Source organism: Paenibacillus flagellatus (assembly GCF_003217775.1).
Classification (GTDB): Bacteria; Bacillota; Bacilli; order Paenibacillales; family NBRC-103111; genus Paenibacillus_AB; species Paenibacillus_AB flagellatus.
This window is the reverse complement of the sequence record NZ_QJVJ01000007.1, coordinates 1-115,343: the sequence shown is the minus strand read 5'-3', so window position 1 is coordinate 115,343 and position 115,343 is coordinate 1. Positions and strand designations below refer to the sequence as shown.

The 115,343-nt window shown below is 61.4% G+C and carries 74 protein-coding genes (1 of these 74 running past the window's edge); 15 read left to right on the top strand and 59 right to left on the bottom strand.

The window, feature by feature from the left end:
- The 4 genes from DLM86_RS16420 to DLM86_RS16405 form a co-directional block, all read right to left on the bottom strand.
- Positions 1-47, bottom strand: partial view of a carbohydrate ABC transporter permease gene (locus DLM86_RS16420; protein ID WP_110841141.1) — the 5' portion only. Its footprint begins 937 nt before the window's first position; the window shows 47 of its 984 coding nt (coding positions 1-47); the start codon lies at positions 45-47; the stop codon falls past the left edge of the window.
- Positions 44-3,037, bottom strand: coding sequence for an extracellular solute-binding protein (locus DLM86_RS16415; RefSeq protein ID WP_158289502.1), 2,994 nt, complete (start codon positions 3,035-3,037; stop codon positions 44-46). The genes DLM86_RS16420 and DLM86_RS16415 overlap by 4 nt, the downstream gene beginning before the upstream one ends.
- Positions 3,034-4,161 (bottom strand): ABC transporter ATP-binding protein, encoded by a 1,128-nt coding sequence (locus tag DLM86_RS16410; RefSeq protein ID WP_110841139.1) that lies wholly within the window; start codon positions 4,159-4,161, stop codon positions 3,034-3,036. Before DLM86_RS16410 ends, DLM86_RS16415 begins: the two co-directional genes overlap by 4 nt.
- Positions 4,162-4,340: 179 nt before the next feature.
- Positions 4,341-7,304, bottom strand: a complete 2,964-nt coding sequence (locus tag DLM86_RS16405) for a heparinase II/III family protein (RefSeq protein ID WP_146250225.1) — start codon at positions 7,302-7,304, stop codon at positions 4,341-4,343.
- 287 nt (positions 7,305-7,591) lie between these two features.
- Between DLM86_RS16405 and DLM86_RS16400 the strand changes: the two genes are divergently transcribed.
- The gene (locus DLM86_RS16400) at positions 7,592-12,010 is read left to right on the top strand and encodes an S-layer homology domain-containing protein (RefSeq protein WP_110841137.1); all 4,419 of its coding nucleotides are present in this window, start codon (positions 7,592-7,594) and stop codon (positions 12,008-12,010) included.
- 501 nt (positions 12,011-12,511) lie between these two features.
- Here DLM86_RS16400 and DLM86_RS16395 read toward each other — a convergent pair.
- From DLM86_RS16395 to DLM86_RS16340, 12 genes are all read right to left on the bottom strand, one after another.
- The gene (locus tag DLM86_RS16395; protein WP_110841136.1) at positions 12,512-14,230 is read right to left on the bottom strand and encodes a hypothetical protein; all 1,719 of its coding nucleotides are present in this window, start codon (positions 14,228-14,230) and stop codon (positions 12,512-12,514) included.
- Between the two features lie 38 nt (positions 14,231-14,268).
- Complete coding sequence (locus tag DLM86_RS16390) at positions 14,269-15,555, bottom strand: efflux RND transporter periplasmic adaptor subunit (protein WP_245954654.1); 1,287 nt, start codon at positions 15,553-15,555, stop codon at positions 14,269-14,271.
- A gap of 29 nt (positions 15,556-15,584) precedes the next feature.
- Entirely contained in the window at positions 15,585-18,692 is a 3,108-nt protein-coding gene (locus tag DLM86_RS16385) for an efflux RND transporter permease subunit (RefSeq protein WP_110841134.1), read from the bottom strand.
- A 118-nt stretch (positions 18,693-18,810) separates the two neighbouring features.
- Entirely contained in the window at positions 18,811-19,458 is a 648-nt protein-coding gene (locus DLM86_RS16380; protein ID WP_110841133.1) for a response regulator, read from the bottom strand.
- Positions 19,455-20,678, bottom strand: a complete 1,224-nt coding sequence (locus DLM86_RS16375) for a sensor histidine kinase (protein ID WP_110841132.1) — start codon at positions 20,676-20,678, stop codon at positions 19,455-19,457. The genes DLM86_RS16380 and DLM86_RS16375 overlap by 4 nt, the downstream gene beginning before the upstream one ends.
- A gap of 316 nt (positions 20,679-20,994) precedes the next feature.
- Positions 20,995-22,374, bottom strand: coding sequence for an ABC transporter substrate-binding protein (locus DLM86_RS16370; RefSeq protein WP_110841131.1), 1,380 nt, complete (start codon positions 22,372-22,374; stop codon positions 20,995-20,997).
- A gap of 134 nt (positions 22,375-22,508) precedes the next feature.
- Positions 22,509-24,311 carry a sensor histidine kinase gene (locus tag DLM86_RS16365; protein ID WP_110841130.1) on the bottom strand — a complete coding sequence of 601 codons (1,803 nt, stop codon included), beginning with the start codon at positions 24,309-24,311 and terminating at the stop codon, positions 22,509-22,511.
- Entirely contained in the window at positions 24,308-25,978 is a 1,671-nt protein-coding gene (locus DLM86_RS16360; protein ID WP_158289501.1) for a response regulator, read from the bottom strand. Before DLM86_RS16360 ends, DLM86_RS16365 begins: the two co-directional genes overlap by 4 nt.
- 190 nt (positions 25,979-26,168) lie before the next feature.
- Positions 26,169-31,484, bottom strand: a complete 5,316-nt coding sequence (locus DLM86_RS16355; protein ID WP_146250224.1) for a sugar-binding protein — start codon at positions 31,482-31,484, stop codon at positions 26,169-26,171.
- A gap of 667 nt (positions 31,485-32,151) precedes the next feature.
- Entirely contained in the window at positions 32,152-33,795 is a 1,644-nt protein-coding gene (locus tag DLM86_RS16350) for an extracellular solute-binding protein (RefSeq protein WP_110841127.1), read from the bottom strand.
- Between the two features lie 28 nt (positions 33,796-33,823).
- The gene (locus DLM86_RS16345) at positions 33,824-34,699 is read right to left on the bottom strand and encodes a carbohydrate ABC transporter permease (RefSeq protein WP_110841126.1); all 876 of its coding nucleotides are present in this window, start codon (positions 34,697-34,699) and stop codon (positions 33,824-33,826) included.
- A 19-nt stretch (positions 34,700-34,718) separates the two neighbouring features.
- Positions 34,719-35,672: an ABC transporter permease gene (locus DLM86_RS16340; protein WP_245954652.1), complete on the bottom strand. Its 954-nt coding sequence runs from the start codon at positions 35,670-35,672 to the stop codon at positions 34,719-34,721.
- 294 nt (positions 35,673-35,966) lie between these two features.
- Between DLM86_RS16340 and DLM86_RS16335 the strand changes: the two genes are divergently transcribed.
- From DLM86_RS16335 to DLM86_RS16310, 6 genes are all read left to right on the top strand, one after another.
- Entirely contained in the window at positions 35,967-36,983 is a 1,017-nt protein-coding gene (locus DLM86_RS16335; protein ID WP_110841125.1) for a response regulator, read from the top strand.
- Positions 36,980-38,821: a sensor histidine kinase gene (locus DLM86_RS16330; RefSeq protein WP_110841124.1), complete on the top strand. Its 1,842-nt coding sequence runs from the start codon at positions 36,980-36,982 to the stop codon at positions 38,819-38,821. The genes DLM86_RS16335 and DLM86_RS16330 overlap by 4 nt, the downstream gene beginning before the upstream one ends.
- 106 nt (positions 38,822-38,927) lie before the next feature.
- Entirely contained in the window at positions 38,928-40,469 is a 1,542-nt protein-coding gene (locus DLM86_RS16325) for a type 2 periplasmic-binding domain-containing protein (RefSeq protein ID WP_110841123.1), read from the top strand.
- 86 nt (positions 40,470-40,555) lie between these two features.
- Positions 40,556-41,455: an ABC transporter permease gene (locus tag DLM86_RS16320; protein ID WP_245954650.1), complete on the top strand. Its 900-nt coding sequence runs from the start codon at positions 40,556-40,558 to the stop codon at positions 41,453-41,455.
- Positions 41,452-42,321, top strand: coding sequence for a carbohydrate ABC transporter permease (locus DLM86_RS16315; RefSeq protein WP_110841122.1), 870 nt, complete (start codon positions 41,452-41,454; stop codon positions 42,319-42,321). The genes DLM86_RS16320 and DLM86_RS16315 overlap by 4 nt, the downstream gene beginning before the upstream one ends.
- Before the next feature lie 19 nt (positions 42,322-42,340).
- A complete protein-coding gene (locus DLM86_RS16310) occupies positions 42,341-43,051 on the top strand; it encodes a glycerophosphodiester phosphodiesterase (RefSeq protein ID WP_110841121.1) in 711 nt (236 codons plus the stop codon).
- Here the strand turns inward: DLM86_RS16310 and DLM86_RS16305 are convergent.
- From DLM86_RS16305 to hisS, 11 genes are all read right to left on the bottom strand, one after another.
- On the bottom strand, positions 43,048-44,955 hold the full coding sequence (locus DLM86_RS16305; RefSeq protein WP_110841120.1) for a cache domain-containing sensor histidine kinase: 1,908 nt from the start codon (positions 44,953-44,955) through the stop codon (positions 43,048-43,050). The two genes, DLM86_RS16310 and DLM86_RS16305, sit on opposite strands and share 4 nt — an antisense overlap.
- An 18-nt stretch (positions 44,956-44,973) precedes the next feature.
- On the bottom strand, positions 44,974-45,780 hold the full coding sequence (locus DLM86_RS16300; RefSeq protein WP_110841119.1) for a response regulator transcription factor: 807 nt from the start codon (positions 45,778-45,780) through the stop codon (positions 44,974-44,976).
- A 140-nt stretch (positions 45,781-45,920) separates the two neighbouring features.
- Positions 45,921-51,605: an Ig-like domain-containing protein gene (locus tag DLM86_RS16295; protein WP_110841118.1), complete on the bottom strand. Its 5,685-nt coding sequence runs from the start codon at positions 51,603-51,605 to the stop codon at positions 45,921-45,923.
- Between the two features lie 105 nt (positions 51,606-51,710).
- Complete coding sequence (locus DLM86_RS16290) at positions 51,711-53,348, bottom strand: extracellular solute-binding protein (protein WP_110841117.1); 1,638 nt, start codon at positions 53,346-53,348, stop codon at positions 51,711-51,713.
- Between the two features lie 59 nt (positions 53,349-53,407).
- Positions 53,408-54,280 (bottom strand): carbohydrate ABC transporter permease, encoded by an 873-nt coding sequence (locus tag DLM86_RS16285; RefSeq protein ID WP_110841116.1) that lies wholly within the window; start codon positions 54,278-54,280, stop codon positions 53,408-53,410.
- A 31-nt stretch (positions 54,281-54,311) separates the two neighbouring features.
- Positions 54,312-55,292, bottom strand: coding sequence for an ABC transporter permease (locus DLM86_RS16280; protein WP_110841115.1), 981 nt, complete (start codon positions 55,290-55,292; stop codon positions 54,312-54,314).
- A 200-nt stretch (positions 55,293-55,492) separates the two neighbouring features.
- Positions 55,493-57,886: a helix-turn-helix domain-containing protein gene (locus DLM86_RS16275; RefSeq protein WP_158289500.1), complete on the bottom strand. Its 2,394-nt coding sequence runs from the start codon at positions 57,884-57,886 to the stop codon at positions 55,493-55,495.
- 225 nt (positions 57,887-58,111) lie between these two features.
- Positions 58,112-65,932, bottom strand: a complete 7,821-nt coding sequence (locus DLM86_RS16270; RefSeq protein ID WP_110841113.1) for a DUF4962 domain-containing protein — start codon at positions 65,930-65,932, stop codon at positions 58,112-58,114.
- A gap of 671 nt (positions 65,933-66,603) precedes the next feature.
- Positions 66,604-67,371 carry a tRNA threonylcarbamoyladenosine dehydratase gene (locus tag DLM86_RS16265; RefSeq protein WP_110841112.1) on the bottom strand — a complete coding sequence of 256 codons (768 nt, stop codon included), beginning with the start codon at positions 67,369-67,371 and terminating at the stop codon, positions 66,604-66,606.
- Positions 67,372-67,407: 36 nt separating this feature from the next.
- Positions 67,408-69,186: an aspartate--tRNA ligase gene (gene aspS, locus DLM86_RS16260; RefSeq protein WP_110841359.1), complete on the bottom strand. Its 1,779-nt coding sequence runs from the start codon at positions 69,184-69,186 to the stop codon at positions 67,408-67,410.
- Positions 69,187-69,267: 81 nt separating this feature from the next.
- On the bottom strand, positions 69,268-70,533 hold the full coding sequence (gene hisS, locus DLM86_RS16255; protein WP_110841111.1) for a histidine--tRNA ligase: 1,266 nt from the start codon (positions 70,531-70,533) through the stop codon (positions 69,268-69,270).
- Between the two features lie 531 nt (positions 70,534-71,064).
- On the opposite strand from hisS, the gene DLM86_RS16250 reads away from it, so the two are divergent.
- The gene (locus tag DLM86_RS16250; RefSeq protein WP_110841110.1) at positions 71,065-71,250 is read left to right on the top strand and encodes a hypothetical protein; all 186 of its coding nucleotides are present in this window, start codon (positions 71,065-71,067) and stop codon (positions 71,248-71,250) included.
- On the opposite strand, the gene DLM86_RS16245 is transcribed toward DLM86_RS16250, so the two are convergent.
- From DLM86_RS16245 to DLM86_RS16210, 9 genes are all read right to left on the bottom strand, one after another.
- The gene (locus DLM86_RS16245) at positions 71,224-72,438 is read right to left on the bottom strand and encodes a YhgE/Pip domain-containing protein (protein ID WP_158289499.1); all 1,215 of its coding nucleotides are present in this window, start codon (positions 72,436-72,438) and stop codon (positions 71,224-71,226) included. The two genes, DLM86_RS16250 and DLM86_RS16245, sit on opposite strands and share 27 nt — an antisense overlap.
- Before the next feature lie 119 nt (positions 72,439-72,557).
- Complete coding sequence (locus DLM86_RS16240; protein WP_110841108.1) at positions 72,558-73,202, bottom strand: TetR/AcrR family transcriptional regulator; 645 nt, start codon at positions 73,200-73,202, stop codon at positions 72,558-72,560.
- A gap of 252 nt (positions 73,203-73,454) precedes the next feature.
- Positions 73,455-73,865 carry a DUF1801 domain-containing protein gene (locus DLM86_RS16235; RefSeq protein ID WP_110841107.1) on the bottom strand — a complete coding sequence of 137 codons (411 nt, stop codon included), beginning with the start codon at positions 73,863-73,865 and terminating at the stop codon, positions 73,455-73,457.
- 195 nt (positions 73,866-74,060) lie between these two features.
- On the bottom strand, positions 74,061-76,019 hold the full coding sequence (locus DLM86_RS16230; protein WP_110841106.1) for an FAD-dependent oxidoreductase: 1,959 nt from the start codon (positions 76,017-76,019) through the stop codon (positions 74,061-74,063).
- Positions 76,020-76,195: 176 nt separating this feature from the next.
- A complete protein-coding gene (locus DLM86_RS16225) occupies positions 76,196-77,728 on the bottom strand; it encodes a HEAT repeat domain-containing protein (protein ID WP_110841105.1) in 1,533 nt (510 codons plus the stop codon).
- 142 nt (positions 77,729-77,870) lie between these two features.
- On the bottom strand, positions 77,871-78,707 hold the full coding sequence (locus DLM86_RS16220) for an AraC family transcriptional regulator (RefSeq protein ID WP_110841104.1): 837 nt from the start codon (positions 78,705-78,707) through the stop codon (positions 77,871-77,873).
- A gap of 17 nt (positions 78,708-78,724) precedes the next feature.
- Entirely contained in the window at positions 78,725-80,263 is a 1,539-nt protein-coding gene (locus DLM86_RS16215; protein ID WP_110841103.1) for a coproporphyrinogen III oxidase, read from the bottom strand.
- A 117-nt stretch (positions 80,264-80,380) separates the two neighbouring features.
- Positions 80,381-80,557 (bottom strand): hypothetical protein, encoded by a 177-nt coding sequence (locus DLM86_RS32090; protein WP_158289498.1) that lies wholly within the window; start codon positions 80,555-80,557, stop codon positions 80,381-80,383.
- Positions 80,558-80,706: 149 nt separating this feature from the next.
- Positions 80,707-81,519 (bottom strand): ferric iron reductase, encoded by an 813-nt coding sequence (locus tag DLM86_RS16210; protein ID WP_110841102.1) that lies wholly within the window; start codon positions 81,517-81,519, stop codon positions 80,707-80,709.
- 264 nt (positions 81,520-81,783) lie between these two features.
- Between DLM86_RS16210 and DLM86_RS16205 the strand changes: the two genes are divergently transcribed.
- Positions 81,784-83,679, top strand: a complete 1,896-nt coding sequence (locus DLM86_RS16205) for a methyl-accepting chemotaxis protein (protein ID WP_245954648.1) — start codon at positions 81,784-81,786, stop codon at positions 83,677-83,679.
- Positions 83,680-83,740: 61 nt separating this feature from the next.
- Here the strand turns inward: DLM86_RS16205 and dtd are convergent, their stop codons facing one another.
- Positions 83,741-84,181, bottom strand: a complete 441-nt coding sequence (gene dtd, locus DLM86_RS16200) for a D-aminoacyl-tRNA deacylase (RefSeq protein ID WP_110841100.1) — start codon at positions 84,179-84,181, stop codon at positions 83,741-83,743.
- 269 nt (positions 84,182-84,450) lie between these two features.
- Positions 84,451-86,637, bottom strand: a complete 2,187-nt coding sequence (locus tag DLM86_RS16195) for a RelA/SpoT family protein (protein WP_110841099.1) — start codon at positions 86,635-86,637, stop codon at positions 84,451-84,453.
- A 230-nt stretch (positions 86,638-86,867) separates the two neighbouring features.
- Between DLM86_RS16195 and uraA the strand changes: the two genes are divergently transcribed.
- Positions 86,868-88,142, top strand: a complete 1,275-nt coding sequence (uraA, locus tag DLM86_RS16190; RefSeq protein ID WP_110841098.1) for a uracil permease — start codon at positions 86,868-86,870, stop codon at positions 88,140-88,142.
- A gap of 214 nt (positions 88,143-88,356) precedes the next feature.
- Here uraA and DLM86_RS16185 read toward each other — a convergent pair whose 3' ends face one another.
- The 7 genes from DLM86_RS16185 to DLM86_RS16155 all read right to left on the bottom strand — a co-directional run bounded on the left by DLM86_RS16185 (position 88,357) and on the right by DLM86_RS16155 (position 95,416).
- Positions 88,357-88,689, bottom strand: a complete 333-nt coding sequence (locus DLM86_RS16185) for a hypothetical protein (RefSeq protein ID WP_110841097.1) — start codon at positions 88,687-88,689, stop codon at positions 88,357-88,359.
- Positions 88,690-88,825: 136 nt separating this feature from the next.
- The gene (locus DLM86_RS16180; RefSeq protein WP_110841096.1) at positions 88,826-89,338 is read right to left on the bottom strand and encodes an adenine phosphoribosyltransferase; all 513 of its coding nucleotides are present in this window, start codon (positions 89,336-89,338) and stop codon (positions 88,826-88,828) included.
- Positions 89,335-91,773 carry a single-stranded-DNA-specific exonuclease RecJ gene (recJ, locus tag DLM86_RS16175; protein ID WP_110841095.1) on the bottom strand — a complete coding sequence of 813 codons (2,439 nt, stop codon included), beginning with the start codon at positions 91,771-91,773 and terminating at the stop codon, positions 89,335-89,337. The genes DLM86_RS16180 and recJ overlap by 4 nt, the downstream gene beginning before the upstream one ends.
- Before the next feature lie 36 nt (positions 91,774-91,809).
- On the bottom strand, positions 91,810-92,760 hold the full coding sequence (locus tag DLM86_RS16170) for a cation diffusion facilitator family transporter (protein WP_110841094.1): 951 nt from the start codon (positions 92,758-92,760) through the stop codon (positions 91,810-91,812).
- A gap of 58 nt (positions 92,761-92,818) precedes the next feature.
- Positions 92,819-93,736: a protein translocase subunit SecF gene (gene secF, locus DLM86_RS16165; protein WP_110841093.1), complete on the bottom strand. Its 918-nt coding sequence runs from the start codon at positions 93,734-93,736 to the stop codon at positions 92,819-92,821.
- Positions 93,726-94,958, bottom strand: a complete 1,233-nt coding sequence (secD, locus tag DLM86_RS16160) for a protein translocase subunit SecD (RefSeq protein ID WP_110841092.1) — start codon at positions 94,956-94,958, stop codon at positions 93,726-93,728. Before secD ends, secF begins: the two co-directional genes overlap by 11 nt.
- 176 nt (positions 94,959-95,134) lie before the next feature.
- On the bottom strand, positions 95,135-95,416 hold the full coding sequence (locus DLM86_RS16155) for a post-transcriptional regulator (protein ID WP_110841091.1): 282 nt from the start codon (positions 95,414-95,416) through the stop codon (positions 95,135-95,137).
- Between the two features lie 181 nt (positions 95,417-95,597).
- Between DLM86_RS16155 and spoVB the strand changes: the two genes are divergently transcribed.
- On the top strand, positions 95,598-97,157 hold the full coding sequence (gene spoVB / locus DLM86_RS16150; RefSeq protein WP_110841090.1) for a stage V sporulation protein B: 1,560 nt from the start codon (positions 95,598-95,600) through the stop codon (positions 97,155-97,157).
- A gap of 1 nt (position 97,158) precedes the next feature.
- On the opposite strand, the gene DLM86_RS16145 is transcribed toward spoVB, so the two are convergent.
- Positions 97,159-97,860: a DUF421 domain-containing protein gene (locus DLM86_RS16145; protein WP_110841089.1), complete on the bottom strand. Its 702-nt coding sequence runs from the start codon at positions 97,858-97,860 to the stop codon at positions 97,159-97,161.
- 164 nt (positions 97,861-98,024) lie between these two features.
- On the opposite strand from DLM86_RS16145, the gene DLM86_RS16140 reads away from it, so the two are divergent.
- Positions 98,025-98,414, top strand: coding sequence for a TIGR04086 family membrane protein (locus DLM86_RS16140; RefSeq protein WP_110841358.1), 390 nt, complete (start codon positions 98,025-98,027; stop codon positions 98,412-98,414).
- 103 nt (positions 98,415-98,517) lie between these two features.
- Positions 98,518-99,378, top strand: a complete 861-nt coding sequence (locus tag DLM86_RS16135; RefSeq protein ID WP_110841088.1) for a phosphatase PAP2 family protein — start codon at positions 98,518-98,520, stop codon at positions 99,376-99,378.
- A 100-nt stretch (positions 99,379-99,478) separates the two neighbouring features.
- On the opposite strand, the gene DLM86_RS16130 is transcribed toward DLM86_RS16135, so the two are convergent.
- The 12 genes from DLM86_RS16130 to pheA all read right to left on the bottom strand — a co-directional run bounded on the left by DLM86_RS16130 (position 99,479) and on the right by pheA (position 111,669).
- Positions 99,479-100,033 (bottom strand): hypothetical protein, encoded by a 555-nt coding sequence (locus DLM86_RS16130; protein ID WP_110841087.1) that lies wholly within the window; start codon positions 100,031-100,033, stop codon positions 99,479-99,481.
- Positions 100,034-100,335: 302 nt separating this feature from the next.
- Positions 100,336-100,677 carry a preprotein translocase subunit YajC gene (gene yajC, locus DLM86_RS16125; protein ID WP_110841086.1) on the bottom strand — a complete coding sequence of 114 codons (342 nt, stop codon included), beginning with the start codon at positions 100,675-100,677 and terminating at the stop codon, positions 100,336-100,338.
- Positions 100,678-100,695: 18 nt separating this feature from the next.
- On the bottom strand, positions 100,696-101,832 hold the full coding sequence (gene tgt, locus DLM86_RS16120; RefSeq protein ID WP_110841085.1) for a tRNA guanosine(34) transglycosylase Tgt: 1,137 nt from the start codon (positions 101,830-101,832) through the stop codon (positions 100,696-100,698).
- A 26-nt stretch (positions 101,833-101,858) separates the two neighbouring features.
- The gene (gene queA, locus DLM86_RS16115; RefSeq protein WP_110841084.1) at positions 101,859-102,899 is read right to left on the bottom strand and encodes a tRNA preQ1(34) S-adenosylmethionine ribosyltransferase-isomerase QueA; all 1,041 of its coding nucleotides are present in this window, start codon (positions 102,897-102,899) and stop codon (positions 101,859-101,861) included.
- Positions 102,900-102,905: 6 nt separating this feature from the next.
- Positions 102,906-105,014 carry a SpoIID/LytB domain-containing protein gene (locus tag DLM86_RS16110; protein ID WP_110841083.1) on the bottom strand — a complete coding sequence of 703 codons (2,109 nt, stop codon included), beginning with the start codon at positions 105,012-105,014 and terminating at the stop codon, positions 102,906-102,908.
- A 28-nt stretch (positions 105,015-105,042) separates the two neighbouring features.
- On the bottom strand, positions 105,043-106,059 hold the full coding sequence (gene ruvB / locus DLM86_RS16105) for a Holliday junction branch migration DNA helicase RuvB (protein WP_110841082.1): 1,017 nt from the start codon (positions 106,057-106,059) through the stop codon (positions 105,043-105,045).
- 91 nt (positions 106,060-106,150) lie between these two features.
- Complete coding sequence (gene ruvA, locus DLM86_RS16100) at positions 106,151-106,777, bottom strand: Holliday junction branch migration protein RuvA (protein ID WP_110841081.1); 627 nt, start codon at positions 106,775-106,777, stop codon at positions 106,151-106,153.
- Positions 106,774-107,277, bottom strand: a complete 504-nt coding sequence (ruvC, locus tag DLM86_RS16095) for a crossover junction endodeoxyribonuclease RuvC (protein WP_110841080.1) — start codon at positions 107,275-107,277, stop codon at positions 106,774-106,776. Before ruvC ends, ruvA begins: the two co-directional genes overlap by 4 nt.
- 166 nt (positions 107,278-107,443) lie before the next feature.
- Positions 107,444-108,139, bottom strand: coding sequence for a BofC C-terminal domain-containing protein (locus DLM86_RS16090; RefSeq protein WP_110841079.1), 696 nt, complete (start codon positions 108,137-108,139; stop codon positions 107,444-107,446).
- A gap of 90 nt (positions 108,140-108,229) precedes the next feature.
- Entirely contained in the window at positions 108,230-109,717 is a 1,488-nt protein-coding gene (locus tag DLM86_RS32490; protein ID WP_245954647.1) for a LysM peptidoglycan-binding domain-containing protein, read from the bottom strand.
- Between the two features lie 198 nt (positions 109,718-109,915).
- Positions 109,916-110,794 (bottom strand): branched-chain-amino-acid transaminase, encoded by an 879-nt coding sequence (ilvE, locus tag DLM86_RS16080; RefSeq protein ID WP_110841077.1) that lies wholly within the window; start codon positions 110,792-110,794, stop codon positions 109,916-109,918.
- Complete coding sequence (pheA, locus tag DLM86_RS16075) at positions 110,794-111,669, bottom strand: prephenate dehydratase (RefSeq protein WP_110841076.1); 876 nt, start codon at positions 111,667-111,669, stop codon at positions 110,794-110,796. The genes ilvE and pheA overlap by 1 nt, the downstream gene beginning before the upstream one ends.
- Before the next feature lie 198 nt (positions 111,670-111,867).
- Here pheA and DLM86_RS16070 point away from each other — a divergent pair, with 198 nt between their 5' ends.
- Together DLM86_RS16070 and DLM86_RS16065 are read left to right on the top strand one after the other, a co-directional pair.
- The gene (locus DLM86_RS16070; protein WP_158289497.1) at positions 111,868-112,326 is read left to right on the top strand and encodes a MarR family winged helix-turn-helix transcriptional regulator; all 459 of its coding nucleotides are present in this window, start codon (positions 111,868-111,870) and stop codon (positions 112,324-112,326) included.
- 51 nt (positions 112,327-112,377) lie between these two features.
- Positions 112,378-114,009, top strand: a complete 1,632-nt coding sequence (locus DLM86_RS16065; protein WP_110841074.1) for an MDR family MFS transporter — start codon at positions 112,378-112,380, stop codon at positions 114,007-114,009.
- A 576-nt stretch (positions 114,010-114,585) separates the two neighbouring features.
- Here DLM86_RS16065 and DLM86_RS16060 read toward each other — a convergent pair.
- A partial coding sequence (locus tag DLM86_RS16060) for an IS3 family transposase (RefSeq protein WP_110841073.1) occupies positions 114,586-115,343 on the bottom strand: 758 nt, incomplete at its 5' end.

The window sequence follows — 115,343 nt, the reverse complement described above, 5'->3', positions numbered from 1 at the left end:
GGAGCCGCCCGCGTCCGCGCCGACGGCACGATTTTCATTTCGCTCATCGGTTATCGTCGCCTCCCGTCCTGCCGTCCCACGGCTCGCTTACGTCGGGTACGTCCAGCGTGCGGACCGTCCGCCCCGTGCCGTCGACGAACCCGAACTCGCGCTGCTTGCGGAGCAGCTCCTTGTTGATTTCGAACGCCGCCGTCTCCAGCGCGTCGCGCGAGCTGTCCCCGTCCACGACCGTTCGGTTCCAGGCGAATTTGTACTGCCGGTCGGTAAAATATTCCCCGGGCACGCGCGGGACGTCCTTGTACCATCGAAGCTGCTCCAGGATGCGGTCCAAGTCCTCCTTCGGCCACATCTGGCGGCGGAACGCGTTCATGTTGGCCGTATTCCACCGGTATTCGAGCCCGTTGATCGTCTCCAGATCGACGCCGAACTGCGTCTGCACCGTATCCGACGTCCACCATTTCAGAAACTGCCACGCGTCGTCCTGCCGGTCGCTCGACCGGAAGATGACGCCGGACTGCAGCGCCCCTCCGGCCCACCGCGCGATGCGGCCTTTGCCGTCCGGCGTTCCGGGTATGGGCGCGATCGCCCACTGCCCCGTCAGCTCGGGTGCGGCCACCGTCAGCAGCAGGTACGTGTTCAGGTCGGCGATGCCGATCGGCATCGTGCCGTAGCGGAAATGCTGGTAGAAGTTGGCCTGCCGGTCGAGACCGTACACGACGAAAAAGTCGGTCAGCTGGCGGAACGCCTCGAACGCCTCCGGCTTATCGAGGCCGGACCGGAGACCGTCCGGCGAATAGTAGCCGCCCCCGCGCTGGTACAGAAACGGCAGCAGATCCTCCGGCGGCAGGTAGAAGTTCATCCGGTTTTGCTGCAGCGTCGGCAGCAGGGCGTACACGTCGTCCCACGTCTGCGGAACGGAGACGTTCAGCTTCTTCAGCACGTCCTTGCGGTAAAACATCATGTTGAACGACTGCACCTCCGGCAGCGCCCAGTCGCCGCCGTCGTAATGGAACGGCATGAGCGCCCCGGGCAAAAACCGTTTCGACACCTGCGCGTAGTCGGGAAACCGGTTCAGGTTGACGAGCGCGTTGCGCATCGCGAAGTCGATCGGCGTCCCTTCCGCGAGCCCGAGCGCCACGTCGGGCTGTATGCCGGCCGCGTTGCCGAGGATGAGCATTTGCGGGTTGGGCATCAAATTGACGTTCACCTTAATGCCGGTCTGCGGCGTGAACTCCTGGTCGACCATCTCCTGAATCAGATTGACGTAGTCCCGCCCCCGCTGCACCCAGACGTCGATCGCGTCCTTGTCGTTTCGCCCCTGCGCGGCGAAGTTGCCGGTGAACGTCAGCACGAAGCGGGAGAGCGAGCTTTTGACGCTGCCCCACCACGTCGCCTTGAACGGCGGCAGCTTCTGCTGCGGGGTGGCCACGTAGATGCGGTCGAGGTGAAGCGGCTGCTCGGTCAAGCCGCTCACCATCGCCGACAGCTGCTCCTGCACCGAGCCGAACCGCTGCAGGCTGTTGACGAGCTTGTTCGGGTCCGCCTTGAACGTCTCGAGGTCGCGGATGAGACTCGTGAAGCTGTAGCCGCTCTCCAGCTTGTCGCCGTGCAGCTCGGTCAAATAGTCGCGCGTCCGTCTCAAGTCGTCCGCGACGCCGTTCAGCCGGTCGCCCAGATCGGGGATCGACTCGTCGAGCCGCCAGTTCATTCCTTTGTCGATCAAACTGTCGTTCGCGACGCCGGTCGCCGCCCTTACGTCGTCGCCGATGCCGCGAAGCCGCACGATGGCCGATTCGACGGCGTCGAGCGCCGGCCGGTGGGGAGACACGTTGACGCGCATGCGCAGCGTATGCTTGCCCTGCGACAGCTTGAACAGCATCGCGTCCCCTTCGCCGTCCGCAAGCGGCCCACCCTGCCAGTCGCCGTAGCGGAACGGCACCTCGAGCAGCTCGCGGTACGGCACCTTGCCGTCGACCGATACGGTCCGGAATACGTTCCGCCCGCGGACGAACTGCTGCTCGTAGACCGGCGCGATCGTGTAGTAGCCGTCGGCCGGCACCTCGAACGTCCATTCGGCCCACGCGCCGCGCCGTCCCCATTTCCAGCCGCCCATCATGTTATAGACGATCGTGTCCAGCGCCTCCGGGCGGACGGACGACTCCGCGGACATCGCGATCTGGACGACCGGGTCCGACTTCCGCTCCATCCGCTCCGCCTGGATCTCGGCCAAAAACGGATTCTGCCCCTTCGCCTCGCGCTCGTACGCCTCCTTCACGTCCGCGTAGGACGGAATCGGCTCCGGCGACCGGAAGACGAAGCGGGCGAATGCGACCTCCTCCTGAACCCCTTCCAGACGCATGACGTGCTCGCCCTTCTCCAAATAAAACCGGTGCGGCTCCGGGTATTCGTTCATATAATCGGACACGTCCCATTCGATCCACTCGCGGAGCTGCTCCTGCTTCGGCCGGATTTCGTTGCCGTACTCGTCGCGCAGCGGCGGGTACGGGTCGTCCTTCCACAGCCGCTTCATCGTGACGAGCCGCGCCTCCTCGAACGGCAGCGCTCCGTCGATCGTCAGCGTGCGGATGATGTCCGCGCGGCTGTCGCGGTCTTTGCCCGCGAGCGGGAAGTACGTCACGCTCAGCCGGTATAGCCCGCTCTCCGGCACGCGGAACCGGTATTCCGCGTAGCCCCCGCCGCTCTCCCACTTGAGCGCCCGGGATTCGCCCTCCAGCGCCGACACCGACAGCGCCGCATCGGGCGATGCGGCCGTGTAGTCCGCCGCCTCGATGCCGACCGACACGCCGGGCGGGACGTCCTTGTAGCCCTGCTTGCGCCAGCCGTTCAGCTTGGCCGCATAGGTGTCGGGTCCGCCGCCGTCGTACAGAAACGCTTCTCCGTACCGCTCCTCCATACCGGCCGCGCCCGTCGCCGCGCTCCGTGCGCCGGATGCGGGAGCGGACGAGCCCGCGGCCAGGGCGACGAAGACGACGGACAGCAGGGCGAGCGCCGCCGTTCGCAACCGTCGTCCGTTCACCGGTCCCCGATCCTTTCTCCCGTGTCCGGCCGGAAAAAGAGCGCGCATTCCATATCGGCCGCCACCTCGACCTTCTCGCCGGGGTACGCCCGGATTCGCGCGTCGGTCCGCACCGTCAGCAGCTGCTCGCCGGTATTGACGTACAAGTACCGGTCGGCGCCCATCAGCTCCGCGACGTCGACCGTCCCGCCGAACCGGGCGGCGGACGGAGAGACGCCGGCCAAGCCGAGGTGCTCCGGGCGAAGCCCGAGCGTCACGTGCCGCAGCCCCGCGCCGGTGCCCGCACCGGCGGCCGACTCCCGCAGCTCGCGGGCGACGCGGTCCGGGATCGGCAGCTTGAGCCGCTTCGTATGGAAGTAGAGCGTCCCGTCTTCGTCCGCGATGCGGCCGTCCACGAAGTTCATCGGCGGCGCCCCGATGAAGCCGGCGACGAACAGGTTGGCGGGCCGGTTGTACACCCGCTCCGGCGTGTCGACCTGCTGCACGACGCCGTCCTTCATGACGACGATGCGCGTCCCCATCGTCATCGCTTCCGTCTGGTCGTGCGTGACGTAGACGAACGTCGTCTCCAGATCGCGGTGCAGCCGAATAATTTCCGCGCGCATATGCACGCGCAGCTTCGCGTCCAGGTTGGACAGCGGTTCGTCCATCAGAAACACTTTCGGGCTGCGCACGATCGCCCGCCCGAGCGCCACGCGCTGCCGCTGCCCGCCGGACAGCTGCCGCGGCTTGCGGTTCAGGAACGGCTCGATGTCGAGCGTTCGCGACGCCCGCTTCACCGCCGTATCGATGTCGGCTTTGCCGACTTTGCGGAGGCGCAGGCCGAACGCCATATTTTCGAACACGCTCAGGTTCGGGTACAGCGCGTAATTTTGAAACACCATGGCGATATCCCGCGACTTCGGCGGCAAATCGTTGACCACCTCGCCGCCGATCGAAATGTCTCCCTCGCTAATATCCTCGAGTCCCGCGATCATCCGCAGCGTCGTCGATTTGCCGCAGCCGGACGGACCGACGAAAACGACGAACTCCTTGTCCGCGATTTCCAGATGGACGTCCTTCACTACGGCTTGGGAGCTGTGGGGATACCGCTTCCACACATGATGGAGCTGCACGCTTGCCATATCGATCCTCCTCTTCCGTCGTGCCGTACAAGCCGGCGTCCGGGCGACGGCTCGAAGCCCGAACGCCCGCTATCCGGCCTCCTCCTCATTATGGCAAACGACGGATTGCGGACGAATAGACGATTTTTTGAATAGCTTCAATCTGTTTACCATCGCCTGGCCGTGGCCTTCCGTGCCGGTCACGGACGCCCGGCGGACGGGTCGGACAGCGGCACCGACGCCGTTTCTCCCGTCTTCAAATCCCTTACCAGCAGCACCGCCGTCGCGCCGCCTTCGCCTCCTACGTCGAACGCCGCCTCCGTCTCCGATGCCGCGTCGCGCAGCGCGTAGGCGTCGCCATCCGCCGTCGCGTACGGAGCGGCCGAGCCCGCCGGACGCACCGTGATCCAGAACGCGTGCAGCCGGCCCCGGCCGACGTGGAACGCGTACTCGGTCGTCGCGAGCCTTCCCGTCGCCCGATCCCGGTCCTCCGCCGTCTCCAGCCGGTACGCCCCGGCGCGCAGCGGGACGATCGAGAGCGTCGCGTCGCCGACGGCCGCCTCGACCTCCGGCCGGTCCGGCCGGTCCGCCCGATCCCGGACGCCGGGGACGTGAAACCGGACGATCTGCTCCGCGTCCGTGTCGCAGCAGTCGACGAGCAGGAACGACGCCGGCGACAGCCGGACGACCGTCCGGAAATGATGGACCGGCTCGCGCAGCGGATGCGACTGCTGATGGCCGGTCGTGAACAGGTACGCGGGATCGAAGGCGGTCGCGAACGGGAACCGTCCTCCCGCCCCGCTGGCGCCTATCCAGCCCCGGTTGAACCGGAACAAATAGTTGATCGGCTCGGCGTCCCGCAGCGTCCATCGGCTGTGCCCCTTGTCGGCGACCTTCCTGTCGCCGCGATCCTGTACATGGCCGAACGCCGAATCGACGATCAGCGCGCGCCCCCTCGCGTACAGCTGGATCGAGGCCTCGTCGTTGTGGTGGTGCCCCCAGGCGCTTCCGCTGCGGAGCGCGAGCAGCGTCTCGCCGCCGTCCGGCTCGCGGCTGCGGAACATGTACCCGATACCCTGTACGTATTCGTCCTCCCACTCGACCGGCACTTCGCCGATCGGCAGCGGACGGTCGCCGTTCATTTCGCGATACGCCCATGCGAGCTTGCCGGCCAGCGCCGGATCGTGCGGCGCGAACGCCTCGGCGTAGTCCGCGTACAGCGGGACGTACAGGTCCGTCGCGTGATGGTCCCCGAACGGCACCAGCCGGCGGCCGCCGCCGAACTCGGCGACGCGCGGGGTGAGCTGCCGCAGCGAGGCGCCGACCAACCGCCGGAACGACGGCTCGCCGAACTCGTCCCCGGTGCCGTCGTCCCTTCTCCGGAGCATAATCGGCAGCACCGTATGGAGCACGTGATGGTAGTACGTATGGCTCTCCTCCCAGACGCCGCTGTCCGGGTACGTATGGAACGCCTTCTGCCGGCTCCACATCGCCGCGAACTTGTCCCGCCACGCGCCCGCCTCCGGATGGTCCGGGAACGTCTGGGCCGCCGTGCCGAACACGGTGACGATGTCGGTATAAAAGTTTTGGTTGGCCATGCCCGCCATTGTCGGCTCCGTCGTATCGTCCGAGCCGACGGGCAGCATCGTCGCGGCTCCGGGGTAGTAATGGTCCGACGCGTACAAGTACGCGAGAAACAGCAGCCTCGCCCGGACCTCGTCCCGCTCCGCCCCCGTCAGCAGCCCGCTCTCCGCCATATATTCGTACAGGTACAGGCAGGGCGCGATCATCCGCCCCGCGACGCAATTGACGTGCGAGCTTCCCGCCCCGTTCCAAAACCCGTCCGTCATGTCGCGCAAGTAGCCGATCATCCACGCCTTCCGGGCGGCGTCGTCCGGAGCCGCCTTGCCGGCGAAATGGCGTTCGAGCACCGCGTTCGGGTACCGGAAGGCGGACCGGACCGGCCGCTCGCCCGCCGGGTGGGCCAGATGCATGCGCAGCATCGCGTCGAGCGTGGCGACGCCCCGGCGCGTCTGCAGCCGGCGCAGCCCGCCGTCGAGGACGAAGCCGGCGTCGGCGACGACGAGCGCGAACCGGCGATGGCCGCGCACGATCCACGCCTCGACGTTCAGATGGGGGACGCCGACGCTCTCGCCCCTCGCCGGAATGCGCTCGGGATGGCCGGTCCAGTCGGCCTTCGCGTCCCACGGCATGGACGCGCGCGTGCGCGGATCGTCGCGCTCCCATCTGCGCATCCACAGCTCGGCGTGGTTGTGCCGGTTGCCCCGCCAATCGCCGCCGTCGAGCGCGACGAAGCCGACCGCATCGTCCCCTTGCGCGAACCGGAACGCGAAGCCGTCCGACAAATCGAGCAGCTGCGAATATTGCGTCCATCCGGCAAGCCGCGCGAGGCGCTGGTCGAACCGGTAATGGAGCCGGCTCGTCCGGCATCCCGGCGTCGGGTCGAGCAAGTACGCCGTCTCCGGCAAATCGTCCCCCGCGAAGTCCCAGACGACCTGGGCGCCGGGCGCCGTCTCGAACGTTTCCTCGATCCGGACGAACCGCTCCCCCGCATCGATCGTCAGCACCGCTTCGTACCGTCCGCCGTGTCCGAACGCGACGCGGTACTCGTACACGGTACGCAGCGCTCCCCCGTCCCGGATGCGCCCTTCCCAGGACGCGGCAGCTCCTCCCGTTCCCCCATCGATGAAGCTGCGCCCCCGCCAGACGCCGCCCGCGGACCGCATTCGGCGTACCGGGCCCGGAACGCCGTCGGCCTTCCGGCACTCCGCCGGGTCGATTCGTCCGGCTCCGTACGGCAGCTCGAGCTCGATGGCGCCGTTGGCGATATAAACCGAGCCGCCCTCCGGCGCGATGGCGTTGCGCGGCCCCCGTTCGCCGCGCTCGTCCGCGGCCGGTTCGGCCGGGCCTGCCGACGGCTTGAGGCGGAGCGTCTCCCGCGGATCGAGCGCGAGCCGGACGTACGCTTTGCCCGGCCGGTCCGAGGCGTGCTGCACCGGGAACGTCCGGCCGCTTGCTTCGTCCTTCAGCAGGTCCGCGGCCGGCTCCCCCTCCGGCCAATCGATCGTCGCGATTTGCGGCTCGTGCCCGAAGCCGAGCGGCTCCGTCACCTCCACGCCATACGGCTTCCTTGTAACGTTCATCAATAGCGACACCCGCTTTCCCCGATGTTCAGGAGGTCCGTTTCCGTCCTTCTCCTTCCTGACGCCCCCATTATGGCAAACGACGATCCGCCCGCGAATAGACGATGTTGCGATTTGCTGGAATCTGTTTACCGGAACCGCCGTCCTGCGAATTCGACACCATCCTTGTCCGTCAATCGGTCTGTCGTCGTTTTTTTCCAGCGGATGCGCGAACTTATAGAGGAATTGCAATTACTGGAAGCGAATAAGAAAGTCTTGTTGGTATTCGCATAAAAAGGAGAATCACTATGAACCAGAAGCTAGTCCCGCTGGCCTTGATCCTGCTTCTGCTCGTCTCGCTGCTTCCGAATCCGATCGCCCCCGCCGGCCTAGCGTCCGCGGACGAGGTCTGGACGCCGGTCGGCAGCGCCGCGGAGCTCGACGCCATGCGGACGAATCTTGCCGGCAGCTATAGATTGACTCAGGATATCGATCTGACGGGTTTCGACAACGGCGATCATAAGGGATGGGTCCCGGTCGGCGGCGTCATGAGTCCGTTTACGGGAAAGTTCGATGGAAACGGATTTTCCATCCGCAATATGACGATTGACCGTCCCGACGACAACAATGTCGGTTTATTCGGATCAACCCGAAACGCGACGCTCCTGAATGTGAAGCTCGTCAATATGACGGTTAACGGGCACAGCTATGTCGGAGGCATAGCCGGTGAATTGACAACCTCCACGCTCACGAATTCCTTCGCGCAGGGAGCGGTAACCGTTAACGATCATGCCGGGGTATTGGTGGGCTACAACAGTGTCTCGACCATTACGGACAGCCATGCGGAGGGCCAGATCCACCTCGGTCCGAGCGGTTCGATTACGCCCCAGGAAAGCATCGGAGGATTGGTGGGCTATAACACCGGTACGATTTCCCGCACGTATTCGACGGCCGCGGTTGCATCCGGCAGCTTTTCGGGCGGTTTGGTCGGCAGGCAAGCGGGGATGACCCCGGTCGGCTCCTCCTACTGGAACACGGAAACGAGCGGGACAAGCGCATCCGGCGGCGGGATCGGCAGGACGACGGCGGAGATGAAGCGCAAGGCGACCTATGCGGGCTGGAACTTCGATACCGTCTGGGGTCTGATCGAAGGAAGCACCTACCCGCTCCTTCGCGGCGATTACACCAAGGTGGCGCTGGCGTCGCTCACGGTCAAGGACGCGAACGACGATACGGCACTGAGCCTGGATCGCGCCTTTTCCGGCGACTATGGGGACTATTCCGTTCAGGTCGTGAACAAAACGGACCGGATCACGGTTGCAGGCACCGCTTTAAGCGGGACCTCGACCGTTACGGTGAACGGCGGAGCCGCTTCCGAAACGATCGCATTGAACACGGGTAAAAACGATATACAAATCCGCGTATCGGAACCCGGCGGGCTAAGCGCCGTTTACAGGTTGACCGTGTATCGCGGTGCCGGTACGGCCCAGTACCCTCACCGGATCGCGACGGCGGATCAGCTTTCCCGAATCGGTCAGCCCTCCGAAGGCTATAACTTGAGCGATTCGTATAGGCTGGAAGCCGACATCGATCTGTCCGCCTTCAGCGCGGGAGCGGGGTGGACGCCGATCGGCAGCGGCTTGTCGCCCTTCCGGGGGACGTTTGACGGCAACGGTCACACGATCGCGAATTTGACCCTCGATCGTCCGGGTGACGATGGAGTCGGCTTATTCGGTGCGACGAACGGCGCGACGGTGAGCAACGTCGCCCTGCTGAACGCCCGCATTGCCGGACGCGATCAAGCAGGCGGGTTGATCGGCTATGCGAACGACACCGCCGTCAGCGCGGTATCGGTACAGGGTGCGGTATATGGCGGCAGCATGGTGGGCGGCTTGATCGGCCATCTGGATTCGCCGTCTTCCTCCGTGAGCGAGTCCTACTCCGCGGCTTATGTATCCGGAAGCGCGATGACCGGCGGACTGATCGGAGAGAATGCGTCTTCGAATGTCTCGAATTCGTTCTGGGACACCGAGAGCAGCGGCCGCTCCACGTCCGCCGGGGGGACCGGCAAAACCACAAGCGAAATGATGTCGAAGGCAACCTATACCGCCGCCGGCTGGTCGTTCGGCAGCGGGCAGCGATGGGGCATCATCGAGGGCACGACGTATCCGATCCCGTACTCCAGCCTCGGCGGCGTCCTGCTAGCCGGCTTGACGGTTACCGCTCCGGGCGCGGCGGTCACGACGGATCGGAGCTACGACGCGGCGCAAGGCGTCTATGCCGCAACGCTGAGCACGCCGGTTGCGACGGCGACCGTGACGGCCGTTCCGGCAGCCGGAGGCGCGACCGCGACCTTGAACGGGGCCGCCGGCGGCACGATCCCGCTCGGTCTGGGCCAAACCCCGGTCGAGATCCGGGTTACGGCTCCGAACGGGATATGGCAGGGGGTTTACCGGCTGACGATCGTCGTTCCTACCCCGCAGCCGCAATCTGTCCAAGTGCCGGCGAACGGGATTTACGGGATCGGCCGGGAGCTGGACTTTACCGTGACGTACAGTCATCCCGTCGATGTAGCCGGATCGCCTTCGCTTCCGCTTCGTCTCGGAGCGGGGGCGGGCGCCGCCGACGCTGCCGCCGTCTATGGCGGACAGCCGGCCGGGCAGCCGGCGAAGCTGAATTTCCGCTATACGGTGCAGGCCGGCGATATCGATTCGGACGGCATTTCGCTTGGAGGCGCCTTAACCGCGACTGCCCCGGCGGCCGTCACCGCAATCGGCGGCGCCGCTTCGCTCGAGCTGCCCGGCACGCTTCCCGATTTGAGCGGCATCCGCATTGACGGCCTTGTTCCGACGATCGCTTTGACCCGTTCCGCAACCGCTCCGACGAATGCGCCGGTCACGATCTCGGCGACGGCGGACGGCACCGGCGGCGGCGTCGTCTCGCTGAAATGGGCGGTTGGCACGCATGCGGCCTCCTATTTTGCAAGCGCGGGCACGGTCTTGACCGGCGGAGCGTTCCAAGCGGCCGAGAACGGCATCTATTCCGTCTATGCGGAAGACGAGGCGGGCAATGCCGCGGTGGAGACGATCGCGATTGCCAATATCGTCTCGCGGAACCCGACCCTGGCACTGGACTACACCCCGCGGGGGCCGATCAACTCCGGCGTCGAGGTCTCGGTGACCGCCTCGGTTTACGAGGAGGGAGCCGGGAATGCGCTCGCGGCTTTGAGGTGGGCGCCGGGGCTTAGGACGGCCGGCGACTTTGCGGACCCGGCGTTCGGAACCGCCGTGCCGGAGACGGGAAGCTTCCACGTCGGCGAGAACGGCACGTACACCGTCTATGCCGCCGATTTGGCCGGCAATACGAAGGTCGAGACGCTGACGATCGGCCATATCGTGAAAGAGCCCCCGGCGCTCGTCTTGGATTATTATCCGAAAGGGACCGGGCAATCCGGCGTGGACATCACCGTGACGGCATCCGTCTATGGCGGGGACATCGGCAACGTCCTGACGGCGCTGCGATGGGCGGCGGGGCGGCTTGGGGCCGACGACTTCGCCGATCCCTCGTTCGGGCAGGCCGTGCCGGGATCGGGAAGCGTGCGGGTCGCGCGAAACGGCCCTTATACGTTCTACGCCGCGGATACGGCCGGCAACGTCCGTGTAGAGACGATCGACATTTCGAATCTTTATACGCCGCCGGAACCGGACTCGGACTCTGCATCCGATACGCCGCCGCCTGCCGGTCCGTCCGAGGGCCAAAGCTTCTCACTCGTCCCTGGCAAAGCCTATACGCTCACGTTCGAGGGAATGACGCTCTACATCCCGGTCGGCGCCATTACCCAACCTACGACGATCCGCATGAAAAAGGCGGCCGCGGAAGCGCAGCGATTGCTCCGCCCCGGTCAATCGCTGCTAAGCGGAGCGTTCGAGCTGACCAAAGATGTGGCGGGCACGTTTAAGCTGCCGGTGAAGCTTGGGGTGGAATGGTCGGGCAAGACGTTAAGCGACGATCAGCGGCCTGCCTTGTTCTACTACGACGAAACGGCAAAGCGGTGGGTGGAACTCCCCGGCAAGCGGGAAGGCGACCTTATCACGGGGGAGACCGATCACTTTACCTTGTTCGCCGTCATGTCCGCAGCCGCGGAGGACGGGCCGAAACCGGACCCCAAACCGGACCCGATGCCGACATTGTCCGATCTGACCGGGCATTGGGCGGAGCGCGAGATTCGGGAAGCCGTGGCGAAAGGCTGGGTCGAAGGGTATGCCGACGGCACGTTCCAGCCGGAGCGGCCGGTATCCCGAGCGGAATTCGCGCTGCTGCTCGACCGGATCACGTCCTGGCCGGCCGGCGGGGAATTGCCGTTCGACGATCGGGCGGACATTCCCGGCTGGGCGGCGGAGGCGATCGCGCGAGCGGTGCGGGCCGGCGTTATGAACGGCTACCCGGATCGGACGTTCCGTCCGGACGCCGGCATCCTTCGCGCCGAGACGGCCGTCCTGATCGCGAGAGCCGCAGGGCTTAGTGCCGGCGAAGCGGCGGCACATCCCCCGTTCGCGGACGACGCCGACATCGCCTCCTGGGCCCGCGGGGAAGTCGAAGCCGCACGCGCGGCGAAGCTGATCCAGGGGCAGGCGGACAACCGCTTCAACCCGCTGGCGACGACGACCCGGGCGGAAGCGGTCATCCTGCTGCAGCGTTTGGCCGCCCATCTGGAGCTCGATCGTTAACGAGAACGCGGAAAACGCCCTCTCGCTTCCCAATGGGAAGTCGGGAGGGCGTTTTCCGCGTTCCGGGAGCCGTTACTCTAGTGGGCCCGCTTGCCTTCCATCACGTTTGTGGAATTGAAATACAAATTCGTCGTTTTCAACACGACTTTATCGTTTTCAAATGTGAATGTCATCAGCGTGTCGGCATAAGACTGCAAGCTCTTCAACTGGATGGCAATTGCGTTATGATCGAAAGTAGCGGTAGCCGATGTTCTGTTAACGGCCGATATTTCCGACGGGTCATTGAAGTCCGTGTCAATTCCGTTGAATCCGAAGCTGCGGGTTCTTTTCGCCCTGCTGTTCCTTATCTTATCACAAATTGGAACGTACGGAGTCCGCCACCATACCGAATTCGTATGAGCAGTAAGAGTCGGGCCGGGAGAAGAAACAAGCCGCTATGCGCGTGCATGGCGGCTTGATCTTTTGGGGATCGCGTTTTCACTATAAGGCTCCTTGGCGAACTTACTTGACCCGCTTCAGCAATCGCTTTGCGGTTCCGCTCTCCGTGTCGAATACTTCATATACGTTAATGGTAAAGGGCGTATGGAGCTGGTCGGAAGTCAGCTCGCTCGCTTCGAGCACCTGCTTGCCGCTGATCAGCTTCTTATCCCCGGCCAGCACGGCATCCTGAGAGCCGACGATCCGACCGACGTTGTCTACGACCTCGAAGCGGATCCGGGAGAAGCCGCCGTCCACGACTATGTTGTCCAACTGCTCGATCTCGAGATCGAGATTGAACTTGTATTTATACGTTCCGGCGTTGTACAAAAATCCGACCTGGACGCTGTTCAGCTTCAGCTCGAACGGGTACACCGAAACCGCTCGACCGTTATCTTCCTCTCCCTGCGCCCGAACCGGGACGGCGGCGACCGTGGTCGTATAGGGCACTGCGGTCAAGCCTTCGACCAGTTTCATCGTAAATTCGCCCGATTCGTCCGATCGGGGAAGCATATACGAATAGCTGATCACATAACCGAGCCCCGGATTCATCGTCGCGATCGCATTCGATTGGCGCGATCCGCGATACGAAACGCCACGGTCGTTCGTCAGTTCCGACCCGAATACGGGCGCGGCTACCGGAAGGTCGCCATGATGGACGAGCCGGAATTTGGCGACAGCCGTTCGGTAGCCCTCCCCCGGGTTGTCGTGGATATGAAATTCCGCGAGCGACACTTCCGTTTGCTCGTCGATCGCTTTCGTCAGCGCATCGAACACGATCGGCTGGCCGGGCTCGTAGCTCGGCGAGCGGGCGGCCGCTTGTCCGCCGGGCGGCCAGGACAGCAGCCATTTCCCCGTGGAGACGACAACCTCTTCGCCGCCGGCCCCGACGAACGTGTCCGTGGATACGGCCAGCAGATCGGTCGGGGTTTCGGTTGGATCAAGCGGAACGACGAAATGAAGATACGCCTTCTCTCCCGCCTCCAGCGCGACGGCGTCCTTCTCCGCGCGTACGCCTTCGTGCGTGCCGGCATCCGCAGCCACCGCATCGATCCGGAAGGACGGGACCGTTTCGCGTCCGGCACCCGTATTTTCGGCCAGCAGCGTAACGACCGCCCCCCGGCCTTCGGCGGTTTGCTGTATCGATGCTTCGACCGGCGTGTAGACGATTTCGGAATGAACGCCGGGCAAGCGAAATGGAGTACCCCATGCGAGCCGAGCGGGCTTGACGGGCGCCGACCGGCCGGCGCCGTACCATACCGCGCCGACCGGCATCGTTAACCGTTCCGTTTCGATTTTCGGGTAGACGTACGGATTGACATGGATAAACGAAAGATGATCCCATTCGGGTACTTCCTTGCTGTCCACCAATGCCGAACACACCTGCTCCGCGATCTCTTTCGGCTGCAAGGCGGTTTTGTTTCCCGCGCTCGGCGCAAGCGTATAGGTTACGCCGGTCCGGGTTCGGACGCGAAGCTCGTGTTCGGGGACGCGGGCTTGCTCATCGCCGCCGTTGTACAGACGTACCGTTACGGACAGGCGGTATCCCTTCTCCGTCGGCGTTGCGGACGCATTTTTGACGGCGGCCCGAATGTGCTCCGTCAAGCCGTCATTCGAAGCCGGGGCGAGCGCGGCCGCGACGGACGTCGGGTCCGCCGCGGAAAGTGCGGACGCTGCGCCCGGGACGAGCAACGCGCCCAGCAGCACGGCCGTCAGCCCCGCTTTCAAACCGATCTTTATCATTGAGGTCGTCCTCCGTTTCCATGATGATGCCGTATCGATTACGGTGCTGCCGGCGCCGCGGCCGGTGCGGGGACGTTCTCGGCCTTCTGGCCGTCCTGAAGCCCATACTGCCCGGCGACAACCGCGAGTTCGCCTTCCTTCAAGCCCTCGAGCACCTCCTGGTACTCGCCGCTTATCCGGCCGAGCCGCACGTTCCGCTTCCGGTACTGATCTCCCTCCCGAACGAACAGGAACGTTTCGGACTCTTCGCGGATCACGCTTACGATCGGCACGGCCAACACTTCCTCCTCTTGCTCCGTCGTGAGCTGGATCATGAATCGTTTGCCGGGCTGCAGCCGCAAGTCGGGGTTTGGAAGCTCCAGCTCCAAGGTAAACGTTTTGGTGGAGGGGCTCATGATCGGTGCCAAATAGCCGATCTTGGCCGTCCCTTTCCGCGTCGGCGTATCCGGATCGTAGAACACGAGCTCTTGCTTGCCTTTGACCAGCCTGTAGCGGCTCTCGCTGAGCTCCGTTTTGATTTTGACCGGGTCGACCTGCTGGACTTGACCGATTGCGCCGGCTGCCGCCGACACGGACTGCCCCGGCACGATTTCGAAATCGGTCAATATGCCTCTACCCGGCGCCTTTACGCTGAAATCCTGCATCGCGCGAACGGCGTCGTCCAAAGACAGTCTGGCCGACTCGGCTTGCGTCTCCGCCGAAGAGACCGGATCCGATTTCTCGAAATCGTTCCGTTTGCGCTTCGCCGCCTCCAAGCTAAGGAGCGCATCGTCCGCCGCTTGCTTCGACTGGTCCACCTGCCGCTGCTGCACGAGTCCCGCATCATAGTCGTTGCGCATCTTGTTGTACGCCTCCTGGGCGTTCGTATATGCGACTTCGGCCCGTTTTACGCCATCCTCCAGCTCCCGGCGCGTGCTCTCCCGATTGTCTTTCGCCTGCCGCAGCGCTTCTTCGGCGTTCCGCACCGCCAGCTCGCTCTTGCGCAAGGCCGATTCCGCTGCGGCGCTGTCCAGCGTGAGTAGAACCTCGTCCTTCTCGACCGCTTCTCCGCGCTTTTTGAAAACCTGCTTCACTTCGCCGCCGGCTTTGGGGACGATATCCAATTTCGTGCCGGCCATCACTTCCGCGACTTGTTCGATCGGATCCCCGATTCTCACCTTCTGCACCGGCTCCGTTTGAACGGCCCTTGGCGCCAACTGGACGGCGGCCGTGCCGGCGCCGCCCAGCGAGCAGCCGGCCAGCGCGGCGAGTGCGGCGATTCCCGTAACCGCAAGCAGCATCCGTCTCACGGATCGTTGTCGTGTTCCCGAGCTTCCTTGCCTCATCTTCTGGCTCCTCCCCGAAATGTCCATTCTCATCGTTCCGCCGCACGTGCGGGTTCCGCATGGGATGCGTGTCCGAAACGTTTGCCCATCTTCAGCTTGACGGTTTCGATCATCTCGTACACGATCGGGACGACCACCAGCGTCAGCACGGTGGAAGTGAGCAAGCCGCCGATGACGACTATCCCCAGCCCTTTGCCGATCAGCACGCCTTCGCCGGCCATGCCCAACGCGAGCGGCAGCAGCGCCACGATGGTGGCTCCCGCGGTCATGACGATCGGGCGCAGCCGCACTTTGCCCGCCTCGATCAGAGCTTCGCGTACGGCGTATCCTTCCGCCCGCAGCTGCTGCGTCCGGTCCACCAGGACGATCGCGTTGGTCACGACGATGCCGATCAGCATCAGAAATCCGATCATCGCCGTCGCCGTCAACGCTTCTCCGGTCAAGAACAGCCCCAGCAAGCCGCCGATAACGGCCAGCGGCAGCGAGAACAAAATGGCGAACGGCGCGCTCGCGTTGCCGAAGGAAACGACCATGATCAGATAGACGAGAAATACCGCCACACCCATCGCTACGAATAACTGGGAGAAGCTTTCATTGATGTCCTCCGTAATCCCGCCGGCTTGCGGGACGACTCCCTCCGGCAGCTCGAGCTTGTTCAGCTCGGCGGCGATCTTGGCGCTGATTCCGCTTTTGTCGTCTCCCTTGATTTTGGCCGTCACCTTGACCAGCTGCTGCCGGTCCTCGCGGGTCAACGAAGCGGCGCCTTCGATTTCCGCGATTTTGGCCACCTCCTTCAGCAGCACCGTCGTGCCCGAAGCGCCCTGCAACGGCATATTGCCGAGCTTCTCCAGCGAGTCTTGATCCGTTTCGGCAATCGACACCGTAGTCGCATACGTCTCGTTGTCGATTTTCAGATCGCCCAGCTCCCGCTTTTGAATGCGGACCGCGGCCATATCCCGAACGGCGGCCGGGTTCAGCCCGTAGGCTCTCGCCTTCGCCGGATCGACGGTGATCTGAACCTCCTTCTTGGCGTCGCTCAAGTTATCCTCGACCTCCGTCAACTCGGGGAATGCAAGCAGCTTCTCCTTGACGACAGCGGCGGCGGCCTGCAATTGAGCCTGGTCCTCTCCTTTGAGCGCATAGGCGAAATCTTCGGTCATGGCTCCCGAATCCGCTTCGAGCGTCCGGGCGTCCACCTCCGAGCCCGCCGGGAGCTCGGACAGCAGGAACGCGTTCAACTGCTCCTTCGCCTGTGCCGGGTCGACACGATCGTTAACCTCCACGAAAATTTGCGAGGCATAGGGGACGCGCTCGTCATCGTTTCCGGCGTAGCCCACCAGCGCTTCGACGAACTTGAAAACCGGTTCCCCTTTCGAATCGCCGCTATCCGCCAAAATCGTTTCGAGCTGTTTCGTTATGGCGTTCGTCACTTCGAACGAAGTGTCGTACGGCAGCTTGATTTGGAAATACATGCTCTTGGAGCTTTTGGGATTCGGCAGCAGCGACACGGACAGCGACGGAACCGTCACGGCAATGGTGACGGCCAGCAGCAGTCCGGATACGAGAAGCGTTTTCATCCGGTTATTCAAGCTCCACCGCAGAGCCTTTTCGTAAAACCCGCTTAATGTCCCCGGTTTGTCGTCCGAATGGTGCGCTTTTCCGGAAGCGGACCGCAGCACCATGACTTTGGCCAGCATCGGAATGACCGTCAGCGCGACCAGCAGGGAAGCCAGAAGCGCGATCGAAATCGTCAGAGCGAACGGCTTGATGAATTCGCCGACGAACCCGGTTACGAATCCGAGCGGCACGAATACGCCGGCCGTCGCCAGCGTCGACGACGTGATGGCGGAGGCGACTTGATTGGTGGCCAGGGCGATAACGGATTCGTTGCGCCGGTGCGCTTTTTCCAGCGAGGCGTAAATGTTTTCGATCACGACGATGGAATCGTCCACGACCCTGCCGATCGCCATGAAGATGCCGCCGAGCGTCATCGTATTGAGCGTCAGGCCGAGCTGAAGCATAAGCAGCAGCGTGATCAGAATGGACAGCGGAAGCGAGACGAGAACGATGAGCGTCATTCTCACATTGCGCAAAAAAAGCAGGATCATAACCGAGGCGAGCAGCGCCCCCATAACGCCTTCGCGAACAAGACCTTCGATCGAATGCTTGATGTCGTCGGCGCTGTCGTACGTGCTTTGGAAGACGATGTTCGGCAGCGTCGATTCCCACTCGTGCAGCTTCCGCTCGAGCTCTTTCGAGAATTCGACCGCATTGGCGCTCCCCGTCTTATACAGAATCACCCCGATCGCCGGCTTGCCGTCGAGTCTTCCGATAAAGTCGGATTCCGTGATCGCCTTCACCTCTCCCAGCCGGGAAAGGGTTACGACATCCCCCTTGGGTGTCGGGATTTCGATCTGCTCCAGCTCATATAGGCTGTTCATCGCTCCGGTGACGCGAGCCATCTTCTCGTTCCCGTTCACCTTAACGCTTCCGATCGGACTTCGGGTCGCCGCGGCCCGGACGGCGTCGCCGACCTGCGAAGGGCCGAGCCCGTAAAGCTCCAGTGCGCTCGCGTCGAGCTTGATATCGAGCGAGGTGCCGCGGGCCCCGATGACGTCCATATGATCGATCCCTTTCATCCCCTCCAGCCCCGGCTTGATCGTCTCTTCGAAATGTTTGTCCAGTTCGGCCTGGCTCGTCCCGTCGGCGGCATACGCCACCAAGTAATTGGCGGGGGTGGACGCGGCCCCGAAGGTCGATACTTTGGGCGTTCCCGCGGATTCGGGAAGGTCGACCTCGGCGAGCAAATCTTGGACGTCAAGCTTCTTCTGATCCGTATCCGCATTTTGCTTGAACATAAGGACGATCGAAGAAACGTTGTCGCTCGACGTCGACGTCATCGAGTCCAGATCCTCGAGGTTCGCCAGCTTCTCCTCCAACGGCTCCGTCACTTGATCGAGCACATCCTGAGGGGCCCCCGTATACGTCGTAACGACGGCCACGACGGGAAACGAAACGTCGGGCATGTTCTCGATCTTCAGTTGGGTCGTGGAATAGAAGCCGCCTAAAAACAGCATGATCACGATAATGAAAAGCGCCGATACGTTTTTCATCGAAAACGCAATGATTCGGTTCATCCCTGCACTCCCCTCGCGGCTTCTTTCTGACTGCACGACTTAGCATAAAGGGGAAACGAAATAAAAAAATCGTACATAAGGGTATTCCCCCCATGTACGATCGGGCAAATTTTTCGGGCTAAAGGTGCAGGATGCCGCGCTCGATCGAAACCGCCACGGCCTCCGAGCGGGAATCGACGCCGAGCTTGTTGTAGATGGCCGTCAAATACGCCTTCACCGTCCGCTCGGATATGCCCATGTCGAAGGCGATTTCTTTGCTGCGGCTGCCCCGTGCGATCGCTTGCAGGACGATCATCTCTTTTTCCGACAAGACGGTTTTTTCGGAACGCGAAGCCGGAGCCGGCGGCTGTCCTTTGGCGGCGAAAACCCGCGCCGATACGTCCGGCTGGAGCAGAACCTCGCCCCGTACGGCCGCTTGGAGCGTGCGCAGCAGGTCCTCGCGGCTGCTGTCCTTCAACAAAAAGCCTTTCGCCCCCATGGACAAGCCTTCGAGCATGAATTCGTCTTCGTTGTAGGTGGTCAATATAATGACCGGGACGGCGCTTCCTTTCTCCCGCAACCGCCGAATCGCTTCCAGCCCGTTCATGCGGGGCATGTTGATGTCCATCAGCACGACGTCGGGCTGCAGCTCTTCGACCAGCTCGACCGCGGTCTCCCCGTCTCCCGCCTCGCCGACGATCTGAAAGCGCTCATCCGTTTCCAGAATCAGCTTCAACCCTTCCCGGACGACCATATGGTCGTCCGCGACCAACACCTTGTACGTCATATCGGTTCTCCTCGCAGCGGGATAGTGAACGTGGCGCTCGTTCCTTGCCGAGGACGGCTGACGATCTCGAGCTTGCCGCCGATCAACCGGGCGCGCTCGTACAGGCCGAGCAGGCCGTAGTGGCCCGGCTGCTTGCCGATCAGCTCCGTAGCGAAGCCTTTGCCGTTGTCCTCGATTCCGACGCGCAGCGCGTCCTTGTCGACTTTGACGGAAACCCGGACATGATCGGCCTCCGCGTGCCGGGCAATATTCGTCAGACATTCCGTGATCATATGGCGGCTATGTTCCATGACCGTAAGCGATATCGAGTAGGTCGGATCGATGTCCGAATCGATGGAAATGCCGGTCGCATGGACGAACCGCCGCACCTCCTCCCGGATCGCATCCGAGAAGTCGATCGCGGAAGCGGACTTGTCCCGCAAGTTGTCGATCGCCCGCCGCGCATCGCTCAGCGCTTCCCTTGCCCGCTGCATGGACTGATGCACGATCTCCCGGGCCCTGTTCGAATTGCCGCGGTCCAAATGGGCGTTGATCGCTTCCAGCTGCATGATGAGTCCGGAAAGCCCCTGGGCCAGCGTATCGTGCAGATCGCGCGCCATGCGCTGCCGCTCGGTGGTCAGCGTCAGCTCCTCGACTTGGCGGTGCGCGACTTCCAGCTCCTGCAAAAAGGCTTGCGTTCGGACGCGAGCCTCGACCTGGTGAAAAAAGAGACGGGCGTACGAGCCGACCACGACCAGCATCAACGTAAACAAAGGCAGCAAAAAAGCCAGCTCGACGGATCTGCCGAGAACGATCAGCGCCAAGCAGGAAAGCGCATATAAGAAAACCGTCAGAACGATCGCTTTCGCACGCTTGTAATAAATCCCTATGCCCTGCCCCGCCAATACCGGCAGCAGCCCGAGCAAAATTGCCGGACTTCCTCCCGGCAGCAAGTAAGCGCTAAAGTAAACGATCAGTCCTTGCAGCATAAAATAAAGCCACGGTCGGGTCGCTACGATCAGATGGGCGAACCAGTAAAGCCCTACATGGATCACGACCATTCCCGTAAACAACAGGCTCGGAAGGAGGGCCGAGGCGGAGGCGTATTGCAGGATGAGGGCGGCGAGATAGACGAGGGCAACCCAAATCAGGATGGGAGTTCTGGTGCTGCTCAGGACGTCGACTGCGGCCGGAACGTCCCGGAACCGTTCGTTCGGCCCGTTTTTCGAATTCGATTTCATGGCCGGTCCCCTCCTCCTTATCCTTCTTATCATAACCGAATCCCGCCGCCATTTGTACAGGTGCGCCCGACCGGAGCGCAAGCCGATACCGGGGATCGGAATCGATCCGTTCCGCGACCGATTGCCCCTGATCCGGCGCCGATCCCATTCTACCCTTTCTTCCTACCGAAAAAATCGTACATTCGGGCATATGCCGCATGTACGAACGGGCAGTCCCCTCGGTTCCGGCCGCACCGTTTCGGGGGAAGGGCCGTTCTGGCCCCGGATATCCGGACGCGGCGAAGTCCGGCCTTTAAGGGGCCGGACTTCGGGATCGTTACTTTTTCATTTGCTTCTCCGCTTCTTTTTGCAGCTCCGTCCACTGCGCGTTAAATTCCTTCACCTTCGCCGGCACTTGCGCGTAGAGGTCGAAATTGTCGGCGAACAAGTTTTGCCCGAGCCACGTAATGAACCCTTCGTACGCGACCTCGGTGCCCGGCATGTTGTTCATCATGCCGACGCCCTCTTCGTTCGTCTTCTCGACCTGGTACAGAATCGCGTCGGTCACGTCTTTTTTGCCGATCGTCCGCTCCCATGCCGCGATCTGCTCTTTTTCGTTCGGGAACGCCGGTATCGTAATCTTCTGCTTGATTTGCTCCAGCTGCCCTTCGTTGTCGTAGGCGAGAAATTTGATCAGGTTCCACGCCTCCTCCTTGTTTTTGCTCGTGGAGGAGAGCGCGATCCCGTCGAGGGCGCCGTACCCCTGCTGCTTGCCCGGACCGACCGGCGACGGCACGACGCCGTAGTTCAAGCCGGCTTCGTCGAACTGCTTCATCTTGAGCCATGTGAACGACATGCCCGCCGTTCCCTTCGTCATGTTCGGCCCGCCCGGCATTCCTTTCGCCTGCGTCACCTTGCCCGGGATGAGCCCGTCTTTCACGATCATGTCGCGGAAAAACTCGTACCCCTTCAGCGCCCCTTGGCTGTCCAGCGTCATCTGGCTGCCGGCCGGATTGAACGTCGAGCCGCCCCACGCCCCGCCGACGATGTGCAGCATGTTCGGCAGCGAGCTTTCGAACGCGTGCACGTTGTTCTCGACCAGCTTGCGGCCGGCGCTGCGCATGTCCTCGTACGTCCAATTCAGCTTCGGCTCCGGAATGCCGTACTTCTGGAACAAATCCTTGTTGTAGAAAATCATGAACTGCGAATGGATCCACGGGAGCGCATACCGCTTGCCGGCGTAGACGCCGCGGTTTTGCAGGGCGGGGTAATATCTGGTGATGTCGACGCCCGATTTCTTGACGTACTCGTCGAGCGGCACGACCCAGCCGCGGGCGGCGTATTCGCCGGCGCCGACGTTCGGGCTGACGCGCAAAATGTCGACCTGCTCGCCGGAGGCGAACAGCGCCGTGTTGGCCGTAATGATGTTCTCCCCCTGCTTCGGCTTGACCATTTCCACCTTGACGGTGACGTGCGGGTTTTTCTCTTGATACTTCTTGATCGCCGGCGCCAAATCTTGATCGAACGTTTCATACGTCGTGTGCTTGATGACGAGCGTAACCGGGTCCTTCGGCTTGTTCGGATCCGTCTTCGTCCCCGTGCCGCCGTCCCCCGAAGCGCCGCCTTCGGACCCGGACGAGCACGCGGCCGCGGTCAGCGCCATCGCCGCCGCCAGCAGCACGGCGGCCGTCTTTCTCCTGATCTGCCCCTTGATCACTTGGAAAACCTCCCGTATATTGCACGATTCGCAGGAGCGTTCGCCCCGGCTGTAATCAGCCTATCGTACCGGCAATTCGTTTGGAATCGAAGCTGTTTACTTCTCCTTCAATCTGTTTACCGCGATGATAGCGCTTACTCACGCCTCGCCGGAAACCGGATCAGCACCGTCGTTCCCCGCCCCTCCTCGGATGTATAGAAGAGGCCGTAGGCCGTGCCGTACACGAGCTGAAGCCGCTCGTTCACGTTCGCGATACCGTACGAATCGCGCAGCTCGAACGACCGTCCGGCGCGGAAGCAGCCGTTGATCTCGTCCAGCCGCCCGGCCGGAATGCCGCCGCCGTTATCGGCGATGCGAAGCACGATGTCGCCGTCCTCCACCCATCCGTCCACCCGGATCCACCCGCTCCCTTCCCGGTTCATGACGCCGTGGTGGAGCGCGTTCTCCGCGAGCGGCTGGAGGAGGAGCTTCAGGCATTTGTACCCGTATACGTCCGGCTCGACGCTGATGTCGTAGGCGAACTTCGTGCCGTAGCGGATTTGCTCGATGGCGAGGTAGCTGGCGACATGCTCCAGCTCGTGGCGGACGGTGACGACGTCCATTCCCCGCGACAAGCTTTGCCGGTAGTAGCGTCCCAGCTTCGAGACGAGGTCCGTAATTTTGTCGTACTCGCGCCCCTCGGCCAGCCAGACGACCGAAGCGAGCGTATTGTATAGAAAATGCGGGTTGATCTGCGCCTGCAGCGCGCGGATTTCCGCATTTTTTTCTTTGACGTGGCTTTCCTTCAGCCGGTGCAGCAGCTCGTTCGTCCGCGCGACCATCTCGTTGAAGCTGTCCGCGAGCTGGCCGATCTCGTCGCGGGTGCGAACGTCCGCCTTCACGTCGAAGCTGCCGGAGCGGACGTCGCGCATCGCGGCGGCGAGCCGCCGGATCGGCTTCGCGATCGAATACGCGATCCCGGTCGAGCCGGCGAGGGAGGCGGCGAGCACGAGCAGCCAGAGGACGATCAAGCCTCTCGACAGACGGTCCCGGTCGCTCTGGATTTCGCTCATCGGGATCGCCCCGATCATGACCCAGTCGACGCTCTCCAGCTTGTTGAATACGAACAGATACGGAGTGCCGCGGTAATCCCGGACGAAGCTCCCTTCCTTTTGCAGGACGGCCTGCATGTACGTGTAGCTGTATTCGAACTTGCCGACGCCGTTGCGCTCGGTGCCCGAAATGACGATGCCGTTTTTGTCGATGACGTGGAAGACGGTGCCGGGCGGGACGTCGACGTTTTTCAAGTAGCGGTAAACGCTTTCCTCAGCGATGTTGATGACGACCGTCCCCCGGTAGACGCCCGCGGACGAATCGAAGATGTCCCGCGCCAGCTTGAGCACGTTTTCGCCCTCGTGCCGCTCGCTCGAATAGTCGATCCGGTGCGTCGGTATCCACATCAAGCCTTTGGAGTACGGATTGCCCGACATGCTCAAATACCGTTCCTTCGTCTCCTCGACGTCGTACGCGTCCGTACGGAAATCGTCGGACGGCACGAACAGCCCCCTCTCTTTGTCCAGCAAAAAGACGGACACGATGCCCGCGTCCGATTCGATATATTTGCCGATGGCGTCCCGCATCCGCTCCTTGTCGCGCCCGTTCCGCCCCATCCGGTCCGCGACGAGCTCCCCGATCGCCGGGTCGCGAAGAATCAGGTTGGACAGGCGGAGCAGCATATCCATCCGCGAATCGATCAATTTGTTCGTCTGCTCCAAAATGTTGCGGACGTTCTCCGTGCTCTTCTCCTCCATCTTCCTGGTAAACAGCGTCAGCGTGAAATACGCGCCGACCGTCAAGGCGAACGTCACCATCACCGCGGTCATGACGAAAATGCGGGGGAAGATGCCCGTGCCGAACAGCCTTGGCAGCCGGCGGACGATCGCGGCGACCGTCTTCATTCCGCTCGCTCCCGGTATTCGGTCGGGTTTTGGCCGGTCACTTTTTTGAACAGCGTGCTGAAATAAAACGGGTCCTTCAGGCCGACCTCGAAGGTGATTTCGGACACCCGCATCGTCGTCTCCCGCAGCAGCCGCTTCGCTTTCTCGACGCGCGTCCTCGCCAAATATTCCGTGAACGTGCAGCCCGTCTCCTGCTTGAACAGGCGGCTGAAGTAGGACGTGTTCATCTGCAGCTCCTCGCTCAGCCGGTTGATGGACAGGTCCTCGATCTTATAGTGGGCGTCGATGAACTCGACCGCCCGCCGGATGACGGAGCGCGTCTTGTTCCCTCTCTTGTCCCGCACGAAATCGGCCAGCTCCGCGAACAGCGTCCGGATGCCGCGCTGCATGTCGTCCATCGTCCGGTAATGGTCGACGGCCGAGTACGGGTCGAATTCTTTGCCGTACATTTCCTTCAGGCGGACGCCGGACTGGAGCAGCTGACGGAGCGATAGGGCGAGAAATTCCTTCATGTACAGCTTGATGTCGCCGATCGGCGTGCCCGGATGGGCGCGGACGGCGGCGAACACCGCGTCGAGCTCGCCCCGGATGCCCGCCTTGTTGCCGAGCCGGACCGCGGTCGTCAGCCGTTCGATATGCTTGTCGGGAACGGCGGTCAAGCCGGGCTCGCTCGTGAAGTTGATGTAGTCGACCGGGATGACGCTGGCGTCTCCGATCAGAAACCGGTATTCGAGCGCCTCGGCCGCCTCCCGATACGATTCCGCGACGCCTTCCAGCCCGTCCTTGACCCCGCCCAAACCGATCGAAACGGACAGATGCAGCGTATCGAGGACGTGCGCCTTCAGCCGGTCGGCCAAATCGAACAGGCTGTCCCCCGCGCCCGCGCCCCCGCCTTCGATTCCGCACTCGCGCCCGCTCCCGTCGTCGCCGTCCGCCTCCACGATGCAGACGACGCCGGCGTTCAGCCCGCCGAAGACGAGCGCCCGCTTCCGGTTGCGCATATACGCCTCGATCTCGTCCCGCAGCATGAGCAGATGCAGCTCGCCCGCTCCGCTTCCTCCCGGCGGCGCCCCGGCCGGAGGGGCCGGATCGGCCTCCGGCTCGACGATCCAGACGGCGAACCGGTCGCCGCTCAGCCCGATCTCGAGCGATTCGAGCCGCTGTCTCGCCTCGCGCTCGCCCATCCGGCCTTCGACGAGCCGGGTCAGCACGTTTTCGCGCAGCAGCGGCAAGCTTTCCTGCAGACGCTTCATCGTCAGCTGCAGCGTCGACTCCGCCCGGCGGTAGCCGTTCACCTCCTGCTTCGCCTGGAGGACGACGGCTTCCAGCTCGCGGCTCGTAAACGGTTTCAACATATATTTCATCGCGGCGAATTCGAGCGCCTGCTTGGCGAATTCGAACTCCTCGTAGCCGGAAAGGACGACGATCTTGATGTTCGGGTGAAGCTTGCGCGCCTCCCGGCACAGCTGGATGCCGTCCATGTACGGCATATGGATGTCGGTCAGCAAAATGTCGACAGGCCCGCTCTTCAGCATGTCGAGCGCCTCCTTGCCGTTCTCCGCCGCCCCGACCAGCTCGATGCCGAGCCGCTCCCAATCCATATGGCTGCGGATGCCGTCGCGTATGATCCGCTCGTCGTCGGCGAGCAGCAGCTTGACGGTTGACATGGCCAATCCCCCCGATGTACGTGTAGATTTTGCGACTTTGCGACACATCGTACCCGATTCTCGCTCGCTTGCGAATAGAGACGTTTTACATTGTATCGAAACGGTTTACCGTTCATGCCCGCTCCATGCCGGGCGTACAAGGAAAAGCCGCCGCCTGTCGGAGCGGCGGCTTCCGGGCGGCGGCCGTCGTTTACGGAGCCCCGTTCACGAAACGGAAGCTGTCGTATTGGCCCGGGTTTTTCGTATCGGCGGTTCCGCGCGTCCATTGGACGTAATTTTGCCGTCCTTCGGACAGGTCGGCGTCGTTCGCTACGACGTTGAGGCCGATCCGGTTTCCTTCGGCGAGCGCGGCTTCCAGCTGCTTCACGATGCCGCTGCCGGCGATCCGGATTTCGTAGCTCGTCGTCTTGGACGATTCGTCGCGGAACACCGCGAACGGCAGCGAGCCGGACACGTTGCCGGTCGCGTTCGGCGCCGCGGCGACGAATACGTAGGCGAGCCGCTCGTTCAAATTGTTGAGCGCCACGCCGAAGTCGACGTCGTCGGGTTTGTACGCCGTCCCCTTGTCGTTCAGCGGGTCGATCGAAATTTGCAGCGAATCGTTGCGCCATACGTTCGACGGCGGCTCCGCCGCCTTATGAACGTCGTCCGTGACGCGGGCCGCGATATACAGGTTGTCGTCGTCCCACTGGAAGTAAGCGACGGCGTCCAGGTTGGCCGGGTCATACAGGCCGGTCGCATTCCGCTCCTCGCCCCGCAGATGGATCGGATGCGCCCCGCTCCATTCCTGCAAATTCCCGTCGATGACGGGCGCCGTCTGCGTCTTCCCGATGACGAGGAAGTCGAGCGGAATCGCCCCGTCATGGAAAATGACCTCGTTCGTCGCCGCATCGAGCACGGTCATGTCGACTTCGTATTCGTGGAACGGAGTCGGCGCCACGGGATTCCAAAGGAACGGCAGGTCGACGGTTTGGCCTTTCGCGATCGCGAACGTATCGCCTCCCGGCGCCGCCGGCGCGAGTACGACGCCGCCCGGGCCCTTCAGCACGACTTGGCCGGTCTTGGCGATCGGCGACGTGCCGGTCAGCCGGACGACGACCGTCTCCAGCTCGGCCGGCGTCGCGTCGACGGGCTGCAGCTTCGCGCCGATCGCGTCGTACACGACGAGCCGGACCTTGATCCGGTCCGTCTGGACGCCGCCGATCGTGACGAGCACGGTCGCGTCGTACGTCCCCTTCTCCACGCCGGTCGGCGCGTGAACCGCGAACGTATGGGCCGCGACCGCTCCCGCGGGGACCGGGACTTGCGCCGTCAGCGGGCCCGTTTGCGCGCTCTCCCAACCGTCGGGAACGGCCAGCGACAGCGTCGCCGTCCCTGCGGCGGACGTCCGGTTGCTGAGCGATACCGCGACGGAGGCGCTGCTGCCCGCCTCCATGTTGGCGTACAGCGGCGTGGCCGAAGCCATGATGCCGGCCGGGATCGGATTCTCCGAAGCGACGATCCGTTTCACCGCCGCGGCGAATCGCTTCGCCATCACGTTGTACGCGTAGCCGTGAGCGTAGCGCGACGCGTCCGCCGACTGCTCGGCCAGCCGCCCGTACCGGTTCGCCCGCATGATCGCCGCCGTCGAAACGGGCAGCAGGCTCGACTCGCCCTTCTTCGCTTCGTATACGTACCGGGCCGTATTCGGGTCGGTCGTCCCTTCCGCACCGAGCGACGCGGCGTAGTCGAGCGATACGGACGACAGTCCCTGCTCGAGCTTCGCCATGACGAGCGACGCGGCCGCCCGGTCGGCGTAGTTGTACAGCGCCTCCAGGGCGACGTAGCCTTCGGCGCGCTCCAGTGAGCCCGCCCCGATCCGGTCGGCGATCGCGCCCATCAGGGCGTACGTGTCCGCGATCGCCTGCTCGACGGCCTGCGCCCTCGCGTTCGCGTCGCCGCCGGCCGTCAACGCCTGGTCGAGCGCGGCGTGCACGCCGTCGAGCTGCACCGTTTCGGCGGCGGCTTCTCCCGCCTGCTGCAGCTTGGCGGCGGCGTCGGCCCGCTTCTCCGCGAGCAGCGTCCGGGCGGACGCGTACAGGGCGTCCGGTCCGAACCCTTTCAGGTAGACGGGGGAGCCGCCGACCGTGACCGTAATCGACCCGCCGGCCGGAACGAGCGTCGTCTCGTTGCCGTTCACGTCGATCTTCGTGACGGACGCGGCACCGTATACCGCCAGCGAAACGGTCGACGTCGGCGCCTCGGCGACCGGCGTGCTGCCGTAATTCACCTTTTTCCAAGCGGCGACGATCGGCTCGCTCCCGTTCAGGAACAGATGGGCCTCGACCGAGGCGTCCCCGGTGTCGATTTTGCCGGCGTACATCGGGCGGTCGAGCGTCGTCATGAGCGTCTGGAGCGCGGCGTAGGCGAGCTTCGGACGGCCGTCCCCGTCCGTGATGCCGTAGCTCGTGTTGAAGAAGTTGTCGTCGAAGCCGGAATCCTTCCACGTAAAATGGTTCAAGCCGGACAATTGGTCCGTGATCATGTCGATCAGGAAGCCGCGCACCGCATAGTCCCGCTGCACCTCCTGCGACACGTTCGGGAAGCCGGACTTCGCCGTCGGCCAGCCCGACTCGGTCACGTACAGGTCTTTCCAGCCGCCGAGCGCGTTCACGAGCTGCTTGACGCCGTTCGTCTGGTTTTGGAGGAAGCCGTCCGGCATGACGCCGTACGTGTACCGATGGTACGAGAACGCGTCGGCGTAGTCGTACGAGCCGAGCTCGAGCTCCGGCGGCAGATGGGTGACGACGCCCGACGTATGGTCGCCGGCGAGCAGCACCGCGTCCAGATCCGCCTTTTTCAAGCTCGTGTAAAACCATTTTTGCAGCTGTACGATCTCTTGCGGCACGTAAGGCTTCATGACGAGCTCCGGCTCGTTGGGCATCTCCCACGTGCGGATGCGGTCCTTGTACCGGGCGGCGATGTTCTCGACGAATCGCCCCATCGCCTCGAGCGCCGCCGGCGTATCGGCCGTGCCGACCGGGTCGTAGATCGAGTTCGACGTAATCCCGATAATCGGCATCATCCGCATGCCGTACTGCTCGAGCTTGTCGACGATCGGATCGAGCTTGGAATAATCGTACACGCCGTTGCCTTTGTCGATCGCCCACCAATCGACCTCGTGGCGAAGCCGCTTGACGCCCATATCGGCGATCGAGGCGAGCTGGTCCTCGTTCCACGTCAAGTCGTAATGCGCGTTGAAGCCGTATTTCGTCTCGAAGTCGGGATCGGGATCGGTCCGGGAGGCCATCCGCTTGACGACGGCGATGCGCATTTTTTTCGTCTGGTCGGAGGCGGGGACGCCGTCCACGTCCAGCGAAACGGTGACGTCGTACGTGCCGAGCGCGCCGACGTTCGGTTGGAAGTATACCGTCTCCGTCACCGTCGAGTAAGCGCCGGCTTGAATCGTCCGTTCGCCGGACGATACGGTCGACCTGTCGCCGTCCGCCTTGGCGACGGCATACTTCACCGTATAGGCGTGCGCCGCCGAGCCGCCGCGCAGCGTCGCATCGATGCCGACCGGCTCGCCCTGCGCGAAGATGCCGGCATAGCCGCCCGTCGGCTGGGTGAAGAACGTATACGGGACGTCGAGCGGCGTAATCTCGAAGTCGTCGATGTCCAGCTGCAGGCCGTTGATCGTGTCGAACTGGAAAAAGCCTTGAAGCGGCGCATCCTCGGCGAAATCGTCGAACTCGACGACCTTCGTCCCGTCCATGTACAGCTTATGGTTGACGCCGCCCACGACGAGCTCGTACGTATGCCATTCGTTCGGCACGGAGCGGAAGTAGCTGCCGCTTGCATAGCCGCCGAGAGGCGTTCTTTTGAACATTATATATTTCGTATTGTGAGTCGACCACTCCATCGTGTTGTACGTCGCATCCGAAGCGCGGTACCGGATGCGCCACAGATTATAAACCGAGTCCGGGTTCGGATTCCGGTTGACGTATCTCGCCTTGAACTTCACCTTGAAGTTGTCGATGTTGCGGTACTGCGAATGGACGAACTTCGCCTGCCAGTTGTCGCCGTCCTTCGCATTGGCGAACCGGAGAATCCGGTTGCCGTTGTCGTCGTACACCTGCACCTTCGGCTGGCCGCCTCTCGTCGTCCAGTTGGCCGGCACGGCGCCGACCGCATCGTTCTCGAAATCGGTGAAATACCGGACGAACGGCTTCACGGCGTACGTGACGTCGCCCGACTCCGGATAACGGACGACGGAGCCGCTCGGCCTCCGCACCTCGATCCGGTAGCTGACGCTCGACGCGCGGTTCGTGCCGGGTATGACGAAGGCGAAATCGCCGCCGCTGCGCTGTACGGCCGCTTCGTATACGGCGCTCTCGCCGCCGATCCGGTAGTAGACGGCCGCCGTCACGGTCGCCTGCGCATCGGAAATCGAGAACGTTCCGCTCGCCTCTGTGTTGTAGTTGACCGATACGATCGGCGTGTGGGCGATGGCGAGCGGCGCGTCTTGAACCGGTACCGTATACAAGCCGGTAGCCGGACTGGCCGCCGTCAAGCCGTTCGCGTCCGTCGCGACGATCCGGTATTGAAGCGTGCCCGAGGCGGCGCCCGGGATGTCGAACCGGTAGCCGGTGGCGGCGTCCCCGGTCATGACGCCGACGGCGGTCGCCGGCGCGCCGTCGTAGCCGTAATAGACGAAAGCGGTTACGGTCGACTCGTCGTAGATCGAGGCCGTCACCGTCAACGGCTCGTTCGCGGCGGCCGCGGCCGGAGGCGTATGGACGATGGCGGGGGCGGCGGCGTCTTGATGCGGCGTGACGACCACATCGTCGACGCGCAGCGCGGCGTTTTTCGCGCCGAAGCCGATAGTCCCGGACGTATGCGCGGCGTCCGCCGGCGACTCGGCGATGAATACGCCGTCGATGTGGAGCCGGAAGCGGGTGCCGTGCACCGCGATCGCGTAGTCGTGCCACACGTCGAAGTCGAAGCCGGCCAGCTTGCCGTCGATCGCGTACGGTCCGCCGAGACGCGTATCGGTGCCGTTCTCGTACTTGCCGAAATAGACGGCGTTGCCGGCTTGGCGGAATTCGAAGTAGTAGTAGTTCGCGGCGGACGAGGACGTGTTGTAGCGGAACAGCGTGCGGGCGTATTTCGGCGCGCCGGAGGCGGCGTCCGCATATTTCGCCCGGAACGAGTAGTCGTACGAGCCGCTCGTAGCGGCGTAATCCGTCCAGCTCGCCGGCTTCGCGCGCGCCGTCGGGTATGCGGCGCCCGACGCGGTCAGCACGCCGACGGTGGAGCCGGCGGCCGCGTCCGTTTCTTTCGTCCATGCGATGCCGTCCCACGAGTTGCCAGCGCTTTCGAAATGCTCGGCGAAGTACGGCGTCGCCGCCGTGTCCGCCGCGGCTTGAGGCGGGGGCGGCAGCAGCGGGGCCAGCAGCACCGCGCACAGCGCGAGCGCGATCCAGGCGGTCCGGCGTCGCGTCCGGAGCCGAGGTTCGTTCGTCATCATCGATCCCTCCTAAATTGGATTTGGGTATGGTTCCGAATGGATGCGTCCTGGGCGTCCGCCAGATTGACGCCCGCTCGTCGTCAGGTCGGCCGATTCCCTTCCACCACCTCCTTTCCGGTATAAGGGCAAGATGCGTTTCCGTTCGCGCGGTCCGTGCAATATCCGTTGTGCCCACGCCCGTGCCGAGCTTTCCGATGGACCTGGCCGGTATGATCGGCTGGTTGACTTGATCGAATTGATCGAGCCACGAAACTGCCTCCGGCTATTGGATTTTATCCAGTCCAGTAGAAAAAGCGCTGGGAGGAACAAAAACCGGCATCTATTGGATTTTGTCCAACGACGTGACCGCGATATGGTCGATTTGGAGCGACGGGCGGCCATTCTATTGGATGGATTCCAATAGGGCGCCCGTTTTGTGGTCACCTGTACGATTCTGCTGGATAAAATCCAATGGGGCGGGAGCGGGAGCCCCCAAGGGACCGGACGATGCCGGGAGATGCGAACGTCCCCGCCATTCCGTATCGATCGTGGAGCAGCGGGGACAAGTCCGAATATGCGGTTGCGAGGGTGTGTCAAACCAGAGCGCCGGGGTGTCGGAGTGTCAGAGTGTCGGGGTTCCACGGTTCCACGGTTCCGACGTTCCCGGCTCAGCGGCGCGTCCGGTTTATTTGCCTTGCTTTTGCTTGAACGACTCCTCGAGCTCCTTGACGATTTGGTCGCCGCCTTGGCTTTTCCATTTCGCCACGAACTCGTCGAACTTCTTCAGGTCGGCGCCCATGATGATCTGCGTGAACGTCGAGTCGCGCAGCGTGTTCAGCTCCTTCAGCTTGGCGATTTTCGTCGGCGACGTCAGGTAGTTGGAGGCGTCCTGGATTTGGTACTTGTTGTTGATCGCGATGGACAGCGCCTGCTCGCGGCGAAGCGGCGTCGATTCGAGATAGCGCGGCCAGCCGTTCAGCCCCGGCGCCCACGTGTAGCTTTGGATGCCGCGGAAGTTGCCGTCCTTGTCCGTCTGCGTTTTCGGATCGATATGGTCGACGATCTGCTTCATTTTGCCGTTGTCGAATTTGTAGTCGACGTTTTCGATCCCCCAGACGGACAGCATCTGGTTTTCCGGCGTCAGCCCTTTGTCGACGATGGCGAGCAGCCGCTTCGGGTCTTTCGTCTTCGCGCTGATCGCGAACACTTGCCCGAACGGGGCGCCCTGCGGGGCGACGTACACGCCGTCCTTGCCGGTCAGCGCGTCGGTCAGCGTCAAATATTTGTACGGCTGCGCCGATTGGTCCGGCAGCTTGTCGTCCTTGCCGAGCTTGCCCGATTTTTTCGACTCGAACGTTTCGATCTGCGTGTCGTAGTCGCTCGCCGTCGACCACCAGCCCATCCACGAGAACAGCTTGCCCGCGTACAGCTTGTCGCGCAGCTGCTCCTCCTTCAGCGTGGCGAACTCCTTGTCGATCAGCCCTTCGGCGTACAGCTTTTGCAAGTAAGCGAGCGCGTCCTTCATCCGCGGATCGATGTCGAAGTTGGAGAACTTCCCGTCCTTCTGCGTAAAGTAACCGGGCGTCACGCCGAACGCGCCGAATATATGGTCGAACGAGTTGTTCGCGTACTTGACCTCGCCGATTTGCGACGTATAGCCGCCGAGCGGGATGACGTCCGGCTTCGCCTCCTTCACTTTTTTGAGCGCGGCGTAGTAGTCGTCGAGCGTCTTCGGCGTCTGCAGGCCGAGCGACTGGAGATAGTCGCCGCGCATGACGATGTTCCACCGGTAGCCGGACCCCGGCCCGCCCGCGTACGGGATGCCGTACAGCTTGCCGTTCAGCTTCGCCTGCTCGAGCACCGACTTCGGCACCTCTCTCGCGATGTTCGGCGTATCCTTCTCGTTGACGAGCGCCGTCAAATCGACGAACGCCCCCTGCACCGCATATTTCTGGAAGTCGTCGGCGAAATCGATGCGCACCAGGTCCGGGATGTCGTCGCTCGCCATTTTCAGGTTCAGCTTCGTCTTGTACTGCTGGTTGTCCACCAGCTCGACGTTGAACTTCACGTTAAGCGCTTTCTCGACCGCCGTTTTCAGGACGTCCTTGCTCGGGTCGTACGGCTTCGAAACGTCGATTTGGCGGAGCCACTTGATCGTGTACGGCTCCTCGCCGTTCGTGCCGGACGCGCCGCCTTGCGGAGCGGGGCTCGCCTTTCCGGGGTCCGTTGTGCCGCCGTCGCCCGAGCAGGCGGCCAGCGCGACCGAGCCGATCAGAACGACGGACAAGGCCGCCGCGAAAGACCGTTTTTTCCCTTTACCGAAGTGCATGGGGTTGACCTCCCTTTTTTATATGCGTTCACCCTTTGATCGAGCCGACCATCATCCCTTGCTGGAAATGCCGCTGCACGAACGGGTACAGCACGAGCATCGGCAGCGCGACGATGACGATGCACGCCATCTGGATGCCGACCGTCGGCGGCGGAGTCGTCCCGGCCGCCTCCAGCAGCTCCGGCGGCAGGCTGGAGTTGGCGATGATCGTGCGCAGCACGAGCTGCACCGGCGCCTTGTTCCAGTCGGACACGTAGAGCAGCGCGTTGAAGAAATCGTTCCAATACGTCACCATGTACAGCAGCCCGATCGAGGTAATCGCCGGTCGCGACAGCGGCAGGACGATTTGCCAGAAGATGCGCAGCTCCGAAGCGCCGTCGATCGCCGCCGACTCCCGCAAGCTTTCCGGCATCGCCTCGAAAAACGTTTTCATGATGACCATCAGGAAAGCGCTGTACGCCATGACGAGAATGAGCACGATATTCGTGTCGAGCAGGCCGAGCTGCTTGACGGTCAAGTACAGCGGGATCGTCCCGCCTTTGAAAAACAGCGTGAGCACGAAAAAGAGCAATATCCATTTCCGCCCCGGCAGCCGCTTCTCCGCCAGCGCGTACGCCGACGTCGCCGTCAGGAACAGCGCCAGCGCCACGCCGCCCGCCGTATTGCGGATCGTCGTCCCGTACGCCTTGTACAGCATCGACCCGTCCTGCAGCAGGTAGCGGTAATATTCCAGGCTGAACTGCTTCGGAAGCAGGATAAACCCGTTCCGTTCGATAAAATCCGAATACGGCGTCACCGACACGATCAGCACGTACCAGAACGGCAGCACGATGATAAGCGTAATGACCGTCAAGATCGAGTAGTTCAAGCCGACGAACGTTTTTTCGTTCCAAGTCGTTTTCATCCGGTGTCCGTCCCCCGTCTCACAAAATGCCCGAGTCGCCGTTGATCCGTTTGGCGATCGCGTTGGTCAGCAGGACGAGCGCCAAGCCGACGACGCCCTTGATCGCGTCCGCCGCGGTGGCGAGGCTCACGTTGAACTGCTCGACGCCCATCCGGTAAATATACGTGTCGAGAATGTCGCCCACCTCGTACACCATCGGGTTGTACAGGTTCAGCACCTGGTCGACGCCTGCGCTCATGATGAAGCCGACCCGCAGGATGAACATGACGACGATCGTCGTGGCGATGCCCGGCAGCGTAATCCGCACGACCCGCTGGAAGCGCGACGCTCCGTCGACGATGGCCGCCTCGTACGTCTCCGGATTGATGCCGCCGATCGCGGCGATGTACACGATCGCGGCCCAGCCCATCTCCTTCATCGCGTCCGAGACGACGAGAATGCCGCGGAACAAGTGCGGCTCGGCGAGGAAGTATATTTCCCGCCCGCCCAGCCACTCGACGACCCGGTTGACGATGCCGGTTTCGGGCGACAGCATGATCGCGATCAGCCCTCCGTAGACGACCCACGAGACGAACCGCGGCAAGTAGACGGCCGTTTGCAGCGTTTTGCGGTACCAGGCGACGCGGACTTCGCTCAGCGCGAGTGCGAGCGCGATCGGGCAGACGAAGCCGCTGGCCATTTTGTACAGGTTGATGATGAGCGTGTTTCGGAGCGCATTGACGAACATGTCGGAGGCGAACAGCTGCTTGAAATGGGTCAAGCCCGCCCACGTGCTGCCCGATATGCCCTTCACGTAGTTGTAGTCGAGAAAGGCGACGCTCACGCCGTAAATGGGCAAGTAGTCGAACACGAACACCCAGACGGCCGCCGGCAGCAGCATCAAGTACAACAGCCGGAATTTCCATATTCGCGCCCAAGCGGGCCTTAATCCCGCCCGGACCGGAGCGGCGGTAACGTTGGCAGCCGGTTCCACTCAGATCTCTCCTCCGTTCTCTCGGTGCCCTCTATTGGCGAAAGCCTCTCCATCGCCGGCCGGCGGTCGTGAAAAGAAAAGGCTTACATCCTTAGCATAAAAGAAAGGCCGCACGGAATAAACCGGAGCATCGGACGATTCCCCCGGGGAAAAGTCGGAAACGGGGGACGGTGCGAGCGTGCCGGAGCGATCTTCGCATTTTCGTTCCTTACCGAACGCGGATAATGCTAGAATGAGGTTGACGCGAATCGGAAGATTCCGGGAATACAAGCGATTGGATCTGGAGGGCTTATCATGTACACCGTGTTAGTGGCCGAGAACGAGCCTTGGGTGCTGAAAGGCATTGTGAAAATGGTGGAGGAGGCCGGAGAAGAGTTTCAGGTGGTCGGAGCTTGCAGCAACGGCGAAGAAGCCTGGAACCAGATCCGGGACGTGTGGCCCATGCTGCTCATTACCGACATCATGATGCCGGAGATGGACGGCCTGACGCTTTGCGGAAAAATCAACGAGCATCGTCTCCCGATCGTCTCCGTCATTATTAGCGGCTACGATAACTTTCAATACGCCCAAAAAGCGATGACCTACGGCGTGTCCGAATATTTGCTGAAACCGGTCCGGTTCGAGCTGCTGAAGGAGTCGTTAAACCGTTCCAAGGAGAAGCTGGAGTCGCTGAAAGACTTGAACGGGTACGTCGTCAAATTCCAGGCGCTGCTCGACAACCGGCAAGCGCTTCCGGCGAAGCTGGCTTTGCAAAAGCAAGTCGAGCTGATTCAATCCGTGCTGAGCATGAACGATTACCGCAAAAGCTTGCGAATCAGCCTGCTCCATATTTTCGATCGCAAATTAAGGATGCTGCTGGACGAGTGCGACATCGACTATCCGGACATTCCCGCGATCGATGTCGCGGACGGGGAAGGCGTCGTTCCGTATTACAAGGCTATGCTCGAGAAATGGTATCTCTCCCGGTCCGGCATCGCGAAATCGAGCATGCCCGCGATCATCGAGCAGTCCTGCCGGTATATCAAAGAAAATTACAAGGAGGATATTACGCTGACCGATATGGCCGAACGGGCGAACTTCAGCGTATCCCATTTCAGCGCTTTATTCAAAAAGCATACGGGAACCTCTTTGATCAACTACGTGAACGGCTTGAAAATCGAGGAAGCGAAGAAGCTGCTGCTTTCCACCTCCTATTCCGTATCCGAGATTACGGAAATCGTCGGATTTTCGACCACGCCTTATTTTTCGAGAGTATTCAAAACGACGGTCGGCCTGTCGCCTCTCGAATATCGAAAGAGGATGGACTCATGAAATGGCGCTATTGGCATTACCGCTTCTCGATCCAAACGAAAATTTTGGCTTTGGTGCTTTCCGTCGGCTTCGTCTCGATTGTCCTGATGGCCGCTTTTACATCGCACTATTACACCGTATCGGCGAAAAAAGACTTTTACTTGCTGGCCGAGGATTCGACGGCGAGAATCAACCATCAGCTCGATCGGTATTTCAACCAGATGGCCCAATCGACTTACGCCTCGATCGCCGGGCCGCTGCCGACCAATCCTCTGCTCGGCGTAAACCCGGAGAGCGGCCTGCTGCAAAATTGGCTGAAAGCCGGCGACCGGTTCAGCCGGAGCGAGGAATCGCTGGTCGAGGGGATCTTGACGAGGTATATCGCCCTGAACGACTCCAACATTTTGGGAATCGTGCTGCGCTCTCTGGACGACCGTCTCGCGTATTCCCAAGACTCCAATTTGCCCCGGGACCATTCGGCGCCTTGGATCTCGGGTCCGTTGTCCGACCGTCTTCAGGTCGTCCCCTATTACTTCGACCGCGAGAGCACGACGGCTACCACCTATCCCTTCATCACGCTGGTCATCCCCGTTTACGACCCGAACACGGTCAAAATCGTCGGCAATTTGAACATCGCCTTATCGATCTCCGAAATATCGAGCATTCTCGGACAAGCCCGCTTGGGGAAGACCGGCTATTTTTTCATCGTCGACGACGTGGGGCGAATGCTCTACCATCCGGACGTCCAACTGATCGGCGAGTCGCTGGAAAATACCGTGCTGCGCGAGATCCGGCTGTCCGGGGAAGACGACGACGTGAAGCTGGAGGGCAAACCGATATTGGCGTCCTCCAACCATTCGGACGTGACGGGCTGGGATATCGTCGCTTACGTGCCGATGAACGAAATGGCGACCGGTCTTCAGGTGGCCCGCAATTCCACCCTCATGATCATGACGGGCATGATCGTCGTCTCGCTGCTCGTCATTCCCCGAATCGTCGGTTTGGTCGTGCGTCCGATTCTTCGCCTGCGAAATTTGATGAAGCGCGTGGAGAACGGGGAATTGTCCGTCCATGCGGAAGCGTTCCCCGGAAAGGACGAAATCCAACAGCTGTCCAGCAGCTTCAATCGGATGACGGCGAAGCTGAAGGAATTGATCCATAACGTGCGCGATCTGGAAATGAAGGAAGCGCATCTGCAGCTGAGACAAAGAGATGCGCTCATCCAGGCGCTTCAAAATCAGATCAACCCCCACCTGCTCTACAATACGCTGGAGATCATCAAGAGCATCGCGTACCTGGAAAAGGTGCCGATGATCGAGAACATGGCGACCAATCTGGCCAGCGTCTATCGCTATACGTCCAAAATGCCGGGCTCGGAAGTCCCGCTGCGGGACGAGCTGCGCAACCTCCGGCATTATCTCGAAATCGTCGACATTCGATTTGCGCCGAAGTTTCAAAGCACCGTCACGGTGGACGAGGCATTCATGGATTGCCGCATTATCAAGCTATCGATTCAGCCGATCGCGGAAAATTGCGTCAAATATGCGGTCGAGCCCAAAAACGGCAATGCCGTCATCCGAATCCGCGCGTTCGAGGAGCAAGGGGATCTCGTCATCGAAATCGCCGATAACGGAAACGGATTTCCCGAAGACGTGCTGAAACGGATCCACGACCGCTGCCGCGCCGTCGAGGAGCCGTCCGGACGATTCGCCGCAGAGGAATCGATCGGCATCATCAACGTGCACGCGAGAATGGTGCTGAATTACGGGGCCCCGTACGGCGTCAGCATCCGCTCGTCTCCGGGACGAGGGAGCGTCGTCGCTCTCCGATTCCCGAAAAGGACAAGCGAAACCTCGTAAAATCGGATAAAAACACCGTAAGATGGTGAAAAAACGGATCCGCCCAAGCAGATATACTGAAGGGGCAAGAGGTTCATGACAGGAATCGTATGGGGAGGTTCACGAGGTGAAGAAAGCGTTTATCGGGAAGGCGGCTTTATGCTTGACGGTCGCGGCCGCAGCGGGCTGCAGCGGGCAAAAGGAAGCGGGACCGGGCGGCGACGCGGGTTCGTCCACCGCACCGGGGGATAAGTCCGAGAAGATCAAAATCGAGATGATGGCGGCGTCCTGGACCGGGGGCGGCTGGCCGGACAACAATCATCCGGTCATCCAGTACATCAATCAAAAGTTCAATGTCGACTTGCAAATTCAGTGGGTCCCCAACGCCAACTTCGCCGAGAAGCTGAACGTCGTCTCCGCTTCCGGCAAAATGCCCGATGCGATCCGGGTCGATTCCGGCATGTTTCTGAAATGGGTGAACGAAGGCGTCTTCCTGGACATCCAGCCGTATTTGTCCGACTATCCGACCTTGAAAAACGTCGCGAAGCCGGAGGAGTGGGCTTTGCTGAACCCGAAAGGAAAACTATACGGCATTCCGATTTACGAGACGGCCCAAAACTCGCTCTATGTCCGTGCCGACTGGATGGAAAATCTCGGGCTTCCGCTGCCCAAGGCGGACGAATTCACCATCGACCGATTTTACGAAATCGCCAAAGCTTTTACGACGCAAGACCCGGACAAGAACGGAAAGGCGGACACCTACGGCTTCTCGGCGCTCGGCAACTCGCTCCAACTGGGCAATCCGCAGCTGCTGGCGGCGTTCGGCATCGCGAACGGCTGGAAGGAAGAGAACGGAAAGCTCGTTCCGATGGAAACGCAGGCGGACGAATGGGTCCGGTTTTTGACTTTCATGAAGAAAGCTTACGAAGAAGGCGTGCTCGACAAAGACTTTATTACGAATACGAATTTCAATACGAAGTATGCGCAGGGCAAAGTCGGGTTCGCCATCGATATGCACTACCAGTTCAGCCAGCAAACGAACCAGCAGCTTCAGTCGATCGCGCCGAACGGCAAATTCGTCGAGCTGTCGCCTCCCATCGGAGCGAACGGCATGAGGGGGACGAGGACGCCTTCAAGCGGCATGCTGAAGCTGGTCCTGAGCAAGGACATGGACGAGAAGAAGCGGAAGCGGATGCTGGAAATGCTGGATTGGTGGGTGTCTCCGGAGGGCGAGGACATTATCAAGAACGGAATCGAAGGCGTCCACTACCAGAAGAAGAGCGACGGCACCTACGAGATGACGGACGCGTTGAAGGCGGAGGGCGAAGGCCGGCAAAGCCTGCTGTGGAACTGGATGCTGCGCGGCAGCTCCAATACGTTCAACATTTACAAGTGGAGCCAGCCGAAGTGGGCCGAGGAGATGGAGAAATCCATTACCAACGCCAAGAAGTATCCGTATAAAAACGCATCCGACGGCTATCTCAGCTCGTCCGAGACGTTTACGAAGCAGGGCAAAGCGCTGTCGGACAAATTTCTGCAGTCCGTACTGGAAATCATCGCCGGGAAGAAGCCCGTCGAAAGCATCCGCGACACGATCGCCGACTGGAAGAAAAACGGCGGAGACAAGATCGTCGAGGAAGTCAATACGGCGTTCCAAGCGAAATCGTAGCCCGGGTTCGCGAAGAACAGTCTCGGAAGGCGCGGCCTCCCGAGACTGTTCTCTTCTTGACGGGCTGCCGGACGAGGAGGCACATGATGATTAACGGGTATTGGCGCAGAGCCTTCCCCATTTATTTGATGGTTTTACCGGGACTGCTGTTTTTCATCGTATTCAAATATGTTCCCATGTTCGGCATTTTGATCGCTTTTATGGACTACAGTCCGTTCAAAGGGGTATTCGGCAGCGAATGGGCAGGCTTGGACCATTTTCGGAGGCTGTTCGCCGAGAACGATTTTGGGATGCTGCTGCGGAATACGCTGATGCTGAATTTGCTCGACATTTTGTTTTATTTCCCCGCTCCGATCCTGGTCGCCCTGCTGCTGAACGAGGTTCGGCGAAAGTGGTTCAAGCGCACGGTGCAGACCGTCCTGTACGCGCCGAACTTCATCTCTTGGGTCGTCATCGTCGGGATTACCGTCCAATTGTTCGCCACCGGCTCGGGCGCGATCAACGGACTGCTGGAGGAATGGGGCTTCGACAGAGTCGAGCTGATGACGGATCCCCGCTACTTTCGTTGGGTATGGCTCGTTCAGAACATTTGGCAGGGCGCGGGCTGGGGCGCGATCATCTTTTTGGCGGCTCTCGCTTCCGTCGACCCTACGCTGTACGAAGCGGCCGGGATGGACGGTGCCGGCCGTTGGCGCCAGCTGTGGCATATTACGCTGCCCGCCCTGCGGGGCGCGATCGTGATTTTGTTTATTTTGCGATTGGGGCACGTCATGGACCTCGGCTTCGAGCACGTCTTTTTGCTGCAAAATCCGATGAACCAGCACGTGTCCGAGGTGTTCGAAACGTTTATTTACAAGGTCGGCCTCAATGAAGGAGACTACAGCTATTCGACCGCCGTCGGCTTGTTTAAATCCGTCATCGGCTTGACGATGGTCATGCTCGCCAATACGTTGGCCAAGCGCATGGGTCAGGAGGGAGTGTTTTGAAAACGCGTTCGACGGGCGGCGACCGGATTCTCGATTTTCTTGTCTATGCCGCGCTGCTGGCCGGTACGGCAGCGGCTCTTTTCCCGCTTTTTTACGTTCTGGCGATATCGTTTTCCACGGAGAAGGAGTACTTGACCCGCGGCTTTTATCTCATTCCCGAGCAATTTACGCTGGACGGGTACTTCTACTTGATGGCGCATCCCGGCTTCAAGAGCGCGTTTCGCAACGCGGTCGTCATTAGCGCGGTCGGCACGTTCATCAATATGGCGCTGACGACTTTGATGGCGTACGGCCTGTCGAAGCCGTGGCTGAAAGGCAGAAGCTTCCTCAATTTCATCGTCGTTTTTACGATGTTATTCTCGGGGGGAATGATTCCGACTTATCTCGTCGTCAATGCGCTCGGATTGATCGACAGCTTCTGGGCGCTTTGGTTAAGCTCGGCGATTATCGCGTTCAATCTCATCGTCATGAGAAGCTTCTTCCAGACGATCCCGGCGGAGCTGGAGGAATCGGCCCGCATGGACGGCTGCGGGGAATGGCGTCTGCTGACGACCGTCATCGTCCCTTTGTCGCTTCCGGCGATCGCGACGTTCACGTTGTTTTATTTGGTCCATAACTGGAACACTTATTTCTCGGCGATCCTGTACTTGAACGACAACCGGCTGATGCCGCTGCAGGTGTTTCTGCGGCAGATGCTGATCGAGAACGATCCGTCGATATCGAACGCCTCGACCGTCCTTTACAAGTATACGCCCGCCGCCAAAATGGCCGCGATCATGATTTCGGCGGTCCCGCTGCTGGTCGCTTATCCGTTTTTCCAAAAGCATTTCAATAAAGGCGTTCTGCTCGGTTCGGTAAAGGGCTGAACGCGAAGGAGAGAACACGATGCGGAAACCGAAATATGTAGCTCACCGGGGCTTGAGCATGCACGCTCCCGAAAACACGGTCGCTTCCTTCGACTTGGCCGGGCGATCGGGGTTTTGGGGAATCGAATGCGATACGTACTGCACGACCGACGGGCACTGGATCGTCCACCACGACCGGACGGTCGATCGGATGACGGACGGTACGGGAAAAACGAAGGAGTTCACGCTCGAGGACATCCGCAGATTGAATATCGTGTCCGGCTGCCGCATCGGGGAGCATGCCGGCTTGCGCGTCCCGACCTTGGGCGAAGTGCTCGACGTATGCCGGTCGTACGGGATGCACGCGTTTATCGAAATCGAAGAATACCACCGCGACGCCGACCTGGAGGAGCTCATACGGGTCGTCGAACGGCACGGCATGCCGGACCGTTGCAGCTTCATCTGCTTCAATGCCGACGATTTGAAGAAGGTCCGGGCTTTGAACGGCCGCGTGCCGCTCGGGTATTTATCCGCCAAGCCGCCTTCTTCCGCGGATGCGGAGCTGGTCGAACGATTGGCGCCGGCCTTTCTGGACTACGATTACAAGGCGATTACCCCCGAACAGGTACGCGAGCTGACGGCGAAAGGAATCGACGTCTCGCTATGGACGGTCAATTCCCGGGACGCCGCCGAACCGTTTATCGGGTCCGGGGTAGCCTATATCACAACCGATACCCTTTTGTCGGATTAAAGAGGAATCGGGCTTCCCCGTGAAGCCATCGGCAGCCGGACGCGCACGCACGTCCCCCGCTCGACGGGAACGTAACGGAGCCCGTACCGGTCGCCGCAGTACAGCTTGATGCGCCGCTCCACGTTGCGCACGCCTACGCCCGAGCCTGCGCCCGTCGCCGACGATGCCGACGATGCCGACGGCTCCCCGGCCGCCGCTTCCGCGTCGCCCTCCGGCTCCACGCCCGCGAGCAGCCGGTTCAGCCGCTCCGCGTCGGCGCCGCAGCCGTTGTCGCGCACCTCCACGAGCAGGTCGTCGCCGTCGCGCGACGCCCGGATGTCGATGCGCCGGTCCGTCCGCCGCTGGCGGAAGCCGTGCACGATGCTGTTCTCGACCAGTGGCTGCAGCACGAAATGAATGACCGGCACGTCCAGCAGCGATTCGTCGGCCTCGACGCCGTACGCCAGCTCCCCGTGCATCATCGACTGGATTTCCAAGTAGCTCGCCGCCTGCTTCAGCTCGTCCCGCAGCGCGATGACCTGCTGTCCCTTGTTCAGCCCGAACCGGAGCACCGTCGCAAGCAGCCGGGCGATGCGGCTCGTATCGCGGTCGCCGGCGTCGAGCGCCTTGCAGTTGATCATGTCGAGCGTGTTGTACAAAAAATGCGGGTTGATCTGCGCATGCAGCAAGTCGAGCTGCAGCTGCTTCTGCGCGATGTCTTTCCCGTACACTTCCTCGATCAGCGCGTTCAGCCGCGCGATCATGTTGGCGAACCCGCGGCCGAGCAAATCGACCTCGTCGATATACGTCGGCTCGAGCCGCTCCGGCGGCTGCAGCTCGCCCAGCTCGACGCGCTTCATGAGCGAGGCGAGCCGCGTCACCGGCACCGTCACCTTGGCCGCGACGCGGCGGATGAGCAGCGTCGTCACGGCGATGCCGAGCAGGCTGACGCCGATCGCGGCGCCCGCGACGACGGCGGTGTAGTCCGCGAGCCGGCTCTCCGGCACGATCGAGACGAGCTTCCAGCCGTTCTCGTATTCGCCCCAGGCGACGAACGCCCGCTCCCCGTCCGCCGATCGCGAGAACTCGCCCCTTACCTGCCCCCGCTGCGCCCGCCCGTCCGTCGATCCGGCGGCCATCTTCTCCGCGAACGGCTCCTGGCTCAAATCGCGCCCGAACGCGTACCGCGTGCCGAAGACGACGCGGTTCCGCTCGTCCGCAAGCACGTACTCGCCCTGCTCGAGCCCGTTCTGGCTCAGCACGCCGCGAATGTTGTCCACGTCGTAGCCGACGACCACGTAGCCGAGCTCCCGGCCGTCCTTCGCGCTCACCTTGCGCTTGGCGACGTAAATGTGGCCGCTTCTCCCGTCGGCGCCGCCCGGCTCCGCCCACCAAACCATCGGATTGCCGGCTTCGGACAGCTTCCGGTACCAGTCCTTGTCCTTCACGTCGTCGTTTTTGTAAATGCCGTTGACCGTCGCGAAACGGTCCGTCGCCAACTCGTACAGCCCGCTCTCCTCGCCCACGATGACCGTCACGACGTACGAAATTTGCGCTTGGCTGTAGGGGTCGACCTCGTTCAGCAGCGACATGAGCGAGATGTTCTCGAACTCCGTGAACAGATCGTAATAGTCGGTGACCGCTTCCGATTTGGCGGCATACCGGTTCTCGAGCAAATGTTCGATTTCGCGGCTCGAGATGATGAAGCTCGGAATGTTTTTCAAGCTGTTGAATTGATACCAGAGGCTGCGGTACACGTAGTTCGTCGATTGCCGCACCGCCTTCTCCGTCTGGTCGTTCTGCATCGTCACGATGACGACGCTCGACAGCACCGCGAGCAGGCTGACAAGCGCGACGATGATGATCGTGACCGGCACCGCGATCGTTTGGTACAGCCTCGCCGAATGAATCCGTCCCGCCGCCATGTGCGACCCCCTTCCGTCCTACAGCGTCCGGTTGCGGTATTCCGACGGCGTGCAGCCGTGATGCCGCTTGAAGCTTTCGCGAAAATGATCCTGATCGGCATAGCCGATCCGCTCGCACACCTCGTACACCTTGACGTCCGGGTCCTGCAGCAGCCGGGCGGCGAGCTCCATCTTTTGCGCGATGATGTAGTGATTGATCGTCGTGCCGACCGTCTCCTTGAAAATCGAATTGGCGTACTTCTCGCTCAAATTCGCCTCGGCCGCGACCTGCTGCAGCGTCAGCGCGCCGCTCGCGATATTCGCCTTCAAGAAGTCGAGCATCCGCTCGACCGCCTTGGCGTGCTTGAAGCCGACCGGCAACCCGCTCAGCGCCGGCTCGCTTCCGGCCACGTTCGGCAAGTGCGTCCGGACGATCCGCTTCGCCCGCTCCAGCTCCTCCCGCTGCTCGCGCTCCTGCCGGATCGCGCCGGCCGTCCGCGCCACGACCGCCGACAGCTCGTCGATGTCGAGCGGCTTCAGCACGTAGTCGACGACGCCGAGCTTGATCGCCTCCTGCGCATACTGGAATTCGCTCAACCCCGACAGGATGATGCATTTCGTATCGGGGTACCGCGCCTTCACCCGGCGGATCAGCTCGATGCCGTCCATGACCGCCATGCCGATGTCGGTCACGAGCACATCCGGCGGCGCATCCTCCATCCGCGCAAGCGCCTGCTCCCCGTCCTCCGACACGCCCGCCACCTCGAGACCCAGTCCCGCCCAATCGACGTGACGGACGAGCGTCTCCCGGACGATTTTGACATCCTCGACGATATGCACCTTCATTCGGCGACTCTCTCCCCCGGCCTCTGCCCTTCGATTATTTAACCGCTTCCAGTATAACCCGATTTCCGCAAAATCGGGAGAAGGTCCGCGGATACGCTCGCGGACCTTCCGGTATCCGGGCCGTTACCGGCCCCGGCGAATCAATAGACGGCGACGTCGTCGAAATCGGCGGTGGCGGAAGCTCTCAAGCCGATTTTCCCGGACGCGAGCGTACCGTCCGTCGTCTGGAGGAGACGGTTCCCGTTCACGGATCCGGATACGGACGTCCCCGAGAACGCGAGCTGCAGCGTAAGCCGCTGCCCGGGCTGCGCCGCGTAAGGGGCGGACGCGAGCAGCGCGACCGCGCCGGCCGCCTTCCGATACAGCTTGAGCTTGCCGTCCGGCTCGCTCAGCTGCAGGAAATAAAAATGGTTGCCGTCCGTGTAACGGCCGAGCAAGTCGAACTTGCCGCCGGCGCCCGTCGGCGTAACGACGACCCGCGCCGCGTAATCGGTCCAGCCCGCATCGCCGGCGACGATCGAACCGCCGCCCGGATCCGACTGGCGGAGAACGCCGCCGTAGACCGTCGACGTCACCGTCCACGCGCCCGCCGTCGCCGACCAGCCGTCGGCGTTGCCGTCCTCGAAGCCGTCGGCGAACAGCGCCGGCGCGCCGGTGCGGATCGTATACGACTTCGTCCCCTCGCTCTGGGCGATCTGCACTGGGAACGAGATCGTCCCGCCGACCGCGACCGAAGGAACGACGGCGCCTTCGACCGTCACCTCCGCCCGTTCGGCCGCGAAGCCTGCCGGCGGCGTAATCGTCACCGTACCGCCGCTCTTGCCGGCGAGCCGGCCCGTAATCGTCGACGGATCGACCGCCTTCGCGCTGATGCCGAAGTCGCCGCCCGACCGCTCGATCGCGAAGCCGCCGAGCCCGATCTTCGTCCCTTCGAACAGCGCGAGCCCTCCCGGTCCGGCGTATCCGGTCCGGCCTTGGAAGACGACCCCGCCGCCGGTATTCACGTTCAGCGCCGCCTCGTCGCTTCCCGCCGCGAACACGTACTCGCCGCCGTTCACGACGGCGCCGTAGGTCGCGGCCGAAACGGTCAACGGCGCGGGTGCGACGATATGCAGCTCATCCCCCGGACCTTCCTTGACGGCGTAAAGGTTCGGGTCCTCGCCCCGATACCGGTAGCCCGAGTTGTTCCAGTAAAACGTTCCCGACGCCGTGCCGGCCATATCGTCGTATAGGGCGAGGAAATCGTCGCGCACCATCATGACGCCGCGTCCCAAGTACGGCGCGCCTCTTCCTTCCGCCCGGTAATATTGGGCGAAGTCGAAATCGTACAGAACGCCGTCCGTCGCGTGATCGCGGAGCGAGGCGTTCGATCCGTCGGGGACGAAGGCGGGCAGCAGCCTTACGTTCAAGCTGTCGCCGCTCGTCTCGGCGTCGACCCAGCTTTGCCGCTTGCCCTTGGCCGCGTACAGCACCGTGCCGTTCGCGTCCGTGCTCCACCGGTAGCCGCCGCCGGTCAGCTGCTGGACGTTGACGTACGCTTCGTGCGGACCGCCGAAATCGTACCGCATGACCGCGCCGTAGTCGCGGAACAGCGTCGAGCGCAGCTGCGGGTTGACGCCTTGCGTCCCTTTGCTCTTGCTCCAGATCAGCTGGTCGCCCAGCCGGACGTTGTCCGGATTGGCGCTTTCCTTCAACGCGACGGCGAGCGCCGCGAACACCTTGTCGAATTCGCCGCCGGGAAGGTCTTTATCCATCGCATGAGCGCCCTGCGGCGGAAGCTGGCGGACGCCGCCCTCCGTCGGGACGAGTATGGCGATGTTCCAAGCGATCCACTCGCGGAACTTCGGATGGTCGAACAGGTCGGTCCCGTCGAGCTGCTTCAATCCCGCATAAGCGGACAGCGCCGGCACGAGCGAGGCCATGCTGTACGTGGCCGCATTCTCGTACCATCTTCCGCCCCGGGCGTTGGCCGCCGGATTCGCGGATCGCGTGTAGTAGGTCAGCCATTCGTTGTAAAAGTCCATAAATTCCTGCTTCCAATACCCCGCGTCCGGATGCTCGGGGAACGCTCCGGCCGTAACGGCGAGCGCCTGCTTGCCGTCGATGATGAAGTTGGCGTGACCGGCCAGCATGGACGTGTGCGGGAAGTTGATGTCGCCCGCCGTCAAATAAGCGTTGAAGGCGAGATGCGCCCGGGCCTGCTGCCGCTGCGCCGGCGTCCAGCTCCACCGGCTGTTCGCGTATTGCGCCACCATATTGCGGTCGTTGCGCTGCGAGTAGGAGCCGTCCAAATACCGTTCGACATACGGCTCGAACTTGTACCTCCGGTTGAAATCGTTCCAGTCCTTGAACGAGACCGTTTCGTTGGCGGACATCTCCGTCTCGCTCGCGGGCAGGTCGAGCCGCAGCCCGGGCTGCTCTTCCCAATCCAGCACGCGGTCCTTCAGCTTGTTCAAGCTGTATTCGGTCAGCTTCTGGAACAGCCGCACCTCGGGCCCGGCCCCCCAATTGCTCGCGAAGGCGTAGCCGCTGAACGAAGAATTCGCGAGCCAGGACAGACCGGTATACCCGTTCGTCGAGCCTTTGACGATCACCTCGTTGCGGTCGATCAAGCCGAGCGCCCAATGCCGCTCCTGCCCCTCCAGCCTCGTGATCATGTACTTGTCGCCGCCGGCGCTGAAGAAATTGAGGTTGTGCTCCCCGGCGGAGCCGTAGTAGAACCGGCGGGACGTCTTCCAATCTTCGTTGCGGTACAAGCTGAACAGAAGCGCGTTCGCGCCGTCGTCCTTCCAGAACGCCGTCGCCCGCATGACGCCGTAGTTGTTCACCGAGTACAGGCCGAGCTCGTAAGGAAGCTTGCCGGCCGGCGACAGCTTGTCGTCGAACTTGCCGGAGTACGACGACGTATAGCCGTTGTTGCTGACGACGAGCCGTCCGTCCGGGTCGATGCCGTTTTTCATCGAAAACTTGAAATACGTTTTGTCGTCCGGCGCGAAGCCCGCGATCGTCTCGTCGACGGTGACGTGCTTCTCGTTGTGTCGTACCGTCAGGACGACTGTGTAGCTTCGGCCGCCGGTGAACGCGTAGCTGACCTCGTAGGCAAGCGACAGCGGCCCCTGCTCCGCCACCCGTCCGGTGACGGACAGCGCCTTGATGCCGGCCGGCGCCTGCAGCGTCCCGGCGCCCGCCCAGTTGACGCCGTCGCGCGAGATGGCGAGAATCGGCGCTTTCACCGTAGCGACGTCGGCGCCGGAGCCGAACGCGACGGTGCCGTACGGCACCCGGATATGCTGGCCATTCGCCGACAGCGTCGCCGTCTGGTCGTGATTGTCCGTCACGGTCACTCTTGCCGCGGACGACGCCGCGTAATCGTAGGCGGGATCGTAGTCGAGCACGAAGCCGCTGATTCCTTTCTTCGGCAAGCCGGTACGGAAGCGGAGCGTGGCGCTCGTCAGGAAGCCCTGCGCGTTCTCCTCGACGTCGGCGAGCTCGTGCTCGACGGGCGTCCCGCTGCTGTCGGTCAGCTTCAAGCCGTTCTTCTTGACCGTGTCGGCCGGGAAGACGAGCGGATAGTCGAGCAGCTCCTCCGGAAACTCGTACACGTCCATATAATCGCGCAGCACGAACGTCCGGCTCCAGATGCCGGCCCCCGACGCCGGCACCGTGACGGTCGCCGACGCCGTCATGCCGCCGTCCTCCGCCGTCGCCGTAATGACGGCGCTGCCGCTCCTTCTCGCCGTGACGATCCCGGTCTGGTCGACCTCGGCCACGGACGCGTCGCTCGTACTCCAGCGGATCCGGTCCTTGTGCGTGGCGTTCGCCGGCTGGACGGTCGCCGTCAGCGTGTCCGACCCCGCGAGCGGAATCGTCGCCGCCGTCTTGTTCAGCGCGATGCCGGCGATCGCCGTCTTCGTCACGGTCGCCTGCGCGGTCGCCGTAAAGCCGCCGTCGCGGGTCGTCGCCGTGATGACGGCTTGCCCGGCGCGAACGCCGCGGACGATCCCTTTCGCGTCGACGGTCGCGACGTCCGGATCGCTCGAGCTCCACAGCACCGTTTTGTCGGTCGCATCGGCGGGCAACACCGAGGCGATCAGCCGCTCGGTTTTCCATTCCGCGAGCGCAAGCGCCGTCTTGTTCAGCGTCAAGCCCGTCGGATGCCGGTAGACGACGTCGATGTGCGTCTGCGCGGTAAATCCGCCGTCCCGGGTTTTCACCGCGATCGTCGTGCTGCCTTCGCTCAAGCCCGTCACCTTGCCGTACTCGTCGATCGCCGCGACGGCCGGATTCGGGTTCGACCACGATACGGCCAAATCTTTGGCGTTATGCGGCGTGATCGTATAGTCCAGCATGTCGGACGAGCCGACGGCGATCGTCATCGCGCTTTTGCTCATCGCGACGCCGGTGACCGGAATCGGCGGCAAATCGTTGTAGATCGCCTGAATTTCCGTCTCGGTCAGCGCCTTGTTGAACAGCTTCACCTCGTCGATGACGCCTTTATGGAACGCTTCCTCCCCGCGGCCGATCAGCATGCTGCCGTTCGGCACCGGCAGCGGCCCGGTGAACGTCCCTTTGCCTGCCAGCTTGCCGTCCGTATAGAGGGAGACGATTTTCGATTGGCGGTCCCACGTCGCCGCGACGTGCATCCATTTGCCCCAGCGCGTCGTCTGGGCGAAATAGTTCGACGCCACTTCGTGGGTCGCGTCGTTTTTGAGCATGTACTGGAATCTCGTCCCGTTCGCCTCGAAGCCGAACTCGAACCCGCTGCCCGTCGCCCGGAAGCCGTCCGTCCACGAGATGAACCGGTGCCTCGACGATAACGGCTGCGACTCGGGGCGAATCCACATCGCCACCGTGAACGCATCGGTCAAGTTGTAAGCGGAGGCCGGGCCGCCGTTCACGTACGCGTTCGTGCCGTTGAAGTCGAGTCCGTTGCCGATCCGGCCGGACGCCGTCGGCACCGCGTTGACGACCGTCGCCGTATGTCCGTTGCCGGACAAATCCGCGACGGTGTTCCCGTTCACCTGATCGAAGTCCCAATGGGCGATCAGTCCTTGCACCGGCGTATTCGGACCGGGCACGTACGGCACCTCGTAGACGGCGATGTCGTCGACGGCGAACGCCTCGTCGGTGCCCCCCGTATCGACACGCACCCCGAACATCAGGCGCAGGCTCGTGATGTTCCGCGCGCCGCCGTTCGGCGTTACGACGAACTTCAGACCCGGAACGTCCGTCTCGTTCACCGTCTCGAACGTCTCGCTGCCGGCCGGCTCGTCGTTCCCGTAGGCGTCCGTGTAGAAAAGGCTAGGCTGTCCGGTCGGGAAGCGCGGAATCAGGCTGCCGTCATGGTTGCCGAACTCGATCGCCGCCTGGATGCCCGACGGCACCGGCGCGCTGCTCGCGGCCGTCCGCTCGGCCTTGAACGCCAGCACGAACGCGGCCGGGGTGCCGCCGACCGGCTGGTCGTACACCTCGTTGATCCGCTCGACGAGCGCGGCGGACGCGCCGAGCGTCGCATGGAACGCGCTGCCGCCGTTGGGCGCGCCCCCGGGGCCGAACGCCGTCGTGTCGCGGAATTCGACGGCGTAGCCGCCCCCGCTTCCGTACACCGTCTGCGTCACGCCGCCCGTGTTGGCGGATAGCGGGACGAACGGGTTGACGCCGCTGTTGAAAGCGGTGTCAAAATCGCCCGCCAGCAAGTTCGCGCCAAGCTCCGCCGCGTGCGCGACCGGGACCGGCACCGCCGGAACGAGGCCCGCCCACGGGGCGAGCAGCATGCCGGCGACGAGCGCCGACGCCGTCCAACGTCTGATCTTTCGCATCTTCATCATTTTCACTCCCTTCGATATATAAACGCCTCGTCCTCGGCCGCTTCTCGCGCTGGCGGAAGCGGCCGGGACGTGCGGGCGTTTCGGATGGTGGACCGGCAACGGTCATTTGTTTTGTGCGGCCAAAAACGCCTCCAGCTGCTTTTTGATTTCCTCGCGGATTTTTTCGAGTCCCATCTTCTTCATCTTGTCGATCGCTTCCTTGTACAGCGCCTCGTAGTTGTCGGCCAAGCCGAGCGAGGCGATCGTGCGCACCTTCTTGAACTCCGGCCCGACCTTCGCCAGCTCGCTCTTGATCGGCTCCGCGTTCAGCGTAAAGCCGGCGATCGTCGACTTGACGTACGATTTCTCGTCGGACAAATATTTCTCGCGGGCCTGCACCGCCTCCGGCCAATCGTCCGGATTGCGCACGTAGCTCGGGTTCCACGTCAGCACGTAGCCGGGAAAGTTGTACGTCTTGCTCGGATCGACCCCATCGGGCAGCTTGAACTTGTCGCTGCCGACCGGCACCCAATGCTTGCCCTCGATGCCGAACTCGAACAGATCGTGGTTTTTCGGATCGGCGAACAGCCAGTCGAAAAACGCCATGACGCGGTCCGCGTTTTTGGACGTCGCCGGGATGCTGGAGAAGTTCCACGCCTTGAAGTCGGTCCGGATCGCTCCCGGCTTCCGGTCTTTCGCGCCGGGGACCAGGTCGACGAGCTCGGCCTCCGCGCCCGGGACCGCCTTCTTCAGCTCGCGGAATACCGCGTTGAAGCCCGCCGTGTCGGCGCCGATGGCGGCGAACTTGCCCGCCTTGAAGAAGCCGGCGGCATCCTTCTGGCTGATGACGTCCTTCTCCAAATACCCCTTCGTGTACCAGCGGCGCGCCGTCATTTCCTGCAAGTAAAACGCTTCCTTCGTATTGAGCGGCGCGGGCAGCACGGAGATGTCCTCGCCCGCGAACACGACGTCGACCTTGCCGTCCTTGATGTTGAAGTGCGGGATCAGGTCGCCGGCCATGATCGCGTTGAAATCGGTCGGCTTCACGTCCGGCTGCAGCCAGTTGCCGAGCGAGCTGAGCGAGCCGTCGACGCCGAACGGGATCATCCCTTTCTCGTTTTGGAGCACGGCGTCGAAATACGCCTCGAGCTCGGCCAAGCTTTTGATTTCCGGCAAGCCGTATTTGATCCGCAAATCTTTGCGGATGGCGACGCTCGCCAGACTGCCGTAGTTTTTCGTAAACGGCACGCCGTAAATGTGCTCCTCCTTCTTGCCGTCGACGAACTTGTTGTTGTTGATGTAGGCGGGCGGGAACGCTTTTTTCAAGCCCGGATATTTGTCGTTGTTGAAGTACGAGTCCAGCTGGATGAACGTGCCTTTCGCGATCATTTGCGGCATCGTGTTCCACTGCGCGTCGAATACCGCATCCACCTGCTCGCCGGAAGCGAGCTTCAGCCCGATTTTCTCCTTCAGCTGGTCCCACGGCACCCAGTTGAAGCTCAGCTTGATGTTCAGCGTATCTTTCGTCCGGTTGTAAAATTCGTCGAGCACCGCCTGCTGGTCGTTCGGCGGATCGCCGGGGAAATAAAACTGCAGCGTGACCGGCTCCGGCGTCTTCTTCGTCTCGGCTTGCGGATTGGACGAGCCGTCCGGCGCCGTCGTCTTCCCTCCGTCGTCGGCGGCCTTGGTGCAGCCGGCGAGCATGAGCGCGGACAGCGCGACCGCCGCGGCGGCGGACCGCCATGTCCGTTTACGGATCATGCGTGAACCCTCCTTGGTTTGTCGTCTCTATATGGATGCGATCCGGCCAAAAGCCGGGATCAACCTTTCACCGCGCCCACCATCAGCCCTTGGACGAAATACTTCTGAATGAACGGGTACAGCAGCACGATCGGGCCGATCGTCACGATGACGGTCGCCATCCGGATCGTGTACGAGGGCACCGCGACGGTGCCGATCGAGTACAGCTGGTTCGTGAACGTCACGCTGCTGATGATGCGGACGATAATCGACTGCAGCGGATATTTGTTCGGATCGTCGATGAACAGAATCGCCTTGAACCATTCGTTCCAGTAGTCGAGCGCGTAGAACAGGCCGATCGTGGCCAGCGCCGGCAGCGACAGCGGCAGCGCGATGCGGAACAGGATGTAGATGTCGTTCGCCCCGTCGATTTTCGCCGATTCGGCAAGCGACTCCGGCAGCGTCATGAAAAAGTTGCGCAGCAAAAACATGAACCACGGGTTGACGAGCGCGGGCACGATCATGACCCACAGGCTGTTGCTCAGGTGCAAATATTTGGTAATCAAAATGTACCACGGCACGAGCCCCCCGTTGAACAGCATCGTGAACCACATGAAAAACAAAATCGAGTTGCGGTACTTGAGCGTCCGCACCGATACCGCGTAAGAGACGGCGCACGTGACGAGCAGGCTGAGCGCGGTGCCGACGATCGTGACGAACAGGGTCACCCCGTACGCCCGGTAAATCGTGGCGCTGGCGAATATCGTCTTGTACGCTTCGAACGACAGCTTCGCCGGCACGATCGTATAGCCGTTTTGCAGCAGCGTCACTTCGTCGGACAGCGAGCTGCCGATGACGAGCAGGAACGGCACCGCGCACATCGCCGCGAACGAGCCGCACAAGATGTAGAATAAAGCGCTTAACGCGCGATCGGGCCACATTTTCGTAGACATGGTCGTATCAAGCTCCTCCGGGTAAGTGGGATCAGAACAGCGCCGCGTCCTTGTTCACCTTGCGGACGATGGCGTTCGTGATCAGCACGAGCACGAAGCCGACCACCGATTGGTACAGGCCGACCGCCGACGACATCGACATGTCGCTGTATTTGCGCAGCGCCCGGAAGACGAACGTGTCGATGACGTCCGTCGTCGGATACAGCATCGAATTGTCCCCGATGATCGCGTAAATCATGCCGAAATCGCCGTAAAACATATGTCCGACGGCCAGCAGCAGCAGCAAAATCGTCGTATTCGCCAGCATCGGCAGCGTAATGTAGCGGATCGCTTGCAGCCGCGATGCACCGTCGATTTTGGCCGCTTCGTATATATCGCGGTCGATGGACGTAATCGTCGCCAAGTAAATGATGACGCCGTAGCCGGTTCCTTTCCAAATTTTCAGCAGCGTCAGCGTGGCCGGCCAAATATCGGGGTTTTGGTAAAAGTGGATCGGGTCCATGCCGGCCGCCGCCAGCATCCGGTTGATGAAGCCGCTGTCGGTCGAGAACAGCGAGACGGCGAACATCGCCACGATCGGCCACGAGATGAAGTACGGCAGCAGCGTCAGCGATTGCGTCGCTTTTTGGAACGGCTTCCAGACGATTTCCGAGATCATGATCGCGAACGCGATTTGCGCGAGCAAACCGAAGCCGATGAACAGCGTGTTCAAGTAAAGCGTGTTGAACGTCACCTTCAGCCAGTCGCTGCTCGTGAAGAAGAAATCGAAATTGCGCAGCCCGACGAATTCGCTCCCGAATATGCCCTTGATCGGGTTGTAGTCTTGAAATGCGATGACGACGCCGAACATCGGCAAATACGAAAAGACGAAAAAGAATACGACGGCCGGCAGCGTCAGCAAGTACAAATATTTGTTGCGGACCAGCTCCTGGACGAACGACCGGGCAAACCCGGGGCGGCTTGTACTTGTGGCCGCGGTCGTCGTCTTCCCGCTTCGTGCGGCTGAATCCATGACGGTATCGCTCCTCCCTGTCGAATGTGCGGTGCGGGTCGCCGCTGCACTTAGCGTAAATCGTCGTCCGCCCCCGGAGAAAGGCCGAAAGTTGTCAAACCCCCCGTTTGATAAAAATGAAGCATGCCTCAAATCGAACGAAACGGCGTTTCGTTAAAAAAAGAACCCCGGGCGGCAAAGCCCGGGGCAGGGAGGAAACGTTATTCGGCCGCCGGAACGCGCCCGCGCGTCCGCCGGAATTCGTCCGGCGTCTGACCGATCGCCTTCTTGAAGGCGGAGTAAAAATATTTGCCGCTGCCGAACCCGACGAGCTCGGCGATTTTGTTCGCATGCTCGTCCGTCTCGAGCAGCAGCCGCTTCGCCTCGTTGAAGCGGAGCTCGCCGATATAGGCGCTGAGCGACTTGTCGGTGTTGTTCTTGAATATGGTCCGCACGTAGTTCGGCGAAAGCTCGACGTGCTCGGACACCGCTTCGACCGTCAAATTCGGATCGCGGAACCGCCGTTCGACGAAGTCGATCATCCGCTGCACGAGCTCCTTGTTTTTGCCGTCCCGCCTCGCTCGTGTCAGCTCGACGATCGCGGACGTCAGCTTCGCGAACCACGAGCGGACGTCCGCCGGATCGTCGCAGGCGCCGAGCTCGCGCATCGCCGATTTGAACGTCAGGCGGACGTGGTCCGGCTCCGCGCCTCCGGCCGCGCCTTGAACCGAGCCGACCGCCGCGAGCGACAGCTGGGTGAGCGACAGCAGCATTTCGTCGTACGAAAAACCGCCCACCCGGTGCAAAAACTCGTCGACGATTTCGTCCGCGCGCTCCTGCTCCGCCGCCTTGAGCGCTTCGATGAGCCGTTTCTCCAGCTCGAACGGATATGCGTACGCCTCCCGCCCGAAGCTTGCGGCGTCGTCGTGGAACAGGATCGCGTCCTTGCCGCGGACGATCCGGTATTCCGACAGGAGCAGGGCGCTTTTGTACGATTGATGGATGTCTTGGCGGCCGGCGGCCGGGACGCCGACGGAGACCGTCACGGTCAGTCCCAGGTAGTTGCGGATATGGCTCTGCGTCTTCGCGAGCCCCGGCTTCAAGTCCTCGATCTCTTCGGCCCGCCGCTCGTCCAGATTGACGATGAGCGCGACGTGATCCGTCTCGCCGTCGACCGCCTCGACCGCATAATCGGGCCCGAGCGTCTCGGTCGCGATATTCAGAATCGCGAAGCGGATCAGCGCAAGATCCCGCGCGGAGCGCCGGTCGGCGAGCGCCTTGAAGGAGCCGATGCGCAGCACGCACACGGCATAGTGGGTAGCGTCGAGCCGGATCCGGTGCTTGTCGGCCTTCTCGAGCCACTCCGCTTGGCTGATGACGGCGCCGTGCAGCATTTTCTTCAACAGGTCGGACTTGACCGCAGGCATTCCTTCCCGTACGGACGCCTTCAGCTCGTCGACGTTGCTGACGAGGTTGTCGACGAGATGGTCGAGCGCCTCGTATTCGTTCAGAGGCCCGCGCTCGGCCGGCGCCTCGGCGCCCGTCTTCACTTTGCGCAGCAGCCGGCGCAGCGGGCGCACCGTATTGCCCGTAAACCAAACGGCCGTGCCGATGCTGATCACGACGAACAGGCCTGTCAGCAAAAAAATGATGTTGCCGAGCTTCGCAAACGACCAGAGCAGCTTGTTGTAGTCGCCGACGCTGACGAACGTCCAGCCGAACAGCGCGGTCGACTTCTTGTACGCGACGAGCGTCTTGCTGCCGTCGATGTTCGCCGCAAACGAGCCGCCGCTCGAGGTCGAGTCGAGAATCGTGCGTATGTAGTCGCCGTCGTCGGCGATATTCGTATTGACCCGGTCCATGTCGGGGTGAGAGATGACCTGCCCGTCCTTGCCCACGATGAAAATGCGGATCGCGTCGTTGTCCGTTTGCGGGTTCACCATTTGCTGAAGCGCGCTTTGCTTCAGATTGAAGACGAGGACGGACACCGGCTTGCCGTTTTGCGTCTCCTCCACGAACAGCACGGATATGGCGTTGTAGTCGGTCGATTTTTGCGCGTAGGAAAACCGGACCTTGCGCGGGTATAAGGTGTATTCGCCTTGGAAGGAATGAGTCGTCACGAAGTCGACGATATCGCGGTCGAAAAATTCGTCCACCGGCTGGGCGACCGTCATGCTGGAGAATACTTTGTCCGCCTTCCGGTTGATGACGTAGACCGATTCGATAATCGGGTTGGAGGCGACGATCTCGCTCAGCTTGCGGGAAATGTCGCCCATCTGCACCGGCTCGTGCGCTTCGGCGAACAGAGCGCTGAATATGGTGCCCGCGTTCACCTGATCGTTGGCGCTCGTCGGCACGTTATGGAAGATGTGGAACTGGGTCAAATAGCCGAACGTGGACGCCCAATACGTTTCAACGACGTTGTACGATTGGCCGAGCAGCTGCTCGGCGTTTTTGTGGATTTCCCCGAGGAAGCTGCGGGAATATTGATGGTACATCATATACGAAAGCGCGCCGAGCAAAATCGACCCCGTCGCGATATACGACAGCAAAATTTTGAGCAAAAACCCGTTTCTCCGGATTGCGGCGCGCATGCGCGACAATCTGACGACCATATCGCCTACCGCCTTTTCCGTCGTTTTACGGAAAAGCATATCATCGTTTTCCCGGATGCGTCTACCCCGTTTCCTTACAATCGTCCCCTTGAGAAATTTCTCGCACGGCGGCGGAGCGATCCCGCTCCCAATCGGAATCGAGGACGAACGGGACGGGAGGATCGCCTTTCGGCGCAGAAGACGGCCGCCGCCGCGGGAAGATCGCGACGGCGGCCGCAGGCCGTTCTATTCCTGGAAGACGATTACACGGGTTGAGGCGATATCAAAGATGCCGGTCCGGATCGTTCCGCCATAGGTCATCGCGAACGTATACGAGCCCGGCAGCAGCTCCTTCGCCGCCTCGCCGCCAACCGTTGCGCCGATGGAGCGCCACCCGTCGGCATAATAGCTGGCGAGTCCGCCGTCAAGCGGATGGCCGCCGTCGTCCTTCAGTTGTACCTTGGCGCGTACGGTCTGGAAGCTTACGACCGGATCGACAGCCGTATTTTGCGACTTCTGGTTGGTTGTGCCTTCGTAGGTGACGGAGTATGTGTAATTGCCCGGGAGCAGTTCCTTGACCGCTTCGCCGCCGTCGATCGTGCCGAACGTACGCCAGCCGGTCGTCCCGTAATAGCTGACCGTGCCGGTTTGTAGCGGATTTCCGAAGCTGTCCTTCAACCGGACTTTGGTCGGGACCGTCTGGAATTGTACGATTGGAGCCGTTCCGATATGCTGCGATTTTTGGCTGGAGGTGCCTTCGTACGAGATCGAGAACGTATAAGCTCCCGCGAGCAGCTCTTTGACCGCTTCTCCTCCGCTGACGGTGCCGAACGGTTGCCAGCCGGCCGGTCCGTAGTAGCTGACTTCGCCGCTTCCGAGCGGGCTTCCGGAGCTGTCGTTCAGCCGAACCTTCGCTTGGACCGTCTGGAAGAGCACCTCGGCGTTCGTTGCGGTATTGTGCGTTTTCTGCTGCGTGTTGCCTTCGTAGAGGACATGGAACGTATAAGACTTGTCGGGCAGCGCCTTCATGGCCGTCCCCGTGGCGTCGGTGACACCGAGCTCGTTCCAGGCGCCGTCATAATATTGGACAACGCCCCCGCTTAGCGGGTTGCCCTGGCTGTCCTTCAGCTGCACCCTGACGACGGACAGGTCGAGCGTAAAGGCGAGACTTTGCGCCGCCTCCACGTTGCCCGCAAGGTCCGTCGACCGGTATCGCATCGTATAGGTCCCTTTTTTGTCGAACAGAACGGGTGCCGTATACGGCTTCCATGTCGCCCCGTTGTCGAGGCTGTACACGGTGTTCGCCACCCCCGAAGAGCCGTCGCCGCCCGTCAGGGTGACGGTTACCGGACTCCGGTAGGAGCCGTTCGGTCCGTCAGGCTGGCTCGGCGACACCGATGCGATCGTAACCGGCGCCGTCCTGTCGATCTGGCTTACCGTATACCCGGTGATGCCGGACGTATTGCCGGCCGCATCCGAGCTTCTTGCATACACCGTAATGTTGTCCGTAATCGTCACCGGGCCCGTATACGCAAGCCAAGCGCCGTTCTCGCCGAGCCGGTACTGCTTCACCGCCGCGTCAAGCGGGTATTGGATCGCGACGGTGACGTTCCCCTGCGTCGGCGTGCTCGGGCTTGCCGAGAATGTCGCATCGGCCGGAGGCAGCGTGTCGTGGATCTTGACGATCCGTGAAGGCAACCCGTTCGGTGAGCCGGCATTCGATGCGGAGCCGCCGATCGACGCGGAGCCGATCCCGATCACACCGCTGCCCGAACCGCTCGCCAGCGGGCGGAAAACAACGTTGAGCAGATCGGCGCTGCCGCTTACCGGCGTCGAATGGTTCGCCGCGATCTGAACGGTCCCGTTCGCCGGATTGTTGATCACGCTTGTAACGGCCGTACCGGTACGCGCGCTCTCCGCGGCAACAAACTCGAACCTCGCTGCGTCGTAGCGCATGACGATATTGTGGTATACGGCTCCCGTCACATTGCCTTCGCCAACCTTCGCTAGAAACGTCTGTCCCGAGGGAACGGCTGTCGGTACCGTCAAGCTGACCGTCGGGGCTGCCGGCGTGTTGTACATCGTCATGTAATCGTACCAATATACCCCCTTGAACCGGGTATGCCGCATCGAGATTTCGTTCACGGTCGATACGTTTGCTGCGGCAGCCAGATAAGGAACCCCCGTTACGCGGACGATTCCTTGTTCCGGATCGACCGTGCTGCCCGCGGCAATGGTTCCGTTATACCCCTTGAAAATGTCCGACCGGAGCGTGATGTCGTACGTCTTGGCTTGCGTATCCAGATCGAAGCGGACCGTCACCCACGTATCCGCCGGCAGCGTAAGGCCGCTTCCGCCCGGTACCGCGATGGCGGTGTCGGTGCCATTCACCGTCTTGTAGTAGGCCAGCCTGCCGTCCGATAGACCGATGAAGCGCAGAATTTGCTCCGAGCCGGCGCCTTGGACGGTGAAATAATAGGATCCTGCCGCATACTGGGGATCCGGCTGCCTCTTGTACTTGATTTCGGCCGTCACCTTCCCGCTCAGCGGCGCGTTCAGACGGCGGATAATCGGACTCTGCGCGTATTCGTTGCTCGGGTCGTTCCGATTATCCGTTGCCTTAAGCGCCTTGCCGCTTCCGTCCGGCAGCGGCACCGCTTCGATGAGCGTCCCGCCGTCCGTATGGAAAGACCAGCCCCCGCCGTTCGGCGGAAGCGACGACCAGCTGTCGAACGATTCGTAGTACTCGCCCGCTCCCGCGGTGACCGGGGTTGTCAGCGTTACGAGCGGCCCGTTCGTTGACTCGTTGCCGGACGCGTCCGTCGCCTCCACCTTGAACTCGTACATCCCGCCAGGCTGAAGGTTCAACATGTCGTAGGTCGTTCCGACAACCGTTGCCCGCTTGACGAACGGCTGATTGACGCCGTCCTTCCGGTAGATCGAATAGGAGGCGATCGAGCCGGAATTGTCCGTCGGGGCTTCTCCGTCCCAAGAGAGCCTTGCCGTATCGGGGAACAGCCGGATCGCACGAACGGCGGTGGCATCTCCCCATACCGGAGCGGACTGGTCGGACATCGTGATCGTAAGCGGCGCGCTTGCCTCCGACCGGTAGCCGTTCGGATCGACCGCTCGAACCGTCACGGCGTACGTCTGCCCCATCGCAAGCCCCGTCAACGTCGCGGAATACACATCTCCCGGTACGGCCGCTCTCTGTTGACCGTCCACATACACGCGGTACTCTTGGACAGCCGAGCCCGGATTCGGAGCCGTCCACGTTACGGTCGCGGACGTATCGGTCTGGGACGCCGTCTGCACGTTGCCGGGGACGAGCCCCTCCGCCAGATCCTCGTACATCATCATATAATCGTACCAATAAGTGCCCTTATTCAGCGTATGCAGGATCGCGAACCCGTCCAGGGACGTGGAGTTCGCAGCGGCGGTCAGGAACGGCAGCCCGGTTATTCGGTATACGCCTTCCTTCGGATCGACAAGTCCGGGGGCCTCCCCGTATCCCTTGAAGAGATCCGACCGGATCGTAATCCCATACGTTCGGGCTTCCGTATCGAGATCGAAGCGGACGGTCATCCAAGTGTCTTCCGTCAGCTTCATCCCGCTCGCCGTGCTGGTCGTCGGGATCCGGACGCCCTTATCAACGCCGTTCTCCGGCACATAGTAACCGAACTTGCCGTCGGAGAAGCCTTCGAACCGGAGCACCGGAATACCGCCGTCCATGATCCGGAAAGAAAAGATTCCTGGCCCGGTATCGGGATCGCGCTGAAGCTTGAAGCGGGTTTCGGCGACTACCTTGCCGGAGAGCCGACCGGAGGTCGAACGTCGAATAACCGGACTTTGGTAATATTCGCTGCCGGTCGCAAAGTAGTTATCCGTCGCCTTGAGCGCCTTGCCGTTCGTCCCCGGCAGCGCCTCCACTTCCAGAAGCGTATTGTTCGGCGTATTCAGCAGCCAATTGCCTCCGGTTGGCGGCACGGACGTCCAGCTGTCGAACGTTTCGAAGAAATCTCCGGATGCCGAACCGGAAGGAAGCTGCACCGTGACGGAGGGGCCGTTATTCGTGCCGTTGCCCGCCGGATCCTCCGCTTCCACCTTGAACGTATACGTCGCTCCCGCCGTTAAACCCGTCAAATCGTACGTCGTGCCGGTAACCGTCGCCGCCTTTACGAACGGCTGATTCGGTCCGTCCTGGCGATAAATCGAATACGAGGCGACCGTTCCGGAATTGTCGTCCGCCCGGTCCCAATAAAGCCTTACCGCGTCCGAGAATCGGTGATCGGAACCCGCCTTGGCCGTTTCGGCCCACACCGGAGGGGTCGTATCCACGGTCGTCACCTGCACCGCATTGCTGGACGGCGACCGGTTGTCGCTCGTGTCGACCGCCCTCGCCGTGATCGACATCGTCTTTCCGATCGGGAGTCCGGTAATCGTTCCGGTGAGCGTCCCGTTCGGCACGGCCAGCTTCTTCGCTCCGTCCACATAGAGGGCATACTCCTTGAGTCCGACATTATCCGTGGAAGCGCTCCAGGACAAGGTCGCGGTCGTATCCGTCTGCGATACGAGCTGCAGATTGCCGGGAACCGTCGGCGGCTGTTCGTCGGCATGCGGTTCGAGAAGACCGATCCAGTCGAGATTCATCGTGCCGTTCGAGCGCCACATCTTGATTTCGACAGGACCTGCCTGCAGCTGAACTCCCGTCTTGACGCGGAGTCCTCTCCAATACCGATCCAACGTCCCGTAATCGGGCTTGCCTTCGTCGTTATACGTCGTAGGCGCCTCGAACGAATAGCCTTGGGCTCCGATCAGAACAAGACGGCTCGACAACGTCCCGGGAGGGGTTTCCCAGCCCGCCACATATTTCAGAACCAAATCGTAGGTTCCTTCCTTCGGAACGTTCACATTCCATGTAACCCATTGCCCTTGCGTATTCCAATTCCCCAAGCCCATGCCGCCGGACAAGAACGGTCGGTTGGTGTATCGGCTGAAGCCCGGCGAGGCCTTGGAATAGTTTTCCGCTTCGTTCCACGTTATGGGCAGCGTATCCCGGCGCTCATTCGGATTCGTCCATACGTCGGCGGGCGTATGCGTGTTCCCGACCTTGCGCAGCCTTAACGTACCGGCGGATCCTCTAAGAAAGACCGCTGCATTCTCTTCGAGATAGACGACTTTCGGAGACCCGTACTTCTCGAACGTAAATCCGTCCGGCGCTTCGAGAATCTCGTAGAGCCCTTCCCCGTTCGCAATGTTCCCCCACGCAACGGGAACTCCCTCCGGATCGGTGTGCGCCTGCAGCGTCGCGGAACCGTATACGTCCTCGATTACCGTCTGCAGTGTAACCGGATCGGCAAGCGGCTCCGGCATCGGAGCTTGATTCAGCTTAAACGCCCGCTGTCCCCGTTCCACGGTGACGGTAAGCGTATTCCCGGACGTACTCCAATGGGCGCCGCGTGCATGCATTCCATCCGTTATGGAGCCGCCTTGCGGAATGTCCGAGCCGGTGTCGCCGTTGCGGAGCCTTACGGTACCCGGCGCGTGAAGGGCCACGGTCGTGTCCGAAGGACCCGAGATCGACAGCTGCTCCTCGCCAAACACGACGGTTGCCGGCTGGCTGCCGTCGATGACGGTGAGGCCGTTCTTCACCAGCTTCTTCCCTTCCACCAGCAGCACCGTATCGCCTTTGACCGCTGCGGCCGTTCCGTCGAACCGAATCGCACCCGCATCCACTTCGCCGCTTGCCGCGAGGCGAACGTAAACGACCGATCCGTCGGCGAACGTCAGCTTCATATAGCTGCCGTCGGGAGCGGTATACGTATCGATAGCTTGCGGAGTCGCAGCATTGTGCCGGTACGCTTCCATTGTCGATACGAACGTAGCCGCGTTCGTCTTCGGGGCAGTGAAGACAACCGTCGGATTTTTCTTATCCGCATGGCCGGAGCTGACGGTTGGCTTTCTCTCCGTTCCGGTCACATCAAGGAATTGATCGATATGCGTCGCGCTTAAACCTGCCGGAGCATGGAGCCGCACCTTGAGCCCCGCGTCCCCCTTCACGATCGTGGCGCCGGCTTCATCGCTGTCGAGCGAAATATACTCGTCGGCATGCAAGCGCCACTCGAACTCGTGGCCCGCCGGATCGGAGGATTGCAGCCGGTCGACCACAACAAAGACATTGGGCCTCACGTAGATGATGCTGCGGTTCGCTCGGGTCAACGCTCCCGCATAAGCGGCCGCCGCATCGCCGCTTGTCGCGTCGAAATCCGGATGAGTGACGAAGCCGTTGATCTTTCCGTCCGCGTCGAGATTTTCGATCGGCTGGCCTCTGCCCCCGTCATAGGTGATCGCATTCGCCGATAACGTCTGCCTCGTATAGTTCTTATGGTGGTTGCTGTCGAAGTAGTCGTAGTACCCGCTCTTGACGGCAAGCGACTCTCCGAACGCATTCACCACGAAGCCGTTCTGATCGGCATGGCTGTGGGTTAAGCTGCCGTACGAGTTCGATTTGAATAATAGAGAGACCCGGTCCGGATCGTACAAACTGGAATGCATCGCCACAAATCCGGTGTCCTTGAACCATCTGGCGTTAGGCAGATCCACCGGCGGCCTCGAGGCGAGACTCGGATCCCCGTAGAAGTATTCGTACAAATACCCTTCCGGTTGAAGGCCTCTTGCTTCCTTCGCCCATTGCATCCTGGGGTCCCCGTACACTTGCGCAAGGCGGTTCAGACTCGACACGCTGGCCGAGCTTGGCGGCACATTGCTGTCGTCACCGAACGCTCCGTTAGGGCTCCCGTGCGGCCACATATAGAGCGGGTACAGCCATTCGTTCCGGGAGAACGCCTTGTCGTACAGATTGAAATCGGTTGCAGCCAACAGCACGTCGGGCAATTCCTTGCCGCCAAGGGTACTCCACTGCCAATATCCCGTCCCTTGCGACCAGCCCCCGTCCTCTCCCCCCCAAGGGGGCATCAGGTTGATGTAAGCAGGAATCACCTTGCGGAACCAGCCTTCCGCTTCGGGTATATCGTGCAGCATCGCCGTCGCGATAATGCCGGCCATCCCGAACGTCGTCCAGCCGTGCGAATCGAACGGACTTTTCTCGAGCGGATTCGCCGCAAAGCCGTTCATGATGGTAAGCGTCCGCGTCTTCACCATGTTCCGGACCTGCTGCTTCTCGTCAGGCGACAACAGGTCATAAAGCCAGTCGTACGCCATTGCGCTCTTATAAGCGATGGCACGGTGCACCTGGTTTTGATTTTCATTGCTTGTCGCCCCGCTCGGGTTCCAGGAGGCGATACTTAGAAGCCGGTCTTTCGCATTTTGTCCGATGGCCGGAGAGCCCGTGATCAAATAAATGAATGCGGAATCCATCATCTTGTTGAGCGCTTTCTCCGCCGCCGTACGAATGTCCCGCTGGGCCTTCACCAACGCTTCGCCCGTCGGAGGGGGCGAGGGGAAGGTCGGCTCCGGGGGGAGATCTTCGTTCAGGCTGTCTGTCGCATTCTGCAAGCTCTTCTGATACACCGCGTTGGTTCCCGTCTGGGCCAGCTCGCGGAAATCGTCCAGCGTTTCGGCGGTCGTCCATATCCGCGGATGGGCGTTCGTGACGCTGCTCAGGAGCTGATCGACGGGAGGTACCGGGAACGGCACGTTCTGCTCCTCGATGCGGAATCGGCGGATGGTGCTCCACTCCGACCAGCCTTCGGCCGGTTTATGGTAGCGTACGCGCCAATACCAGGTGCCCGAGTCGAACACATGGGGAAAATTGTAGTAGTTGACCGTTAACGCCGCATTCTCGTACACAACGTCGGCTACGGTGGAGCTGCGGCTCACTTGCAGGTCGTACAGATCCGCTCCGTCTATACGCGGCCAACGGAAATCGGGGGGATTTTGCGTCGTAACGAGCGAGTCCGGCGCGAACGGCATATTGCGTCCGGACAACGACGACACCGGCCACCCGGGAGCGGCTTTGACAGCGGGGGGATGGATGCCGATCCATCCAAAGATCATGACCACAGCCATAACTAGCGATATTTGCTTTTTCTTATGCCTGCCCAGCATTCATGATTCATCTCCTTTGCTCAAGTCGAATACGTGCGATACGTTTCTTCCACTCGTGATACGAAGCGAAGCGAATCCGACGGGTCTATCCGGCTTGTAACGTTCCGCATCCCCTCCTTCCGCGTTTATCGTGAAAGCGGTTACCAATTAGTCTGAAGCTTAGAAGCTCGAAAAAGGCGTAATGCATATTTAATACTTATATTACGATTAAAGAATAAAATTAAATATAAGTTACAGTCAATAATAAATTTGAGATGCAGATCAACTTTTTATTATACATACACTTTAAGCCGGAAAATGTAATGTTTTGATATTTATCTGATATGTAATCTTGAAATCAATTCCCGATTGCAATCTTCTTAACCTTACAAATGATACGTCTTATCTGATGATCCGAATAATAGGATCGATAAGGACGATCGTCGAATGAGACGACGACCTGGCTGCGGAACGTTCCGCCCTCGCCGACGGCATCCTCCACTCGCCGCGAAAGCTGAACAACGAGGGGAAGGGCATCGGCAGAAAATGTCCTTGCATGTACGAAAAAAAACAAACGGCACGGGGATTTCCCCATGCCGTTTCGCATTTCCATTTCGATTCCCGGTCTTGTCTTTGAGCTAACTTCATGCCATTGCCGGAGGCTGTCCTTCCGGTTCGCGGCATTCCGCCGGTCAACGGCCGCCCTTCTCCTTCTTCTCCGCCGCGGCCAGCAGGTCGCGCACGACGGCGCTGACCATGATAAGCCCGGCGACCGGCGGCACGAACGAGTTGCTCGCCGGCGGCTGCTGCGCCTTGCGGATTTCCGGCGCGTTCTCCGGCACGATGCGCTGCGTGACGTCCTCGCGCGGCTTGATCGGCTCCTCGGTCGAGAAGACGACTTTGACGCCTTTCTTGATGCCGTCCTTGCGCAGCTTTTGGCGGATGACCCGGGCGAGCGGATCGACCGACGTCTGCGAAATGTCGGCGATGCGGAACTGCGTCGGATCCATCTTGTTCGCCGCGCCCATGCTCGAGATGATCGGAATGTTCCGCTTCAGGCATTCCTTGATGAGATGGATTTTGTACGTAACCGTATCGGATGCGTCGATGACGTAGTCGAGCGGGTATTCGAAAAACTTCTCGTACGTCTCCTCGGTATAAAACATCCGCAGAGCGATCGCGTCGCATTCCGGGTTGATCAGCTTGACCCGGTCGCGCATCAGCTCGGCCTTCGGCTGGCCGACCGTCGTCGTCAGCGCGTGAATTTGCCGGTTCACGTTCGTAATGTCGACGACGTCCTTGTCGACCATGATGACGCGGCCGATGCCGGTCCGGACGAGCGCCTCCGCCGCGATCGAGCCGACGCCGCCGATGCCGAGCACGGCGACGGTGCTTCGCTTCATGACGTCGAGCCCTTCGGGCCCGATCGCCAATTCCGTTCGCGAAAATTGATGGAGCACAGGAACTACCTCCTATTACCGTCCCGCCGGAAAAGTTTAAGCCTTGGCCGCGGTTTCCTTCAAGGCGACCCGGATCGACAAGTCGTCCAGCTGCTTCTGGTCGACCTCCGACGGCGCATCCATGAGCAGATCGGTCGCGCTCGCCGTTTTCGGGAACGCGATCGTCTCGCGCAGGTTCGTCCGGCCGGCGAGCAGCATGACGAGCCGGTCGAAGCCGAAGGCGATGCCGCCGTGCGGAGGCGTCCCGTACTCGAAGGCGTCGAGCAGATAGCCGAACTTGTCGTAGGCATCCTCACGCGAGAAGCCGAGCGCCTGGAACATTTTCTCCTGCACGTCGCGCTTGTAAATCCGCATCGAGCCGCCGCCCACCTCGTAGCCGTTCAGGACGAGGTCGTACGCCTGCGCGCGAATTTGTCCCGGATCCGTATCGAAGTAGTGCAAATCTTCGTCCTTCGGACGCGTGAACGGATGGTGCTCCGCCACGTACCGCTTCGCTTCCTCGTCATAGCCGAGCAGCGGGAAGTCGACGACCCATGCGAACTTGAACACGCTGTCGTCGATCAGCCCGAGATCGCGGCCGATTTTGAGACGCAGGTTGCCGAGCACGTCGGCGACGACCTTCTTCGTATCGGCGGAGAACAGCAGCAGGTCGCCTTCCTCGGCGCCGAGACGTTCCTTGAGCGCGGCGATCTCGTCTTCCGTGAAAAATTTGACGATCGGCCCTTTCCACTCGCCGTCCTTCACCTGAATCCACGCCAAGCCTTTCGCGCCGTAGCGCGCCGCGAACGGCAGCAGATCGTCGATCTCCTTCCGGCTCCACGTGCCGCAGCCTTTCGCGTTGAGCGCCTTGACTTGGCCGCCCTTCTTCGTCACGTTCGCGAATACTTGGACGCCGGAGTTTTGCACCAGATCGGACACGTCGACGAGCTCGAGCCCGAAGCGGAGGTCCGGCTTGTCCGAGCCGTACTTGCCCATCGCGTCCGCGTAGCTGAGCCGCTGGAACGGACGCGGGATATCGGCGCCGACCGTCTCCTTGAACAGGCGGGCGACGAGCTCCTCCATCATGTCGAGCAGCTGGTCGCGCGACAGGAACGACGTCTCGATGTCGACCTGCGTAAATTCCGGCTGGCGGTCGGCGCGAAGGTCTTCGTCGCGGAAGCAGCGCGCGATCTGGTAATAGCGCTCCAGTCCGCTCACCATGAGCAGCTGCTTATAAATTTGCGGCGATTGCGGCAGCGCGAAAAATTCGCCCGGATGAACCCGGCTCGGCACGAGATAGTCGCGCGCGCCTTCCGGCGAGCTCTTCGTCAGAATCGGCGTCTCGATCTCGAGGAAGCCGTTCTCGTCGAGGAAGTCGCGGAACACTTTCGCCGCCTTGGAACGGAGCTGCAGCGTGCGCTGCATTTCCGGACGGCGCAAGTCCAAGTAACGGTATTTCAGCCGCAGCTGCTCGTCGATCTCGATGCCGTCTTCGATGAAGAACGGCGGCGTTTTTGCCGTATTGAATATTTCTGCCTCGTGAATTTGCACTTCGATTTCGCCGGTGGCGAGATTCGGGTTGACGGTCGCCGGGTCGCGCTCGACCACTTTGCCTTTGACCGCCAGCACGTACTCGGTGCGCGCCTTGTCGGCGACGTCGAACGCCTCGCCCGAGAACGCCGGGTTGAATACGATTTGCACGATGCCGCTCCGGTCGCGCAGGTCGATGAACAGAACGCCGCCCAAGTCGCGGCGGACCGCCACCCAGCCGTTCAAGACGACGGTCTCTCCGATATTAGCTTTGCCAAGCGTGCCGCAATGATGTGTTTTGAGCATCATGATTGTCCTCATCCTCCATGTTTTCGTTTCGATCGCAACACGAAGCCGCAGCCGGCAAAACCGGCCTACGCTTCGCGATTAACGGTCCAGCTTCGCCTTCACCGTCTCGGCCACACTCGCGAGCGGCACTTCCTCCTGCTCCCCGGTCGCCATCGACTTCAGCGTCACGGAGCCGCGCGCCAGCTCGTCTTCGCCGATAATCGCCGTATACCGGGCGGAGAATCGGTCGGCCGACTTCATCTGCGCCTTCATCTTGCGGCTCAAATAGTCTTTCTCCGCCGTCAAGCCCGCCGAGCGCAGCTCGAACAGCAGCTTCGCCGCTTCGTTCTCCGCCGCTTCGCCCATGCCGATGACGTACACGTCGAGCGGCCGGACGCCGGGCACGTCGACCCCTTGCGCCTCCAGCACGAGCAGCACCCGCTCCAGACCGAGCCCGAACCCGACGCCCGGCTGGTCGACGCCGCCGCCGCCGATCGTGCCGACGAGGCCGTTATACCGTCCGCCGCCGCTGATCGTATCGATCGCGCCGATGCCGGCCGCCTTGTATTCGAACGCCGTATGCGTGTAATAGTCGAGGCCGCGGACCATGCGCGGATTGACGACGAATGCGATGCCCATGTCGGTCAAGTGCCGCTGCACCTTGGCGAAGTGCGTCGAGCATTCCTCGTCCAAATAATCGAGAATCGACGGCGCCCCGACGCCGTACTCCTGGTCTTTTTTGCAGTCCAGAATGCGCATCGGGTTGCGGTCGTAGCGCGACTGGCAGTCTTTGCATAGCTTCTCCTTCACCGGCGCGAAAAACTTGCGCAGCTCGTCGCGGTACACGGTGCGGCACGCCGGGTTGCCGACGGAATTGATCTCGACCCGTACGTCCTTCAACCCGATCTCCTTGTAGAACAAATACCCCAACGCGATCACCTCGGCGTCCAGGCTCGGATCGACCGATCCGATCGCCTCGATGCCGAACTGGTGAAACTGCCGGTACCGGCCGGCCTGCGGCTGCTCGTAGCGGAACATCGGACCGATATAGTACAGCTTGTTCACGTCCGGCTCGCCGTACAGCTTGTTCTCCACGTAAGCGCGCACGACGCCCGCCGTGCCCTCCGGACGGAGCGACATGCTCCGGTCCCCTTTGTCCTGGAACGTATACATTTCTTTCTCGACGATGTCCGTCGTCTCGCCGACGCCCCGCTGGAACAGCTCGGTATGCTCGAAAATCGGCGTGCGGATTTCCCTGTAATTGAACCGGCGGCATACGTCGCGCGCCTTCTCCTCGATGTACTGCCATTTCTCGACGACGCCGGGCAGCAAGTCCTGCGTCCCTTTCGGTTTTTGAATGCTCACTCTCGTTCCCTCCTTGCCTGTTGCTGGTGCCCCGTTTCCGTTCCGTGCATGCAAAAAACCCGTCCCCGGCATCGCTGCCTGGGACGGGACGATCGCATAAGCCGAGCTTTCCCGCGGTACCACCCGCATTCGCGCCGCCGCGTCGCCGAAAATCGGCCGACGGAGCAAGCACGCACTTGACGCGGATAACGCCCGCCTGCGCGAAACGGCTACTGGCCGGAGCGCATCCGCCGACAACGCGCCGCTTGGCACGGATCGACAAAACGTCGCCCGGGGTTCCCCGTCCGTTCTCCGGGAGGTTGTTCGTCCGTCCATCGCCGGGAAGCTTCCAGCCGCAAGGCTTCCCTCTCTGCAGACTTGGGTTCGGAGTACTCGGTCCCATCCTAGAATCGGATTCATATCGTATTGATTGTATACTTGACACCGCGCAAAGTCAAGAAACGCCGGCCGAAACCGGCAAGATTCGACCCTTGCGGGAACGCGCAAATGTTACAATGAAGTCGTAAGCCCGATAGCGAGGAGGCAACGAGCATGGAACTGGTCGGTCATTGCCGCGTGTGCGGCACCGCCGTCTACTGCAAGGGCGGCTTTTTGGACGGCGTCTCGGACGGAGGCGCTTTGTATTGTCACGCCTGCTTCGAGGAGGCCGACGGCGGGCAAGCCGACGATGGCGGCGCCGGGCGCGGCAAGTCAGCGGACCGCGTCGACGGAAGCTGACGGCTCGGGAGCCCGCTTCGTCCGCTTCGCTCCGGAAGCGAGCAGGACGACGGCGCCCGCGGCCGCGATCCAGCCGAGCACCGAAGCCGGTCCGCCGACGTTCAGCCCTTGGCGGAAGTAGAACAAGTCGCGCAGCCCTTCCGCGCTGAACCGGAACGGAATCCACGAATAGAGCCAATCCCGGGCCGCATCCGGCAAAAATTCGGGCGGCAGGTTCAAGATCGGCAGCCCGAAGAAGAACAGCAGCACCAAGACCGGCATGCCTTTCAGCCCGATCCAATTGACGATCGCCGATTGCAGCAGGAAGAAGCTGTAAACGGCCAAGGTCAAGAACAATCCGGTCTCCGTTACGTCCGGCACGTCAAGGCCGAACAGCCCGCCGACGACGGCCAAAATGGCAGCCGACGCGACGACCGCGTACGCGAGGCCGGCGATCAGCTGCGACGCCGCGATCCCCCACCCGCCCGATGCTCCCGCTCCGGCTTTGCCTGCCGCAACAAACAGAAGCACGGTGGCGGCGAGGGCGGATATCCACGCCAGCTGGGTCAGGACGACGGGGGCGTTGCCGTTGGCCGTATTCGGCAATATCGGGTGCACCGTCTGGAACGTAACGGCGAGCGGTGCGGCCAACGCCTTCGCCTGCGCGATCGAAACGGCGTCCCCTTTCATTTGCTGCAGCTGGCCGAGCGCCTGCTCCCGCAGCGCCGCGTTCGCCCCTTCGAGCATTTTGCCAACCGCCTGCGTCACCATCGTCGCCGCGACGCCGCTTTTTCCCTGGTTGACCAGCACGCGCACCTCGGCCGGTTTCGGCTGCGGCGACAGGAGCGCGACGAAGTCGGCGCTGAGCGTCTCCGGCAGGACGACGACGGCGTAAAACGTTTGCCGGTCCAGCCCTTCCGCCGCCGCCTGCTCGTCATCCAGCACCGTCCATTCGAAGGGAGACTTCTCGCCCGTCGGCGTCATCTCCGTCGTCAGCTTCTGCTTGAGCACGTCCCCGATATTCATGCGGCCCTTTCCCGGCACGTCCGCGCCCTTGTCGGCCGCGACGAGCGCTACCGGAATCCGCTTCGGCACCGGGTTGACCGTCGAGCCGACGAACGCCCATCCGAGCAGAGCGACGATCGCAACGACGGCGAGCAAGCCCGCCCATACGCTTTTTTGCGCAAAATACTGTTTCGTTCCGTTCATATCCGACACTCCCGTCCATTTTTCATTGAACATTCAGTGAATGAAATGGGCCAAAGCAATCCCCTCTTGTCGAGGGGACATGTTGAGCTCGTTTCGTGCGCTGCTTGCCGGGAACAAAGCTACGTCCTTTTCCAGCTGTCCAGCAAATGGTCGACGATTCGCTCCCGGTAAGCCTCGATATCTTCGCCGATCAAATCGATGCCCGTCAAGACACGGAACATCGCCGTCAAGTTGATCGACATCACCTGCAGGGCGGCCATCTCGTAGTCCATCTCGCGAATTTCGCCCCGGGCCGCGCGGCGTTCCAGCACGTTCGCCATATGCCGCTGCCGCTCCCGAATCGATGCCGACATGAAGTCGACGACCGAAGGGTCGAACAGCTCGCGCTCGCGGAACTGGATGCGCAGCAGGTCGAGGTCGGATTGCAAAATGCCGTACAAGGCGCGAGCGAACTCGAGCAGCTTTTGTCGAAGCGGAACGTTCGGATCGTCGTCGTGCAGATGGCGCGATTCGTCGACGAGGGCGACGCGCCGCTCGTGGCCTTCCTTCATGATCGTCTGCAGCATCTCCATCTTGCCGTCCGGAAAATAATGGTACAGCAGACCGTCCGCCATCCCGATCTTCTGGCAAATCATCCGCGTCGACGTGGCGTGGAAGCCTTTCTCCGCGAACAGCGATTTGGCCGACTCGAGCAGCTGCTCCCGGCGTTCGGCCGCCTGCTTGTCGCGGCTCGTCATCGCGCGGCTGCGGGGTTGTCGCGTCATGGGGCGTTCACTCTCTCCGTCATTTCGTTCACCGTTTGTTCAATGAAATCTTACTGCCGTTCGAAGCGACTGTCAATAGGTTCCCCGAAAAAAGAAAAAAACCCGCGGCATCCTCCGCAGGTTATCCAATGTTTCTATATAAAAAAGGGGGTCGATATTTATTATAGGCGGACCGTGTTAAGCCGGAATGAAAAACAGATTACAATCGTATTACATTCGGGAAAGCGATTGCAGGCGTCGCCCCTTCGCCCTTTACGATTCCGTCGCTTCAAGCCACTTCGCGACGAGCCGGCGAAGCTTGTCCTCCTTCTCCCGAACGTCGTTCCTATCGGTCAGCTTCACGACGGCCCGATCCGGCGCCGCCCATTCCAGCAGTCCGGTCGTATCCTCGAACAACGGCTGTTTTCCTTCGCGAGCTTTCGCCTTGGCTCCGCAATGAAACACAAGGCGGAAAAATCCTTTACCCTTCAGGTTGAACGTAATCCGATCCTCCTCTCCGAGAAAAAAGCTGGGCGCGTTCCATTTGATATGCTCCCCGAGCCGCGGATCCGCGCTCGCCACGATCGCCCGGACCTCCTCGATTTCGTTCTTCAACGGGTGGTCGAGCTTGATCATGAAGTCGGCTACTTGCCGGGAGCCCGACTCTTTTTTGTCCGCGGGCATTTTGCATCCTCCTTCGGTTTATTCATTGGGGGCGGCCGATTGGCGGGCCGGACCCTGTCCATTCACCATACCATACGGAGGTCCGCATGACTTCTTCCCGATTGCGGTCCGTAGAAAAAACAAGCGTCCTCTTCCGAGGACGCTTGTCGCGGCGGGCATGGCCCGCCCTTCGCCGCACTTGCGCGCGAGGCCGGTTTATGTCTTCGTCTTCGCCAGCGATTCGACCAAATCGCGGATCATCATGTACGTGTCGCCGTTGCTCAGCTTCCGCTTGTCGGCGATGCCGTCGACGGTCGCCTGCTGCAGCATGCCCTTGGCCAGCAGCTCGGCCACCGCCTTGTCCGCGGCCACGTCAAAGCCCGCCGTTTTGGCGATCGTCCAAGCCGCCTGCTCGAGCGTGAGCGGCTGCTTCGCGGGCTCCTGCATGCCGGCGACGACGCCGCTCGGGTCGCCCGGCAGCTTCTTCACCCGCTTCACGCCCTGCATCAGGTTGAGCAGACGCTGCGGGTTCGAATCCGGGAGCGTATTGAAGCCGCTGTTGTCGTAGCCGCCGATGACGAGCCCCATGCTGACGACCGTCTTCAAGCCCGGATACGCCTTCTGTTCCATGTACGGCTCCGGCTTGAGCTCGTACGGCTTCAGCTCCATGCCCTGCTTGTTCAGCATGTCCTGCAGCGAGGCGATCAGCTCCTTCGACGCGGACAGCTCGCGGAACGTCACGCCTTTGTCGATCGCGAGCTTCGCCGCCGCACCGGCCGCCTGGGCCGTCGCCATGCCGACCGGAATGACGCGGGCGCTGCCGTGCGGCAGCGTATCGAAGCTGGCCGACCGGCCGACGACGAGCAGCCCGTCCGCCTTCAGCGGCACGATCGAGCGGAACGGAATCGCATACTTGATCGGATGGCTCATGACCGCTCCGTTGTCGGTCGGCGATATGCGCTGGATGTCGACCGGGTACGAGCCGAAGCCGATCCGGTCCCATTGGTCGCGGTTTTCGAGCACGTCGATCATCGTCAGCCGGTATTCGCCCACGATGTGACGCGTCTCCCGGATGTACAGCTCGGGCGCGACCGCGTCCCATACCAGGTTCGCGAACTCGGGGTACAGCTTCTTCATGTAGTCGACGACGTACGGCAGCTCTTTCTTCGCGATCTCGAACGCCTCCGCGCGCGAGTTCGGATCAAGGCCGTCGATGCCGAAAATTTGCAGCGCGTTGATGAGCATCGTGTCGTCGTTTTGCCGGCCGATGTTCAAGCCGCGCATTTTGACCCGCTCCTTGTTGTTCGGCGGGTACTTCTGCATTTCCCCGTAGCCCCAGGCGCTGCGTTCGTTGGCGTCCGTATTCGGATCGCCGTCGTCCCTCAGCCGCTTCTGCACCTGCTTCCAGACGTCGGGCGTGACGTTTTTCAGCCGGAACACGGCCGTTACCGCCATTCTCGCCTTCTCGTCGCCGAGATCGGCGCGCCCGATCGTATACGGCACGCCCGACGCCGCCGCGATGTCCGCGTCCTGCGTCGCGTCGATGACGGCTTTGGCGGCGACGTCCCGCTTCGTGCCGTCGGCGGTCGTGACGGTGACGCCGACGACTTTTTTGTTGCCGTTCGTTCCGTCCGCCAGCTTCGGTTCGATCGATTTCGTCTTCAGCAGCAGATCGATGTTTTTCTCGTTTTTCACCATCGCGTTGAACGCGTTGGCCGCCGTAATGACGTCGAACGAGTCGCCCTCGACCTGCTTGTACCATTCGGAGAACAATCCCTTGTTCAAAATGTCGGTGCTCCCGGGCTTCTCCCGGTCGTAGTTATGGTCGAGGCTGTTCAGCCAGCCGAGCGTCATCAAGCCGCCCAATATTTCGCGGTCGCGGCCGTCGACCAGCAGCGTCTTCAAGCCGTTGCGCGCGGCGGATACGGCGGCGGTGACGCCCTCCGGGTCGGTGCCGACGACGACGACGTCGTAATCGTTTTTCGGCGCCTGAACCGATTGGACCGGCTGCAGCTTGCCGGAATTCGGCGTTTCGTTCGATTTCGGGGGCGTCTTGCCCGCATCGCCCAGCAGCCGAACGGCGGTTACGGCGGCGATGACGACGGCGACGCCTACCAGTGCGAGAAAAACCCATAAATTTTTGCGGGCCGTTCTGCGATCCACGTGTCGAGCCATATCTCCCATCCTATCTCCTCTAAAATGACATCCAAAGTGTACCACACTATTCGTCAAAAAACGAGGCGCCCGGCGGGGGAGGCGCGAGCTGCGGCGCTTCACGTCCCCCCTTCCCCCATAAAAAATCCGGGCCCCCACACGGGAACCCGGATGTCGCCGGCTTGCGCCGCCGCAGCTCAAGGATAAAACGTGCTCGCCGGCGTCGTCGTCGGACACCAGCGGGAGCCGCGCAAAAAGTCGAGCAGCGCCTCCTTCGCGTTCGGCGTGCCGATGTAGTAGAGCGCCTCCGCCGCGTGGGCGCGCACGTAGCGATTGTCGTCGTCCAGCGCCTCGACCAGCGCCGGAACGGCCGCCTCCGCCCGGGCGCCCCACTTCGCGAGCGCCAAGCCCGCCATGAAGCGGACTTGCACGTCCGCATCGCGCAGCGCGCGCGCCAGCGCCGCGACGCCGGCGTCCGCCGCCGCATCGCCGCGGTACGCGCCGACGTTGCCGAGCGCGTCGACCGCCGCTTGGCGCAGCCGCTCCGACGGCCGCTCGAGCAGCGCGGCGAGCGCCCGCACCGCCGGCGCCGACGCGGCCGCGGCCCGCTGCTCGCCGAGCGCGAACGCCGCGCGCGCCGCCGTCTCGTCGCGGTCGCTCGCGAGCGCCGCGAGCAGCCCGCCGAGCGCGGCTTCGCCGGCGACGGCGAGGCCGTACGCGGCGCACCGCGACACGGCCGGCGCGTCGCCGCCGAGCGCGGCGAGCAGCGCCGCGACGCCGGCGTCGCCCATGCGGGCGAGCCCGTACGCCGCGTTCAGCGCCGCCGGCTCGAACGCGTCGGCGAGCGCGCCCGCCAGCGCGGGCACCGCGCCGGCCGCGGCGGCGGCGGGGCCGAGCAGCGCGAGCCGGTCGGCCGCCAGCGTCCGCTCGGCCGCGTCGGCGGAGCGGAGCCGCTCGAGCAGCGCGGCGACGTCGGCACCGCCTCCGTCGACGGCGTCCGCCGCCTCGTCGCGGCCCATGAGCCAACGCCACGCGTCGCGCCACATCGCCTCATGGGCATGCAGCGGCGCTTCGATGGCGGACGGTGATCGCCAGACCGGATCCCGATTGTCCCAGCTCGGTCCGGTCGGCGCCTGCGTGCGCATAAATTCGAACTTGAGCATGAACCGCTCCCGCCCGGCCACGTTCGCCGTCGACCGGTGCCATATATCGTAATGGATGAGCGCGAACGTGCCGGCCGCGCCGGCCGCCGTCACTTCCCCTTCGCTTTCGTCCGAGGCGAACGTCCGGCTTTCGTAGCATTGCGTTCCCGGCATGATCCCGGTCGGCCCGAGCTCGACGGGCGTATCCTGCGGGAAGTACATGATCATCGCCCACCAAGGCCGGTGGTTGCGCATCCGGCTGTACCCCCAATAGCTGTCCTTATGCCAGCCGCCGGGCTTCGGCGAGTTGTTGTAATGGCCGTGCCGGTGCGCATGCATGCTGTAGTCCGGCCCGAGGACGCTCGTCAGCGCCCCTTTCACGACGGGGTGGTCGAACACCTTTTGCAGCTCCCGCACGCGGGGGAGCAAGTTGTTGCCCGGATTGCCCTCCGTCCGGTACACGTCGCTCAGCTGCTCGACGAGCCGCCGGTGGAACGATTCCGGGAAATCCGTCTTCAACAGGACGTACCCTTCCGTAAGAAACTGCCGCATCTGCGCGTCGGTCAACAAGCGCAACCCGTTCTCCATGCCCCATTCCTCCCAATCGATGAAAATCGTCGCTACCCCTTCATCTTACGGGGGAGAGGCGCTTCGGAAAATGGAGGAAGTTCACTTCGGCTTGCACAAAACAAACCCGTTTCGGGCAAACGGACGATACCCGCGAACGCCGCTACTGCATCAGCCGGCGGTATTCCGACGGCGGCAAGCCCGTATGCCGCTTGAACAGGCGGGAGAAATAATACGGCTCCATGCCGACCTGCCGGGCGACGTCCGAGACGGGCGTGCCGGTGGCGGCGAGCAGCGTTTTCGCCTTTTCCAGCTTCAGCCGCAAGATGTACTGGTTCGGGGAAAGCCCGACCAGCTCGCGGAACCGGCGGATGAAATAGTTCGGATGGAAATGGACGAGCTCGGCCAGCTCGTGCACCGTCACGTTCGTGTCCAGATGCCGTTCGATATGCTTCAGCACGACGTTCAAATGCGCAAGCCCGCGATCCTCCCCATCCGGTTGAAACGAGTGGCCGCCGGACAACGCGCCTTCCAAAAACAAGCCGATCATTTCGAGCAGCGCCGCCTTTTGCATCAGCGCGGCCGTGAAGCTCCCGCTCTCGTAATGCGCGATCAGCCTTTCGAACAAGCCGGTCAGCCGGTCGTGATCGTCCACGTCGATAAAATACGGGCCGCCGGTCAGACGGAACAAGTCCGTCTCGCCGATTTTGGCCGTGAAGTGGCACCAATACTTTCCGAAAGCGTTTTCATTAATCGCGTAATACGACTGCTTGACCCCCGCCGGCATGACGAAAAGCTGCCCGGGCCGGGGATGGTACGTCACGCCGTCGATGACGAGACACCCTTCCCCTTCCCGGATATAATACAGCCGGTTGAAATCCGGCACGAAATTCAGCTGCCGCCATTTCATATTCACCTTCGAATAGGCGGCGAACGATACGTGCACCTGCAAGTTTCCGATCAGCCCGCGCAGCCGCGACATCGACTTGGCCGTTTTCATGCGCCGCCCGCCCCCGCTTACCGGCTCGGCGTCAAGCCGTACGCGTCGTCAAGCAGCCGCAGCTTTTTGTCGATATATTCCTTATACGCCTGGTTGTAGACGGAAGGCTCCTTCGGGTTCGGAAACCGCTCGATCTTCTGATGCTCGTTGCCCTCCTCGTCGGTCGTCGCCGGATACAGCACCTTGCTGACCGCACCGCAGCCGAGACCGATGATCGTCTGCCGCTCCTCCATCATGAGGATGTTGTACAGGCTGTCCCGGTCGCCGAGCGCATAGCCGACGTTTTCGAGATTGCCGAGAATGTTTTTTTGCCGGTACATGTAGTACGGATGGTAGCCGTGCTCGTCCATGAACGCGTTCGCCATCTTCATCATGTCGGCGATTTCGTCGCGCTCCGCCACTTCGTACTGGTCGCGGTTTTTCGTCATTTTGGAGGCGCGCTTGAACGACAGCGTATGCACGGTGAGCGATTCCGGCAGCAGCTTCGCCGTTTCGTCGAGCGTATGCTGAAATTCGGGTATGCCTTCGTTCGGCAAGCCGATAATGAGGTCCATGTTGATGTTGTCCATGCCCATCTCGCGCGACAGCTTGAACTTCTCGACCGTCTCCTCGACCGTATGGTGGCGGCCGATCTTGTCGAGCGTCAGCTGCGTGAAGCTTTGCGGGTTGATGCTGATCCGGCCGACGTTCCACTTCTTGAGGACGGCCAGCTTCTCCGGGGTGATCGTGTCGGGACGCCCGGCTTCCACCGTCAGCTCGCGAACTTCGTCCAAGCTCGGCAGCGATTCGCGCATCGTTTCGAACAGCGCGTCGATCTGCTCCGCCGTAATGCTCGTCGGCGTGCCGCCGCCCCAATAGATCGTCGTGATGCGGAGCCCCGCCTGCTTGAGCCAACGGCCGGTTTCGCGGATTTCGTAATGAAGCCCGTCGAGAAACGTGTCGACCGACCCGTTGTTGCCGCGGATGTCATATGCCGGGAACGTGCAGTACGCGCATTTCGTCGGACAAAACGGAATGCCGATATACAGGCTGACCTCGCGGTCGAGCTCGAACAGATCGGGAATAACCGCGAGCTGTCTCTCGGCGATGTCGGCGAGCAGCTTCGCCTTGCCGTCGGTGAGCAGATACTCCTCCTGCAGCTGCCGGACGCTCGCTTCGCGCCCTTGCTTGCGCAGCAAATTGTGCATCAGCTTCGTCGGTCGGACGCCGGTCAGCACGCCCCACGGCTGCTCCAGTCCGGTCGCCTCCTCCAGCACGCGCAGCATGGCGGAGCCGACGACGCGCTTCAGCTCGCGGCGTCGGGCATCGTCCGCGCCGCTTCTCAGAAGGCGGCTCTCGGCATGCGTCCAGCGGCCGCCCGATGCCGGACGCTCGAGCGTCGCCGTGACCGTGGCGCTACCGTCGGCTCCGATCGGCGCAAGCTCGAGCGCAAGCCGCAGCTCGGCGTCGGGATCGTCTCCCCCGACCATGTCGACCTCTTCGAAAAACAGCTTCGCTATATGATAAATGTCCATTTGATAGTCGTCGAATCCGACTCGAAGGCATGCCAGTTTCATCTGTACCTTTCCCTCCCGTTCGTGCTGCCGCAACCGTTGCGACGCCACTAGTGTACCATATTTCGCGGAGGAAAGGCGACAGCCGGGAAAGGGGATGCAGCGGGGGGCTCGTCCGGTTTAGGGGAGAAACGGCTTATGAGGCGCATTGCGGACATGGCTCGGACCGGACGCCCATTCCTGGGACGCTTCGGCGGCGAAACGCTGTCCGCCCATCCCGATCGAATCGGGGACGCCGTTATGCAGCAGTCGGTTGTGCGGATCGAGCACGATCGTTTCTTTTCGGGATCGGCGCATATCGATAGTCTCCTTGGCAGTAATGCGATACTTCACTAGTTTTGCCAACGGAGGCGAAAATAACCGCGCGCGAATGCGAAGAAGCCCCGGCCGAACGGTTGCGATCCGTTCGTCCGCGGCTTTTTTCGACGATCCGCTATTCGATCCGTTTACTTCAACACCGGCACCTTCGCCGGCTCCGGCGCCGCGCTCCGCGCCTGCTCGCGCCGCTCAGCGCGCTCCTTCTCGGTCAGGCGGGGGCACGTGTAGCAGCAGTAGCCGCCCTCCGTCTCGAAAAACCGGCAGCATACGTTTTTCATCCGCACTTGCTTCGACTCGTCCTTCAAATCTTCGAGCCACCGAATCGTTACGTCGAACGGATTGCGTTTCAAGCCGAACGTTTCGGCAGGCAGGCCGCGCTTCACGACCGCGTAATCGTTCTCGATCGTTTCGGCTTCGGCCGTACTCGACGCATGAAGCGTCCACTGCCCGGTATAGTAATTGAACCGGGTCGGGAGCAGTCCCCACAAGTATGGCGCGCTCAGCCCGCCGACCGCCGCGACCGCTTCGATGAGCGGACGGACCGTCTCCGCGTAAAAGCGGGCGAGCTTGCGCGAAAGCCATTCGTCGCGCTCCGCCGCGACGGCCGGCACGTCCTCCTCCGCCAAGCGATTCAGCTTGAACGACAGCGTATATTTGCCGTCCGCCGGGGCCAGTTGGACGGTCAAGTTCGCAAGAGACACGTCCGGCGCTTGTCCGTGTACGGAAATCGCGTACTGCAGCGCGACCGCGACTCCGCTGAAGGCGTTGCAAAAATAGGCGGCGGCCGCCCTACCGTCGAGCGCCTTCATCAAAGGCGCGTAAACGTCCAGCAGCTTCTTCATCGCCGCGGAATCGGTCAGCTCGGACGCGGGCACGGAGCAGACGGCGTTCGGCCGGTCTTCCGTCGTAACGTGATACGGCAGCAGCTTCTCGTAATCCATGAGAACACTTCCTATCTATGGGAACGTCGATCGAAAACATCGTGATACTGATAATCATTATCAGTATATCAGGTTGTGCTGCCGAATGCTACTGCTGCAGCGAACTTTTTCCATCATTCCGCACCGCGGTTTCCATAATCTGATCGTTGTCAAAGCTCGAGATCGCCGAATACACTTGGTGGTGCACCGTTTCGGGGGACTTGAAAGCGGTTGCCGAAAACACGCCGAACGGGGCGGAATAGACGGACCTGCGGGGGGCCGACAATGACAAAAGGATTGGGGGAGCGATCGATCATGTTTATCGTACGCGCAACAATGACCGTCAAGAACAAGCTGATCGTTTCCTTCGCCGCGCTTCTTCTCGTGCCGGGGGTGCTGATCGGGCTGCTGTCGTATCAAAGCGCGAAAAGCAGACTCGAGGAGCAGCTTCTGTTCAGCGCCGGGGAAAACGTCGGCCTGCTGAACGCGACGATCCGCAACGTGATCGAGCCGAAGCTGAACGATGCGAATTTTTTCGCGAAGGAGGTGCACCGCGATCAATTTTCGGGAGCCGGCCGGCAGCTGCTGCAAAACCGGCTGAACCAATACGCGTCGCTTCATCCGGAAATCAAAGGTACATACGTCGGAACGGACGGCGGGGGCATGATCATCTCGCCGGAGCAAACGTTTCCCGAAGGATTCGACCCGCGCAAGCGGCCTTGGTACGAGCGGGCCGTCGGCGAGCCGGGCAAAACCGTCGTCACCGATCCGTACGTCGACGTCTCGGACGGAACCGTCATCGTCACCGTCTCGAAACGGCTGGACGACCGGTCCGGGGTCGTCGCCTTCGACTTGAACCTGCAAAAGCTGACCGACATCGTGAAGCAGGTCAAAATCGGCAAGGACGGCTACCCGTTTCTGATGGATCGAAACGGCAACTACTTGGTCCATCCGGACTTTGAGAGCGGCTCCGGTGCGAAGGAGGAATGGACTCGCGGACTGTACGCGCAGCCGACGGGACAATTCGAATACGAAACCGGCGGCGAGAAGCGGGAGCTGGCGTTTATGACGAACGAGCTGACCGGCTGGAAAATCGTCGGGACGATGTCCGCCCGCGAGGTGGAGCAAGCGGCCGAGGCGATTTTCGTCACGACCGCGCTCGTCGTGGCGATCGCCATCGCCGCCGGCGCCGTCGTCGTCTTCGTCATTTTGAGGTCGATCCTGCGGCCGCTCAACCGGCTCATCCAAGCGTCGGAGAAAGTCGGGCAAGGCGATTTGACCGAACGGTCGAACATTCGGACCCGCGATGAATTCGGCCGGCTCGGCCAATCGTTCGACCGGATGGCGGATTCGCTCAGCGGACTGCTCGCCGAGGTGAACGACACGTCCAGCCTGCTCGCGGCGTCGTCCGAGCAGCTGAGCGCGAGCGCCGATCAGAACAGCCGGGCCAGCGAGCAAATCGCAGGTACGATCAACGAGGTGGCCGTCGGCGCGAGAAGCATCGCCGACAGCGGACAGTCGGTGTCCGCCGCCGCCCGCGACACGTCGGACCAGGCCGGGAACGGCCAGCGCGAAATCGAGAACGTCATCCGGCAAATGAACTCGATCAACGAGAAGGTGTCGGGCCTCGGCCTTGCCGTTCAAGGGCTCGGCGCCCGGTCCGAGGAAATCGGACAAATCGTCGATGCGATCCGGGACATCGCCGATCAGACGAATCTGCTCGCGCTGAACGCGGCGATCGAGGCGGCCCGGGCCGGCGAGCACGGCAAAGGGTTCGCCGTCGTCGCGGAGGAGGTGCGCAAGCTGGCGGAGCAATCGTCCGACTCGACGGGCCGTATTACGCAGCTGATCCATGCGATCCAGAGCGAAACCGCCTCCGTCGTCGAGTCAATGCAGGCGGCCGTACGGGAAGTCGACAACGGCATCCGGCTGGCGGACGTCTCCGGCGAGACGTTCCGGCTCATCCGCCAATCGGTCGCCGGCGTAGTCGAGCAGATCGGCAGCGTGTCCGGCGCGAGCCGGGATATCGCCGCGGCGACCGGGGAGGTATCGGCGGCGACGGAGCAGCAGATGGCTTCGATGGAAGAAATCGCGGCGTCGGCGGCGACGTTGGAACGAATCGCCGAGCAGCTGCAGCAGCTGCTCGGCCAATTCAAAATCCGCTCGGATCGCTCCGCTTGATCCCGCGCGAACGGCAAAAACGGCCCTGTCTCCTACCGCGAGACAGGGCCGTTCGTATCGTTCACCGGCTTTCCACGATAAGCGTAACCGGTCCGTCGTTCGTCAATCGCACGTCCATCATCGCGCCGAAGACGCCGGTCTCGACGCGAAGCCCTTGCTCGCGCAGCAGCGCGTTGAACGTTTCGTACAGCGGCTTCGCCTGCTCGGGACGGGCGGCCGCCATGAAGTTCGGCCGCTTTCCTTTGCGCGTATCGCCGTACAGCGTAAACTGCGACACCGACAAGATCGCGCCGCCGACGTCGGCTACGGACAAGTTCATCTTGCCTTCCTCGTCCTCGAAGATGCGCAGCCCGGCCACCTTCTCGGCCAAATACCGGGCGTCCTGCTCCGTATCGTCGTGCGTGACGCCGACGAGCAGCACGAGCCCGCCCACGATCCGGCCGACGCTCTCGCCGTCGACCGTTACGCTCGCTTCCTTGCTTCTCTGTACGACCACTCTCATCCTGTCTTGTCCCCTTCCCCTGCCCGGACGTTGATTCGATTTACGCTTGCAGACGAGAAAAGAGAAAAGGAAACGCCAAAGGATGCAACGCATACGGCGGAGAGTTTACGTCCCGCCTTGAAGCCGGGCTCTCTCCTTCCGGCATGCAAGGAACCCGGTTTCAACAGCGGGCGCAGCGTATGCTTGCATCCTGCCCCGAACAACTTCTTCTCTTTTCGGGCGCTTCCGCTTTGGACGTTTCGCCGCTTTTTCGAGCTTCCCCGCCCGCCTCAGCTTTGCATAATCCGCTGAACCGAATACACGTCCTTCACGCGCTTGATTTTTTCGACCACCGACTGCAAATGATCGATATTTTTGATCAAAATCGTCATATGGATCGTCGCCATTTTGTTTTTGTCCGAACGTCCCGATACGGCCGAGATGACCGTCTTGCTTTCGGATACGGCCTGCAGCACCTCGTTCAGGAAGGCGCGGCGGTCGTGCCCGGTAATCTCGATCTCGACGTGGTAGTTCGCCTCCACCGCCGTCTCCCATTCGACGTCGATCATCCGGTTCTGGTCGTCCTGATCCCCGCACGGAATGTTCGTACAGTCGCCGCGGTGTACCGATACCCCGCGCCCGCGCGTGATGTAGCCGATGATGTCGTCGCCGGGAACCGGGTTGCAGCAGCGGGCGAACCGAACGAGCAGGTTGTCGACGCCCTTCACCCGGACGCCGTGCGTCGGCCGGCTTTTCTTCTCCGTCGACGCCTTCACTTCCTTCACTTCGTTCGTAAGCTCGAGCGCGTGCGCCTGCGCTTCCTCGTTCTCGCGGCGCAGCTTGTCCGTCAGCCGCGTGCATATTTGCGCCGCCGTAATGCCGCCGAAGCCGACCGCCGACATCATGTCCTCGATGTCGTTGAAGTTGAACTTCTTCGCGACCTCCTGCAGGTTGTCCTCGGTCATGACCGACGGAGGCTCGAGACCGAGCCGCTTCAGCTCGCGCTCGACCGCGTCCTTGCCTTTCTGGACGTTCTCCTCGCGCTTCTCCTTCTTGAACCATTGCTTGATTTTGCTGCGGGCGTGCGACGACTGCGCGATTTTGACCCAGTCCTGGCTCGGCCCGTACGAATGCTTGGACGTCAAAATCTCGACGATATCGCCCGTTCCCAGCTTGTAGTCAAGCGGGACGATGCGGCCGTTCACCTTGGCGCCGACGGTCCGGTTGCCGATCTCGGTATGGATCCGGTACGCGAAGTCGAGCGGCACCGAACCGGCCGGCAGCTCGATCACTTCGCCCTTCGGCGTGAAGACGAAGACGAGATCGGAGAAGAAGTCCATCTTGAGCGATTCCATGAACTCCGCCGCGTCGCGCGTCTCCTCCTGGAGCTCGAGAATTTCCCGGAAAAAGTTCATCTTGTCGCCGAAGCCGCCGGCCGGCACCGCCGAGCCTTCCTTGTACGCCCAGTGGGCGGCGATGCCGAACTCGGACGTCTTGTGCATCTCCCACGTCCGGATCTGCACCTCGAGCGGCTCGCCGCTCGGTCCGACGACCGTCGTATGAAGCGACTGGTACATATTCGGCTTCGGCATCGCGATATAGTCCTTGAACCGTCCCGGCATCGGCTTCCACAGCGTATGAATGATGCCGAGCGTGGCATAGCAGTCTTTAATGTTGTCGACGATGACGCGGATGGCGAGCAGGTCGTAAATTTCGTTGAACTGCTTGTTTTTCGACGTCATCTTTTTGTAAATGCTATAAATATGTTTAGGCCGTCCGGAAATGTCGCCTTCGATCCCCATCTCGCCGAGCTTGCCGCGGATGTTGCCGATAATTTCTTCGATATATTTCTCGCGCTCGGCCCGCTTCTTCTGCATCAGGTTGACGATCCGGTAATATTGCTGCGGGTTCAAATAGCGGAGGGCGATGTCCTCCATCTCCCACTTGATCGCGGAAATCCCGAGCCGGTGGGCGATCGGGCAAAAAATTTCCAGCGTTTCGTCCGCGATGCGCCGCTGCGCCTCCTCCGACTGGAATTTGAGCGTGCGCATATTATGAAGCCGGTCGGCCAGCTTGATCAGAATGACGCGGATGTCCTGGGCCATCGCCACGAACATTTTGCGGTAGTTTTCGTTTTGCTGCTCTTCCTTCGACTTGAACTTGATTTTTTCCAGCTTCGTAAGGCCGTCGACGAGCATGGCGCACGTACGGCCGAAATGCTTCTCGACCGCCTCGAGCGATACGGTCGTATCCTCGACGACATCGTGCAGCAGGGCGGCGATGACCGAGGTGACATCCATCTGCATGTTCACCAAAATTTCGGCAACCGCAAGCGGATGCAAAATATACGGCTCTCCCGATTTGCGCACTTGCCCGTGATGGGCTTGATCGGCGAAATCGTACGCTTCGCGGATTTTGACGAGGTCGCTCTGTTTCAAGTAAGTCGCCGCGCGTTCCAGTAACTGCTCAATGCCCATCGCTTTTGTACCTTCTCCTGCTCATCTTTCGTTTTCTCTCCATTATGCCTTTGAATGGGGGCCGGCGTCAACTGGAATGGGGAACCGCAGGTCAACGCGCTCTAGCGTTTCATCGCGTTCCGTCCCCGAACGGTTTTGCAGGAAAATACTATGCAGCTTCGACACGTTTCTGGTATTCTATTTGTTGGCATTTCAACGTTTCGACAAAATACCGCAAAAGGGGAGTTTCCATGCAGCAACGCGTCATTCAAGTGGACGAGCGTCCGCCGCTCGCCAAAAGCATTCCGCTCGGCCTGCAGCACTTGTTCGCCATGTTCGGCTCGACCGTCCTCGTGCCGTTCCTGTTCAAGGTCGATCCGGCCACCATCCTGCTCATGAACGGCATCGGGACGCTGCTGTACCTGGTGTTGTGCGGGTGGAAAATTCCCGCGTATCTCGGCTCCAGCTTCGCCTTCATCTCCCCCGTCTTCGTCGTGCTCGGGTCGAAGGGCTATAACGCGGCGCTCGGCGGCTTCATCGTCGTCGGCATCGTCTTCGTCCTGTTCGCCCTGCTCATCCGCTCGGTCGGGACGCGCTGGATCGACGTCGTCTTCCCGCCGGCGGCCATGGGCGCCATCGTCGCCGTCATCGGGCTCGAGCTCGTGCCGGTCGCGGCGCAGATGGCGGGCTGGATCCCGCCAACGGACGCCGCCCCGGATTGGAAGATCGATCCGACGGCCGTCACCGTCTCCGTCGTCACGCTTCTGATCACGATATTGGGGCAGTCGATGTTCCGCGGGTTCATGAAAATTATCCCGATCCTGATCGGCATCGTCGTCGGCTATGCGCTGGCCGCTACGCTCGGCATCGTCGACTTCGGCAAAGTGTCCGAGGCGTCCTGGCTCGCTTTCCCGACCTTCTACGCCCCGTCTTGGGACTGGGCCAGCATCGTCGTCATCCTGCCCGCCGCGCTCGTCGTCATCGCCGAGCATATCGGCCACTTGATCGTCACGGGTAACATCGTCGGCAAAGATTTGACGAAATCGCCCGGCCTCGATCGTTCGCTGCTCGGCAACGGCATCTCGACGATCTTGTCCGGCTTCGTCGGCTCGACGCCGAATACGACGTACGGCGAGAACATCGGCGTCCTCGCCATCACGCGCGTCTATTCGACCCGGGTGCTCGGCCTCGCCGCCGTCTTCGCCATCGTGCTGTCGTTCGTCGGCAAGCTGGCCGCCTTGATCAACACGATTCCGCAGCCGGTCATGGGCGGCATCTCGCTCTTGCTGTTCGGCGTCATCGCCGCCTCCGGCATCCGGATGCTCGTCGAGAGCAAGGTCGATTACGCCAAGCCGACGAACTTGATCCTGACGACCGTCGTGCTCGTCATCGGCATCAGCGGAGCGAAGCTGACGATGGGCAGCTTCGAGCTGAAAGGGATGGCGCTCGCCACCGTCGTCGCGATCGTGCTCAGCCTGTTCTTTAAGCTGAGCGAACTGATCGGCCTGTCGAACGACAAAGATTGACAGCCGCGGCAAAAAACCCGGTTCGTTCTCCAAGAGCGAACCGGGTCTTTTGTCTGATCGACGCCTTACTTAACCCCATTAATCAACACTATTTCCCGGAAAATATCGACCGCATCTCCGCACTATGCCCCCAAGCTGCCGGACTCGACCTTTACCGGAATTTATCCGGTAATAGAAAAAGAAGCGCGGCGTTTCGCCTGCGCTCCTTTTCCGCTTATTGATATTGCTGTCCGTAGTATCCCGTCGAACCGTTCCGGGACGACTCGGCGATGCCGACCGCCTGCGCTTCCTGCTGAAGCTGGTTGCACAGCTGCACCGCATGCTGCATGTGTTGAATGGCCGTCTGATGGCCGTGAAGCGCCTGCTGGATCATTTGGACCGCTTGCCGCTCGCGTTGAGCCAGCTGCTCCAGCTGAATCGCGTTTTGCTGCTCCTGGCGCATCATTTGCTCGTACATCATGCTCGCCTGCTGCGTTTGCTGCGTCAGCTGCTGGATGATTTGCTCGCATTGTTGAATACGGCCGGACAAGTTCGCGTTGTTGTACATGGATACCTCCGGATAAGTGGGATGGTGGGTTGCAACCCCCATTAGGTTGCTTCGTTCTCTGCCGGATACTCGCGGTAACGTCTGGGTGGTTACGTCCTTTCGTCCGACTCCCGGAGCGATTGTCGATTGCGAACGATCAATATTGAACGAGCGACAGGACGTCGATGCCTTCCAGCTTGTCTTTGCCGTTCAAGTACGTCAGCTCGATCAAAAACGCCGCACCGACGATATCCCCGCCTAGCTGGCGAATGAGATTGATCGTCGTGGAAATCGTCCCGCCGGTAGCGAGCAAATCGTCCGCGATCAGCACCTTTTGCCCCGGCCGGATCGAATCTTTGTGCATGGCCAGCTTATCTTTGCCGTACTCCAGATCGTAGCCGGCTTCGATCGTTTCGCCGGGCAGCTTGCCGCTTTTGCGGATCGGCACGAAGCCGACGCCGAGCGCATAGGCGAGCGGTGCGCCGATGACGAAGCCGCGCGCCTCCGGACCGGCCACGAGATCGATCCCTTGGCCGCGGTAATGGTTTGCCAAACGATCGATCACTTCCTTGTACACCGGTCCGTTGTTCAGCAGCGTCGTGATGTCCTTGAACCGGATGCCCGGCTGCGGGAAGTCGGGGACGACCCGAATGTGCTCCTTGAGATTCATCCTGTTACCTCCATCGTTCGTTTCGGATTAAAAGCGAGACGGGCGGAAACCCATTCTCCCAGCTGTCGGGCGTTGGAATAGACGAGCGTCTGCTCGACCTCGGTACGGGCGAGACGGCTTCGGTAAGCGGGCGACTCGGTCAAATCCCGCTTCTTCGGCGTTGCGGCGACCCGGTAAACGCCGTCGGCGTTCGTAATAAACTCCAGCTCCTCGAACACTTGCAGCATAAAGCGGATCAGTCCGTCGGAAAGCCCGGCCTTGCGGCGAATCGGCTCGAGGAACGAGGCGCCGCCGGCCTCCCAGCTTCCTTTGTGCAGCACCGCCTGGTAAATCGCCTTGAACGCCTCTCTCGAAGGCACGGTGGCGTAATCGCGGTCCCAATCGCCGAAATAAACGTACACCCGCTTCGCCCGGCAATGGCCGAGCGCGTTCTCCAGGCTGGCGAGCTTATCCGGCATCGACAGGAGCAGCACGTCGTCCGCCTCGGCGAAACGACCGGCTCTCGCCTCCGCGTTCAACGGCAGCACGCCGGCACGCTCGTCCAGCGCCCACAAGCCGCAGCCGATCCGGTCCGGATCGAGCAGGCGGGTCGGCGAGCCGGTCTCGACGACGATCGCCGCCGGACCGGCATCGCGCTCCCCGTCCTGCTCCCGGATAAAGGCGGTCACCTCGCCGAACTTGTCGACCGCCTGCTTGACGCCGCGCCAATCGAACACCTGGGCGTGCGGGATGCGCATATCCTGGATGACGATTTGCGGCTTGCGGACGCCGTTCCATTCGTTGATGCCGAGCTCGCCCAGCACGTCGACCTTCGCGGTCGCCGATATGAGCTCGAGCAGAGGGCCCTTGCCGAAGCCGATCGCCTCCACGGGGGGGGAGGATGCAGCGGCGTCCTCGTCCGCGAGCGTCAGCTTCATATGCTGCCGCTCTCTTCCGAGCGCCCGCTTGTCCTGAACGCTCAATCCGTTCAGGACGAACCGCGGAGCCGGGTTGCCCATCCCGAACGGGGCGAGCGATTCGATTTGGCGGATGCACTCGACGGTGACGTCGGCCAGCTCGAATTCGCCGTCGGCATGCTGGACCGGGACGAAGTCGTCGGCCGTCAGCCACTCCTCGGCCAGCCGGTTCAGCCTCTCGCGAAATTCGCCGATCCGGTCCCGGTGGACGGTCATGCCCGCGGCCGCTTGATGCCCGCCGTAATGGTCGAGCAAATCGGCGCAGCTGGTCAGCGCCCGATACAAGTCGAAGCCGGGAATCGATCGCGCCGATCCTTTCGCCTTGCCGGTTTCCGGATCGATGCCGAGCACGATGACGGGCCGGTAAAACCGTTCCAGCAGCTTCGCCGCCACGATGCCGATCACCCCGACGTTCCACCCTTCGGCCGCGACGACGACGACGTTGGCATTGGCCCCCGCTTCTTCTTGCGCCATGCGGGCCAACGCGTCCTGTGTCATCTCCTCCACGATGCGCTGCCTTTCCTTGTTCAGCTCGTCGAGCGAAAACGCGATCCGATCCGCCTCGTCGCGGTCGTCGGTCGTCAGGAGCCGCACCGCGTCTCCCGCATGATCGAGCCGGCCGCTGGCGTTAATGCGCGGAGCGAGCGAATAAGCGAGGTGCGTCGCCGTCACTTCCTTGCCGGAAATGCCGGACGCTTCCAGCAGCGCGACGATGCCGACATAGCCGCTCGACTGCATCCGCTCGAGCCCGAGCTTCACGATCGCACGGTTCTCGCCGGTGAGCGGCATCAAATCGGCCACGGTTCCGACGGCGGCGATTTCGAGCAGCGATTCCGGGAGCGTCCCGAAGAGGGCGTGCGCCAGCTTGAAGGCGACGCCGACGCCGGCCAGCTGCTTGTACGGATACGGACAGCCCGGCTTTTTCGGGTTGAGAACGGCAACGGCCTCGGGAAGCAGCTCCGGAGGCTCGTGGTGGTCGGTTACGATGACGTCGATGCCGAGACCGGCGGCATGGGCGACCTGCTCCCGGGCGCTGATCCCGGTATCGACGGTAATTAACAGCGATACGCCGCTTTGCTTCGCGAGATCGATCGCGTTCGCGTTCAGGCCGTATCCTTCGTTGGCCCGGTGCGGTATGTAATAGTCGAAATCGGCGCCGAGCCGACGGAACGCATGCACCATCAGCGACGTGCTGCTCACTCCGTCGGCGTCGTAATCGCCGTATATGCGTATTTTCTCTCCGCGGTCGAGCGCGCTGCGAATTCGCGCGACCGCCGCGTCCATCCCGTCCAGCAGAAACGGATCGTGAAAATGATCGTTTCCGCCGTGAAGAAAGAGCTGCGCTTCCCGGACGTCGGTTACGCCCCGGGCGACGAGCATGCGCGCGACGACGGGATGAAGCTTGAGCTCCCGGGCGAGCGACTCCGCGGCCGCCGCGTCGCTCTCGTTCATGTTCCATCTCGCTTTCGAATGAAGCACTCCGCACCCCCACCTCATAGTCTCTCGATGTCGTCTCTAATGAAGCAATGTCGGGAAATCGGGATGTTCCGAATCGACGTCTTTGTAAGGATATCCGGGATCGTAAGGATTGACATGAATGAATACGTCGGAAACGTGACTGAACTTGGTCAGCAGCTGATGCTTGACCGCCTTGCCGATATCGTGTCCTTCATGGACCGTTATTTTCGGATTGACGCTGATTTTGATGTCGACGATCACATAGTGGCCGTGCTCGCGCGCACGGAGCTCGTTGACGGCGATGACGCCTTTCACCCGCTGCGCGGTTTCGAGCAGCTCCTCCGTCTCCTCGCTATGCAGCACGTGGTCCATCGTCGTATGAATCGACTCCGTGACGAGCTTGATGCCCATGCGCAGCACGAGGAAGGCGACGAACAGTCCCGCGGCCGGGTCCAAATAATACAGCATCGGCTGGTTCGTATAATCGCCCAGCACCGCGCCGCCCACGCCCACGAGCACCGCCACGGACGACATGACGTCCGTCCGGTGGTCCCAGGCAGTGGCGATGAGAGCCTGGCTGGACAGCTTTTTGCCGAGCCGGAAACTGTACTGGAACAAACATTCTTTGACGACGATCGAGATGCCGATGGCGATCAGGGCGAATTCCTTCGGCGCCGCGCCGACGCCCCCGTAGATCGTCTTGATCGAGTTGAGGCCGATTTCCAGGCCGACGAGCAGCAGCAGCACGGATACGATGATCGCGGAGATCGACTCCGCCTTGCCGTGCCCGTACGGATGGTCTTCGTCCGGAGGACGCTTCGCCGCCTTCAGCCCCAGCAATACCGCGACCGAGCCGGCGACGTCCGAAGCCGAATTCGCCGCGTCCGCGAGCAGCGCCTTGCTGCCCGACAGCCAACCGACGATTCCTTTCATGACCGCAAGCGCAATGTTGCCGATAATGCCGAGCCATGCGGCGAACTGCGCCTTCTCGAAACGCTGCTCCGACATGTCGCCCCTCCTTACGTGTAGAAACGCATCGAATGCGATGACGGATTTCGGCTGCCGCTTACGAATTCGCTTTGGCCGGTGCCGCTTTGACCGACCTCAGCGACGTTCTCTTCAACAAATACCACATCGGCGTGGCGAGGCAAATCGACGAATAAACCCCGCTCACCAAGCCGATCATTTTCGCAAGCGCGAACAGCTTGATCGACTCGCTGCCGAACAGGTACAGACAGATGGCGGCCAGCAATACGGTCACGACGGTGTTGATCGACCGGCCCATCGTCTGCCAAATGCTCGTATTGACCAGCTCGGCCAAATCGGCGTCCGTCTTCAGCTTGGAAAAACGCAAGTTTTCGCGTATCCGGTCGAGGATGACGATCTTGTCGTTGATCGAATAGCCGATCGTCGTCAGCACGGCCGCCACAAACGGCAGGTCGACCTCCAGCCGGAAAATCGAGAAAACCGCGATGACGAAGAAGGCGTCGTACAAAATCGTGACGATGGCCGAAACGGCGAACCGCCATTCGAAGCGGATCGTCACGTACAGGCTGATCGCGATGCTCGCGATGCCGACGGCGATCATCGCCTTGTTTTTCATTTCGTTGGCCATATCCGGCGAGACGACGTTCACCTCGCTCGAAACCTGGTTCCCGAACGCCGTGACGAAAGCGGTCGTGACCGTCTTCACCTGATCCTCGGTCAACACCTCGTCGTATCTGGCGGAAAAGCGGTCGTTATTCGCTCCCCCCATTGTCAAAATGACGGGAGTAAGCCCGGTGTCGGCAAACACTTTCTCGACCTGCGCCTTCTCGGTCGTCTTGCCGATCGACAAGTCGAGCGACGTTCCCGACTTGAAGTCGACGCCGTAGTGCAGACCGAACGCAAGCACCATGATGATGCCGATCAAAGTGACGGCCGCGGAGGCGATGAAGAAAATATTCCGGTTTTTGACGAAATCGTACCGTCGCTTAGAGTTCACGGATGTCAGCCTCCTTGACGCCGAAATACGTCGGCTTCGTAAATAGCTTGCTGCGGATAAGCAGGTCGATCAGCATGCGCGAGAACAATACGTTCGTCAAAATACTGATCAAAATGCTCACGATCATCGTCAAGGCGAAGCCGCGGATGGCGCCGTTGCCGATAAAATACAGCACGCCGCAAGAAATGATATTCGTAATATTGGCGTCCATAATCGTCCGGAACGAATGCTTCGAGCCCGATTTCAGGGCGGACAGCAGGCTTTTGCCGGAGCGGATCTCTTCCTTCACCCGTTCGAACTTGATGATGTTGGCGTCAACCGCCATCCCGATCCCGAGAATGAGCGCCGCGATGCCCGGAAGCGTCAGCGTCGCGTTCATCAGGTAGAAGACGAGCAGGACGAGCCACGTATACGTAATGAGCGTAATCGCCGCCACGATGCCCGGCACGCGGTAGAAGACGACCATGAAGAGCAGGATGAGCAGCGACCCGATAATGCCCGCCTTCACGGTTTGCTCGAGCGATTGCTGGCCGAGCGTGGCGCCGACGGATTGGGTATATTTCTCGGTCAGCTTGAGCGGCAGCGCGCCCAGGTTGATGATGTCCTTCAAATTCGTCGCTTCCTCGAACGTGTAGTTGCCCGAGATCGTCGCTTTGCCGTCGGTCAGCACTTGCTGCACGACCGGAGCGGACAGCTGCTCCTCGTCCAAGTAAATCGCGAGCGGCTGGTTGAGCAGCCTTCTCGTCACGTCGGCGAACTTGTCCTTGTCCTTCACTTCGATCTGAATCATCGGCCGGTTCGCCGTGTCGAAGCCGACTTTGGCCGCGCCTTCGACGAAATCGCTTCCGACCATTTCCTTCTTGCCATCGGGGCCGCGGAACGACAGCTCGGCCGGCTTCCGGAGAAGCTCGCGCACCTGCTCCTGGTTCTCGACGCCCGCCAGCTTGACGCGAATCCGGTTCGTGCCCTCCGTCGTGACGTCCGGCTCGGCCACGCCGCTTGCATTCGCCCGCTTCTCCAGACTTTGCGCCGTCTTGATGAGCGAATCGCGCGTCACTTCCTTGCCGGCTTCAATCGGCTCGGCGACGTACAAGATTTCGAAGCCGCCCTTCAAATCCAAGCCAAGTCTGACCTTCGAAAGCAGTCCGGGGCTTGACCATGCTACGACTCCTAGCGTAATAACCACGATAAGCAGAAACGCCGCCAATCGCTTGATGTTCATGTGAGCGACTCCCTTCCATACTCAATATTCCTATTATACCTACCGCCGAAAATCGAGTCAATTTGACGAAAATCCCCATTTCGTAAGGCCGCGTCCGACGCCGCGAAACGCAAAAGCGCCGCCAGACGGACCAAAACCCGTCCCAGCCGGAACGGGTTCTCGCATCGCGCGCGCTTTTACAGCTCGAAGCGGGCGTCTTTTCGATAAATGCTCATCGTCATCCAGTTCATGAGCGTCGTAATTTTCAGCGACAAGATGTCGTTGACGACCTGATGCAGCTGGGGCTGTCCGGTTTTCGCATACTTGTCGCTCACGCAGTTCCAGACGTCCGCGCCGGTCACGCGGTCGTATCCGAGCATCCGGAATTCGTCCGCCTTGCTTCGGCACAGCTCCTCGATCGTTTCGTTCAGCTGCTGCTCCGACAATCGTTCCGTCGTCTCGAAATCGTCCCCGGTCATGGCGCACCCTCCTTCCACCCGCTTGACCCGTCCCCGTCGATACCCTTACCTATTCGCCGCCGGCGTTCCGAATCCTTCCCGGCCCGCGGCCGCGCCGCAAAAATGTTGCATGAGCTTGGCCACCGTCCGCATATTCATGAGAATAAGCCAGTCCATCCCAATACGGAAGGAAGACACCGCTTTGAGGAAGCAATCGTTCATCAAAGGGACTATGATTTTGCTCGCGGCCGGCATCGTCAACCGGATTCTCGGCTTCGTCCCCCGCATTACCCTTCCGCGCGTCATCGGAGCCGAAGGGGTCGGGCTGTACCAATTGGGGTATCCGTTCATGATCGTCATCATAACGATCATATCCGGAGGCATTCCCCTTGCGGTGGCCAAGCTGGTCGCCGAGGCCGAGTCGGAGCGGGACGAGCGCAAAGTCCGCTCCATCCTGCGCGCCTCGCTGGCGATCACTTGCGGACTGGCGTTCGTCTTCACGCTGCTGTGCATATGGGCCGCCCCCTGGATCACGTCCCGCTTGCTCACCGACTCGAGAGTGTACTATACGTTTTTGAGCATGTGCCCCATTTTGCCGATCGTAGCCGTATCGGCGGTATATCGCGGCTACTTCCAGGGCCGTCAAAATATGATTCCGACCGCCGCCTCGCAAGTCGTCGAAACGATCGTCCGCATCGCGGCCATGCTCGGCCTCGCCTACGCCTTCCTCCCGTACGGGACCGAATGGGCGGCCGCCGGCGCGATGATGGGCGTCGTCGTGGGCGAATTCGGAGGCATGGCCGTACTGCTGTACAGCTACTCGAAGGGCCACGACCGAATCCGTTTGCAGGCGGAGCCGTCGGCCGACGGCTCCGCGTCGAGCCGGTTCCGCATCCGCAAGCTGTTCGACATCGCCATCCCGGTGACGGCAAGCCGGCTCGTCGGATCCGCCTCGTACTTGCTCGAATCGATATTGACCGCGCAAAGCTTGGCGATCGCCGGCGTCGCCACCGCCGTCGCCACCGCCCAGTACGGCGTTTTGCAAGGAATGGTCATACCGGTATTGCTGCTTCCCGGGGCTCTGACGTACTCGCTTTCGGTGTCGCTCGTCCCGTCATTGTCGGAGGCGGCCGCCCGGGGCGACATGCGCACGATCCACAAGCGGCTTCACCAGTCGCTTCGGCTGGCGCTCGTGACCGGCGCTCCGTTCGCCGTCATCATGTACGTGCTCGCCGAACCGCTCTGCTACTATTTATACGGCAACGCCGAGGTCGGCAAAATGCTCAAAATGATGGCCCCCGTCGCTCTGTTCCTGTATTACCAAGGACCGCTGCAAGCGACGCTGCAGGCGCTCGACCGGCCGGGCAGCGCCCTGACGAACACGTTCGTCGGCGCGGTCGTCAAGCTCGCGCTAATCGTCTACTTGGCGTCTCGTCCCCAGTGGGGCATTCTCGGCGCCGTCGTCGCCATCAACGTCAACATCGCGCTCGTGACGATGCTTCATTGGCACAGCGTCTCCAGGCTGCTCCGGTTCCGGATGCAGGCCGGCGATTACGTCAAAACCGGCTTCGCCGCCGCCGTCATGGGCGCCTGCTGCTACGCCGTCATGAACGGAGGCTGGCACGACATGCCGTTCGTCCGGTTCGCCTCCGCCTGCGCGCTCGGCTCGCTCGTCTACCTGCTCATGATCGTCTGGCTGAAGCTCGTCGACGCAAGCGACGTATCCCGTCTGCCGTGGATCGGGAAACGCCCCCGCTCTTGACTTATCTTTTCTTCTTGTCGAGGAACAACCGGCCCCGATGATCGATCGAGCAAAAAAACACGTCCTTGAAATCGTTGACGCCTTTGGCCTGCAGCTCGTTTTTCAGCCAAAACCGCGTCTTCCCGATTTTCTCCAAGCTGTCGTCCTGCACTTTGCCGTCCATGATGAGCGCGAGCGGCAGCCCTTCGTAACGGAAGCCCGGCACGCCCGGAGAAACGTCCGGTCCGGAAGAACCCGGACCGGACCGTTTTTCCTTTTCTTTTTCGATAACGGACAGCTTGCCCGACGTTTCGAGCACGGCGAATTCGACATCGGCCAAGTTCGGCACTTCCCTTTCGCGCAGCTGCATGATCAGGTCGTCCAGCGTATACCGCTGCTTGCGCATTTCGTCCTGGTTCAGCTTGCCGTTCTCGATCAGGTAGCTCGGCTTCCCGTCGAACCACAGCCGGATCGTCCGGTTTTTCAAGGTGATCAACGCGATGGCGATTTGAATGAACACGAGCGTTATCATCGGCAGGATGCCATGGACGATCGGCATCTCCGGATCGTCGATAATAAACACCGCGATCTCGGCGATCATGATGGATATGACCAGATCGAATACGGACAGCTTCCCGATCTCCCGCTTCCCCATCATCCGGATGACGATGAAGATGACGAAGTATATGAGCACCGTACGCCAAAAAATGGTAAACAGCTCCATGTTCTCCGACTCCTCCGCTCGTTCAGATTTCATTGGTATTCTGACCGCCAATCTACCGCCTCATGCAAGTTCAGGGCATTCAATAATTGCCAGAGTCTTGTACTAAACCGGCCAAGTCCCCCATACAATGGGTACAAAAAAGGAATTGAGAGGTGCATGTCCGCATGAACCCTATCTCGAAATTGCCCCGGATCCGCATCACGTCGCCGCTGTTGTCCGGCATCGTCAATGCTTTCGTATGGCTGTGCGTCGGAGCGGTCGTCACGTCGCTTCTTCTTACGATGACCGATACGAGCGAGGAGTCCGTGACGACGGCCACTTTCGTCATTCATGGCATCGCTTCGCTGTTCGGAGGCTTCTCCAGCGGCAAACGGGCCGGCAGCCGCGGCTGGTATCACGGCGCCATTCTGGGCATCCTGTATACGGCGATCGTCGTCCTCGTCGGCTTTCTCGGCTTCGATGCCGGCATCGGCCAAGATACCGCCATTTTGCTTGCGCTTTCGGTTCCGGCCGGCGCGCTCGGCGGCATGATCGGCGTCAATACGAAAAAATAAGGCGATTCGGACGCAGGCCCGATTCCGTTCACCTTTCCCTCGGAATATGATATAATACTAAAGTTCGCGACACGCCACCTACCATATTTTAGGGGGAAACACCATGTTCACCATACAATCCATGACCCATGCGACCGTATATATCGCCATCACCGTCTACGTGCTGTTGTTTCTCTCCCTGAAGCGGCATCCGTTATATCCGTTCCATGCCGCGGGCATGTTCGTCCAGGAGCTGTTTACGTCCCGCAAATATTTGCTGCACTTTCTCGGCATGGTCGTTATCCTGTTCTTCAATAAAATCGAAATTACGCTTGAAAACAACATGAAGTCCCACAGCGACTTCACTCCTTCCGTATACGGGCTTGAGGGCGAGTTCGTCGCCGTTTTTCAAAGGTTGTTCGAAAACGGCTTTCTGACTTCCGTGCTCAGCTTTTTTTATGTCGTCGTCTTTCCGGCGCTCATGATCACGTCGATCGCCATCTATACGTACGAGCGCAACTATAAGCTGTTCCGGGCGGTCTGCTACGCGATGATGATCAACTACATGATCGCCATTCCGTTTTACTTGTTCTTCCCGGTTACGGAGGTGCACGCCTTCAACCCGAACGTCCGCTTCCTGATGCTCGACGCGTTCCCGACGTTCGAGACGGACTACCGTCCGCTGTCGGACTTGGACAACTGCTTCCCGAGCTTGCATACGTCGATTTCCGTCTCGATGGCGGTCATCGCGCTCCGGTCCAAGAACGGCTTCTGGAAAGTGTTCGCGCCGGTAAGCGCCGGGATCATCATCTTCTCGATTTTTTACTTGGGCATTCACTGGCTGATGGATATGTCCGCCGGCATGGTGCTCGGCCTGCTGGCCGGCCGCTTCGGCATCCGGCTCAGCGAAGGCAGATCGCTGTTCGCCGGCAGCCGCGTGGACGGCGCGATCAAGAAGCGGCGCAATGCCGACGGCAAGTGGTGAATGGAAAAAGCAGCCCGCGGGCTGCTTTTTTTGCTTGATTTTTCCGTTCGATCGCCGTTCTGTCTCCTCATGAATGGAGCGTTCTTCCGAAGCGCCGTCCTTAGAGCGAAGACAACCGAATGTTCAGTCTTGCCGCCACGCCGGCAGGGTTGCTGTCGCTTCTGGGCGCCCCGTTGGAGTTAAAGGCGATAATGACGATATCGTTCGTTCCTCTGCGCAAAAAGCGCGTGATGTTGAACGTGCGTCCGGGGTTGAAGAACGAGGTCGTTTCCTGCGGGCTATCGAATTGAACGATAAATCCGTTGATGATGACTACGGCATAGTTGTCGACGGACAAAAACAGGCGCCCCCGAATAATCGATCTTCTGGTGGACAATTGGAAGCGTCTTGAAATGATGGCGTTATTGTCGCTCAAATTCCGGGCGCTCCAAACGTATCGGGCGTTATTGACCGGAACCCATGCGGGATTGCGGTCTATCGCTTGGGCGTTGGACCACGTATTGTCCGTTCCGATGACGACGTTGACTTGGCTGATAACCGGCGGGGCTTGTACACGTTGATGTTTGGCGACCCGTGCCCGATAGATGGACATGGCTTTGCTTTTGGTCATGCCGGCTTTTTGATGCGGGCGGGCAACCTTTTTTGAACGGTTCATGCTATCATTCCTTTCCTTTTATTTCGATTATTTTATGTTTCATAGAACCGGCTGCTTATGTGGGGGTCTATGAAAAAGTACAATTTTTACTAGCTTCCGCACCCGACAGCTCCGCTGCGCCTCTTTCCACCGCGTGCATAGCAAAAAAAACGGCCTTAGTCCGGAACATCATCGGACTAGGGCCGTTTCCACGAGAGGCGCATTCATTTCTATCGGCGCATAAAAAAACTCCCCTTCAAGCGCTGGTTTATCGGACTAAACCTGCCACCTTCAAGAGGAGCCTCTTCATCTCGCACATTCGTTTACTTCTCCGCCGTCTTCTCGGCGCTTTTCTCCGGTGCCTGCGTGGTGACCGCATTGACCGCCGAACGGTCGAACGTCAGCTTCGTCGCGTCGTTGACGCGAAGCACGACGATATCGTCCGTAATTTCCACGATCGTGCCGTGCAAGCCTCCGATCGTCGTCACCTTATCCCCTTTTTTCAGCTGGTTCAGCATGGCGTTGCGGGATTTTTGACGTTTTTGCTGCGGCCGAATCAACAGGAAATACAGAACGGCGAACATCAGCACGAACGGAACGATCGTCGTCAAATAGCTGCCGGCGCCTGCCGTCGTCGTCGCGGCGTCTTCCGCTAAATTCCACATGTGAGACGTACCTCCTCTCTAAAATCCGCGGTCGTTGTCGTGCATCCCGTACCGGTTGAAAAATTCGTCCCGGAAATCGAGCAGACGGTCTTCCGCGATCGCTTGTCTGACGTTGCGCATCAGGTCGAGCAGGAAATGCAAGTTGTGATACGTCGTCAGACGAATGCCGAACGTCTCGTCCGCCTTGAGCAGATGGCGCAAGTAAGCGCGGCTGTAGTTCGTGCACGTGTAGCAGCCGCAATTCGGATCGAGCGGGCCGAAATCGCGGGCGAGCTTGGCTCCCCGTACGACAAGCCGTCCTTGGCTCGTCATGACGGTGCCGTTGCGTGCGATCCGCGTCGGCAGGACGCAGTCGAACATGTCCACGCCGCGAATCGATCCTTCCAGCAGCGCATCCGGCGAACCGACCCCCATCAAGTAACGCGGCTTCCGATCGGGGAGAAGCGGCACGGTGCATTCCAGCATCTCGTACATCAGCGGCTTCGATTCCCCGACGCTCAGTCCACCAATAGCATACCCCGGGAAATCCATGGAAGTCAACTGAGCCGCGCTCTCCCTGCGCAGATCGGCATGCATGCCGCCCTGCACGATCGCGAACAGCGCCTGGTCGTTCGGACGGGCGTGCGCCTTCAGGCACCGCTCCGCCCAGCGCGTCGTCCGTTCCATCGACTTCTTCACGTAATCGTATTCCGCCGGGTACGGGGGACATTCGTCGAACGCCATCATGATGTCGGAGCCGAGCGCATTTTGAATCTCCATCGCGATTTCGGGGGAGATGAACAGCTTGTCCCCGTTCAAATGGTTGCGGAACGCGACGCCCTCTTCGGTAATTTTGCGCAGCTCGCTTAGGCTGAACACCTGGAACCCGCCGCTGTCGGTCAGGATCGGCCGGTCCCAGTTCATGAACCGGTGCAGCCCTCCCGCTTCGCGGACGATGTCGTGGCCGGGACGCAGAAACAGATGGTACGTGTTGCTCAGAATGATGTGCGCGTCCATCTGCTTCAGCTCTTCCGGGCTCATCGTCTTCACCGTCGCCTGCGTGCCGACGGGCATGAACGCCGGGGTATCGATGACGCCGTGCGGCGTATGGAGCCGGCCGAGACGGGCGCCGGATTGCTTGCATACTTTCAACAGTTCGTAGCGTACGGCTGCCAATGGTAACTTCCTTTCGCTAAAGTCGGTCAATAAATGAACATCGCGTCCCCGAAGCTGAAAAACCGGTATTCCCGCTCGATCGCTTCGCGGTACGCGCGCATGATGTTGTCGGTTCCCGCCAAGGCGCTGACGAGCATGACGAGCGTCGATTTCGGCAGATGGAAATTCGTCAGCAGCGCGTCGACCATCCGGAACGTATAGCCCGGGTAAATGAAAATGCCCGACCATCCGTCGCACGCTTCGATCGGTCCGCCGCCGAACCGGTTCGCCGCCGTCTCGAGCGTCCGGGCCGACGTCGTACCGACCGCCACGACGCGGCGCCCGGCCGCCTTCGCCTCGTTCAGCGCCTTCGCCGTTTCTTCCGGCACCGAATAATATTCCTCATGCATCGTATGGTCTTCGACCCGGTCGACCGACACCGGCCGGAACGTACCGAGTCCGACGTGCAGCGTGACGTGAACGATGCGCACCCCTTTGGCCCGAATCGCGTCCAAGTAGTCCGGGGTAAAATGAAGCCCGGCCGTCGGAGCCGCGGCGGAGCCGGGGTGGCGGGCGTACACGGTTTGATACCGCTCGCGGTCGTCCAGCCGCTCCTTGATGTACGGCGGAAGCGGCATTTGGCCGAGACGGTCGAGCAGCTCGCGGAAAATGCCTTCGTAGCGGAATCGGACGATGCGCGAACCCATCTCGCCCTCCGCCTCCACGACCGCCTCGAGCAGCGGTTCCCCTTCGCCGCCGAATCGAACGACGGCGCCGGGCTTCAGCCGTTTCCCCGGACGGGCGAGCGCTTCCCAGCGGTCGCCGCCGAGCTCCTTCAACAGCAGCAGCTCGACGTTGGCGCCGGTATCCGCCTTGACGCCGATAAGCCGGGCGGGAATGACCCGCGTATCGTTCAACACGAGCGTATCGTCGGCCCGCAAATAATCGATCAGCCGCTCGAAGCCGTGATGCCCGATCTCTCCCGTCGTCTTGTCCAGCGTAAGCAGCCGGGACGACGTCCGTTCGGGCAGCGGCGTCTGCGCGATCAACGATTCGGGCAGGTCGAAATCGAATGCTTGTACATCCATGTTCCTTCAGTCCTTCGCGATAGTGACCCCAGTATAGTAATGGTGGAGTATGCCTTTATAATCGGTTCCGGCTTCCGCCAGTCCCCGCGCCCCCCATTGCGACATGCCCAAGCCGTGGCCGTAGCCTTTGCCGACCAAGCGGAACTGCGGGTCTTTCGTTATGTCGCGAACCGCTCCGCCTCCGCCCAGCACGATCATGCCCGGCTTGGCTAGAGCGGACGCCGTACCGGAAGCGCCGACCGCATATAGCGCCCCGGCGGATTCGGGCAAGCTGCGGGTTTGACCATTCGCTCCCAGTACAGTATACCGTCCCGTCTCCTCGATTTCAAACCGGGTGCTCGGCGCATCGAACAAGGCGCCGCGATATTGGTCCGGCTTCGCGACGGGGACGGGACGCCCGTTCGCCTCGAGCTCCACGGCGCGCCCCGACGGGCCCCGCTTGCTCACCGCGAGCGTCGACAGCGGACCGGCGATCGGACTTGCGAGAGCGCCGTTCAATTCCTTGAGCAGCACGTCCGCCTTGTAAGGACCGCGCACCCAGCCGTAAGCGTTCGACTCCGGCGTCGTGCCGAGCGCGACGAGCCGCTCGCCCGCATTTACGGTGGCGATCGCCGCATTGTTCGCGTTGTCCACGTAAGGGGCGGGACGGATGCTGACGCCCGTTCCCTTCACGGTAACGACCTTCAATCCCGCCGCGTTCGTCGTGCCGCTGTCCGTCACCAAGTCCGAGCGGACGTAGCCGACCGTGCCGTTTGCCATGGCGACCTTGTACCATTGCGGCTTGCCCGCCTGCGCGCCCTCGTCCGGACTCGCCGTCGCCTTCAGGTAAGGAATCGGCTGGCCCCAAACTTCGACCGGGTCGCCGGTCATGCCCCCGCCGTTGGAGTAGAAGAACGGCGTGATCAATTGGCCGTTCGCCGTCAGCACCTCGCCGGCCGTCGCCGCGACCGCGGCCGAGACGTTGCGGCCTTCCTCCTCCACGCCGTAATAAGCCTGATCGGCGGTGGAGTCGGAAACGTGCGCGATCTGGTACTTCAATCCTTGCGCGAGAGCGAACGTCCGCGCGGATACGGCTTGCGCCTTCAGCGCCTCCGCCGGCCAGCCGTCGCTCATTTCTCCGCCGACGACGGAAACGAGATATTGCTCGAACGGCAGCTCGTTCACGACGGCGAGCTTGCCGTTATGCCGGCTCAGCTCGAGATTGCCCCGGTATTGCCGGCCGCCCTTCTCGGCGACCGCCGTCACGCCGTCCTTGGGCGATATCCATACTTTTTGCTCATTCGGGTTGAACGCATAATGCGTGACGGCCGCCGTCGGTCCGGTTACGTCCTCGCGCTGCAGCAAGTATGGCGCCGCCGCGTCGACCGGCAGCAGCGCCAAGCCCGGCACCAGCTTCTCGGCCTGCGCCTTGGCGGCGCTCGCCTGCTCGGCGTCCGCCGCCTCGCCGATCCATACCGCGAAGGCGAGCTGGCCGGCCGCTTCCGTCGCCACGACCCAAGCGTCGACGCCCTTCAGCCGGAGCGCGTCGGCCTGCTGCCGCGCGGCCGCCTCGCTCGGGAACGTGCCTGCGCTCCAGCGGTGCGGCCCCGTCACCGTCGCCGTACCGCCCTTGGGCAGCGCGGCCGCCGCCCCGCCGGCGGCGATGCGCTGCTTCGCCGCCGTCGCTTCCTCCTTCGTGGCGTACGGGCCGGCATATACCCGGTATACCGTTTGGCCGAGCTTGGCCGCCCGGAAGACGGCCGGCTTGTCCTGCGTGGCGGCCAACGCTTGCGCAAGCGTCTTCGCCGCGTTCGCGTCGGCCGTCTCCAGCAGCAGCACGTTGTAGCCGTCGGCCGCGAAGCGGGCTTGCACGCCCGGCGGCACGACCGTCCACACCCGGACGCCGGAAGGCGTCCGTACGCCCGCGTCCAAGCCCGCCGGCGAAGAAAGCGTCACGGCGGGTACCGTCGAATTGTACGTTTTTCCGTTCGTTATGTATAAGGCGACGCGGATCTGGTCCAGCTTCGGCACGGCGGCCTCCGCCACGTTGTCCGCTACCGCTGCGGGCACGCACAGCGCGGCCGCCAGCAGCGCCGCCGCCCAGACGTGCCGCCGCGGCCGCTGTCGTCTCGTCATCGGTCATTCTCTCCTTTACGCTGTCCCCTTAGTCGCGACCGCCGTCCGCGCTCGGAACCGGCAAGCCGAGATGCCGGTAGGCGGAGGCGGTCACCGTCCGCCCGCGGGGCGTCCGCTGCAGGAAGCCGATTTGCAGCAAATACGGCTCGTACACGTCTTCGATCGTCTGACTCTCCTCGCCGATCGTCGCCGCAATCGTATCGAGCCCGACCGGTCCTCCTCGGAAATGGGTCATGATGGCGCGCAGCATTTTGTGATCGATCTCGTCGAGACCGAGATCGTCGACTTGGATGAGCTTCAAGGCGGCGCGGGCGATGTCCGTCGTAATGACGCCGTCTCCCCGCACCTGCGCGTAATCGCGCACCCGCTTCAAGAGCCGGTTGGCGATCCGCGGCGTGCCGCGCGACCGTTTGCCGATCTCGTCCGCGGCGTCGCCGACGATGCCGACCTGCAAAATGTCGGCCGCCCGGCTGACGATGAAGCTGAGCTCGTCCACCGTATAATATTCGAGCCGGCTGACGACGCCGAACCGGTCGCGCAGCGGCGCGGACAGCAGTCCCGCCCTCGTCGTCGCCCCGACGAGCGTAAACGGCGGCAGATCGAGCCGGACCGAGCGCGCGCTCGGCCCTTTGCCGATAATGATATCGAGGGCGAAGTCCTCCATCGCCGGATACAGCACTTCCTCGACCGTCCGGTGCAGCCGGTGAATTTCGTCGATGAACAGCACGTCGCCTTCCTGCAGGTTGGTCAAAATCGCCGCCAAGTCCCCCGGCCGCTCGATCGCCGGACCGGATGTCGTGCGGACGTTCACGCCGAGCTCGTTGGCGATAATGTTCGAAAGCGTCGTCTTGCCGAGCCCCGGCGGTCCGTACAGCAGCACGTGATCGAGCGCCTCCTTGCGCATTTTGGCCGCCTCGATATAAATTTTCAAATTTTCCTTCACTTGCGTCTGGCCGATATATTCGGCCAAATACCGGGGACGCAGACTGAGCTCCACCGCTTCGTCTTCCATCATCAGGTTGGCCGATATGATCCGGTCTTCCACGCTGCCGCCCTCCTTCGCGTTGCTCCGTATTGCTCCCTGGCGAGGTTATGGTTCCTGCTTCCCGGGCGAAAGCCCGTGCCGGACCGCCGCCTTACCCCGCGTACAGCGCCTGCAGCGCCAGCTTGACGAGCACGTCCGCCGAATCGTTCTCCTTCGCCTTCGCCTTCACGCTCGACCAGGCGCGATCGGCCTCCGCCTCCGTATATCCGAGCGCGAGCAGCGCCTCTTTCGCTTCCGCCCAAGGACCGCTTCCCGTCCGGGCCGCCGCCCCCGCTTCCTGCAGAGCGCCGGCGAACGCCGCTCCGTCGAAGCCGGACGTTACCGCGCCGAGCTTGTCCTTCAGGTCGAGAATGATGCGCTGCGCCGTCTTCTTGCCGATGCCGGGCAGCTTCGTCAAAAACGCCACGTTCTCCTGCTGGATCGCGGCGACGACCGACTCCGGCCGTCCTCCGGACAATATGCCGAGCGCCACCTTCGGCCCGATGCCCGTCACGTCGATCAGCTTGCGGAACAGCGCCTGCTCCTCCCGCGACGCGAAGCCGAACAGCAGAATCGCATCCTCGCGCACATGGTGATGAATGTATACGGTCACGTCCTCCGGCTTGTCGGAGAATGCGTACGGATTCGGGCAAAACACCCGGTAGCCTACGCCATGCACGTCCATGACGACGTATTCCGGCTCGCGGTGCGCCACTTTGCCGCGCAAAAAATCGATCATCGTTTCCCCACTCCGTTCAGTTTTTGCTGCAATCCGGCCGAATGCGCATGGCAAATCGCGATCGCGAGCGCATCCGCCACGTCGTCCGGCTTCGGGACGGCGCTCAGCTTCAGAAACATGCGGACCATCTCCTGCACCTGCTTCTTCTCCGCCTTGCCGTAGCCGACGATCGCCTGCTTCACCTGCAGCGGCGTATATTCCGCGATGGGGACCCCGTTCTGCACGGCGGCGAGCATCAGGACACCTCTCGCCTGTCCGACCGTCAACGCCGTCGTCACGTTTTTATTGAAAAACAGCTTCTCGATCGCCACGGCGTCCGGCTTGTACTTGTCGATCAAATGGACGGCCGCCTCGTAAATTTCCTGCAGCCGGACCGCCGAATCGGTGTTCGCTTCGGTCTGGATGCTCCCGTATTGGACGGGAACGAGCTTGTGTCCTTGCTTGTCGATAAAGCCGAAGCCGACGATCGCGATGCCCGGATCGATGCCCAGTACGCGCACGGAAACGTTCCTCTCCCTCTATGTATGGCGAACATATGTGTTCTATTTGCCATTATAGCAAACTGAGCGGGGGATGGACAGAAAAACGAAAACCGCCGCTTCGCCTGCCGACGCCCCTTTGTCAGGAAGGCGACCGCAAGCGAACGGCGGTTGAAGTTCGTCCCGCTCAAGACGCGGGCATCATCACTTTTTCCGTCTCTTCGACGGCGAAATCGCTGAACGTGGACAGGACGCTGTTATACTCCGCCATGTCGAATATGCGGATGCCGTCCTTCAGCTGATCGACGGTATCGTGCGGGAGACTGCTCTCCAAGTACCCCATGTTCAGCTGAAAAAACGTGCGGATCACCTTTTCTTGCTCCGGCGGCCCTTCGAACAGCGACAAGTTTCCGTTTTTGTCCAACCCGAAATACGCGTTGTCCTTGCAGGCGGGAGACAGGTCGTCGATCCGCTCCGTAAACGTGACGGACCCGTCGGCGCCGAGCTCCGCGGTCCATTGCGGATGCTCGCCCTGCAAGCTCGTCACCTCGTCCGGTCCCATCCGCCCGAGCAGCTGCTGCTCCTCGCCACACACGAACGACTTGCGCATATAAACGTCCCGTTTGCCGCCCGCTTCGCGAATCCGCTCCAGCAGCTGCCGCTGCTCGACCGACAGGCGGGCTTCCGGCTGCTCCCCGGCGCGCAGCCCCGCCGCGACGGTGCGCGCCGATTCCTCGCCGAATCCCGTCGTCTCCGAATGGCGGGCGACGTAAAGCGACAGCAGGCCGACGGCGGCCGCCACGATGAAAAAGCCAAGCGACAACCATCGTCTTTTTTGCCGAAGACGCTTCTTCAGTTGTTTGTACAGGCTTGACAAGTTCATGGGAATCCCCTTCTGGTCCTAGATTTTTTTTCTAGTTTTCCCAGTAAGGGTGTCGCTTATACGCCTGGGCCCGACCGGCCGGTCAGACGATCATGCGCGAATCCAAGGTTGGTTTTGCTTTTTCTCCTTCGGCGCCGGCGAGGGCCTCCGCTTGGGCGCTTTCGTCCGGGCCGTGCTGATCGCCGCTTTCGTTCCGCGCCCTTTCGGGCTGCGGGTCGAATCGCTCGTCTGTGCCGATCCCGAGCTGATATCCCCCGTCCGGTCGTCGCCGCAGCCGCAGTCTTCCTTCTGCGCCCAAGCCGAATGCGGCGAATACGAAGCCGGATACGCGCCGAACGGCATCGCGTACGGAACGCCGTGCACGGCGGGCGGATAGATGCCGTGGCCTTGGCAAGGGTGACACGGTACCGCGGCCGACGGCGAAAAGTCGTAGCCATGGGGGACGTCCGCGTGCACGACCGCTTCCGGCGCGAAGCCGTATCCGTGATGACCGTAAGCCGGGCCGATCGCCTCCGGCATCAAGCCGAAGCCGGGCTGCTGCTGGTAGGCGGGCGAAACCGGATACGGCATCGGCGCGCCGGCGCACGGAGCGGCCGAGCTGCTCGAAATGCCCGGATACTTCTCGCCGACGGCCGGCATGACGGCGCCGGGAACCGCCGGCATCGCGTCCATAAACGGCCATGCGCCTTCCGGCTGTCCCGCCGGCATGTGCTCGAGCTGCACGCTCTCGTAGCTGAGCGAGAACGACGACGGCATGGGAGAATACGTTGGAGCTTTGCCGGCGTCGAAGGCGTACGGAGCTTGCGGCATACCGCCATACAGCGATGGCTGCGGCATCATCGCCTCCGTCGCGGGAATGTGATATTGCGCGAACGGGAACTCGGCTTTCATCTCCTCCTGCTCGCCGCCGACGACGGTGTGCGGGAACATCGGTTCGGCCGATTCCGCATAGCCGGGCGGGAGCGGCTGCATGCCGGTCCAGTCGTTGATCGGCACCTCGCCCGTCATCGCCGTCGTTCCCGTCCAATCGGCGGCTTCCGCGACGGGCTCTTGCGCCTGGGGCGACGGCGCGACTTCCGCCGCTTCCTCCAGTCCCGGAACGGCCGGAGCCGCCTCCTCCAGTCCGGGGACGGCTTCCGTCATCTCCTCCGGTCCCGGAACGGCCGCGGGCGCCTCGCCTTCCATCGGCTCGACCGCCTCCATTGGAGCGCCCTCTTGAACACCCTCATGCGGCATGTCCGTGCCCAGCTTCGGAATATACACGACTTCGCCCGTCATGAGCACGTTCGGATTTTTCAGATGCGGGTTGGCGTCGATGACCGCCTTGAGCGGCACATCCCACGCTTTCGACAGCTTCCACAGCGAATCGCCCTGCACGACCACGTGCTTGTGCAATATATCGCCGACTGGAGGCGGAACCGGCACCGGAGCGGACGGAATTTTGACTTTCGTGCCGACGTCGATTTGATCGGGGTCGGCGATCTGGGTGTTGAACGAAATCAGCTTTTGCAGCTCGATGCCGTACTTTTTGGCGATGTGAAAGAGCGTTTCTCCCTTTTTCACCAGATGGATTTTCACCGGACTGAAACCTCCCGTTGTCTTGAATAACAATACAGTCTATGCAGGAGGTAGGCGTTTGACATCCATCGGCGAAAAAAATCCCGCCGCCGTTCCGCACGCGCCGACACGCACGCCGGAGCCGGAGGTCGAACGGTGGCGGGACAACGCAAAAAAACGCCCGCCGGGACGTGTTAAGTCCCGACAGGCGTCCGATCGTCAGCCGTTTACTTTCAAGCCGTCGATTTCGACGATTTTGCGGAATTCCTCGAGCAGTCGCGTCGTAATCGGTCCCGCCTTGCCGGAGCCGATGACGCGGCCGTCGACCTCGCACGTGGCGATCACTTCCGCGGCCGTACCGGTGAAGAACACCTCGTCGGCGACGTACACGTCGTGCAGCGTGAACGGCTCGATGCGGACCGGCAAGCCGATTTTCCCGCAAATTTCGAGAATGGCGCCGCGCGTAATGCCCTCGAGCGCGCCGACGTAGCAAGGCGGTGTAAAGACGACGCCGTTTTTCACGATGAAGATGTTGTCCGACGACCCTTCGGCCACGTACCCTTGCGCGTTCAGCATGATCGCTTCGCCGGCACCGGCCAGGTTCGCCTGGATTTTAACCAATATATTGTTCAAATAGTTGAGCGACTTGATCTTCGGGTTCAGCGCGTCCGGAATGTTGCGGCGAGTCGACACGGACACCGACTTGAGCCCGTTCACATACGCTTCCGGCGGGTAGATGGCGAGCTGCTCGACGATGATGACGACGTTCGCCTTCGGGCAGCGCCGCGGATCGAGGCCGAGGTTGCCGTCTCCGCGCGAAACGACGAGACGGATGTAACCGTCGTTCATGCCGTTTTTGCGGATCGTCTCGATGAGCGCCCGCTCCATCTCGGAGTAGGAAAGCGGAATGTCGAGCATGATCGATTTGGCCGAATCGTACAGCCGGTCGAGATGCTCCTTGCACTTGAAAATGTTGCCGTTGTAAATCCGGATCCCTTCGAAAATGCCGTCGCCGTAGAGGAAGCCGTGATCGAATACGGAAATTTTGGCTTCATGCTTGGCGACGTACTCCCCGTTCAAATAAATCCATTGCGACATTACGCTTCTCCTCCTTGGATCGATTTCCGGTACCCGTAGCTCGGATACGAACCGAGTATGCGGACTTGACAGCCGATCGCCTCGATTTCTTGCAGGGCAGCCGGCAGGAGCACGGTGTCGAGCGACATTTCGATATCCATATAAAAATAATAATTGCCCAGCTTCTTCTTCGTCGGCCGCGATTCGATCTTGGACAAGTTGATGCGCCGCCAGGCGAATGCGGACAGCACTTGGTGGAGCGCTCCCGGATAATCTTCCGGCAGCGTGACGAGAATCGTCGTCTTGTCCTGGCCGGCCGTCTCCATGTCCGGCTTCGTCTTCCCGACGACGATGAAGCGGGTGTAATTGTTGTCATGATCGGTAATGTTCTCGGCGAGCAGATCGAGACCGTACAGCTCCGCCGACGTTCTCGTCCCGATCGCGGCGACCGACGGGTCGTCCGAATCCTTGACGAGGCGCACCCCTTCCGCCGTACTGTTCACGTATTCGAATTCGACGTGCGGGAGCCGGCTGCGCAAAAAATCGTGGCATTGCGCGATCGCTACGTCCTTCGATACGACCTTCCGCACCGACGCATAAGGCTCGCCTTCCGCGGAAGCGCGTCCGATCAAATTTTGAACCGACGGGTACACCCATTCGGCTTGAATCGGCAAGCCCGTCTCCTCGACGAGCAGGTCGATATGATGCTTGACCGATCCTTCGATCGTGTTCTCGATCGGCACGACGCCGAAATGCGCCGTACCGTCCGCCGTCGCCGCGAATACGTCGGACATGAGCGAATAAGGAACGAACTCGTGCGTCCCCTCCGCGAAAAAATACCGGGCGGCCTCGTGGGAAACCGTACCTTCGGGCCCGAGGAATGCGATCCGTTTCACGCGCTGTCTACTCCTTTAATATGCCGTTCTATCTTTTTCGAATCGTATCACTACAGGGTCGAAAATGCAAGATTGTACCGGAGCGCGCGACCGTCGAATCTCCAACGATCCCCGCGTTGACACAAAAATTGAAACGAGTTAATATTTAAATCATGAAAATATTATAGTGTATAAATGAATGGACAAGGAGGGATACTCGTGGATTCGCTGGTGGACCGTTTTCAGACGGCGTTATACACGTTCAAGCGCAGCTTGGAATCCGACCTTCTGCACAAGCTGAAGACGCAAATTACGGCTCCCCAAATGTTCATGCTTCATTTCGTCAGCAGGCACGGCGCCTGCAGGCTGACCCAGCTTGCCGACAAAATGGAGGTGAAGCCGAGCGCCGTCACGGTCATGATCGACCGGCTCGAAAAATCCGGCTACGTAACGCGTACGCACGATACCGCCGACCGCAGGTCGGTGCTGGTGCAGGTGACACCGGAGGGCATCGATATTTTGGAGAAGGCGATGCTCGAGCGCAAGGACGCGCTCGCCCGTTTCCTGGCGAGGCTCGAGCCGGACGAGGTGCGGACGGTCACGGAATTGATGGAGAAGCTCGCGGGTGCGGGCGAGGAGTCGGACCCGTCGGCGTTACGCCGCCCGGGCTCGGCCTGATTGACGTACAGAGAAAAGAATGACAAACCAAAGACGGAGAGAGGATAAGAGATGGAGCACTTATCGATCAAACGCAAGATCACGATTATGATTTCCATAATGGCCGCGATGTTTTTCGCCGCCATCAACCAGACGATTACGAGCACGGCGATGCCCCGGATTATCGCCATCCTCGACGGGATGGATTACTATACGTGGACGATCAACATTTATTTGCTGACGTCCACGATCGCGACCATTCTCGTCGGCAAGCTGTCCGACATGTTCGGGCGCAAGCCGTTCATTTTGATCGGGATTTTGCTATTCATGGCCGGCGCATTTTTGACCGGCACGTCTTCGGACGTGTATCAGTTCATTTTGTACAGGGGTATACAGGGCATCGGCGCCGGCATCATCCAATCGACGGCGTTTACGGCCGTAGGCGACTTGTTCCCTCCACGCGAACGCGGCAAATGGATGGGTCTGATGACCGCCGTATTCGGCTTCTCCAGCGTCATCGGTCCGACGCTCGGCGGCTACTTGGTCGACCATATGGACTGGCATTGGCTGTTCTGGATTTTCCTGCCGCTCGGCGTCGTCGCCTTCGTCATGATTATGGCGCTGTTCCCGAAAGTCGAGCGCGGACCGTCGCAAAGCGTCGACTACGTCGGCTCGTTGTTCCTGACGACGACGATCGTTCCTTTGCTGCTTGCCTTCTCGTGGGCCGGCACCGAGTACGACTGGGGATCGGGACAAATTCTCGGACTGCTTGCGGCGTCCGTCGTCTCGGGCGTCATCTTCGTCCTCGTGGAGACGAAAGCGAAAAACCCGATTTTGCCGCTTTACCTGTTCAAAAACGGGATCGTTACGATCTCGAACGTCATCGGCTTCATCATGAACTTCGGCATGATGGGGGCGCTGATCTATCTTTCGTTTTTCGTGCAGGGCGTTCTCGGCATTTCCCCGACTTACGCGGGGTACGTCACGATGCCGATGTCGATCGCCATGGTCGTCGTCAGCGCCATTACCGGCCAGCTGATCGCGAAGAGCGGCAAATACAAACGGTTTGCGCTGATCGGGATGCCGATCATGATCGCCGGCATGACGATCATGGTGTTCATGAACAGCGTATGGCTGGCCGTCGTCAGCATGGTCGTATTCGGCGTCGGACTCGGTCTCGGCATGCCCGTCTTCTCGCTGGCGACCCAAAACGCCGTACCGCATAAAGAATTGGGCGTCGTCACCGCCTCGTCCCAGCTGTTCCGCAATCTCGGCGGCACGATCGGGATCGCCGTCATGGGAACGGTTATGTCCAACAGCTTGGCGCGCAATTTGAAGGAAGCCATTCAGTCGCCGGGTGCGGCCGACTTCAGCAAGCTCGATCCGAAAACGGCCGAACAAATGCTGTCCTTCGCGAATCCGCAAACGCTGATGAACAAGCCGCTCATCGAGAAAACGCAAGCGGGCCTGCCGGCGGACGTGCAGCCGCTGTTCATGCAAATGATCGATCGCATTCGCGAAGCGCTCGGCGATACGCTGTCGGTCGTCTTCTTGACGGGAGCGCTCGTGACCGTCGTCGCCTTCGTGCTCGTGTTCTTCCTGAAGGAGCTTCCGCTTCGGACGTCGAACCGCGCGGCGGAGCCGTCCAAACCGCTCGATTCGGCGGAGGCCGAAGCGGTGCAGCTCGGCGCTAGCAAAGCGTAAGGAAACGGCACCGTCGGGTAGAGAGCCCGAGTGCCACGCGATTTGCGGAGCGCGAAACGATTTCGTACCGCACGCGGCTCCCTGTATGCGGCTCCCCGTACGTGGGGAGACGCATGCGGCGCTTCGCCGCTTAACGGGGGTGGTCGAGCTGGACTCGGCTTTCCGCCTGCCGCGACGGCTGATACTATCCATTAAGAGCGAATGCGTGTGATGGTGAGTCGTTGTTGATGGGGGCTTTCCATTGGATATAATCCAATCGATCAGCTTAGAAGAGAGCGAAAGCCGGTCCGCCATTGGAGTCTATCCAGCAGTTTTGCAAAAAAGCGCCGATTGGATGGCCGTTGGGGCCGAATCTGTTGGATTCGTTCCAATTGAGCTCCGAAGGCGGGGGCGAATCGATTCGGTTCGTTGGATATAATCCAATAGAAGCGTCTCGGACGGGAGGGAAGCAAGGGAAGCCCGCTTCCCCATGGACACCCCTTATGGGTAGCAAAGGTTAAAAGCAGAAGACCGTCCCGGCCGGGACGGTCTTTGAACTGCACCCCGTCAAGTAGACAGTACAAATAAGTAAAAGAATTAGACGGCTTTAGTCCTATACTCCTTAGGGCTGAGGCCGTTTAATTTTGCCTGTATTCGCTTGTTCGTGTAAAAGTAAATATAGGCGTCAATGGCTTTCTCCAGTTCCTCGAACGTATGGTATGAGTTCAGATGATACATCTCGCACTTCAAGGTCCCCCAGAAGGCTTCCATAGGTCCGTTGTCAATGCACCGGCCAACACGCGACATGCTCTGGGTCATGTTTGCTTGGTCCAGCTTCTTCTTAAAAGCCGACGAGGTGTATTGAAACCCCCGGTCGCTGTGAAGCATAGGGGTAGCACCGGGCTCTGCCTTTAGCGCCTGGTCCAGTGTTTCAAATACGAGCTTGTTGTTGTTCGAATGCCCCAGCACGAAGGAAATAATGTTGTTGCCATGGAGGTCTAGGATAGCGCTGAGGTAGGCCTTCTGACCGTTTCCATATTTGAATTCTGTTACATCCGTCAGCCACTTTTCATTAGGAGCTTCTGCCTGGAATTTGCGGTTCAACAGATTCTCAGCAACATGCTGAGGTGTAGAACGCGCATATTGCTTTTTCTTCCTCCGGATGACCGACTGGATGCCTGCTACCTTCATGAGGCGCCGGATCCGTTTATGGTTCACGCGTTTACCTGGTTGTCGAAGCAAATGGAGCCTATGGCGACGGTAGCCGTAGATGCCCTTGACTTGCTCATGCAAGACGACGATCGCTTGAGTCAGTGCATGGTTTTCTTGTTCGCGAAGACTAGGGGTTCTGTTCA

Bases quoted from the DNA above. Each gene is read 5' to 3' on its own strand.
- DLM86_RS16410 (WP_110841139.1), bottom strand. From the start codon at position 4,161: ATGGCAAGCGTGCAGCTCCATCATGTGTGGAAGCGGTATCCCCACAGC.
- DLM86_RS16405 (WP_146250225.1), bottom strand. From the start codon at position 7,304: ATGAACGTTACAAGGAAGCCGTATGGCGTGGAGGTGACGGAGCCGCTC.
- DLM86_RS16400 (WP_110841137.1), top strand. From the start codon at position 7,592: ATGAACCAGAAGCTAGTCCCGCTGGCCTTGATCCTGCTTCTGCTCGTC.
- DLM86_RS16395 (WP_110841136.1), bottom strand. From the start codon at position 14,230: ATGATAAAGATCGGTTTGAAAGCGGGGCTGACGGCCGTGCTGCTGGGC.
- DLM86_RS16390 (WP_245954654.1), bottom strand. From the start codon at position 15,555: ATGAGGCAAGGAAGCTCGGGAACACGACAACGATCCGTGAGACGGATG.
- DLM86_RS16385 (WP_110841134.1), bottom strand. From the start codon at position 18,692: ATGAACCGAATCATTGCGTTTTCGATGAAAAACGTATCGGCGCTTTTC.
- DLM86_RS16380 (WP_110841133.1), bottom strand. From the start codon at position 19,458: ATGACGTACAAGGTGTTGGTCGCGGACGACCATATGGTCGTCCGGGAA.
- DLM86_RS16375 (WP_110841132.1), bottom strand. From the start codon at position 20,678: ATGAAATCGAATTCGAAAAACGGGCCGAACGAACGGTTCCGGGACGTT.
- DLM86_RS16365 (WP_110841130.1), bottom strand. From the start codon at position 24,311: ATGAAGACGGTCGCCGCGATCGTCCGCCGGCTGCCAAGGCTGTTCGGC.
- DLM86_RS16360 (WP_158289501.1), bottom strand. From the start codon at position 25,978: ATGTCAACCGTCAAGCTGCTGCTCGCCGACGACGAGCGGATCATACGC.
- DLM86_RS16355 (WP_146250224.1), bottom strand. From the start codon at position 31,484: ATGACGAACGAACCTCGGCTCCGGACGCGACGCCGGACCGCCTGGATC.
- DLM86_RS16350 (WP_110841127.1), bottom strand. From the start codon at position 33,795: ATGCACTTCGGTAAAGGGAAAAAACGGTCTTTCGCGGCGGCCTTGTCC.
- DLM86_RS16345 (WP_110841126.1), bottom strand. From the start codon at position 34,699: ATGAAAACGACTTGGAACGAAAAAACGTTCGTCGGCTTGAACTACTCG.
- DLM86_RS16335 (WP_110841125.1), top strand. From the start codon at position 35,967: ATGTACACCGTGTTAGTGGCCGAGAACGAGCCTTGGGTGCTGAAAGGC.
- DLM86_RS16330 (WP_110841124.1), top strand. From the start codon at position 36,980: ATGAAATGGCGCTATTGGCATTACCGCTTCTCGATCCAAACGAAAATT.
- DLM86_RS16320 (WP_245954650.1), top strand. From the start codon at position 40,556: ATGATTAACGGGTATTGGCGCAGAGCCTTCCCCATTTATTTGATGGTT.
- DLM86_RS16310 (WP_110841121.1), top strand. From the start codon at position 42,341: ATGCGGAAACCGAAATATGTAGCTCACCGGGGCTTGAGCATGCACGCT.
- DLM86_RS16305 (WP_110841120.1), bottom strand. From the start codon at position 44,955: ATGGCGGCGGGACGGATTCATTCGGCGAGGCTGTACCAAACGATCGCG.
- DLM86_RS16300 (WP_110841119.1), bottom strand. From the start codon at position 45,780: ATGAAGGTGCATATCGTCGAGGATGTCAAAATCGTCCGGGAGACGCTC.
- DLM86_RS16295 (WP_110841118.1), bottom strand. From the start codon at position 51,605: ATGAAGATGCGAAAGATCAGACGTTGGACGGCGTCGGCGCTCGTCGCC.
- DLM86_RS16290 (WP_110841117.1), bottom strand. From the start codon at position 53,348: ATGATCCGTAAACGGACATGGCGGTCCGCCGCCGCGGCGGTCGCGCTG.
- DLM86_RS16285 (WP_110841116.1), bottom strand. From the start codon at position 54,280: ATGTCTACGAAAATGTGGCCCGATCGCGCGTTAAGCGCTTTATTCTAC.
- DLM86_RS16280 (WP_110841115.1), bottom strand. From the start codon at position 55,292: ATGGATTCAGCCGCACGAAGCGGGAAGACGACGACCGCGGCCACAAGT.
- DLM86_RS16275 (WP_158289500.1), bottom strand. From the start codon at position 57,886: ATGGTCGTCAGATTGTCGCGCATGCGCGCCGCAATCCGGAGAAACGGG.
- DLM86_RS16270 (WP_110841113.1), bottom strand. From the start codon at position 65,932: ATGCTGGGCAGGCATAAGAAAAAGCAAATATCGCTAGTTATGGCTGTG.
- aspS (WP_110841359.1), bottom strand. From the start codon at position 69,186: ATGCTCAAAACACATCATTGCGGCACGCTTGGCAAAGCTAATATCGGA.
- DLM86_RS16250 (WP_110841110.1), top strand. From the start codon at position 71,065: ATGGAACTGGTCGGTCATTGCCGCGTGTGCGGCACCGCCGTCTACTGC.
- DLM86_RS16245 (WP_158289499.1), bottom strand. From the start codon at position 72,438: ATGAACGGAACGAAACAGTATTTTGCGCAAAAAAGCGTATGGGCGGGC.
- DLM86_RS16240 (WP_110841108.1), bottom strand. From the start codon at position 73,202: ATGACGCGACAACCCCGCAGCCGCGCGATGACGAGCCGCGACAAGCAG.
- DLM86_RS16235 (WP_110841107.1), bottom strand. From the start codon at position 73,865: ATGCCCGCGGACAAAAAAGAGTCGGGCTCCCGGCAAGTAGCCGACTTC.
- DLM86_RS16230 (WP_110841106.1), bottom strand. From the start codon at position 76,019: ATGGCTCGACACGTGGATCGCAGAACGGCCCGCAAAAATTTATGGGTT.
- DLM86_RS16225 (WP_110841105.1), bottom strand. From the start codon at position 77,728: ATGGAGAACGGGTTGCGCTTGTTGACCGACGCGCAGATGCGGCAGTTT.
- DLM86_RS16220 (WP_110841104.1), bottom strand. From the start codon at position 78,707: ATGAAAACGGCCAAGTCGATGTCGCGGCTGCGCGGGCTGATCGGAAAC.
- DLM86_RS16215 (WP_110841103.1), bottom strand. From the start codon at position 80,263: ATGAAACTGGCATGCCTTCGAGTCGGATTCGACGACTATCAAATGGAC.
- DLM86_RS32090 (WP_158289498.1), bottom strand. From the start codon at position 80,557: ATGCGCCGATCCCGAAAAGAAACGATCGTGCTCGATCCGCACAACCGA.
- DLM86_RS16210 (WP_110841102.1), bottom strand. From the start codon at position 81,519: ATGGATTACGAGAAGCTGCTGCCGTATCACGTTACGACGGAAGACCGG.
- DLM86_RS16205 (WP_245954648.1), top strand. From the start codon at position 81,784: ATGACAAAAGGATTGGGGGAGCGATCGATCATGTTTATCGTACGCGCA.
- dtd (WP_110841100.1), bottom strand. From the start codon at position 84,181: ATGAGAGTGGTCGTACAGAGAAGCAAGGAAGCGAGCGTAACGGTCGAC.
- DLM86_RS16195 (WP_110841099.1), bottom strand. From the start codon at position 86,637: ATGGGCATTGAGCAGTTACTGGAACGCGCGGCGACTTACTTGAAACAG.
- uraA (WP_110841098.1), top strand. From the start codon at position 86,868: ATGCAGCAACGCGTCATTCAAGTGGACGAGCGTCCGCCGCTCGCCAAA.
- DLM86_RS16185 (WP_110841097.1), bottom strand. From the start codon at position 88,689: ATGTACAACAACGCGAACTTGTCCGGCCGTATTCAACAATGCGAGCAA.
- DLM86_RS16180 (WP_110841096.1), bottom strand. From the start codon at position 89,338: ATGAATCTCAAGGAGCACATTCGGGTCGTCCCCGACTTCCCGCAGCCG.
- DLM86_RS16170 (WP_110841094.1), bottom strand. From the start codon at position 92,760: ATGTCGGAGCAGCGTTTCGAGAAGGCGCAGTTCGCCGCATGGCTCGGC.
- secD (WP_110841092.1), bottom strand. From the start codon at position 94,958: ATGAACATCAAGCGATTGGCGGCGTTTCTGCTTATCGTGGTTATTACG.
- DLM86_RS16155 (WP_110841091.1), bottom strand. From the start codon at position 95,416: ATGACCGGGGACGATTTCGAGACGACGGAACGATTGTCGGAGCAGCAG.
- DLM86_RS16145 (WP_110841089.1), bottom strand. From the start codon at position 97,860: ATGGAGCTGTTTACCATTTTTTGGCGTACGGTGCTCATATACTTCGTC.
- DLM86_RS16140 (WP_110841358.1), top strand. From the start codon at position 98,025: ATGAACCCTATCTCGAAATTGCCCCGGATCCGCATCACGTCGCCGCTG.
- DLM86_RS16135 (WP_110841088.1), top strand. From the start codon at position 98,518: ATGTTCACCATACAATCCATGACCCATGCGACCGTATATATCGCCATC.
- DLM86_RS16130 (WP_110841087.1), bottom strand. From the start codon at position 100,033: ATGAACCGTTCAAAAAAGGTTGCCCGCCCGCATCAAAAAGCCGGCATG.
- yajC (WP_110841086.1), bottom strand. From the start codon at position 100,677: ATGTGGAATTTAGCGGAAGACGCCGCGACGACGACGGCAGGCGCCGGC.
- queA (WP_110841084.1), bottom strand. From the start codon at position 102,899: ATGGATGTACAAGCATTCGATTTCGACCTGCCCGAATCGTTGATCGCG.
- DLM86_RS16110 (WP_110841083.1), bottom strand. From the start codon at position 105,014: ATGACGAGACGACAGCGGCCGCGGCGGCACGTCTGGGCGGCGGCGCTG.
- ruvA (WP_110841081.1), bottom strand. From the start codon at position 106,777: ATGATCGATTTTTTGCGCGGCAAAGTGGCGCACCGCGAGCCGGAATAC.
- DLM86_RS16090 (WP_110841079.1), bottom strand. From the start codon at position 108,139: ATGAACTTGTCAAGCCTGTACAAACAACTGAAGAAGCGTCTTCGGCAA.
- ilvE (WP_110841077.1), bottom strand. From the start codon at position 110,794: ATGTCGCAATGGATTTATTTGAACGGGGAGTACGTCGCCAAGCATGAA.
- DLM86_RS16065 (WP_110841074.1), top strand. From the start codon at position 112,378: ATGGAGCACTTATCGATCAAACGCAAGATCACGATTATGATTTCCATA.